The organism is Paenibacillus pabuli (assembly GCF_039831995.1).
Lineage (GTDB): Bacteria > Bacillota > Bacilli > Paenibacillales > Paenibacillaceae > Paenibacillus > Paenibacillus pabuli_C.
Map to the genome: position 1 here is coordinate 228,148 of NZ_JBDOIO010000001.1, position 92,363 is coordinate 320,510.

Annotated in this window: 95 protein-coding genes (1 of these 95 running past the window's edge); all 95 read left to right on the forward strand. The window is 38.8% G+C overall.

Going from position 1 to position 92,363, the window contains the following annotated elements; all coding sequences use genetic code 11:
• Positions 1–221, forward strand: the 3' portion of a protein-coding gene (locus ABGV42_RS01615; RefSeq protein ID WP_347380077.1) for a hypothetical protein. 481 nt of this gene lie to the left of the window's left edge; the window shows 221 of its 702 coding nt (coding positions 482–702); the start codon falls outside the window, past its left edge; the stop codon is at positions 219–221.
• 93 nt (positions 222–314) lie between these two features.
• A complete protein-coding gene (locus ABGV42_RS01620) occupies positions 315–1,823 on the forward strand; it encodes a hypothetical protein (RefSeq protein ID WP_347380078.1) in 1,509 nt (502 codons plus the stop codon).
• A 68-nt stretch (positions 1,824–1,891) separates the two neighbouring features.
• Positions 1,892–2,194 (forward strand): hypothetical protein, encoded by a 303-nt coding sequence (locus ABGV42_RS01625; protein ID WP_347380079.1) that lies wholly within the window; start codon positions 1,892–1,894, stop codon positions 2,192–2,194.
• Between the two features lie 253 nt (positions 2,195–2,447).
• Positions 2,448–2,672: a hypothetical protein gene (locus ABGV42_RS01630; protein WP_347380080.1), complete on the forward strand. Its 225-nt coding sequence runs from the start codon at positions 2,448–2,450 to the stop codon at positions 2,670–2,672.
• 26 nt (positions 2,673–2,698) lie between these two features.
• The gene (locus ABGV42_RS01635) at positions 2,699–2,986 is read left to right on the forward strand and encodes a hypothetical protein (RefSeq protein ID WP_347380081.1); all 288 of its coding nucleotides are present in this window, start codon (positions 2,699–2,701) and stop codon (positions 2,984–2,986) included.
• Positions 2,967–3,284, forward strand: a complete 318-nt coding sequence (locus tag ABGV42_RS01640) for a hypothetical protein (RefSeq protein WP_347380082.1) — start codon at positions 2,967–2,969, stop codon at positions 3,282–3,284. The genes ABGV42_RS01635 and ABGV42_RS01640 overlap by 20 nt, the downstream gene beginning before the upstream one ends.
• A gap of 296 nt (positions 3,285–3,580) precedes the next feature.
• Positions 3,581–5,047 (forward strand): DHH family phosphoesterase, encoded by a 1,467-nt coding sequence (locus ABGV42_RS01645; protein WP_347380083.1) that lies wholly within the window; start codon positions 3,581–3,583, stop codon positions 5,045–5,047.
• A 12-nt stretch (positions 5,048–5,059) separates the two neighbouring features.
• Positions 5,060–5,488: a hypothetical protein gene (locus ABGV42_RS01650; protein WP_347380084.1), complete on the forward strand. Its 429-nt coding sequence runs from the start codon at positions 5,060–5,062 to the stop codon at positions 5,486–5,488.
• The gene (locus tag ABGV42_RS01655) at positions 5,485–5,787 is read left to right on the forward strand and encodes a hypothetical protein (RefSeq protein WP_347380085.1); all 303 of its coding nucleotides are present in this window, start codon (positions 5,485–5,487) and stop codon (positions 5,785–5,787) included. Before ABGV42_RS01650 ends, ABGV42_RS01655 begins: the two co-directional genes overlap by 4 nt.
• Before the next feature lie 80 nt (positions 5,788–5,867).
• A complete protein-coding gene (locus ABGV42_RS01660; protein WP_347380086.1) occupies positions 5,868–6,416 on the forward strand; it encodes a PilZ domain-containing protein in 549 nt (182 codons plus the stop codon).
• A 97-nt stretch (positions 6,417–6,513) separates the two neighbouring features.
• Positions 6,514–8,811, forward strand: coding sequence for a DNA gyrase subunit A (locus tag ABGV42_RS01665; protein WP_347380087.1), 2,298 nt, complete (start codon positions 6,514–6,516; stop codon positions 8,809–8,811).
• A gap of 138 nt (positions 8,812–8,949) precedes the next feature.
• Positions 8,950–9,816 (forward strand): hypothetical protein, encoded by an 867-nt coding sequence (locus ABGV42_RS01670; RefSeq protein ID WP_347380088.1) that lies wholly within the window; start codon positions 8,950–8,952, stop codon positions 9,814–9,816.
• 14 nt (positions 9,817–9,830) lie between these two features.
• Positions 9,831–10,628 carry an AAA family ATPase gene (locus ABGV42_RS01675; RefSeq protein ID WP_347380089.1) on the forward strand — a complete coding sequence of 266 codons (798 nt, stop codon included), beginning with the start codon at positions 9,831–9,833 and terminating at the stop codon, positions 10,626–10,628.
• A gap of 10 nt (positions 10,629–10,638) precedes the next feature.
• Positions 10,639–10,926: a hypothetical protein gene (locus ABGV42_RS01680; RefSeq protein ID WP_347380090.1), complete on the forward strand. Its 288-nt coding sequence runs from the start codon at positions 10,639–10,641 to the stop codon at positions 10,924–10,926.
• Between the two features lie 45 nt (positions 10,927–10,971).
• On the forward strand, positions 10,972–12,489 hold the full coding sequence (locus ABGV42_RS01685; protein WP_347380091.1) for an ATPase, T2SS/T4P/T4SS family: 1,518 nt from the start codon (positions 10,972–10,974) through the stop codon (positions 12,487–12,489).
• A 2-nt stretch (positions 12,490–12,491) separates the two neighbouring features.
• Positions 12,492–13,508: a hypothetical protein gene (locus ABGV42_RS01690; protein ID WP_347380092.1), complete on the forward strand. Its 1,017-nt coding sequence runs from the start codon at positions 12,492–12,494 to the stop codon at positions 13,506–13,508.
• The gene (locus ABGV42_RS01695; RefSeq protein ID WP_347380093.1) at positions 13,505–14,413 is read left to right on the forward strand and encodes a hypothetical protein; all 909 of its coding nucleotides are present in this window, start codon (positions 13,505–13,507) and stop codon (positions 14,411–14,413) included. Before ABGV42_RS01690 ends, ABGV42_RS01695 begins: the two co-directional genes overlap by 4 nt.
• A 37-nt stretch (positions 14,414–14,450) precedes the next feature.
• The gene (locus ABGV42_RS01700; RefSeq protein WP_347380094.1) at positions 14,451–14,609 is read left to right on the forward strand and encodes a hypothetical protein; all 159 of its coding nucleotides are present in this window, start codon (positions 14,451–14,453) and stop codon (positions 14,607–14,609) included.
• A gap of 105 nt (positions 14,610–14,714) precedes the next feature.
• The gene (locus ABGV42_RS01705; protein WP_347380095.1) at positions 14,715–15,284 is read left to right on the forward strand and encodes a hypothetical protein; all 570 of its coding nucleotides are present in this window, start codon (positions 14,715–14,717) and stop codon (positions 15,282–15,284) included.
• A 6-nt stretch (positions 15,285–15,290) separates the two neighbouring features.
• Positions 15,291–15,860 carry a hypothetical protein gene (locus ABGV42_RS01710; RefSeq protein WP_347380096.1) on the forward strand — a complete coding sequence of 190 codons (570 nt, stop codon included), beginning with the start codon at positions 15,291–15,293 and terminating at the stop codon, positions 15,858–15,860.
• Between the two features lie 23 nt (positions 15,861–15,883).
• Positions 15,884–16,225, forward strand: a complete 342-nt coding sequence (locus ABGV42_RS01715) for a hypothetical protein (protein ID WP_347380097.1) — start codon at positions 15,884–15,886, stop codon at positions 16,223–16,225.
• A 66-nt stretch (positions 16,226–16,291) separates the two neighbouring features.
• Positions 16,292–17,248, forward strand: a complete 957-nt coding sequence (locus ABGV42_RS01720) for a copper amine oxidase N-terminal domain-containing protein (protein ID WP_347380098.1) — start codon at positions 16,292–16,294, stop codon at positions 17,246–17,248.
• Positions 17,249–17,264: 16 nt separating this feature from the next.
• Positions 17,265–21,335, forward strand: coding sequence for a hypothetical protein (locus ABGV42_RS01725; protein ID WP_347380099.1), 4,071 nt, complete (start codon positions 17,265–17,267; stop codon positions 21,333–21,335).
• Between the two features lie 71 nt (positions 21,336–21,406).
• The gene (locus ABGV42_RS01730) at positions 21,407–22,237 is read left to right on the forward strand and encodes a hypothetical protein (RefSeq protein ID WP_347380100.1); all 831 of its coding nucleotides are present in this window, start codon (positions 21,407–21,409) and stop codon (positions 22,235–22,237) included.
• A 151-nt stretch (positions 22,238–22,388) separates the two neighbouring features.
• Positions 22,389–23,564, forward strand: a complete 1,176-nt coding sequence (locus ABGV42_RS01735; RefSeq protein WP_347380101.1) for a hypothetical protein — start codon at positions 22,389–22,391, stop codon at positions 23,562–23,564.
• Complete coding sequence (locus ABGV42_RS01740; protein WP_347380102.1) at positions 23,561–24,007, forward strand: hypothetical protein; 447 nt, start codon at positions 23,561–23,563, stop codon at positions 24,005–24,007. The genes ABGV42_RS01735 and ABGV42_RS01740 overlap by 4 nt, the downstream gene beginning before the upstream one ends.
• A 447-nt stretch (positions 24,008–24,454) precedes the next feature.
• Positions 24,455–25,321, forward strand: coding sequence for a hypothetical protein (locus tag ABGV42_RS01745; RefSeq protein WP_347380103.1), 867 nt, complete (start codon positions 24,455–24,457; stop codon positions 25,319–25,321).
• Positions 25,322–25,848: 527 nt separating this feature from the next.
• Complete coding sequence (locus ABGV42_RS01750) at positions 25,849–26,622, forward strand: hypothetical protein (protein ID WP_347380104.1); 774 nt, start codon at positions 25,849–25,851, stop codon at positions 26,620–26,622.
• A gap of 359 nt (positions 26,623–26,981) precedes the next feature.
• On the forward strand, positions 26,982–27,338 hold the full coding sequence (locus ABGV42_RS01755; protein ID WP_347380105.1) for a hypothetical protein: 357 nt from the start codon (positions 26,982–26,984) through the stop codon (positions 27,336–27,338).
• Positions 27,339–27,366: 28 nt separating this feature from the next.
• The gene (locus ABGV42_RS01760; RefSeq protein ID WP_347380106.1) at positions 27,367–27,879 is read left to right on the forward strand and encodes a hypothetical protein; all 513 of its coding nucleotides are present in this window, start codon (positions 27,367–27,369) and stop codon (positions 27,877–27,879) included.
• 73 nt (positions 27,880–27,952) lie between these two features.
• Positions 27,953–28,477 (forward strand): hypothetical protein, encoded by a 525-nt coding sequence (locus ABGV42_RS01765; protein WP_347380107.1) that lies wholly within the window; start codon positions 27,953–27,955, stop codon positions 28,475–28,477.
• Between the two features lie 26 nt (positions 28,478–28,503).
• A complete protein-coding gene (locus tag ABGV42_RS01770) occupies positions 28,504–28,800 on the forward strand; it encodes a hypothetical protein (protein WP_347380108.1) in 297 nt (98 codons plus the stop codon).
• 192 nt (positions 28,801–28,992) lie between these two features.
• Positions 28,993–29,373, forward strand: a complete 381-nt coding sequence (locus ABGV42_RS01775) for a hypothetical protein (protein ID WP_347380109.1) — start codon at positions 28,993–28,995, stop codon at positions 29,371–29,373.
• Positions 29,374–29,465: 92 nt separating this feature from the next.
• Positions 29,466–30,008: a hypothetical protein gene (locus ABGV42_RS01780; RefSeq protein WP_347380110.1), complete on the forward strand. Its 543-nt coding sequence runs from the start codon at positions 29,466–29,468 to the stop codon at positions 30,006–30,008.
• Positions 30,009–30,011: 3 nt separating this feature from the next.
• Positions 30,012–30,545 carry a hypothetical protein gene (locus ABGV42_RS01785; RefSeq protein ID WP_347380111.1) on the forward strand — a complete coding sequence of 178 codons (534 nt, stop codon included), beginning with the start codon at positions 30,012–30,014 and terminating at the stop codon, positions 30,543–30,545.
• A 30-nt stretch (positions 30,546–30,575) separates the two neighbouring features.
• On the forward strand, positions 30,576–31,847 hold the full coding sequence (locus ABGV42_RS01790; protein ID WP_347380112.1) for an ATP-binding protein: 1,272 nt from the start codon (positions 30,576–30,578) through the stop codon (positions 31,845–31,847).
• A gap of 22 nt (positions 31,848–31,869) precedes the next feature.
• Positions 31,870–32,679 (forward strand): hypothetical protein, encoded by an 810-nt coding sequence (locus ABGV42_RS01795; protein WP_347380113.1) that lies wholly within the window; start codon positions 31,870–31,872, stop codon positions 32,677–32,679.
• A 12-nt stretch (positions 32,680–32,691) separates the two neighbouring features.
• Positions 32,692–33,054: a hypothetical protein gene (locus ABGV42_RS01800; protein WP_347380114.1), complete on the forward strand. Its 363-nt coding sequence runs from the start codon at positions 32,692–32,694 to the stop codon at positions 33,052–33,054.
• A gap of 265 nt (positions 33,055–33,319) precedes the next feature.
• Positions 33,320–33,445: a hypothetical protein gene (locus tag ABGV42_RS01805; RefSeq protein WP_347380115.1), complete on the forward strand. Its 126-nt coding sequence runs from the start codon at positions 33,320–33,322 to the stop codon at positions 33,443–33,445.
• A gap of 36 nt (positions 33,446–33,481) precedes the next feature.
• Positions 33,482–33,814, forward strand: coding sequence for a hypothetical protein (locus tag ABGV42_RS01810; RefSeq protein ID WP_347380116.1), 333 nt, complete (start codon positions 33,482–33,484; stop codon positions 33,812–33,814).
• Positions 33,815–33,832: 18 nt separating this feature from the next.
• Positions 33,833–34,210: a bactofilin family protein gene (locus ABGV42_RS01815; RefSeq protein ID WP_347380117.1), complete on the forward strand. Its 378-nt coding sequence runs from the start codon at positions 33,833–33,835 to the stop codon at positions 34,208–34,210.
• An 89-nt stretch (positions 34,211–34,299) separates the two neighbouring features.
• On the forward strand, positions 34,300–35,076 hold the full coding sequence (locus ABGV42_RS01820) for a hypothetical protein (RefSeq protein ID WP_347380118.1): 777 nt from the start codon (positions 34,300–34,302) through the stop codon (positions 35,074–35,076).
• 480 nt (positions 35,077–35,556) lie between these two features.
• Positions 35,557–36,246: a dCTP deaminase domain-containing protein gene (locus ABGV42_RS01825; RefSeq protein WP_347380119.1), complete on the forward strand. Its 690-nt coding sequence runs from the start codon at positions 35,557–35,559 to the stop codon at positions 36,244–36,246.
• A 78-nt stretch (positions 36,247–36,324) separates the two neighbouring features.
• A complete protein-coding gene (locus tag ABGV42_RS31845; protein ID WP_431523594.1) occupies positions 36,325–36,783 on the forward strand; it encodes a GNAT family N-acetyltransferase in 459 nt (152 codons plus the stop codon).
• Positions 36,784–36,869: 86 nt separating this feature from the next.
• Positions 36,870–37,403: a hypothetical protein gene (locus tag ABGV42_RS01830; RefSeq protein ID WP_347380120.1), complete on the forward strand. Its 534-nt coding sequence runs from the start codon at positions 36,870–36,872 to the stop codon at positions 37,401–37,403.
• An 11-nt stretch (positions 37,404–37,414) separates the two neighbouring features.
• Entirely contained in the window at positions 37,415–37,669 is a 255-nt protein-coding gene (locus tag ABGV42_RS01835; protein WP_347380121.1) for a hypothetical protein, read from the forward strand.
• A gap of 54 nt (positions 37,670–37,723) precedes the next feature.
• Positions 37,724–38,479, forward strand: coding sequence for a hypothetical protein (locus ABGV42_RS01840; RefSeq protein WP_347380122.1), 756 nt, complete (start codon positions 37,724–37,726; stop codon positions 38,477–38,479).
• Positions 38,480–38,908: 429 nt separating this feature from the next.
• Complete coding sequence (locus ABGV42_RS01845) at positions 38,909–39,628, forward strand: metal-dependent hydrolase (protein ID WP_347380123.1); 720 nt, start codon at positions 38,909–38,911, stop codon at positions 39,626–39,628.
• A gap of 184 nt (positions 39,629–39,812) precedes the next feature.
• On the forward strand, positions 39,813–40,190 hold the full coding sequence (locus ABGV42_RS01850) for a hypothetical protein (RefSeq protein ID WP_347380124.1): 378 nt from the start codon (positions 39,813–39,815) through the stop codon (positions 40,188–40,190).
• A 5-nt stretch (positions 40,191–40,195) separates the two neighbouring features.
• The gene (locus tag ABGV42_RS01855) at positions 40,196–42,031 is read left to right on the forward strand and encodes a hypothetical protein (RefSeq protein ID WP_347380125.1); all 1,836 of its coding nucleotides are present in this window, start codon (positions 40,196–40,198) and stop codon (positions 42,029–42,031) included.
• 11 nt (positions 42,032–42,042) lie between these two features.
• Entirely contained in the window at positions 42,043–42,885 is an 843-nt protein-coding gene (locus tag ABGV42_RS01860; protein WP_347380126.1) for a hypothetical protein, read from the forward strand.
• Positions 42,886–42,988: 103 nt separating this feature from the next.
• Entirely contained in the window at positions 42,989–48,451 is a 5,463-nt protein-coding gene (locus ABGV42_RS01865; protein WP_347380127.1) for a hypothetical protein, read from the forward strand.
• A gap of 72 nt (positions 48,452–48,523) precedes the next feature.
• A complete protein-coding gene (locus tag ABGV42_RS01870) occupies positions 48,524–49,711 on the forward strand; it encodes a hypothetical protein (protein ID WP_347380128.1) in 1,188 nt (395 codons plus the stop codon).
• A gap of 42 nt (positions 49,712–49,753) precedes the next feature.
• Positions 49,754–51,847: a hypothetical protein gene (locus ABGV42_RS01875; RefSeq protein WP_347380129.1), complete on the forward strand. Its 2,094-nt coding sequence runs from the start codon at positions 49,754–49,756 to the stop codon at positions 51,845–51,847.
• 24 nt (positions 51,848–51,871) lie between these two features.
• Positions 51,872–55,000 carry a hypothetical protein gene (locus tag ABGV42_RS01880; RefSeq protein WP_347380130.1) on the forward strand — a complete coding sequence of 1,043 codons (3,129 nt, stop codon included), beginning with the start codon at positions 51,872–51,874 and terminating at the stop codon, positions 54,998–55,000.
• Between the two features lie 11 nt (positions 55,001–55,011).
• A complete protein-coding gene (locus tag ABGV42_RS01885; RefSeq protein ID WP_347380131.1) occupies positions 55,012–57,036 on the forward strand; it encodes a hypothetical protein in 2,025 nt (674 codons plus the stop codon).
• A gap of 169 nt (positions 57,037–57,205) precedes the next feature.
• Positions 57,206–58,087, forward strand: coding sequence for a M23 family metallopeptidase (locus ABGV42_RS01890; protein WP_347380132.1), 882 nt, complete (start codon positions 57,206–57,208; stop codon positions 58,085–58,087).
• A gap of 5 nt (positions 58,088–58,092) precedes the next feature.
• Complete coding sequence (locus ABGV42_RS01895; protein WP_347380133.1) at positions 58,093–58,557, forward strand: hypothetical protein; 465 nt, start codon at positions 58,093–58,095, stop codon at positions 58,555–58,557.
• 194 nt (positions 58,558–58,751) lie between these two features.
• Positions 58,752–59,648, forward strand: a complete 897-nt coding sequence (locus ABGV42_RS01900; protein WP_347380134.1) for an FtsK/SpoIIIE domain-containing protein — start codon at positions 58,752–58,754, stop codon at positions 59,646–59,648.
• 37 nt (positions 59,649–59,685) lie between these two features.
• Positions 59,686–62,865 (forward strand): FtsK/SpoIIIE domain-containing protein, encoded by a 3,180-nt coding sequence (locus ABGV42_RS01905; RefSeq protein WP_347380135.1) that lies wholly within the window; start codon positions 59,686–59,688, stop codon positions 62,863–62,865.
• Positions 62,866–62,945: 80 nt separating this feature from the next.
• The gene (locus tag ABGV42_RS01910) at positions 62,946–63,620 is read left to right on the forward strand and encodes a 3'-5' exonuclease (RefSeq protein ID WP_347380136.1); all 675 of its coding nucleotides are present in this window, start codon (positions 62,946–62,948) and stop codon (positions 63,618–63,620) included.
• Positions 63,621–63,831: 211 nt separating this feature from the next.
• Entirely contained in the window at positions 63,832–64,083 is a 252-nt protein-coding gene (locus ABGV42_RS01915) for a hypothetical protein (RefSeq protein ID WP_347380137.1), read from the forward strand.
• A gap of 174 nt (positions 64,084–64,257) precedes the next feature.
• Complete coding sequence (locus ABGV42_RS01920; RefSeq protein WP_347380138.1) at positions 64,258–65,841, forward strand: DEAD/DEAH box helicase; 1,584 nt, start codon at positions 64,258–64,260, stop codon at positions 65,839–65,841.
• The gene (locus ABGV42_RS01925; protein WP_347380139.1) at positions 65,838–66,581 is read left to right on the forward strand and encodes a hypothetical protein; all 744 of its coding nucleotides are present in this window, start codon (positions 65,838–65,840) and stop codon (positions 66,579–66,581) included. Before ABGV42_RS01920 ends, ABGV42_RS01925 begins: the two co-directional genes overlap by 4 nt.
• A 73-nt stretch (positions 66,582–66,654) precedes the next feature.
• Complete coding sequence (locus ABGV42_RS01930) at positions 66,655–68,145, forward strand: DnaB-like helicase C-terminal domain-containing protein (RefSeq protein WP_347380172.1); 1,491 nt, start codon at positions 66,655–66,657, stop codon at positions 68,143–68,145.
• Positions 68,146–69,087: 942 nt separating this feature from the next.
• Entirely contained in the window at positions 69,088–69,837 is a 750-nt protein-coding gene (locus tag ABGV42_RS01935; RefSeq protein ID WP_347380140.1) for a 3D domain-containing protein, read from the forward strand.
• Positions 69,838–70,383: 546 nt separating this feature from the next.
• On the forward strand, positions 70,384–70,848 hold the full coding sequence (locus ABGV42_RS01940) for a CHC2 zinc finger domain-containing protein (protein WP_347380141.1): 465 nt from the start codon (positions 70,384–70,386) through the stop codon (positions 70,846–70,848).
• Positions 70,849–70,859: 11 nt separating this feature from the next.
• Positions 70,860–71,240, forward strand: a complete 381-nt coding sequence (locus ABGV42_RS01945; protein ID WP_347380142.1) for a hypothetical protein — start codon at positions 70,860–70,862, stop codon at positions 71,238–71,240.
• Positions 71,241–71,247: 7 nt separating this feature from the next.
• Entirely contained in the window at positions 71,248–72,111 is an 864-nt protein-coding gene (locus ABGV42_RS01950) for a hypothetical protein (RefSeq protein WP_347380143.1), read from the forward strand.
• A gap of 19 nt (positions 72,112–72,130) precedes the next feature.
• A complete protein-coding gene (locus ABGV42_RS01955) occupies positions 72,131–73,309 on the forward strand; it encodes a hypothetical protein (protein ID WP_347380144.1) in 1,179 nt (392 codons plus the stop codon).
• A gap of 43 nt (positions 73,310–73,352) precedes the next feature.
• Complete coding sequence (locus ABGV42_RS01960) at positions 73,353–75,071, forward strand: ParB N-terminal domain-containing protein (RefSeq protein WP_347380145.1); 1,719 nt, start codon at positions 73,353–73,355, stop codon at positions 75,069–75,071.
• Positions 75,072–75,073: 2 nt separating this feature from the next.
• Complete coding sequence (locus tag ABGV42_RS01965) at positions 75,074–75,478, forward strand: hypothetical protein (RefSeq protein ID WP_347380146.1); 405 nt, start codon at positions 75,074–75,076, stop codon at positions 75,476–75,478.
• Between the two features lie 62 nt (positions 75,479–75,540).
• The gene (locus ABGV42_RS01970) at positions 75,541–76,005 is read left to right on the forward strand and encodes a hypothetical protein (RefSeq protein ID WP_347380147.1); all 465 of its coding nucleotides are present in this window, start codon (positions 75,541–75,543) and stop codon (positions 76,003–76,005) included.
• 27 nt (positions 76,006–76,032) lie between these two features.
• A complete protein-coding gene (locus ABGV42_RS01975; protein WP_347380148.1) occupies positions 76,033–76,896 on the forward strand; it encodes a hypothetical protein in 864 nt (287 codons plus the stop codon).
• A 36-nt stretch (positions 76,897–76,932) separates the two neighbouring features.
• The gene (locus tag ABGV42_RS01980) at positions 76,933–77,604 is read left to right on the forward strand and encodes an EAL domain-containing protein (protein WP_347380149.1); all 672 of its coding nucleotides are present in this window, start codon (positions 76,933–76,935) and stop codon (positions 77,602–77,604) included.
• 66 nt (positions 77,605–77,670) lie between these two features.
• Entirely contained in the window at positions 77,671–77,910 is a 240-nt protein-coding gene (locus ABGV42_RS01985; RefSeq protein ID WP_347380150.1) for a hypothetical protein, read from the forward strand.
• Positions 77,911–77,923: 13 nt separating this feature from the next.
• Positions 77,924–78,268, forward strand: coding sequence for an SH3 beta-barrel fold-containing protein (locus ABGV42_RS01990; protein ID WP_347380151.1), 345 nt, complete (start codon positions 77,924–77,926; stop codon positions 78,266–78,268).
• A 72-nt stretch (positions 78,269–78,340) separates the two neighbouring features.
• Positions 78,341–78,712, forward strand: a complete 372-nt coding sequence (locus ABGV42_RS01995; protein ID WP_347380152.1) for a hypothetical protein — start codon at positions 78,341–78,343, stop codon at positions 78,710–78,712.
• Between the two features lie 55 nt (positions 78,713–78,767).
• Positions 78,768–79,802, forward strand: coding sequence for a hypothetical protein (locus ABGV42_RS02000; protein WP_347380153.1), 1,035 nt, complete (start codon positions 78,768–78,770; stop codon positions 79,800–79,802).
• A 192-nt stretch (positions 79,803–79,994) separates the two neighbouring features.
• Positions 79,995–80,777: a hypothetical protein gene (locus ABGV42_RS02005; protein WP_347380154.1), complete on the forward strand. Its 783-nt coding sequence runs from the start codon at positions 79,995–79,997 to the stop codon at positions 80,775–80,777.
• 558 nt (positions 80,778–81,335) lie between these two features.
• Positions 81,336–81,911 carry a hypothetical protein gene (locus ABGV42_RS02010; RefSeq protein ID WP_347380155.1) on the forward strand — a complete coding sequence of 192 codons (576 nt, stop codon included), beginning with the start codon at positions 81,336–81,338 and terminating at the stop codon, positions 81,909–81,911.
• 317 nt (positions 81,912–82,228) lie between these two features.
• Positions 82,229–82,726 (forward strand): hypothetical protein, encoded by a 498-nt coding sequence (locus tag ABGV42_RS02015; RefSeq protein WP_347380156.1) that lies wholly within the window; start codon positions 82,229–82,231, stop codon positions 82,724–82,726.
• Between the two features lie 126 nt (positions 82,727–82,852).
• Complete coding sequence (locus ABGV42_RS02020) at positions 82,853–83,323, forward strand: hypothetical protein (protein WP_347380157.1); 471 nt, start codon at positions 82,853–82,855, stop codon at positions 83,321–83,323.
• Between the two features lie 320 nt (positions 83,324–83,643).
• Positions 83,644–84,327, forward strand: a complete 684-nt coding sequence (locus ABGV42_RS02025) for a hypothetical protein (RefSeq protein WP_347380158.1) — start codon at positions 83,644–83,646, stop codon at positions 84,325–84,327.
• A 257-nt stretch (positions 84,328–84,584) separates the two neighbouring features.
• Positions 84,585–84,941 (forward strand): response regulator, encoded by a 357-nt coding sequence (locus tag ABGV42_RS02030; RefSeq protein WP_347380159.1) that lies wholly within the window; start codon positions 84,585–84,587, stop codon positions 84,939–84,941.
• Positions 84,942–85,068: 127 nt separating this feature from the next.
• Entirely contained in the window at positions 85,069–86,406 is a 1,338-nt protein-coding gene (locus tag ABGV42_RS02035) for a hypothetical protein (RefSeq protein WP_347380160.1), read from the forward strand.
• 51 nt (positions 86,407–86,457) lie between these two features.
• The gene (locus ABGV42_RS02040) at positions 86,458–86,907 is read left to right on the forward strand and encodes a hypothetical protein (RefSeq protein ID WP_347380161.1); all 450 of its coding nucleotides are present in this window, start codon (positions 86,458–86,460) and stop codon (positions 86,905–86,907) included.
• A 193-nt stretch (positions 86,908–87,100) separates the two neighbouring features.
• Complete coding sequence (locus tag ABGV42_RS02045) at positions 87,101–87,379, forward strand: hypothetical protein (protein ID WP_347380162.1); 279 nt, start codon at positions 87,101–87,103, stop codon at positions 87,377–87,379.
• Position 87,380: 1 nt separating this feature from the next.
• A complete protein-coding gene (locus tag ABGV42_RS02050) occupies positions 87,381–88,601 on the forward strand; it encodes a DNA polymerase (RefSeq protein ID WP_347380163.1) in 1,221 nt (406 codons plus the stop codon).
• Between the two features lie 355 nt (positions 88,602–88,956).
• Entirely contained in the window at positions 88,957–89,259 is a 303-nt protein-coding gene (locus tag ABGV42_RS02055) for a hypothetical protein (protein ID WP_347380164.1), read from the forward strand.
• Positions 89,260–89,897: 638 nt separating this feature from the next.
• On the forward strand, positions 89,898–90,446 hold the full coding sequence (locus tag ABGV42_RS02060) for a hypothetical protein (RefSeq protein WP_347380165.1): 549 nt from the start codon (positions 89,898–89,900) through the stop codon (positions 90,444–90,446).
• Positions 90,447–90,454: 8 nt separating this feature from the next.
• Positions 90,455–90,835 (forward strand): hypothetical protein, encoded by a 381-nt coding sequence (locus ABGV42_RS02065; protein WP_347380166.1) that lies wholly within the window; start codon positions 90,455–90,457, stop codon positions 90,833–90,835.
• 163 nt (positions 90,836–90,998) lie between these two features.
• Positions 90,999–91,322: a hypothetical protein gene (locus ABGV42_RS02070; protein WP_347380167.1), complete on the forward strand. Its 324-nt coding sequence runs from the start codon at positions 90,999–91,001 to the stop codon at positions 91,320–91,322.
• A 139-nt stretch (positions 91,323–91,461) separates the two neighbouring features.
• Complete coding sequence (locus tag ABGV42_RS02075; RefSeq protein WP_347380168.1) at positions 91,462–91,620, forward strand: hypothetical protein; 159 nt, start codon at positions 91,462–91,464, stop codon at positions 91,618–91,620.
• 24 nt (positions 91,621–91,644) lie between these two features.
• Positions 91,645–91,872, forward strand: a complete 228-nt coding sequence (locus ABGV42_RS02080; protein ID WP_347380169.1) for a hypothetical protein — start codon at positions 91,645–91,647, stop codon at positions 91,870–91,872.
• Positions 91,873–92,363 lie beyond the last annotated feature (491 nt).

The window sequence follows — 92,363 nt, forward strand, 5'->3', positions numbered from 1 at the left end:
CTATCATAACTATTTCAGAATATGTCATTAGTCTGTATAAGACAGAGGGATTCTACTACTCTATCTCCGCTAACCGCGAACTGATAAAAACTATTGATGATATTCTCAAAATAGATGTTAAGTACGATAAAGCTGATGTCGTAGGTGCGCTGACAGATTTACAGTTTGAACTTTCATGTCATCTTGTAGAAGAGGATGACAGCGAGAATAAAGTAAGTTAAGTTAGCTAAATATACGTTGATTAAAAGAGGGGAATTATTTCTCCTCTTTTTGTCGTTTAGATTATATTTAAATATCGAAATGGAGGTAATTATGTGCATAGACTTTTAGAGGTTTCTGGAGCAAAATTTAATATTGAAACCAGAACAGTGCAAGAACACGGCATAGTGTTGCTACGAGATATAAACGGGAATATTACGAATGAAGCTCTGCGGTTATTTGACAGTCTTAATATTTCCAAGGAACAGAGCAATGAAGACAGATTAGGAGACTTTACTGCTCGAATTACATATCTTTCTTTTCCAACTAGGGAATATTCACCTCAAAACTACAAAAATAAACTACTTTCAATGGGTCACTCGTCTCCTTGGAGTTTAAAAACTATATCTATTTTAGTGGTGGGTTTGAGTATAGAGACCGTTTTAGAGTTTGTATCAGGGTATGCTAACAGATCCGGTAGACTCACAAGTAGTGACACTAAAGCTATGAATAATCCCTATTACTACACTGGGAATAATGCAAGATTGGAATCCTTGATTGGTGATTTTGTTAGATGGCGTAATTCTTTAGATACAACAGATTTAACTCTTAATGAATCTAACCAATTCCAGCTGGCTAGTAAGTGTTCTGCAATTGTAGTTTCTATGGAACCCCAGGAATGGGAGGAGTTATTAGATTCTAGACTAGACCCCGACACTCACTGCGAGATCGAATATGAAAATATACTAAAACGAATTAGGTCTACTGTTCCAGTCTCTTTGGAATCAGTCCTAAGAGCAAGTGACGCCAATATGAAGAGATTCATTGAATACGCGCAAGATAACGGAATGTTTTACAAAAAATCAACTAATAGCTACTGGTATCCCTCTTTAAATGCAGGTATTCCAAAAACAGTTAAACCTGACTGGGTGCATCAAGGAACATATAGACTACATGATCTATTTCACACGATACTGCCCGATCCACTTCCTCATACTAATAGATTTAATTATGTAATCACTAAATTTATGGGGGAATTATTTTCTAATTTGATCGCCGATGGGTGGGCAATATCTATATTAGACCAGAAATGCGGAGTTAATTACGATTACACTCAGCGACACGTTTATCCATTGTGGAAAACACATGAGGAACTCGGTTACAACCCTATCGAAATTTTGAAAGAAATATCAACAATCGTCGCAAAACATTTCTTATATTTAGAGAAAGCCCCTGAGAACTATGAAAATTATATTAAACACTATTCTTATTTTTATGATACGGATATCGTATGGAACGCAAGGAACTATGACAAACACCTGGCAAGTAGACGGGAAACTTTACGTAAAACGGCTGAAGATAACTTAAATCTTTGGAAAAATGAGCATATGTACGTCACAAGTTCCTCTGCATTGGATTTGGAGGACATTATTAATATTTTTATAACACATATCGAGGGTATATTATCGGGCAGTTTAATGCCCCGTGGAAATGGAGTAAAACTAGGGAACCTACTATCAGATCGTGACGATTTACGTATATTCCCTCACGAGAAAATGAAGTATGGTGATATATCACGAAAAGAGTACGAAGAATGTCTAATAACACTCGGAACTATTATTTAAACTCCTTAATAAGTCCTTAAGAATATGTAGATGTAAGGATAAGTAAATAATATAAAGGAGATTATATCATGTTCGAGATATCTCAGATTATTGCAGGTATACTGCTCTTGATTGGATTCGTCCTTGTTATACTTATGACTATAAAGGATATCATAAATATAATACGATCTACAAAGTTTATGCATAATCTTAAAATTGAAATTAATCGTGAAGGTGCTTCATACTTCGATAACTTTACCGAAGATGAATTAAAGGATTACTGGGAAATTTTCTTCACTGAAGAAAGCGAAATGCCGCTTAACACTGGAGAAGCTATCGAAGCAATGGTAGATAAAGCTAATCAGTACTGCAAATTAAAAGGAATTAACTAGGAGGAATGACTATGTGTAACTGTGGAGCACAGTTCGAGATTGATTGTGATTGTCGTCCAGATTATGGATATATTCCAGCACATCTGGATGCGCGTGCTGATGTTGATGTATATGCTTATGACCAAGAAGTTTATCAAGGATGTCCTGAACCTAAAATTGAAGTACCTGTAAGGGTTCCGACATGTAATTGTGGTAATTCCGGTGCTTGTGATGATTGTCTACCATTCTAACTAAACTTTGGGGAGTGTATATAATGAAAAATAAAATTGAAAAGGCACTAAATATATTTCTACTCGTCGATTTAATTGTGATGCTGATAGTATCTGTGCTGTGGCTGTCTGGGGTTCAATGGGTTGCGGAAATAATGTCAAAATTTACAATGGTACAGGTTATGATTTTCGGTTCACTTGTAATTTATGACATGGCTCCTGGTGATGATAAAGATAGCTCTGAGATTACAGCTGCAGGACAGAATTAAACCCCGAAATTACTCTGGAGGTTATTATGGCAAAATTCAGAAAAATATTACGGTATACTGAGTGGACAGCTTTTATTCTCACTTTAATCACATTGATAGCGTTCGCTACATATGCATTTACCGCTCCAGTGGCTAATGTTAATTTTATCTTAAGTACTATTTATTATCCAGCAGTTATCGGTATCATTTGTCTTATATTAAATATGATTTTGGGTATCGTTGATCTGATTAAAACAAAAAGATCGGCTAAAAATGATGTCCAACAAAAAGACAATGATAACGGGGGATATGATAATGCAGGTCAAACAGTTTAATATCCATGACTCTGGAGATAATCTCCCTATCGTGGTAAGAAAATTTACAGAGTATTCGTCTATGTCTGATAATATCTATGCATACAGCTTAGACTTGGACCGTGGATTAATGATGGCAATGATCAGTTTCAAGTTTTTTGACGGAGCATATTGCCGTGCAAATGGAAACTTTAATCCTCTTAAGTCTCCTTCACAGTCGCTAATTGCTGTCCAACGCTACATTGAAAGTAATTGGGACTACTTAGATGATGACATTATCATTGATGTAGGGCATATTCTACAATACAGCCAGACTTAGTGACTATTGTAAAATACTTAATATTAAACTTCAAATATAACCTAAATTAAACCACTAACTTAAACTGTTAGTGGTTTAATTTGGTCCTGCAATGATCGTGATCATTATATAATAAGGTACTTTAAGAGAAAATTACCTTTTGTGCCGTATTTAATCTAACATCACAGAGATTGTAGACTAAATCTACTACTTAAACTATATTCTACTTACCAATTACTTACCTTACCTCTAAAAACCTCAAAATCCGCATATACTTCAATTCCCACTTAATAATCTATAATCCGGGGGTTGTGCTCATGTTTACTCAAGTTGAATCAGTTAAACCGTTAAAGGAATACATTGCCGAACGTAGTGAAGGTCTCACTGAAGACCTACGAGTTTATGCCTTACCTTATGAAGAACAAGCAATTAATATGATGAGACGTCACTTGTTATCTGGATCACATTTCGGAATACTCTTTGATGTCGACGTTGACGGACTGGCATCTGGTCTAATTATGTATGAGTTCTTGGGCGAATTGGAAGAAACGCCAAAAACATTCATGAATATCGATAAGGAACATGGACTTAACGATGCGATCACTGCTGAGATTATTCAATCAGGCATTGATATTCTCGTTATTGTCGATGCAGGTAGTAGCGATATTCACCATATCAAACAGATCAATAACGCTGGAATTGAAGTACTTGTGTTGGATCATCATGAGATTGAGGGTAACGATGAATTTGTAGGAGCACATCATGTAATCGTTAATGTTTGCATGGGTGAGAATACTGAGTTGAGTGCTGGTGGAGTAGTCTTTAAGTTTATCGAAAGACTAACTGCAGCAATGGGAATGGATTACACTTTACGGAACCGTCATCTTAACTGGGCAGGTCTCTCGGTTATCTCAGATTCATGTTCGTTATTAAACGATGAAAATCGTTATATGGCACGACATTTAAGTGAGAATTTTCGTCAGGAACAAATCTTCGGTTTACCTAAATATTATGGTAGCCCTCGATCACTATTCTCTTTCCAAGTAATTCCAATGCTCAATGCGCAAATTCGGATGAACCAAACTAAACGTGCAATTCAAATGGTATTGGAACGGTCTAAACGCCGACTCACTGACCTCTGGGATCAGGGTACGGAAACATTGAATGAAGCCCGGAGTTTGGTAGATAGTAATATTAAAAATGGACGGGTCACTAAAAATGCCAACTTCACGATTGCACAAATTACACACGGTACACTCTCCGGTCTGATTGCAAATAAATTAGTAAAAGAGCGTGGAGTACCGGCAATTGCTATTTACCGGAGTAAGACTGGAACAATACGTGGTAGTTTCCGTGGACCTGGTACTCACCATTATCTCGATTACTTTCAGGAACGTGGAATCTGGGCTAAAGGTCACCAAGCTGCATTTGGTTTACAGTTTACGGATGCGGAGTTTGAGATGATTGCTGATCTTTATAACAGCTTTCCATCATATCCACCGAGTCCGGAAATTATTCTCAATACTGATAATTTGACAGAGACATTTACTTATATGCGAGATATGGCACGGTTCAATGAGTTAGCCGATCATCGGCTACAGCCATTCCTTTTGAAAGTTAATTTACAGGCTCCGCAAATGTCAGTATACGGTAAACTTAAAACAATTATCGATGGACCTTGGGAAATCAAAGATTTTACTGAGAAACCTTTAACTCGCACGATTATCGTAAAACCTTGTTTGGATAATTCAATTCTCGGATACCAATTACTTCGAGACCGTTGATAGGAGAATTTTATGTCAGCATATTTTATTGGACGGTGTAAAAAGCGAATTACCCGGTCAATGCCGCCGTTCTTGGGAATGCCTGAGGATTTAGCGAAGAAATTAACGCAAGAGTACGCAGTCGAACCCGGTGATGTAATTCATATTTATCAAGGTTGGCAGGCAAAGTACTATTATTTCTACCTGAATTACCAGGAAGTCCAAATGGAACTTGAAGAATTACGTGAGCATTTTGACATGGAATATACGGAAGGTAGTTATAACACTTGCATTCGTAATAATGTTCCGTGTGAGTTGATCGGACATCATATTCCTGAAGGCACCACGTCGGAAACTAAAGCTTATTCTAACTGTTGTCGAATCGGATGGCACATCGGACGTGCCGCATGTTCACGCTATGAAAGTCACAAAAACTTAGCAGAAATGGAGGAATTACCTTGAATTACACGGAAGATTACATGAGAAATATGCTTGAGTATTGGCATCCTGACTGGCACCGGCATACTATTGATACTTTTAAAGGTCAGCAATTAACTGCAATTTATCTCAAGTCTGAGAAGAAATACGGGCCGAAAAAACGCAGCGGCGTTAGTACCGAGTATATGATCGAGAAAATGTTGGAATGGAATCCAAACACGACTCTGGAACAGTATATGATTTACACTGGCGATCAGATTCATGATATGTATCGGAAACAATCTGCAGAAATCGTAGAGCAGATGATGGCGGCCTATTCATAAGTTATGACTTAAGTCATGAAAGTATATTATGCCTTCCATTATTGATGAGCTTTATCACATGAATATAGGAGGAATCGGATATGAAAAGTATTACATTAACTATTAATGAAAAAGAATATAAAGCTTCTGTAATTTCATTTGTTGGCGAAGTACTCTCCGTCATCATGGATGAACTGGTAGAATTCGAAGCAGCACAGAGTATCGCTTATTCCTATGAAGGAAAACGTTCCTCGGTACGCGTATTACGGGCTGAAGGTAAAAAAGTCTTGATTCTCGTACCTTATCACTCTTTGAATATTCTCGGTGAACGGCGTCAATTTCCACGTTACCGCTTAGATATGCACATGAAATTGATTTCTGAGTCTGGTGAGGAATTTGACGTCTTGACTAATAACCTGAGCATTTACGGAGCGGGTATTATCACTGGTAAGAAGTTGATGCCTGGTGAGTATCGCTTTGAATTGACAGGATTAGATATCAGTGGTAAAATAAACCTTAGTGACTATAAACATGGAAACTATGGTGGCGAGTTTGTCTCTATGACACGACTCAGTAATTTCGAATTGCGTCGAATTATCCTTAATCACCAACTGGAATTAATGGATGCTGTTGAAGAAAATGTATCCTAAATAATTCGTTTTTTATATAGTATTGAATCTACAGCTTGTCGTTTTAATTAAATAGTAGTAAGAAAAATAAGGGTATATATTTGAGAGGGTGACTGTATTGAGTTTCGTCGATCCTAAAGAAGTACGCGACGAGCACTTGGTTAAAACGGTAGCGGACAACACCAAGGCTTACGCAGAGAAAGTCAACTTCGACCGGGCAATGCCATACAGTAGTGATGGTAATAAGCCGGTATTCCGTTTTATTATGGAATCCATATTTCAATTAACTGGAAAAAATAAAAATTTGCCTGTAAAAGCGTCTAAAGTCAACTCGAACGTTATTGGCGACTATCACCCACACGGTGATGCAGGTGTACACGAAGCTCTTGCAGATTCCATGAAGGACTATGTAAGCTTGATTGACGGACCTGAGATTGCACCGCGTACAACGACAACTACTAAAGCTGCTCGTTATGTGGATGTAAACTTTACACCACTGGGTATGGAATATATGTCTAACCGACATATGGCCGCTGAAGGTGAATCTTATAGTGGTGTGAAAATGCCATTGTCATTCCGTCCACGTTTCCCGTACCAACTGATGCGTTCATCTTTTAGTATCGGAGTCGGTTTCGAAGGATTGGAATTACCTTGGAATCCGGTGGAAGTAATCGAAGCACAAATTGCAATGATTAAAGCACGTAAAGAGAATCGCCAAGTTTCAACGGAAGAACTGGCACAAATTCTCAAAGGACCGGATCTTTATAAAAATCATACCGCTTATATGAGTACTGAATCTCTTCACTCTTTGATTGATGGTGGTATCGGATCAATTACGGTAGTTGCCAAAATTGATGTGCAGGGTAAAGAAATCATTATTCGTGAAACTCCGTATCGTGAGCATTCACCGAACGTTGCTGAATCTATTCGTAATAAAGCTCGTGCTTTCCATGCTAACAAATCTACTTATAACCCTAAAAATCGTAACATGATTCGTGGGTTGATTGATATCAGCGGTGAAAAGCAGCCGGCTAAAGACTTCTCGCAAGGTGAGGATATCAAAATTGTATGTTACATGGACGGATCGGTTCCGGCTGAGAGATTGCTGAACGACCTCTACAGTAAAACAAACCTGAAACGTGCGTATCTTATGAAGTACGTGCAGATAGTAGAGGATGAAGACGGAAACAAGTTGATAGCTCTAGTTCCACTTCGTTCCATTATCTCATCTACTATTGACAACAATATCGAATTCTATCAGCAAAAGTATCAAGCTGAAATCGATAAGTTGGAGCGCGAATTCGTTGTAAACATCGCTATGGAGAAAGCTACACGTCCTGAGCATATCGACGAAGTACTCCTGGCAATGAAAAGCAAAAATAAACTTGACTTGTTGTTGGGTATCAAAACTGCTGATTTCACCCAAGAGGAAGCTGAACTGGTCGTAAATCAACGTGCAACTCGATTCTCTGACCGAGATAGAATTTTACTTGAAATTGACCGTTTCGAAGGAAAGAAAAACGAGTTGATTGAAAAGTTGAAGCTGGAAAATATTCTAACTGAAACTTTGAACTACATTCAACACACAATTCTTCCTCTGGTTAAAAATAAAACTCGACGGACAGAAATTATTTACACTGCATTGTCTCACGCAACACCACAAATCAAGACTCACGTTGAGGTGAACAGTGTTTACGTGAACATTGATGGTAATAACATCTGGAAGACTAATTACCAGGTTCAGGATTGCCGATCTATTGAAATTAAGGAAAACTCACATGTTATTGCAATGACTGCTGATAAGTTTGTGAAGATTCCGGTTGATGAGATCGCGCAACAAGCATCATCGGCACTGAATTACGTAGGTGAACGTGTTTACTCACTGTTTACACTCTCACCAAAGTTGAATAAAGTGATGTTGTTCCTAAATTCCAATGGTTCGATGAAATCGATGTTGGATGAACGAGTTGATACTCGAGTGAACTCAATTGCATCTGCACCAATCACTGAAGGTTCTATTACTACCTTCGAATTGGACAGTGAAGATGAACTTGATAATCATGTTCTGGCAATTGTCACTAAGTTCGGTTATACTAAAACAATCACTTTGGAACGATTCACTCCTAAGGATCGGAAAGCCGGTTACCTTCGTGTAACTAAACTGAAAGAAGGCGATAGCATCGTCTGGGCTCAGTTGGTACCGAAAGGGTTCGTCGGAGCAACGATCGAAATCAACGATAAACGTTTCGAAGTTGATGAATATACTTGGGAACAGCGGATTGAAACGTTGGGACTTGAGTTACCAGATGTAACTGATGTTGAAAATGTCAATGTTCAAATTGGTACTTATACATTTACACTCGAAGTTGGAGAGCAAGAAGATCCACTGCAAGGTGTAGCTGACATCGACATTTAAAATATAACAACTGCCTAAATCACATGGTTTAGGCAGTTTTCCTTCTTACCCTCAAATTCCACATATTCCTTCCCTCCGCAAATTCCTCAGAGTCCGCGGTAACAGAACTTCGACTTACTTATTCTGAGGAGGACTCAAATGTTTAAGAAAAAATCCGACGGTATGCGACCGGCTTTGGCTAACCAGCTAAAACGGGCAAGTGTATACATTATCGTAGCCGCGCTTATGATTGGTGTCTTTTTATTCTTGTACTTTAATGTAATGGAATCTAAGAAAGATGTTGAGGTAATTACGTTGAGTACTGATGTTGGGCCGGGTCAATTGATCACATCTGATATGTTGGTAAAATCCAAAAAATCGGCACGTGATTATGATGAGAACACTGAAATTCCTTGGTATGCCGCTGAGGACTTTGTAGTTAATAAGTATGCTGCGGTGTATATTGCTAAGGATGTCCCACTCCGTGATACATGGTTCATGGGTACTGGTGTAGAGAAACTCAATTACTTGAAAGAAATGACAGCTAATGAGCAACTCACAACAATCCCTTATGACAGTAGTTATGCAGGTGGTAACTTGCTTAAACCAGGAGATCACATCAAACTCTACGCTTCATACCTGAAAAGTGATGCAACTGGCCGTGAGGAACAGAAAGCTACTGTAGAAATTGTCTTTGAAGATGCAACAGTAACTGACCTCTTGAACAGCAGCAAAAACTCCATTCTCAGTATCATTGAAGATGCACAACGTCTACCAATTACTGAACGCGAAGCACTTATGTCCTCTGATTCCTTCCAAGAACAACTATCCCCACGTTATATGATGATTATTCTCAAAAAGGATCAAGCTACCGCATTGAAACAAGCGATGGGTAGTGCAAAAATGCAACTGTCCGCAGATATCTTGACACGTAATCGTCCTGAAGGACAGAAAGAAATTATCACAGGTAACCTTCTTTCTACTTACCTCCAGAAACAACAAACTGACAGTTCATCTACTAAATAGGAGGTAGCACACGGATGGCAATACTCGATTTCTTAAAAGGGTCGAAAGATACTGAACCAGTAGATTTTACCCTTAGTGATTATAGTCATTCCAATTTCGGAGTGATTGGGCTGAATAACGGTGCGGGAGCATCAACTACAGCTGTATCCCTCGCAATATCATTGGCACGACAAAATAAGAAAGTTTTACTACTTGATGCTGATATTTTCCAACCCTCGCTCTACTTCTTCTTTAGCGGTCTGGTTATTCCTTCCGAAAAATCCTTCATTCGCTATCTAGCAAAGGAAACTAAAGAAACTGATATTAGTATTAAGGTGCCTGGGTACGATAATTTATGGTTGACTACAGTTTCACCTCAGGATCAGTTAGAAAACTTACTTAGTGCAAATGTAGAGCAATATCGGTTGATGTTGAAGTATATTGTCGATACTTTTGATTTCGTTATTGCGCGAGTACCTTACCAGCCTTACAGTACGCTTTTCTACGAGACAGTTCAAGCTATGGACCGTTCGTTTATGGTCTGGGATGAGCAGAATGACTCTGCAATTAAAGCACAGTCTGTTGTGAATCACTTCCGTAACTTCTCAGCTAATGCGGGGCATATGAACCGCGTAGTCATTAATAAGCGGACAAAAAGTCCTTTTGATTATGACAAAATTGATGAGTTGAATTGCAAGTTATTGGCGGAGATTCCGTTACAGAAAGTTGCACCTAAGGCCAAGGATAGTGGTGAAAATTTGTTAGCGTATTCCGGAGTATCTCGCGAATATCTCGCTGCAATTAAACAGCTTTCCGATAACCTACTTAACTAGGAGGGTACTTATGATGGAAGCGCTACGTCAACGACCAAAACACGTTGCTAAGGGTAAGTTGCGGGAGAACGGAGAATATAATGATACTTATGTTTCCCTTGATTATCCGCCAATTAATAGAACTGATAATGATCAGGCTGGACTTGACTCAGTGAAAGCACTGAAACAATCGCCTGACCTTCTGATTCTCGGTGAGGTACGTGATCCTGAAGCGCTGAAACAGTTGTTCGGAGATAGCATGGGTATCGATCCCCAATATTGGAATAATACACATCCTGGACATGAGGATAACGAGTAACCAGCAAAATTTACACGAAATACGAACTACCGGGGTGAACTATAAATGGGAGTAATGTTTACGAGTATTGAGTTGGCCGACCTCCGACATAAAAATGCCGATCATGATGTGGTAGACTCAAACTCAATTACATTCGAAAAGGCGCTCGAACTTTGTCGGCGTCACATATATCGACTTGTCAATCGTAACCTGAATGTTAGTAATGAGCGAGCAAAAGAGCAAACTCATGAAGATATTGAAGTCTTTGCCGGTAAGTTGATTTCTGAGGGAACTGTAGTTGAAGCCTATGAAGGTAATCTCGCAGGACTTATCGTTGCATTGAAAGACGAAATTACCGATTATGGTGTAATTACACAATTGCTAAACCGGGCTGATATTGATGAAGTTCGTGTCAACGGTAAACGTGCTATCTTTTACCAAAAGAATGGTGTTATGTACGCTTACCGTAAACGGTTCTTTGAAACTGATGAAGACTTAAAACGTGTAGTTGATAAGTTGCTCGGGACAGATGTACGTCTGTCTCCTAGCGAACCATTCAAGAACTCACGTAGTGTTGAAGGATGGCGTGTCAATGCTATTGATAAGAGTATCTCTCACTTTAGGGAATATGCTCTCGTTATTCGGAAACCTAAAGCTTCGCGGTTGAATGAGATTGACTTGATTCAAGGTAACACAATGAGTTTCGATATGGCAAGCTTATTGCGATATCTTCCGCGAATTCACTGTAGCTGGTTTACAGTAGGACCTACCGGTTCTGGTAAAACGTTGATCAATGAGATCATTGGTACTAATATCAATGATAATGACCGTTGTATCTTGGTAGAGAATCCGAATGAAATGCGGTTTATCAAGTACACTGAGGATGAAGAACAGTATATCAAGAATGACTTCCTGCAAATTCTCGCATCTAATCCAAGTAGCGAAAATCCGGCAATGACTGAACCTACAATGAACAACTTGCTGGAAAATGCCTTGCGTCAGACACCGACATACATCGGTGCCGGTGAGATTCGGAGTAAAGATGAATTCAAAACTGTGCTTGTTGCGATGCAGACTGGTCACTATGTATTCACAACGTTCCATGCTGATGATGCACGTGGGGCGACAAAACGTTTCTTAACTACTTACCTTGCGGCTTCTGCTAACGAACCGCCTGAGTTGGTAATGAGTAACCTTTGTGATAATGTAAACTTCATTATTTGTACTCGACTTTTCCCTCACATCGGGAAACGGAGAATTACGCAAATTGCTGAGGTTGTGGGATCGGTTGGAATGGAGCCAGTAATCAATATGATTTATGAATATGATGTGGATGAAGTTACAGATGACGGTATTGTTAAATCTCGCTTTATTCGCAAAAACGCACTATCTGCGAAGACAATTCAGAAGTTTAAATACTCTGGTATTCCTTCATCATTCTATCGGCAGTGGGCTGAACCTCCAAACAATTCCGAAGGGGATGTTGTTCAAGAATTTAGTGAACAGATCCTTGAAATGGGGATCGAAGGCGGTATCCTAGTTGAGGATGAAGATGGTGTAATTCAAGAAGCAGTCGGGGTGTAATAATGGACAAAATTATCGAGTCGATTAAAAGTTTATTTACTAACCCTGACTTTGTTCCAATCATGTTATTCCTATTAGCTTTTGTAATATTTACCTTTAAATTCTGGGGAATCTCTCTATCACGAGGGATTTCCCGAATTACTGGTCAAGCTAGGACTGGATTGGAACGTATCGATAGTCAGAAGTTACGTAATCAATGGCAATTGGAGCGTATCGGGGTACAACAAAACAAGTATTACCGAGTGTATAGTTTAATGTTATCTGGAGTAATCGAATCATATGGGTTGCGAAATATGACAGTCTTTAAGTTCAATGTACTGTTTGCAATGGTTGGCGTAATTGCAACCGCAGCATCTATCTGGTTCACTGAAAACATTGTATTGGCTCTGATGATCGCATTACCTACTGTCGCTGCTATTTTCGCGGCTATTGTAGCTGGATCTAAATCTCGAGTTCGGGCATTGAATTTGAATGTTATGACATTCCTGGATAACGTCTGTCCTTTAATGCCGAAAGGCTTGATTTCGGCTTTTGAAGATTCTATTAATGTTGCACATCCAAGTATTAGACCGCATATCCAAACAACGCTTAATAAAATTAAGGTTCAGGGTGTTCCGGTTCGGGTAGCAATGACAGAATTAGCGGAAAAACTCGGAATCACTTTTACTGACTTCGCTCAGAAAGCAATTATTTTTGAAGAAGATCAACAAGAAGGTGCCGCTGAGAGTTTCATGGATATTACCGAGGTTAATAAATCAACTCGGATTAATATGATTAACAATGAAAAGTTGTTCTCTAAGGTTAATACGGATATGTATGGTCGAGTTGGCGTCATTGCTTTCGTATGTCTCTTGGCTAATTTTTACGGTATGACTTCTGAGTTTATGAGAACTACTTTCCTTGGACAATTAACTAACTCATTGACAATCTTTTGTTGCATTCTAATTTTCGTGGTTTCGCAGTTAATGCAAGTTGGCATGGATTTGTCGAAAGAATTAAGAAGAGGAGATAGAGTATGAACGATATTGTCTCCATTTTATTGATTGCGGTTATTGCTGCGGGTGTAGGTTGGTTCGCTTATGATCTACTTGCCCGTTTGTTCCGAATTGTTCGACCTAAGAAATCAAAACATGGTTCAATGTCTTCCCACGTTAAAGAGGAATCAACTGGTAGTGACTTCCAAGGACTTTACAAAATGTTCCGTAAGTATACTCCTAAAGATTTCAAAATTAATGATGCTGACCGGGAACGGTTGGAAGAAGAACTTATTCGTCTAGGTCGTACTGAAACTGCAATTGACATCAAAATTTCGCAATTTGTATTATTCGGTATTTTCTCCCTCATATCCCTCATTATCTGCTTAATCTTCGGTATCTTTGGTCTCCTTGGTTTCGCGTTTGCAATCTACGCTTACCACTATCCTGTAATTGATATTCGTACAAGAATCTCAAAAATGAACGCAGCTGTTGAAGCTGAGTTTCCCGATTTTTATCGGTCCGCATATTTTGCCTACCGTAAACGTATTAATGTCCCTCTTATAAACGTTGTCCGTAACGGAATTAAATCCTCATCTCCTGAATTTGCGCAAGAACTTTCAATCCTCGCTAGTAATATTGTGAGCCTTGGAGAAATTGAAGCACTTCGTCGTTGGAAAAAGGCTCTTCCTCTACCTTATATTACACGCTTCTGTGAGTATATGGAAGCACGCCTCAATGGTGAGAATAACCTCTCTGTATTGGAAGGATTTAAGACGGAATTGGACAATGCTCGGGAAATGGCAAGACAGGTTGAACGTAATCGTTTAGAAACTCGACTGGTAGCTGTAAACGGAATTACACTGGTACCGTTCTTCATGATTGCACTCGTTTATCTATTAGCACAGATTCAAGGATCAGGATTTATGGAAACTTTCTCTGGAAAGTAGCCAATAATTCATAAATATAACTGGAGGTAACATTCGCATGAAGAAACTTATTATGTGGGCAGCTTTGATCGCAGTTGCGGCTATCGGTATTGGTATCGTAGTTGCAAACGGTTCTGAGTGGGCTGACGCAATCTTTAAACAAACCGTCACTGACGATGGTAGTGCTATCAAGAAATGGACTGGCGGCGGCAATTAATCCGTCTCCTTAGAAGAAGCCCACATTATGTAGGGCATACTCGAGTAGAACAACTACCAGTAACTACATAGCGTGGGCTTTTCTTCTTAGAAGGGAGGTACTCACGTGGGGCGATTAGCCGTCTACTTATTTAAACTAATTATTTACATTGCTGTAATCTCGGGTATGACATCGATCATTATGCTCTATCCTTATTATATGGAAGTGAAGACCGCTGCTAACATGTTCGCATTGCAATTCGCACATGACGGCTACATGGATAAGGATTTACATGATACATTGATGAGTGAGTTTGAGTCTGAAAACGGAATTTTAGGTAACTTGACTTTAGGAACTAACTCTAAAGTTGACGCTGGCCGAGACGAGCATCTGCTCCCAAGCTTTACAAATTTATCTCCTCTGTTAGTACAAACCTATAAGGTAGATAAATCAGGTAACAATAATGGAGCAATGACCCCTTTAACCTCAGTTACTGCGCAAGCTAAAATAAACTCCGCTATCGAAAACGGTAACCCACCTGATGGGTTGGAAATTACAAACCGTGATACTCCTTTTGTGGTGATGATTCGCACAAATTTTAAACTTCAAACAGTAATTATGGGACGTACTTATGTGGCACATATGCCAATCACGGTTACTACTACCGGTATCACAATTAAGCAGTATCGGTGGTGATCAGATATGGGATCCTATGTTAAAAACCTAGTTTACCTCTTGATCTTAACTCTGGCCTTTATGATATTTTTCGATGTACTTCGAGCAACTAAATTTCAGGATGAAGCTACATTTCAGACAATGTTGGCAACCGATTACGTATTAGCTAACGCACGTGACAGTGTAGCCAGTTCTACTGGTAACATTGGTAGCGATGATTATGTCATGACGCAAATTAAAGATGCATTTGATGCATTTGTTAGCAACCAATTTAATTCTGTTAAATATCGTCGTACTTGCACTGACGGTGGTAACACAGTTGAATGTGAAATGGAACTAAACACTGATGATATGCCGATTGACCAGAGATTCCGGACTAAGATGTTGGACGGTAAAATTCGAATGAAATTGGCCGTCGCATCACAGGATTATGATGGACTCACAATTTACGCTATCGGTATTTCAACAAAACGTGATCTAGTTTCAATGACAAACTTCGGTATTTACGCTAAGCCTGGCATCGATACTGACGAAAGTCAGCTACTCCGCTTAGGATTACGTTCTGACCGTATCGTTTACTTGATCTCGAGTTACTAGACTATTATGGGGAGGTGAAATTAATGTCGAGTTATAATTATGATGCAGCTACTAGACTGCCGCTTGCAGACTTCTTTTTTCACAGTGGACTTAATTTTGACAGTCGATTGATCGAAGTTGCGGAGAAAGTCTACAACGAATTTCAAAACGAATCTTATGATAACTTAACCGGGTTCTATAACGGTATTATGTTTGGCGGCGAATATGCTAATGCATACAAAAGTTATTTTGAGCGTATTCATGAACTTTACGATGTTACCGATGATGAACCCGTATTTGCTCTACCTATCGTAAAGTTGATTGCCGAGAAACAGAACGAGCACTTCGGTTACCTTATGCAACGTGTTTCTGGAGTTCAACTTTAATATTTGTTGACTCCTTAAATAATCAGAATACAAACAATACTAACAAAGGAAAGATGGGTGTTCACTGTGAAACAGCAGAAGAGTATCGGCGATAAGCTGAAGGGTGCCCTCAAGGGAACGGTCATAGCCTCGCTACTGGTCGGTTCCTTGATAGGATTCTCTGATAGTTCATTTGCGGCACAGGTACATAATGTTACTGTCAAAGTAAACGGGGTTGCTATTGTAATGCATGAAGCTCCCGCTTATATTGACCAGAAGGTTAATGTAACATTTGTTCCGCTCCGTTTCGTTTCGGAAGCTCTCGGTGCCGAAATCGATTGGTCAAGCAATAAAGCACCTATCACGGCATCTATTAAAGAGCCAGAAGAACATAAGGTGAAGGTGTTACTTGAACAGAAAAAAGCTGAAATTGACGGTAAAGTGAAAGCAATTGAAGCTGCTCCAACTTTACAATCGGGACGAACAATGGTTCCGCTTCGTGTCATCAGTGAAGGATTGGGGGCAGATGTTAAGTGGACGCCTAAGAAAGGTGGTGGCGGTACGGTGGAAATCAATACACCTTGGGAAACTCCAGATGTTCCAACAACTGGTAGTGGATCAACTACTGCTAACGGGCCGACTTGGAGTCCTCGTTCAGGGCAAAAGGAATATGGAACTATGATTTTCAAGCCGTTGACGTGGAATTCCAAAACACGCAGCTTGAGTTTCAATATTCCAAAAATGCCTGGTAAGTATCCTTTGGTCGGATTCAAACAGGGTTCTAATAAAACTGAGAAAATTGTCCTAGGCAAAGATTATAGCTTCAAAAATCTGCCTGAAGACTTCAAAATGGATGTAAGTATCTCTGGTGATGAAGCTATGACTGAGGGACTTGACAGATACACAATAATGTCTTACAGCTATGCTGTAAAAAATTATCCAGTAGATACAAACATTTCTAAAGATTCTCTTGTTGTTTTGGACCAATATAATCACGTTGTATCCCTTGATGCTGTATACAGTGCTCTGGGTATTAAAAAGTAACTAGGGGGTTCAATACATGGCTTTCAAAGCAAGACTCGGTAAAGCAATAATGAGTTTGGCACTAGTTGCAACTCTCTTTCCAGTTTTACCTACTACAGATGTATCTGCATCTAAATCGCCTAGTGTAGCAGAGGGTTGGCTTAAAAACAACTTCAATATTAAGGTTGACATAAGTAGTGAAGACAACCAAAAACTTGCTTCTATCACCAAGAAACTACAAAACGAGTATGACGTCAATTATACAAACAACTACGATTACAATGTATCGATGTCGTTCTTGGGTGTTGGTGGATGGGGAGACAGTTCATTTCACAGTAGGGAAAAAGCTAAACTCGCACAGTTTATGCGACGTGAAGCTTTCATATCTAGGTGGGTCGGGGTATTCACAAACGAATTCGCAGGTATAACTAGTACCTCCGGTGATGCTAAAGTTTTGGACATGCAAAACTTTAACATTAAGAAGAAAGCTGGCGATTCCGATTCTGTAAGTTCAGGTGCTAACATGGTACCTATCGAATCTCTATACTCGGCAGATATTATGATGCTCTTGGACCCTGCAGGATATTATTCTATCGGTGATAATACTGATAAGATGAAAAAGCGCAGCGAAAGAATTATCGAACGTTATTCTCAGGCACAGGTTTATGATGCTGACGCAGATAAACTGAGCCCTGCTGGAGTAAAAGGTACGCAAGGTATAATGGAAGTAACAAACAAAAATACGGGTGAGATTAGTAAATTCTTCCGTATGACCGATTTGGCTATTGCACTCGGTGGTATCCTCGAATCCCAAAGTAACTTTAACGGATTACCTGGTTTCTCAACTGAAGCTGGAGCCTACCGTGGTTACAACCTTTATCATATGACACCTTATCCTGAAATTATTATTCCAGAAGGTGAAGTACCTTTTGTGACTAAGACGATTGCAGGTAAGCAAGAAAAAGGTATCATTCTCGATTACAGATCCTATGGTTATAACTACCATAAGATTGATGCACGTGTCGGTGAAATGGACACAACTGAAATAGATACAATGGTAAAAAGTAACTCTGAGCGCGTACGGTCTATGTTAGACACTGACAATAACTGGACTGACAAGAAAGAAATCGTAGTCGTTCCTGGTGAGTCTAAACGCGTAGGTGGTAATTGGGTTCCCGGAAAGAACGTAGAATATGAAGGTAAACTGTTTATCAGCTTGGATCAGTTGGAAAAGTACAAGGATAAAGACGATAATATCTTCTTGGAAATTAACGATGGTTATGAGCGTCGCAGTTACGCTAAAATTGCACTCAACTATCAGGCTCCACCTCCCGCTGAAGTAAAACAACCTGAAAACTGTACACCAGCTACTTCTCCGACAGCCGCTGATGAAACACCTTATTTCAAGTATACTAAGGATACAGCTCCTGTGTACTCTGGAAGTCAGTACTTCGGTCAAGCGTTGAATACTATCACAGGTAAGTTTAAACAATTTGCTTCTCAAGGATTTACACCAAACAGTACTCAAACTGGTATTCTCCATAACTCAACTTTGAGTATCAATGGTAAATCTGCAAAGAACGATGCAATTGATGTAGGTAAAGTATGTGTGACTGAATCACACATCGGCGCTAATGGAGTTCCATTTAACGATGTAATTACACAAACTTACAGCGGCAATGTTAATGGTACAGGTGGATACAAAGCTGTCGCAAATACGTCCGAAGCAGTAGTTGGCGTCTCCAATGCAGATGGTGTTAAGTCTACGCTGAAATCTCAAAAATATTCTGCTTTGAACACAAACCCACAATTCATTGTTGATTCACTTTCCGCACAATATCAAAACAACTTCTTTAAAGGTGGATCTTATGAGAACTCTATCCTTTACAGTAAGTTATCAACTAAACAAATTGCTCCTTTCGCTAAGGATATCACTCCTCAAGACTTCTTCTATGAATTCAACGGTTTGACTTCCACACCTAGCTTCCTGAAACTTGATTATGTTGCTCAACTTTCAGGTGCTAATGTGAAGACAACTGAACAGGATATCAAACGGAACGAAGACTTGAAAGGTGTCCGTGACAGTGATTGGTATTATCGTTACTGTGTAAGATGGAGTTCAGATGGTAAAGGTAATAGTTACTGTGCTGAGTACAAATACTATTACAAAAAGTTCTTCAGTTTTGAGAAAGACGAAAGCTATTATCAGAACGATAAACTTTTGACTACTGAATATACATCTGCTGATAAACCTGCTATTAAACGTTTCTACCAAGATGGCAACGGTGATGTAGTAATCCAATTTACAGCTGAAGGTTATAATAGTGCTGGAGTTTCCGCTGATCTGTTGTATAACTACAATAGTAATAAAGCTAAGCTTCCTTCAACTATCCAAGATTTAGATAAGCCTTCAAATCCAAATGGTGGATACTGGCGTAAGCTTGTATTTGATGGATTTGATTCAGCTATTAGCTCCAATTATAAAGTTGGAGGTTCCCAACCATTCATTCAAAGTTTGGGAAGTGCAAGTAAAAGTGGTAACGGACTTCAGAAATTGTCTGTGACCGATCTTAAACTTCCATCCGGAGTTACTAAGGATGATAAGAATAACCGAATCGTTATTCCGAAGGATAAGGTACAGGAATGGTTCAAGTTGAATGAAACTTTGAACTTGGGCAGTGTTAAAAACGCACACAAAACTGGTTCTGCTGTCGCTCGTTACGAAGCTTCTAAGTATACAACTACTGATAAAGCTGGATATAACGACTTGGATAGTGCCGCTAAAACTTTGACATTGTATGTGGCTGACCAATACGGACGTTTCGACTGGTTGACATTGAACTACATGCCAAACGGTAGCAAAGACGGTAATAAATCTCCAGATTTCGTTTATCATCAAGGTAACGACTATAACGAAGGTCCGGGATCATTTACACATACCGATCCTAACGGTAATGGTAACAACCTGAACTATGGTCATAACACCGCAGTACAAATTGATGTTACACGTCCTGATTTCATGAGTAACAATAAGCCTTCATTGTTGGCTGTTTGGGAAAATGATAATGAATCTATCCGTTATGGATATGGTACAAACTTGGCCGCTGTAGCCGCTCTGGATTACCTGCCATTCAAGTTTAAAACAAGTAGCATGAGCAAGTTGTATAACAATGGACCTGCTTATAGTTCACCTGTTAAGTCTGACGGCTCGTTATCACGGACAAACAACTTGAAAGTTGATGCTTGGAATGCAAACTACAAACGTTTTGATCCAGTTAAATGGTTGGCTTCGGGTACATTTACAAAAATCGGAGTTCAATCTAACAGTTATTATAAAGACTTCCCACAAGTAATTCGAGCAGGTCGCGGTGTCTTCTTTGAAAGCCAGATCACAATCCGAGCAGTATTGGAAGGTGAGACTGAAACTGAGAATGTCACAGCAATGAAAAACTTTGTTGGGGATATCTTTAATAATTACAAGTTGACTGGTGAGAAAGATGCAACGTTGATGAGTTCTAACCGTACTTATCGGAACTTGAATAACAACGTTTCTGGTGAAGCCGCTGGTGGTACTTCCGCTAAGTTTAACGGAACTTATGGTAGCATGAAACTGGAATACAGTGGTAGTGGTACAGTAAGTAACGCAGTCGCTAATAGCGGGTACACTAGTACTAAGGTTAATGCTTATGAGGACGCTAACGGTAAGAAACAAATCGTACGCACAGTGTTCACTATTAAGCTTCCTGTAAGATTGGCTTCGGCTACTGGTAAGTTCGGTGGTCAAACATCATCTAAGAATAACGCTGTCACTGGTCGTCAATTCCTGATTCATCCGAATACACAAGACGGAGTTTACACACTACGTACTGAAGGTTCGGGTAACTTGGCAAAACTCGGATTGACTGGTAAGATTAACTTCTTCTCAGCTCTCGATCCGCTGATTGTTTACGGTTCTATCTTCGATAACTATGAAGAGTCTCAATCTACAGTTGAGATTAAACCATCGACACCAAGTTCTGGAGGTAACGGTTCAACTCCTCCAAAAGCAACTGATCCAAACACGGGAAAAGAAATTACTCTTCCTGATTTGTCTGACCTCTTGAATTAAATGTACAACTTCCCACCTAGCGCCAGTTAGGTGGGATTAAAACTATAAAAATTCCGAAAGGAAGTGTAGACATGGCAGAGCCGCAGAAAACAACAAGTACGCCAACACTTCCCACATCACCCACAACTTCCAAAAAACTCCGCATATTCTCTATTGACCGTGTAAAAATGAAATGTTTCTTGACAGGTAAATTATGTTCTCCAGTTTTGCTGTGTGAATATACTGAAGATGGACAAAAACCACGTAAAGGTTATGTTGATCCTGAGTACGCATTAGAATCAGACTTACTTAACGACGCTGATAAAAAGAAAGTTAGTCAGCTGGTTTCGGCAAATAAACGTAACTTCCAAACAATGAGTACTAGTGAACATCGAGTTTACATTACTCAAGGTACTGCTGAAAATGAAAGTATTACTGAATTATCTCGATGGGAAGCTTCTGATGCTTATAGGTTTCCGGAATTATCAAATGAGCGCGCACGAAACTGGATGACAAGTGTCGGTAAGGGCGCAGTTAGTGGTATCAGTGGTCCGATCAAGGACTACATCGCTAACTATGGTAATTCCCGAGAAGTTCTCAGAATTTTACGTGAGATCAGCTATGCGTATAAATTTAACGATGCTGTCCGGATGTATATCAGTGGACGCTTGAGACCTTGGAGTGCTGAGGAAAAGCTCAAAGCGCAGAGTATCGCTAATTCATATATCTGGATGAAAGATTTAAATTGTGGTAATCTCCTTAAAGAAATCCTTAATAACTCGAAAGTAAATTTGGACTTGGAGTTAACCGAAGCTAAAGACCAGATTGTAAGATTCCTTTCTTCAGTTATCGGACCATGGACAGTTGAAATAGAGGAAGGCACCAACGAAGATAATAAAATTACATTGAAAATTACTAAGTAAATTACTCCGCTCCGGCGGAGTTTTTTCTTGCTTATATCTCATAAAACATTTACATTTAGGGACAACATATTATTTTATTTTAACTACGATTAGTCTGAATCATTATGGGATAGATAAGAAAATGATAATCAGTTGAAGGGGAGTATATTACATGACAGTGAAAATCTACGCTGGCGTTGATACAGGTAGTACCATGGTTCGCGGAACATTGGTTTCCGAAGAACAGGAAATGGTCGGGGAATACAGTAACTATGTTGGTACATTGGATCTGAAGGATAACCAAGATCCGAAGAAGAAGGTAAGCGAAGATGCTCCCTTCGTCGATACGCTATTATTGAAAATCAGCATTACTCACAAACAAAAAGTACAAAATGACGTGGCAAACAAGCTACTCACTGAAATTAACGATAAAACTTGGTTGGCAGGTAATATTGCAAAGAATATTTCTGCTAACGCTGTGCAGTTGAAACCTAATGTGCGTAAATCTATTCAGGTTGAAACTTACATTAACGCTTTGTCTTCGCTTGTATGCATGATGAAAGAATCTGATTTGCGTGAAGTTAATGCACATCTGCGGTTGTTGCTTCCTCCAACTGAATTCTTGGAAGACAATGCAACTAAAATTGTAAAATCAACTTTGGAAAATTCCTTGATCCGTATCGAAAATAAAATCACCGACGAAGTATTCACGATCAACTTGACTACTGTTGACCTGCGTTCTGAAGGACAAGCAGCTATGGCTTATGCATTGGTCGATGAAAACGGTGTACCAACTAAATTGGCTGAGCAAGTTCAAGGTTCAAACTTCATCTTGTTCGATGGTGGTGAAAATACCTTCGACGTAATCCGGTTGGAAAACGGTAAAGTTATCGGTGGTAAAATTAAAACTTTGGCTCACGGTTCCAAATATACTATGAGTCACCTCGGTGGTCTGATCGAGAACCAGTACAAGTTCCGTCCTAGCTTGGAGGAATTGCGTACTATCTTTGATAGTGGTCGTCTGCGCATTGGGGCTAACACTGTTGATGTACAATCTCTGATCTCATCAGCTAACCGTGAATATGTAAACATGTGGTATAGCGAGTTTGATAACTACCTGATTACTAACGGTTTGAACTTGCAGTCTATTGCAGGATTCATCTTCGTTGGCGGAGCATCTAAAAAATCAGGCGAAGCTACCACCTCTATGGGCGACGCATTTAAAGCTGTTGTCTCTCAAATTGTGGAAGGAATTCCGGTTTACACTCCTAAAGATCCACGTCGTGCTAATATCCTCGGTCTGCAAAATCAATTGAGAATGCTTCGTGATCGGGAATTTGCAGCATGAGTGAATTCCGTACAATGATTGAACTTAAGCTGACGGGACTCCCGTTAGCTTACGTTCAAGAACGTGCCTTGCGTGGGGAATTATCCGAGTACTTAACTCGACTAGTAACTAGAGACCTTGAATTCCTACATAAATTTGATGGTAGTCAGGGACAGATCTTTAATTCTGGTACTGGTTCAGAAGTTAGTAATAATATTCCTATAGTTGACCCTAGCATGGTACAAGCTTTTATGCAGATGATGCAATCGGGTGGCTTCGTTCAGCAGACAACTGAAGCTGCGCCGACTACGGAAACAGCAGTTTCGGAAGTAACCTCTGAAACTAGCGAACTGGGACCGATGGTCGAATCAAAAGGTACTGAAGAAACTGGTACTAAGCCAAAACGGCAAATTAAGCGTCTAAATGCTGCAGCTATGTCGATACTCAATGGTATGGACGATTAACTATATTTTATAAGGGCAGGGGTTGAAAAGCACCTGCCTATTATTTTTGCCGGAGTTGTTATTTAATGTCTAAAAATTTAAATCAAGCATTCGCTTTAAAATTTACCTCAGAATTTACTGTATTTTTATCGCTTGTAACTGCTTTTGGTGGAGACCTTTTCCGCTCGTTATTATTCCTATCGGCTAGTTATATCTTTCGAATGATATTCATTTATATAGAGGAACGTCACCTTAAACAGTCTAAGACTAAAGGAGACAACTAGATGGACGACAAGTTTTTTCGCTTAATTTATTGGGTAGCTCTTCTCAATTTTTTAGCATGTATTTATGTGTCGGTCAAAAATGGCAACCTTTGGTCCGCTGGTTTATGGATATTTTTAGGTATCTTATGCATCGGAATTTACTGTTGGAACGAACGCCGTAAGAAAAAACGAAAGGTGGATAAAAATGACTAAGACTTTTGCTGTTATCGATGGAATGAGTATCATGGTACCTTATGGGATGTATCGCGGTTTGGACTTGACTGCTGAACTTAATGGTGAAACTATTAACACAACAATGGCGTTTAACTTTATGCGTTTCGTTGTGAAGTTGCTAAATTCCGGAGAAATTCCAATTATTTGTTTGGACTCATGGTCTAACCAACGTAAAGAGCAGACTCAATCTTATAAAGCTAATCGTCCTTCATTAAAGTCTAATATTCCAAATTTTACTGAACAGGTTGATTTGGTATATCAGGCATTGACTTCATCTAATTTCAATGTCCTCCGTCAAGAAGGATTTGAAGCGGATGATTTGGTACTAGCTACCGCTGATCAGTTGAGAACTGAGGGTCACGTTAAGATGTATACGTGTGACACGGATTTGATGCAGGGTGTACGTGAAAATGTTAGTTGGGTACGCGGTCATAATCATAAGAAGTATGAATTCAATGAAATCACTCGGGATAATTATCACGAAGCAATTGGACTTCCTTATAATACAATCGCACTTTATAAGGCAACTGTTGGTGATACTGCCGATAAGATTCCAGGAATCAAAGGTTTCGGTGGGGCTGCATTCGAAAAATGGGTCTGGCAGATGGATGATGACGGTGTCGACTTCTCTGAGATTCGTGCTAACAACCTTGAACGGGAATTGTTGGAGAAGTACTTTACTGGAACCAAGCTGGAACAAGCGCTCGATTCTCTCAAGGTAGTCCTCCCTCTTGAAACTACAGTTTCCTTTGATTTTGACCTTCCTATTAACAAGGCAACTCTTGCATGGTGGGCAGAAAAATATGCAATGAATTCTATTGTCAAAATGTTGGCTTAGTCTGATAAAAAATTAAGGGTAGTGGATCGTATATTTCCACTACCCTTCTTTTATAGATGCAACTATGATTAATTTAATGACCTCGCGTTAATATTCAATCTAGTCTTATATAATTACACTAATACCTGAGCAAAAAAACTTATAACTAAGCTGATATTTTAGTGTCTAATCGAAAATTATTGGGTCGGCACCTTGTCGTGAACAGTTGGTGAATGTAAGAAAGAAAAAGAATAATGAAAAGTTGATGATTGAAAGACTTTCATTTTTCTCTAGAGTATCTCGTATAAGTGTTAGGGATACGGTCAATGATGGTTGTATGAAGGTTAATTGATTTAAAGGTTTTTAAGTAAGGTTGCACAGTGAGTTCTCTGGAACGTCTCAAAAACTTGTAATAATCTCCTTGCACCATGAGTAATCATCCGATATAATAAGGATAGTTAAAGGAGAGCAAGTTAACAAGTACATAAAGACAGCAGGAACTTGCTTCAACATAAAAAAATTAAAACTTTCCTTGGGAGGAATTTCTAATGGCTGAACAAAACGCACGTTTGAAACAAAGAAAATCTGGAGCAGGCGCTCCTGACGCAGGTGCAAAAAGCACAACTAAATCTTCGAGCAAAACTCGTTTCGCTCAAACGGATGTAGATAAAGCAAAACGTGAAATCGTCGCTTCTATCGGTAATCACTTCGCTCGTAAAAAAGGCAAAGGTAACACTTACTTCTCTAACCCAGGTGTTATCGGTTATGTAATCCGCAACGTTGAAACTGATGAGAAAAAAGCAGTTAGCCGCCGTGAAGCAGTTAACCTGTCCGCTCGTCAAGCTAGCCTCTTCAAAGAAGGTAATAGCGATGCAGTATTGTTCTTCCGTAACGCTGTTCACGAAATGTCCGAAAGCGATGCGAAAGAAAAAGTGGAACTTCCAGATGGTACTATTCAACAACGTACTCAAGTTGGTGAAGATGGTCAACCAATCAAGAAAGTTTCCCTTCGTCTGCGTGGTATCAACGGTCTGAGCCTGTTGAACGAAAAAATGGTTGCTGACGGTCGTGCGATTCCTAAAAACGATCACTACACTTCTCAAGAGTATGCTCAAAAAGCATTCTCCATGTACCAAGAAATCTTGGAAGGTAAAATCCCTGCTACTGAAGAGTTGCTGAACGCAATGAAAGAAGCGCAAACAACTACTCGTACTGGTAACGGCGGTTCGAAAAATGCTTCCAAAAACATCCTGGATGAATTGGATAACTTCATGGCTAAAGCAGCTGGACAACTGCAAGACGTTGAACTGGTTGAAATCTAAGCCATTAACGCAGCATATACAAAAGACCACAGAAATGTGGTCTTTTTTTGTTGCCGAAATTTAACGATGCAATTAAGAGAAAGAGGATAAATATAAGGGAAAGAGGTGATTAATCATAGAATATTTTATAAATCCTGAAACTATCATAATATACTATAGGAATATACATGGTGAGATAATAGACGGTATTAGTGAGGTAGTTGTTGGCGAGAAATACGTTGGATCGTTGGAACTTATCGAAATCACTGAAGAAGAGTACAATAAACTACATTTTTACGTAGGCAACGACCTGTTCTCTGATTACAGTACGTACGCTGAGCAATTGATCAAAAATTACAGATAAGCATGGAGGTTTAATTATGTCTGAGAAAAACGATATATTTGTCATCAAACTAGGACCCTTATTCCTAACAAGTAATTCAGCAAAACCTTGGTCACACGATCCAAACGAAGCAGCTAACATGACTTTCGACGTAGCTCAATCTTATATATCTGGCAGTGGTGAGGTTATAACTGTAAACCCGCTAGAGCAGGTAACTTACACGGTGAGATTCGAAAGTTATGGTCGCATAATACTTACCGATCTTGTCACACATGATATCGCAGAAGCAATATGCCAGGCATCAGATTACCCGAGCCTAGACGTAAGTATCCAAGTAGCAGATGTATATTTAACTCAAGAGGGTTTCAGCAATACATCGAAGTACTGGAGATAACCCATTCAGCTAAACGGAGGTTTACCTAATGTATATTGACGGCGATGAGCAGTTAAAAGACGAATCGAGACTAAATCTCTTCAGACAATATTCTGATCGGGCGCACTTCTCGATAAGGGGTGCAATTGTACGTGGTTATGATCCCAATGAAACTATTAAAGCTAGTGACATTTTAGGATACATTTACAGTGGAAAAGATAGCGATCGATTAGTAATACGTCCATCCTACGATGTTATTTCAGCGATTAAGGAACACGAAGATATTGCTGTACTTGGAAATAACCCGCATGATATCGCATTAACTACCAATGCATATGTGGGGCTCATTTCTGAGAATGGCTCCGAGTGGTTTACTCTGCGACCAATACATCCAGAAAATGTATTACTAGAATATATTTACGATATCCATCCTGAATATAACGTACATAACACTGACGAGTATTCAATGTACGCACGTCAACTTGCTAAGGAGTTCTTATCGAGGAACGATATCATTATTCCGCGGAATATGAAGAACATCTTGCACGATTACGGGTATTAAAATAACTGAAATTGATCGCTAATAACTGAAGGCTATCAAGTAAATGCAGTAACATTAATTAAGGAGGGTTAACTTGAGAGATAAACGAAAAAGTTTTACTAAATCAGCATGGTACTCGACTATATCCCTTGGTGTTCAATTGACACCTGTCGGTGGGCACTATGCTGCTAACACTCCGGGTATTGTACTTCGCAATACAGAAACTAATTTTTACTTCGCGATATCCGATGAAGAAGCTATAAATTTCACTATGGCCCAACTTTCACTATTCAATAATGGTGTTTCCGACTGCCAGGATTATTTCTCCAAAGTTACTATTAAGGAGAGAAAAGACGGAGGATATAAGCTATTCCCATCAAATGGTACCGGTTACTTGCTGTTCACATCCAAGAACATGTTTGATCCTTGGCCTTATAATAACGAGGAAGATTACAACAATAACATCGAGAGTGCTAAGCTTGCTATATCAAACTTCGAGGCTATCTCGAATGGGACTATTAATATAAGCACAGAACTCTATAATATACTGATAGCTAACGGAGTACCACTAACTCAACCTAGTGTTTACGATATCAGTGACTTACTTGCTTATGCTTAGTATACTAACTTCAAGAGGTGATAAAAGTGACTGAAGAAACGAAATCAGCTATTGATATTCTATCTGACCACATTGTAAAGATGAATATTTACGGTGAGGTAGCGCGAGTTTATTGGATCAACAATAACAACGATCTGGTCTACCGATCTGTCATGAGGCCTCCAGATTATTATGAGACTACTGAAGACTTGATCGAGAACAATGTCAAAGCTTACATTGGCTTCCAGTACATCAAGGATAGTTGGCAGGCTGTTGAACATTACGCTTGGCATCATATAGAGGAAGCTATACTAGCAGGTAGTGTTCCATATCAAGTAAAGTAGTTCAATATAAATCGCAATATTTATATGGTGAGTAAAGATAGATGTGTTAACTTTTAAAAGCTCGGAATCTCCGGGCTTTTTAATTTGATTAAAACTATAAGGACGCGAAATAAGTACATTTAGTGGAGTAAATTTGTGATTAATTTACTTAGGAGAATTTGGGTGTATACCAACTAAAATGGAGGTTTCCGCATGAATCTAGATTGGATTGTTACATATTCAGACGACAACCGTTCTTACGAAGACGCTTATGGTAGTATGCAGCTCGCTGAGGAATATGCAGAGGAAGCTAAAGAACGCGGGTATAAAGATGTTAAATGGAAATACCGACATTCCGGCAAAGTATTAACATGGGGCAACGGTAAGGAATGGGGCGAAATTGAACATCCCGATCTTGGATTTGTTATGACCTACTGGAAAAAGGGAACTCCTTGTTACGATACCTACACCGCTCCAATTGTGGACGATTACGGAGATATTACATGTGAACGCTTTTGTCAAGATGAAGCTGAGTGGGTTGATACAATCTCCCTTGGTCCACATGCAGATGGCGTAGTTGTTAATTTCGGATAGTTATCAATTATCTACTTCTATTTGAGGTCTAATTCATGAATTATATAGGTGATAAATTACCTAATATAATTTGTACTGGAGGAAAAGACAAAATGGAACCAATTCATTTATATTTTGATGAAGAACAGAAATCTGGAGTACGACTTGACGATGTCGGAGAATCTATCCAAGTTTCATTGTACGATTGGCACATTATCGGATTTCACATTAATTATGGCAATTATAAATCCGCAAGCGACGCATTGTATAGAGCGTACGATATGTACAAAAAATATGCGGATGTTGTAGGATTCCCTGGAATTTACGACTACATTCACAACACATTGTTGCACATTGATGGTCGAATTGAGAGACCCTATACCCTTATCGAAAGTCATTTGCAATCCTTTACTGTGAAGGATGAAGTATCGCGTATTTTTGTAATAGATGCACATGGCAAACACTATTGGTACCAGTTAACTGGGGAATATAATCCAATCGGAATTAATTTATCACATCAAGGTTTGAGCACATATGCCGAATATATTTACACTGAAAATGGGTGGCAAATGGGAGTATACTCTAACCCTGAACTTATTGAGAAAGCAATGAAATCGGGTACCATTTTTGAGTATCTCGATGTTCAGAGGGATTAATTAATGTCGACATTAAATTTAGCACTTAACGATAACGATGATAATTCCGGTATTTCTATCGATTATGAGGACAGTGTTTACAAACTACGCGCCTACGATTTTAACGTAATAGGTGTAAAACTCAGTTATATTACCTATGCAGAAGCTGAAAAGGCCGCGTATAAAACATATGAACTATTCAATAAATATCGTGATGTTGTAGGACATACCATTATTTTCAACTACATCCAAAATGTACTGTTGTATGATTCCGGAAGACTTAATCGTTATCCTACGCTTGTTGAGAATCACTTACAGGCTCATGCCCAGAATGAGCTTCCTCACATTTACGCGATCGACAATAAAGGTAGATGTTATTGGTATTATCTTACCAGCAGTCATCCAGCTGTTAGCAATAGTCTAATGAGTCAGGCACTTGTTGCTTACGTTGAATATGTGTATACTGAAAACGGTTGGCTTATGGGTGAGTATTTTAACCCGAAAAAGATTGAAGAAGTTATGCAATCAGGTGCTATTTTCGAGTATCTAGGCGAGTAACAGTTAAACTAATTTACGGAGGTACTTTTAATGAATGCAGCTTTGGAACTAAAATATCGTCCAAAAGACCTAAATGAAGTCGTAGGTAACGGACGACTCAAGCGATCATTTGCTAAAATGGCGGGGGATAACACACTTCCTCAGCAGGTTTTGTTATCGGGACCTCCGGGAACAGGTAAAACAACTACGGCACGGATTTTAAGCAAACTGCTATTCTGTGAGAATTTGCAGGATGGTGGTATTGCTTGCCGTGAATGTCCTAACTGTAAAGAAATTGAGAAATCTATTCAAAATGATGGTAAGAATCCTAAACTACCGATCAATGAGTACGATATGTCTTCTCACGGACGAATTGATGATGTCAAACAAATTGTCGCTTTAATGAGACAGAAAACAATGTTTGCAGGTAACAAACGCGTATTTATTTTGGATGAATGTCAACGTATCTCTCCCGAAGCACAGGCTTCACTACTTAAAATTTGTGAAGAACCTATCAAAGGACTTTACATTTTTATTTGTACAACTGACCCAGAAGATCTTCTCCCGGCGATTAAAACTCGTTTCCGTGAGTATCAAGTCCAAAAACCGAAAGCTGTTGAACTTTCCGATCATCTCGAAATGATTTGTAATAAGGAAAGTATCATTTACGATAAAAAAGCTTTATCTACAATTGTTAAGTATGCTAACCGTGGACCGCGTGAAGCGGTAGTAAAGTTGGATACCTTCATGAAAGAAGGGAATGTCACTCATAGTTATGTTCTGGATGCGCTTCTCATCAAAAGCGCAGATAGTTATATCGATTATTTTGAGCAGCTTGATGGTGATGCGTTCATGGCGCTCCAGTTTCTCAACGTAATCGAAAAGAAATATGATATGGAACCTGAAGAGTTTTTAAACGGACTACCTAAGTTCCTTTCAGATATCATGAAGATAAAGGCAGGCGTTAGTCTCGACGATTATACCGAACAGGAAACTACACGTATTAAGAAATTCCTGAAATCATACACACTCGCTGAGGTGGCCAGTCTTATTAACAATCTCTTCAGTGTCATGAAAGTCAGAACTAACGCTGAGTATCTCCTGATGGTATTTACGCTCAAGGCTAAACATGCAACTATTTTTGAAGCTGCATCTGCTGAAGAAATGAAGAAGAAAACTGCTGAAGAAATGGCAATATCTTCACGTAACTTCGCTTCAGTCTCTGATATGTTGCGCGATGAACAGTATAACGCAAATGACAAAGAAATCACTGATGACGAGATTGCCGCAATGTTTGAAGGTAACTTCGTATCTGATAAATAAACAACTGGGGTGACTGAGAATTATGGAAAATATTACTGAGGTACAGGCTAGCGACTCCGCTAGCTTCAGCTACTATCCTGCAATTAGGGATCATAGCTATTTTAAAGCTTCACTCTATCGCTCGGGATTCTCACGGGAAATTGCGATTAAAATTTACAATGTTGTAATGCGTGAGATTCGCACGAGTATCTTGCTTGGATATCGTGTTGATCTTAATCCACTTATCGATTTTACACCTTTCCTCAAACTTGAAGGGGAACATTATATTCCACATGTACGGGCTACACTGCACCAGGCCGTACAGCATCCTGAGAAAATCTTCTATGCTAAATCTCACGATAGTCTCATTGAAGTCGATCCTGACTGGTCACCTGAAGCTTCGGTTGATTTAAAGACAACTAGTGCTGTTGCTGATGGTACTACTGAAGTCGACTACAGTTTCTTGGGAATTAGTGATGTGGTTGAGAATTCCGGTAATGCTAAAAAAGCTGCACGGATTGAAGCGCAGAAAATTGTTGACGGTGTAATTTATCATCCAGCTGTACGGGATCACAAATACTTTAAATCTGCACTTTACCGAGCAGGACTTACAAAAGAGCAATCAAGCCGAGCATATAATCTGATTATGCGTGATATTCGAAATAGTATTCAGGATGGATATCAGGTACGACTTGACTACTTGGTAGACTTTGTCCCATATCCTCGACGTAAACCCTCTGGATTCCTTCCTTCTGTTAAAGCTGATATTCACTCCAGCGTCCGCAGTACGCGTACAATTCGTTATTCCATTTCCGTTGCTAAAACTACAATCTTCGATCCCGATTGGGAATAGTCATTAATTAATATGATTAAGAAGTTAAAAACGCGCTGGCAATTGATGATATTGGCGATTGCGTTACTCGTTGTTGTCGGAACCTTTTTAGGGATATACAATTTCATATTCTCTTCCAACTTCGATGAGAACGCAGTAATTGACAGTAAACCAGATTTTGATGTCAGCGATACAGGTATCACTTTTACAGACTCGGAAGGTAAAAAGGAAACAGTCTTTCCATCTGATCGGGACCAAACCCTGGATGATGACGGATTAGGTCATTATAAGGTGGATAGTAAAGGTAACAAAGAGCGAATATTACCTGAAACTCCCGCTTCAGAAGTCCCTAACGATTTACGAGAACAAATCAAAGATAGCATGGGTTGGAAATAAATTAAAGGGACGCTAATTATAATTATGCGTTCCTTTTTTGATCGTTTTAATTAAGTAGTGTTGAAAGATAGGAAAATAATACCTGATAATGGAGGTAAAGTTGACTGTGGAAAACACTACGTTCATTGAAAAATATTTCGGTATTGGTGATATGGGACCATTCCAGTTTATCGTGGGTGGGATCATCATTACCGCTGTAGTATTGTTGCCCTTAGTACAGTATTATGGTTGAGTTAAACACACTCAATATGTGGAGGTCGGTATAATGAAACTATTTATCAAAAATAATTTTGGTGAAGGATGGGAAGCAGTTTTCTATCTAACAGTTTTTGTGGGTACTCCGATTGGACTCGCCTTGACTGTGGCAGAAATTTGTTCGCAATTCATTTAATTACATATGTATTAATCGAGAGGAACGGGAAAATTTATGAATAAACTTAAAAATTATTTCGACAAAATTAAAAATACAAAGGCATTTACCTTTATATTTTTGGCACTGATACTGGCAATTTTTATGATGCCTACATCGCAATATATTTCAAATCAGGAGACACGTAGAGAACTTTCTACGGTCAGTGAGAAGGCAGCAATTTACGAAAAGCAGATCGAGCAATATAAAGCTGAAATTACTGAAAAAGAAGCCCAAATATCTAAACAGGTACAGTCTCTTGCTGAACTCAGTACTCAGGTAGACGCATTGAAAAAGCAATCTGAACTTATCGGATCTAAACTTGAGAAACTAGCTAAACTTACCAAATAAACTTAAGGGGATGTCGGAATGTTACATAAATTACTTAACCGAAAGTACGATAATATTATTGATAAGGGTGCAATGATTTTAGGTAACGTTGCATTTCGATCTCCAGCACTGGTTAAAGGTTTTATCGAAGGTAATATCGATAGTTCCGACATCCTGGCAGTTGGTAAGAATGGTCATTGCATCAGAGTTCGAAGTACAGCTGATGTTGAGGTATCTGGGACGGTAGATAAAGGTATCATCACTACTGGGACAGTGAAAATCACTAAAACTGGTAGAGTCTACGGTGATGTAGAGTGCAGCGAACTTATCATCGAACCTGGAGGTATTTTACAAGGAATGTCGAAGATCCGTAAAAAATTAAGTGATACTGCTGTAGCTAATCCGGTAAACGCTTAAAATTATACAATCCCCACTTATGCTGTCACATTAAACGATGTAGCAGAAAATAAGTGGGTATTTTTATGTGCCCGAGAAAGAGGTAATGCATGTTATTTTCGGATTTAGATCGTACGCTAATTTACTCTAAGGTCTTCTACTCAGACTTCGATGGTGCAATGGTGCCTGTAGAAACCAAAGAAGGTAAATTTACTTCACATACTACATCTGGCGCTCTGATAAAGCTGATTTCATTTAGGGAAGCTTTCTTTTTAGTTCCAGTAACTGCACGAACACTTGAACAGGCGCTACGTGTACATTTCATTCGGGATCAGTTTCCTGAATTTATGGTATGTGAGTCAGGCAAAGAAATTTACATTAATGGGGAACTCGATACTGTTTGGGAATCTCATTTACGCAGTCAGCTTGAAATCTCACGTAGATCTCGTGAACATGCATATAATCATATTAGTCAAGAATTCTCGTCTTATTTCGGATGCAACTTCTACCCTATTAATGAGAGTATGATTATGACTAAAATTGAGAACTTAAACCATTATCATGAAGGTTATGTCAAATCAATGATTCCATTTGCAGATTCACTGGGATGTGACTTAATCTTGCAGGAAAAGAAATTATATCTATTTCCTAAAGAAATTACTAAAGGGAATGCTGTTAAGTATCTTATTGAGAGGGAATCACCTAGACTGAGTGTTAGTTCTGGTGATGCGCAAATGGACTATTCTATGTTCAGTTCTACTACTCATCACATTGCGCCGATGCACCACACAATAACTGGCGACATTAAAGTTACAACAGGGCGTAGAAGTTTAGATGCGGCAGAGGATATTATTGATTATGCGTACCAGATTTTAGCATACAATTAAAATTATATCTAACTATAAATAGTCTGGTACATTATGTAGTAGTAAAGGATAATAAGAATTTAGGGGGAATACCTTATTGGCAGGACAAACATATACTTGTTTTGACTGTATCAATAGTCACAATGTCCCTGGGTTTCGTGGATCTTTATATGAACCTCCCTATGAACCTGAATCTCTCTGCCAAAAAGACGTTATAAACATCGGTGATGATGATTATAATGCTATGTCGGAAGACGGGGACTATAATCGAATTGCACGTAAATGCGATTCATTTTCTCCTCGGATTCTCGGTAAGTGTCATATTTGCACAAAAGACATAGGAGAACCAGTCTGGAGTTGGCAGTTGTGGGGGAATACATATCACGGAGATTCATTCCCAGTATGTAGTGAGACGTGTAAGAACGAAGCGAAGGAAATTTACCTGCGCGATCGTGATTTATCTTGTGATTATTAAATTTTAATAAGTAAAGGGGTATTTTAATGTCAGTTACAGGGCTCGAACTTAGTCACTTATTCCATAAACATCCAGGAAATATTACGGTTAAAACTCATGGTATGCCTGTATTCAACGATTACCGCTACGATACTCAACTCTCTGATGACGCAAACGAAGTACTTTTGGCAATTGAAGGTGAGCATGATTTCGTTTTCAACGCACGTTTGATTGATAACATTATCGAATGGGATAACGGTTTCGAATTCAAATACGACGGCAAAGTACATCAATTTTACTGGGGTGAAATTGTACCTGTACGGGGATTCGAATTGTTGAATGATGATGCAGTTATGCCTGTACGTAAGACAAAATACGCACTGGCTCATGATCTCTATAGTACTGAAGAAGTTACTGTAGAACCGGGAAAGGTATTCTTGGTACCTACTGGTATCACTTGCTATATGCCACCATCTGAAGGTTTGGATATATTACTCCGCAGCGGGACGACAATGGAATATCAAATTATTCTTGCAAACCACATCGGACTTATTGATCCGGACTACTACGGACGTGAGATCAAACTGATGATTCGTAATATCAGCAATGAACCTATCGTTCTGCCTAAAGGTTCACGTTTGTGTCAAGCACGTTTTACTCAGGCATTAGCTGTTGATGACGATGAAGTCACTGAAACATTGCGCACTGGTGGATTCCACAGTACTGGGTCAAACTAAATGACAAAGTTAAGGTATGCAACTACATCTCATGCCTTAGCAATAGCTGAAATGTTAAATGACGATCTTGCCTCAGGTATGGCAACGTCGGAACATATACTACATTCATTGGAACAGAACAGCTATCTTATTATCGAAGACGGTTCTGAACTTATAGGTTTTATTCAACAAGAGAGTGTAAGAGATTACACTCTCTTTCGTTTTTATCCTTCAATTAAGGGTAAGATACCTGTTCAGAATAAATACAATTTTATTTCAAATTTCTATGTTAAACCTGATTCACGAAATAAAGGGTATGGATCACGTTTACTATCAGCTGCATTAAGTTGTGGTTCAGGACTGTACTCTGTCGCTAATAGTTTGCATCGACCAGAAGGATGGAAGGCTGAAACACTATTTAATTCCTTTGGTTTCGTAGATATGGGCGAACTTGAGGGATATTATTCTGATCCTTGCGATAGTGGCATACATCAGTGTAAATCACGATGTGAATATTGTAGGTGCCGAAGTTTTGTATATGTGAGAGAACCAAAATAGTTGTACGTTTAAAGACCCATTTAAATAGGTATGGAGAGGGAAAAGGTTAAATACTTCTCTTTATCTCAGATAGGACTGAAGTAAAATTGCGTAAAATAAGTATACTTTTGTGTATTCTGATTTTAACCGCGTGCAGTACACCTCAAGAAACAATCGAAACATCAAACCCTTCCAGTATTACTAAGGACGCTAATGGTGTTGAGTACATACCCTACGTCCCTCTAGAGAAATCCTCAGCTACTCTTGATACCTCGGAATGTCTTTATTCCGAATCCCGATCTGATGGCGATGATTTTTGTATAACTTTGGATCAGGCCGAGAGTCTCCCCAAAGAAGAGGAAACTTATTATAAAATTAAACGTATTATCCTCGAATTGAACTCCGCTTCAAAAAGCCACGTACCACCACTCGATGAAACTGACGTTATGGATATTATCACTTCTGCTGATAAAATTCCAGAGAATTCTTGGAGACCCCATCTCTCGGAATTCTCTGTTAACATAACTCGACCTTCTGATACTATCTCAAAGTATGAGATATCACAATTATCAGGAGTCTTGGCAGGAATCAATAAATTAACATTCTACGTTAATTTAGAGACTGGAGAATTTACAGAATAGAGGTTAAATTTATGGCAGCTTCTCGTGACACGTATTTGAAACATCCCAATGGTGTGAATCACATTCGGGTACCGAGTATCGGATATGCTCATTTGCATAAGTATTATCTCGATTCTGGCAGGGCCACAACTTTAACTGAACTCCAAAATGCAATGAATGTGCAAAAGCCTATTACTTTGCACGTCATCAAAGAGAATGAATGGTATTCGTTGGATTACACTGAATTTGCATGGATCAATACATTGGGTAAACGCTATATAGGTTAAACCAAAAGTCTGCATTTAGCAGACTTTTTGCGCTTTATCTTCTCGGAGGTCATCATGAAAACTACTGATCACGACTATAAACAACTCTGGGATGAGGTTGTAGGTCGGCTTTCACCAGCAGGTGTAAGTTTACTCTTCTTCATAATTACAATATACAGTACTGTAATCACTATCATCTCACGCCTTACCATAGAGGATAGCTCCGTCAGAAATAATTATAATCTTTATGATATGGTTAATTTAATGGGTAATGTGCTAATTTTTCAGATCATTTTAACTGCTATTTTTATAATAAAGCCCATTGCTTATAGGTTACAGAAATTACAAATTGTTATATTAGTCGTCTATATGTTTAAGTTTGGACTTGAATCTTATGTACTTGTTTTGATGTTTTATGATTATACACTAATGTCTAACGTTTACGGGTACGCTGTAATCTCATCAATTGCACTAGGTTTCATTGTATTAATATTTACATTAATTTACTGTAGTTACCGTATATCAAAAGGACATCTTCGTGAAGGTGGCGAAGGATTTCACAAATTACACCGAAATAGTCCTCTTTTACTCTTCCCACTATTTTCAGGAGCGTTAATTGTAGTTGTCGGTATCATTCTTTGTAAAGTTCAAAGTGGTTATGTTGATTATACCTTCTTCTTATTCCTCGGATTCCTCATGATGATTCAATATATCTGTTTTGCCTCTATTGCCGAAATAATCATTGTAGCTTATTGTAAGATCGAATATCCCTCTTTTACCGTGCAACCTATTAAATCACGCTTAAATATAAAGAACTTTAAGATTCGATAAAATCAATAATGAATCCCAATAAATAAGGACTGCACAGATAAATGTGCAGTTTTATTTTTTGGATGTGAATAAGTACCTGGATAGAATTAGGGGATAAGGGGAACATAAAGCGAGTGGTAAAAATGGTATTAAAAGTTAAAATACTATTGTTTTGATAAAAATACTATTGTTTTGATAGAAAAAAGCCTTGCATTCTACTATAGATTTGATATAATTAAGATAAGGAAAAGGAAATGAGGGATGAAGTTGTTTGGAAGATACCGATCAGTTAAGTCATATCGCGACAAAAATGGTAAGTATCGTAAGAAGCCTAGCAAAATTGAAATGGTATTTAAGATCATCCTCTCCATATATGATATGACACAGAAATTTAAAAGAAGACGTTAAAATACATAATAGTAAATAAAAACTACTCGGAGGTCGATATAAATGTTACATCAAACACATCAGCAGTTCGGTAAATTGTTCACGGTAGCGGCTGTACCTCTTGCAATTAAATTCAATATTTTACCTAAAGCGCCAGACATTAACTTGATTACAGTTTCACCAGTTGCTTACTTTGTTAACTGTCTCCCATTCTTGATTGCGGCACTGTTGGCATACTTGGCAGGTAACTGGGGATCAGGATATCCTGATATTGATTCACCTAACTCATTGCCAGCTAGAACAAACCCGTTGATTGCATTCTTGTTTCGGACATTTGGTGTAAAACACCGTGGTAGATTCTCACATTCACTGGCTTCGATCACATTGACATTCGGTGCGGCTTATGCGTTTATCAAATATCTTGCCCCTCAAATTCTAGGTAGTGTTCTTGATAAAGGTTTAGTTGATCCAACGTTAGTAAATTACTTGATTATGTTTGAATCAGCTTGTGGATTGATTTCGATCTGGGTAATCTTCGCTTATATCGGTGCTGTAAGTCACTGGGTTGGTGACATGTTGACTACAGACGGAGCATATATCTTCTGGGAAAAGAAAATCAAAATGTTCGATGCACCGGCATTCCGTGCAGGTAGTGCTTGGGAAAAACGTTTCTGGGAGCCACTGACTAAACACAGTTACATCCCAGCTGTAATCTTCATTGCATTCATGGTCTTCGGTCAAATTAACCTCTTTGAAGTTGTAGGGGCTATGATCAACCAATAATTAGTCTTAGCAATACCGTTCCCTCGGGAGCGGTATTTTTTTATTGCAAACTTTCAGCTAAGTCTAATCCGATATTTACATGACTGATCTATAGATTCGAAAGCAATTAATACGTACCATTATAGTAATATTGCATCTCCCGCTGTGCGAAGTGAGTAATGGTTTAGTAATAGAAGAAGGTGGGGTGTTAATTATTCGCGCTTTTTCTTTGATTAAGTCAAAGTACCGTGATTTTAAGGAGTATCGCGAGATGCTCTCACTGGAAAATCGGGCAGCACGGCGCGAAATAGACATCACCAAGAAGCAACATGCTCTACAAGCTGAATATGAAGTATTTAGAGCGTCTTTGCTAGCTGAATTGGATAAATGGTTCTATGAACATGATGCTGCTCGAGTTATAATCGACTTTAAACCTAGTGAAGGTGACGAAGTTGATTTGGACTTTGGACTTCTACTTGAAGATCCAGAAGTAATTACATTCTACGAAGTTTCAAAACAACCCTCTCATCCCACAACTCCTAATTTACCTCGGTTCGAATTTAAGTTCCCAGAGGTGGCCTGATGAAGATGTTTAAGAGAAAAGCAATCACCTCATTCTTGGCAATGAGTGTTCTCTTAAGCTCTATGGCAGGTACCGTATCCGCAGCAGACAGTATTACCGATTCGATTAAAGATGCAGCAGACGCGCTACTTTATTCGAATTATCCTATCCTCTCCACTTGGTATGTAAAGCATGATCCTTGGTCCGGAAAGGACACCATAGGCAATGACTACTTTGATGCTGAAGTCAAGAAGATTATTGCTAACCCTAACAGTTATGTGTTTGGGGTTTCGTCTATTACGGCGTATGCTCCATTGGATGCGAATGACTTTGATATCCAAACAAAGCCCTATGACAGAATTTACAGTAGTACTAAAGATGGAGCGAAGTACTCCGATTTAGTAGTAGTTGGTAGTAAGGCTTATATTGCTCGTGATACGAATAAAGGCAAAGGTACAACAACAATTGTTGGATATAAGAATTACTCGCCTTTTTCTATCAATCACTCTGTATCTCAAACTACAGCAGGTGATGGCACGAAGTACAATATGTGGACTGTCACATTCGCATCAGGAAGTAAAACTCGAATTGAACGTATCGCCAGTGAAATGAAAGATGCTAAAGATAGCGGAAAGTTCAAATATTACAATCCAGGTAGTAAGGGAAACTCTTCAGATGGTTCCGTTACTATTAGTAATATAACTGGTGATGGTCTTAGTTATCAGACAAGGTACAAAGTTAAAGTGACTATGCATGAAAGCTCTATTAATGCTAACATTTTACTTGACCTAGAAAATCGAGAATTAGGTAAGGGTTATGCTTGTGGTCAGGGCGCTGGGATGCAGTATTCCATCAAGAACGATGGTGATGTTGAAAACTCAGCTTGGCGGATGCAGAATGGAGCATCACGTCTAGGTGCTATTGCACGTCCTAAAGATACATTCCTCAGCAAACGCGCTCCTATTTTACTTCCTGGAATCTGGATAGGTTCTATTGGTGATACTGGGGGTGCAATTAATACCGACCAAGTTTCACCTAAAACTGTGCTTGGAGATAAGAGTGATACACGAAGTGATGTGCAGATGCCTCACTTCGATATTCTGGTAGATAGTTGCCGAATCGCTATTAATGACGTAGGTAGTAAATCTGTGATTCCTTACGTCGCTCCAAAAGCTGCTACTAATACATCTCATTCTACAGCCTTCAGTGCGGCCCAGGCAATTGCTGTTGAGAAGTGGTTTGCACCATTTTTTAACGCTACTGACAATGCGTCTAAAGAAAAAGCACTGAAAAATGTATTCAGAGATCGCCGTTATTTTGCTAACGCTGCGCAGATGGAAGATGACGCTGATAGCAGTAGTACTGGCGGTGGATCATCTGATGGAAGCACTGCGGATAGTGCCGAAGAACTTAAGGGAACTAAATTTACACTGTCGGGCGGGAAATCAGCTAGATCTCTCACCTTTGAAAATGCCCAACTGGCAGATAACCAGTTAGCATACTCAATCTTTAAAGTAATTTACGCAATCGCGAGATTCTTTGTTAATGCTTCCAGTGTATTTGTGGTTGTAGCTTTATTCTATATTCCACTAATTTGGTTAGCATATGTTCTCTCGAAACTGATAAATACGGATTTAGTTAAATATACTGTGCCGTTCAGGAAAAAATTAGCGGGTAAAGGTTTCTCAGCATTTTCTCCTGGATTTGCGAAACGGTTAACAGGATCAACTATCTTAGTATTGGTCTTCAGTGCGATGATAGTTTCGGGAGTATTGACAGACATAATCTCAATTTTACTACAGTATCTCGTTGAACTCTACTCGGCTGCGATAGGGATTAACGATAATGCTAAAATTAAATAGGAGGACTCAGTATGAGTTTACGTAAACGCTCAATCATCTTCGTTCTCGTGCTGTTGGTAGCACTGATGGTGCCAGTATCGGCATTCGCTTCATCTGATGGTGTAACACAGAACGTTGAGATCATTTCCAAGAATCTGACAAACCCTGACTTGGCGCCAAATATGTGGTTCGCCTTCAAATTCCTCAGTGGTCCGATGCAGATTTTGCAAGTTGTAGTAGGTGTCCTGTCCGTAGCAATTATCTTCTTCTTGCTGTTGCGGGTTACACTGGATTTGCTGGTACTTACCATTCCTGGTGCTACAGGTACAGGTATTGATAAGGTTACAGGCCAAATGCGTCGTTGGTCCAGCTTGAGTGATGGTGGGGCTTCAACCAACTATAAAGACTATCTACGTCGAGAGTTTATGACTAACGTCGTGTTGGGATTGATTATCGTCTCTGTAATCTCTTCCGGTTTGGCTATGATTTTGACAGCTAAATCAATCGACTTTATGGCATACGCTATGCGTCAAGTGGTAGATATCGATGTTAACTCGATGATGGAGAAATCTGGTGACGAGTTCAAGAAAGTTGTTGAGTCTGCTAAGGCTAACTACGGTGTCATCACAAGTGATAATACCTTCTTGAATAACTCTGCACAGTACTATGCGTCATACGGTTTCGATATTACCCGGAATGCTGACGGTAATGTAACAGGCGTTACGTTTAAGAATGATGCATTTAAGACAAAATATGAAACTATTTCCAATACTATGGGAGCCGAAGCAACTAAAAAGGCATTTGCTACCCAACTTGGATTCTCTAGTTTCGCGGGTACAGGTACAGGCGTAACAGTTAATGGCGCTAAACCTTAATATAAGGGTTTAGTCGGATAATACACACTAACATATATCAATACAATTAAGGGGAACTGGGTGAAAACTCAGTTCCTTATTTAATTTCAACGGAGGGATTAGCGTGAAGTTTAAACGTTTGATAGCTATCATCATGCTATTAACATTCCTCATCTCTGGACTATCTCCAGCAGCAGTGTACGCTGAAGAAACAGGCGATGGCGATACTACGGCAGACACATCATCCGCCCAACCGCAATATGCGGACACACTAAGTAAGCTTGGATTTCGATTTAACGACAAAGTATTAAGTCAGATTATCGAATTTACTTACAACGGTGAACCTTTCAAGACTCCTGATTCTTATGTAAGGGACTCAACAATTCCATTCGTTCCCTTATACTACCGAGTTAGTGAATTTCTTGGGATTGGTAGTAAGTACAAGATTCTAACGCTCGATAGGTTGCTCAATAACCCTTGGGCGGCTGTAGATACTGGTATTTACATAGACACTGGAAAGAAAACGTACGTTAAAATATCCGGATTGAACGATTTAAGTTTGGATAACATTAGTGGTACATTTAACTCCGCTGTCTTTAATGCTCAGTACTCAAAATATGGAGATAACTTGATAAAAGATAACTCCGGTGGAATCAAGGATTTGATTGTTGGTATTGACTATTATGGTAATATCGTAACAAACAACAAACAGATCATTATTCCATTCTATAACAACCCTATCATTGTTAACATGGCAAGCGGAACTACTAATGAAAGTAATGATGCATTCCTTAGTACTGGGGCATTAGGTAAGATATTGTCCCCAACTGGTAGTGATGAGAAAAAAGAACAGACGATTGATAGTTTGATCAAAAGTAACGAAATTACTGAACAAGATGCAAGGTTCGGTTATGTACTAACTGCCGGAATGCAGGATGGTGCAACATTACTTAAGGCTATTAATAACTACAGGTCATACTTTTCATCTCAATTTTACGCATATACCAAGGACCGAAGTTATGAAAGTCAGGTTGATTACTTCTCAAAAGTACGATCACAGCCTGTATGGGATTGGTTATACTTTGACACTGGTTTAAAGAAATTTGAGAAAGATCGATTAGCGGAAGCGATCAAAACTCCTGCTAAAGATTTTAGCACTGTAAGACCCTCAACCTCTATTGCTGATTTGATGTTATGTATTACATCAGCTAATAGAAAAGCCTCTGATAGTGAAACACCAACTCCTCAAATATGTTCTGAATCCAATTTCTTTAAGCAGCCTGATGCTGCGGCACTTACTAAGAAACTTCAACGTGGTGAAGATAATCAATCTATCACAACGAAGATTATGGAACAAATTTACGATCGATATGCACCAGCTTCTTTGGAAGTATCGCGTAAACTCAAAGGTTATATTGACGACGATTCAGCTAACCTTCTATACTCATATTTACCGAATAACTTTGGTATTGCTTCCGCTGGTAAAGTAACTTTTGACCAAATGGCGGACAAGCTAAAGAAAGAGGATAGTATCCTCGATATGATATATACCTACCTGAGTTTTGGGGTATGGAACCTGATTAAATTTACTTATACTGCACTGGGTCAGGAAGTGTATACTAAAGTATTCCTCGGACATTCTGGGAACTCGTTATTCTACACACCAACTACAGATCATTTTAGCTTCGTAAATATCGCAACTATATCTCTATACTTTGTCATGGCTGCGTTGTGTATTGCGAAGATGGGCTTCGATTTGTTCCGGATTATATTCCAGACGATGACAGGTAAGCAGTATATGCAAAGTTTAATAAAATTTGTATTAATCTTTGCGTTACCGCTGTTAGCATATAATTACATTGTCGATTTTACGTTTAATAAAACGAATGAAGCCTTTATCAAGGAGAACCTTTATCAAACAGCTGTCCTGGATAGGTCGGTAGATTATGATAGAGAGTTGATAACAACAGCTCCTGGTATGGCAGAGAACACAGATTTCCGCGATGCACTTGAAAATTATGCTATTCAGCTTCCGGTCTATGATGAAAATGGTGCATTTGTACAAAAGACATTCGGACTCTTCGATTTCTTGAACTATGCACGAAATAAGTCATTGACTTATGATGATTCACCTATCACGGAAGCAATAAATGAGCAGCAAACTAAGCGTGGATTTAAATCTGTAAATGAAGATGGCAGTCTCATTCAATATGTAAACATGTTAGGTACTAACGAGGAAAATAAATCATTCTATCAGCAGTATGCTAAGTATAATGAAACTTCTGCTAATGGACATAAAACTAATGATTTAGAACCTGGTGAGCACACTGTACCGGATATGTTTAATGAAATTTACTATCAATACGCAGTATACAGTCAGGTCCCAACTGGACAGGATCCTAAGGACTTGAAATTCGATGTAGAGAATTTCTATGGTAGTAAAGTCCGGGATATGATTGTGGAAACGATTAACAGAGCAAACTTCAACTATCAGGCAAGCGAAGATGGTAGTGTAGAAGATTCTCTCCGCGATATCTCAGGATTAACTGTAGTTAACAATACTATCGAATTATATAATAATGAATACACCAGCAATGTGGTTAGTAAACTTGAGGGTGCTGGAACTATTCGAGTTATTGACGAACGTTCTGATAAGTTTGTGATTGCTTCTGGATATAATGCAGATGGTAGTTTGATGATGAATCCTGAAAAATTGAAGCTGAAAATTGAGGATTCATTGAAAGTTGATGCTAACGACGCAACTGGATTCAATCTCGAACAGATGATGAATATTAGTACGGTATTAAAAGATGCCGCTGCTAGTGATCCTTTCCGACTCGGGCCTTTGGATTTCACGGCTTGCCAGAAAAATATTGACGCTAGTTGTGGTGTACTCTTAACAACATACTCCAAGTATTTACAGGACCTAGGTCTTATTGAAATTGTGGGTAGCGGATTTACTTTGTCAGGTGATACTGCGGAAGCTAAGCAGGAAACAATGGCAAAAATCAACGATATGGTTACTGAAATGAACTACAAGTTGATTGAAGACTTCCGTAAACATAACTTGATTTTCGATGACTTGAAGACACGTGATGATTTTGTACAGGCTGAGAATGAATTCCTCGCACTGAATACGTTCTTCTATCTCAACGACTACTTCGAAATCAAGGATGCACCGAAATCGTTCTATACTGCAGGTATTTCAACGGATACCTTCTTGCGGATATTGATGATTCCGATGAGTAAGTTCTCCTCCACTAATACCGATATCAATAACGTGATGGTGTATGTGGGTATGGAATATGATCCATTCACCTTTATTGTATTTTTGATCGAAGCTACAATTGTATTTACAGCATACAGTTTCATTAAAATCGGTGTTATCACTGTAGCCTTTAGTTTCTTGATAGTTCTGGCTGCATTGCAATCGATCTGGTATAAGAAATCTAGATCATTTGTCGGACTGATTTACATCTTTGTTGTATTTTACTTGATACACCTCGGATTCCTGGTATTGTGGAAATTGTTCACGATGCTTAATAACCGCTATCATAACTTTAACAATGATTATTGGTTAGCGGCTCCGGAACTGATTACAAGTATTGTTTTTTTGGTTTATTTTATTCTCGTTTGGAAGTTCGTCTTAATTCCAATGTACAAGAATATTAAATCAGATATTCGTAACCTTGGTGGCGCAAAAGTCTTGGCTGACATTAACAAAGTGTGGAACAAGACTAAAAACTGGGCTAAGGATCGTACTCGTGAATTGAAAGAGCGATTCAGCGATAGCGAATCTAACGATGAAGCTAGTAGTTCTGAGAATGGTTCGGTTTCAACTAAGGAAACTGAAGAGGATTCTACTGAGAAATTGGATCAAAGCCTTACCCCTCAGACAGTTCCAAATAAGGAACCTAATCCGCGACTAGTTGAAGAAATCAACAATATGACTAATAGCAATACTAGTGAAGGAACTACTGAATCTACAACTACGGAGACAAATTCTATTGTTCCTGAAATTGCAGATAATGGTACTATCCTTGGGGATAGTATTCAGGGTACGGCATTGGCACTTGGGGCCGGGGGCGCAGTAATCGATTCAGCTAAGAATATCATGGATGCGATGGGATATACGGTGACACAAGGTGATGATGGTGCAATCCAAATTACAGGTGTTGGTGAAGATTCAGTCCGTGGTATCTTCGGAAAAATAGCTGATGGTTTAGAATCCGATTCTGAAAAAGTAGCTGATACGCAAGATAATGTTAAGGTTGATAGTTTGAGTGAAGGACTTAATCAGGATATCTTACGTTCAGCTGAAAAAGACGGACTCATCAGCCCAACTCCTAAGGAGGATGGTACTCTTGATTACAGCCTGACTCCGGGAACAACACAAGAACAGTTGGATGAATTTGTCGTGCGTGAAACTACACGAAAAGTAACTGGGGCTGAAGAAGTTGAGAACCTTGCCTATGATACTGACGATGAAGGCAATACAAGCTTCATTAAATCAGATAAAACTAAGCATGTACTCGAAGAACTGAAGAAAGCCGGCGTGGTTACAGATTACGAGGAAGTTAACGGACGCTATGAGTTCAAGAAAGCTGAGAATGTATCTGAGGAAGATCTCAATTCTACTCTGGCTAGTGTTAATCAGTTAATAACAACTTCAACTGACCCACGTATGATGGCACTTAATTCACAACCTGATGGTGAGTCTCTCACTTTCGTAAGCGGTAAAGCTGAAGAAATGGGTGGAATTATCACTGAGTTGAATAACTCTGAAAAGGTTACTGAGATTGTTAAGGAATCTGTGGGATATGTAGAACTACCGTCAGGTGGTATCTCTTTGGTAAATAATGATATCAGTGAGCAAATTCTCAGTGATGCAGGTATTTCCAATGTAAGCGCAGTAAATGGAGTTTACGCGTTAAGTGGTGCAAATGCTGCTAAAGTCCAGGAGTACATGAGCAGTGTAGAACTCGATTATCGACGTACATCTAATGAAGATGGCGAATACACAATTAGTTCAAATGACACAATCACCAAAGCAGTAATTGCAGGGATTGCCGAACAAACTTCAGCTTCTGTAGAAATCCTATCTAATGAACTTCGTGAGACAGCTGAAGCACTTCGTCAAAGTGCTGAATCTATCAAAGTAACACCTATTACTCAATCTGTGAGTGATGGAATGTTGTCCCAGTTCAGCTTTACAATGGATGATGCAATGATTGCGAATTTGCGTGATGTCTTGGCAGGGAATGTAACTACTAACAACCAACACTATTACGCTGAAGTTAAAAATCAATTGAATGAAATTGGCGTTACATCTGTTGAGCAGTTGTACAAAGGTGATAATGGCGAGTATAACATGGTAACACGTCTAGGTACACGTGCAGACCAGCTGGAGAAAACTCTTGTAGATATTCAAGCTGCTCCGGTGGCAGGTCAGGATAAAGTTCCATCAACATCAGGTTTGAATGCTAATAGTAGCCTTGCAGGTAATACTCCGGCTCCTACTGGAGATTCAGCACCTCGATCAACTATGGATACACTTGCTAGACTGGCAGGAGATGCGCGCAATTAATAGACTTCAGAGGACGGAGCGATTATTCGTTCCGTCCTCTTTTTCATTATAGGGGAATAAGGAGTGTTAACAGTGAAAAAGAATAAGATTCCGCTTTCAATTGAACGGACTGAAGTATCGGCTTATAACTATTTCTTTAACGAGAAAAAGATGATTGCTCTTATTGCTACATTTATTGGAGGGGCAATTTTAACTTTCCTCTTAGTGAAGATGCTGAGTGCAGTGGTAGTTAACGGAATGACCTACGGTATGGTAATCGGTATTACATCTACTGTGGTCGCCTATTTCTTTATTTTCCGTTTCGTAGTATTTGAAGAAAAACGCCAACGTCGACTCTTGAAGAAATTACAGGATGAGCAACTGAGTGCATATGATAGTTTCTGGGAAATCTCGACTATTGATAAGGACTCTGGACTTATCCATTTCCGACCTGATGGTGATAAGATTAAGAAGGCTGTCGTAATCGAGGTTACTAGAGGTTCCATCGTAGCCCGGAATGCAAAATTCTATGAATACTACCAAAAGACGCTAACCTTATTTAAACGTGACTTACTTACTGAGGGTTATAAGATACGGCAATATTCGATGGCTAAGACTGGTAGTATACCGGAAAACTTGCAACACCTTATTGATAAGGCAAATGCTATTAAAAATCCAAAAGCACGACAAGTTGCAATTATGTACACTGATAATCTCTTGTCTAAGGTAAAACTATCTAAGGCGATTGAGGTAGATTATTATATGATTTACTGTGATCAGTATTATAAAATGCGTGAATTCCATCAAACTGTACGACGGATTATGTTGAGTAACTTTGAATCTAACTTCTTCAAGGATAAACAAATCCTTGACCGTCAAGGTGTAATGCAGTTCTTTGCGGAAGTTTTACAGGTTAAGGCATTCCCAATTATTGATCAAAATGCTACTGTGCCATTTGCAGAATATGGCGAAGTTGTTAGGGCATTTGATGATGCGGATAATGAACTCTTTATTGAACAGCTGGAAAGTGAGTTCACCGAAGGTCCAGAACAACACAATGAAGAAGATGAAGTTTGGGAGGAAGATGAAAATCTTACAACTAGACAGCGTATTGCCCAAACATTCAACATCGACTTTAACCTCGCAACAGAGACTTCACTAAAAGAAAAAGCCGATGAGATTAATCTGGTTAGGTCACTTGATCAACAAGAAGCTGAAAATCAGAATCAGGTTGAGACTGAACCTGAAAGTCTCGTCGAAATCTTCAAAACTAAACTATAATACTAAATAATTATATCTTTCAGAAATGGTGGTCGATCTTCAATGATACGTGTTATTGTTGTGGGAGGTAATACCGACGGGAAACTTGCTGAATCTATCAGTAGAAACGGCGATATCAAAGTCGTGAAGTCCTTTCCATATATTCATGATTTTCATAGGTATCTAACTGAAACATATGAAGGACTTGTTGACTTTGATAAAGTCGTAGTACTTCAGCACGCTTTTACCAATGACCGAGCTGATTCTATTGATGCGATTCAGCGAACTCAGGAAGCGCTTGTACTCGAAGTAGCAGTAAGTCCGGTATTGTACTTTGTCCTCACAGATGAGGAAATTTACTTACACTACGACGAACATATGGATGACATTCAGTATGATAAAACTTCTATGTTATTATTCAGAAAGATCGGTGTCAAAGATATCTATTCGACACTGATTGGAAGTTTTGATACGCAAGGAATTTACCATCCTAATTTTCCGAATATTAATATCGATCAAAAAACTCAGCAATTGCGTTCAGAGGTCGAACAGGACGAACAAGATGCGGCCGATGCTAAAAATAAGGTGATTGAGCCTGTGGTACCCCTGATTCAGGAGCCTCAAGCTGCGACTGAGGTAGTTTTCCGAGAATCCGGAGAAGACGAACCTGAGCCAGTTGGTCTAGACTATCCAGTCAAAAAAGGTGCTGGACTTTCGTCTATTTTCAAACGTAACAAGGTACCAAAGAACAAACCTAAAACTGACGCTTATAACTTTGGCAGTGAAGATGATAATGAAAATAAATCCGAAAATAATATTGATCATGTCGGTGATATCACTGAGGTAATTGAAAATACACCTCCTCAGACGGAGATTGAATCAGTACATGCAGTACCGGTTGAGCCGTTGAATACACCTCCGGTAATTCCGGTTGTACCGACTCAAGCAGTTTTAGAAATTCAGCACGATGCGGTTATCGAGACAACTGCTCCGGTTGTAACAGAAACTGTTGAAACTATCACAGAAGGTAGTTCAGCTGTACAGGTTGAGACTGTACCTGTTGAAACTAAGGCAGAGCGGCCTAAACGTGGACGGCAGAAACCTGCACCGGAACCTGAAGAAATTCCTGAACCGGCTGAAACTGGCGGTTTGGATTTAACTAGTGGCGGCGGAGGATTAGGTTCGAAGTTGCTGAATGGTGTCCTCGGACGGATTAAGCAGAAAGTTAATGCAAATCCAGAATTGCTACCTGATGGTGCTGAGTATCATACTAACGCAACGCCTAAACGTCGAAAGACTGATAATGTTAGTAATGCACCAATCGTGTATCAAGGTGCAGGGTTACGTAAAGGTACGCTGTTAATTACAGGAGACCGACGTAGTGGGGTGACATCTAGTGCGGCTAACATTGCTCACGCTTTAAGTGGCCAGGGTACGGTTGTAGTTGTTGATCTTGACTTTAAACGTGCTGGAATGACTAGGTATTTCGCGGAACATCTTGAGAACCCTGTCGATATCCGAAATACCTATTCTACTTATGCCGCTCTTAATAACCCATCTATTTTTAGTGAGGTAGGTTTTGTAATCAATGAAAATTTACTGTTACTAACACTGACCGAGCCGACAAGTTTTGTAATGGATCCTGAATTCCCTTGGACCGAGAAAATCGGTGGTAAAACACGAAAAGAACTACGTGAACCGCGACATATTTCTAGTCTGTTGTCATTCCTTCGGGGAGCAGTAGATTATGTGGTAGTTGACGTCCCAATGGAACTGGTTCAGGAATATCCAGATATTATTTTACAAGCTGATACGAGTATCCTCTGTGTGAATAACTCTGAGGAATCAATTCATAACACACTCTTGGTTGCACTCTCTGATATTTACGAATCCAATACAAATACATTCAATGCTGTAGTATCTCGTTTTAATATTTTGCTTACCAATTATAATAACCTGTGTAAAATTAAGGGTAAAGAAACTACGCCTGAATACGTTCAGAACTTCCTTCAGTCTCAGGGTGGCGTTTGGGCAAAAACACGATGTGTTGGGTACATTCCTCACCTCGATGATTTTGTGAAACAAACTCAAAATGGCGAACTCATTGTGCAGAAGGAGTTTGCTAATCATTTCTATGATCTAATTGGCAGAATGTAATTGCAGCAAATGGAGGAATAATCGATGAAACCCATGTGGGGGCGTAAAAATAAACCTGAAGAATACGGTCAAGATATCACTCGTACATATATGCAATATCTATTTGCATGTGGTGGCGACATTAAAACGATGGTTGAATGCTGCCGCGAGAAGGATATTCCTCTGTACTGGTTTTATACCCAAAGTGGTATTAAAGTTAAAGACGAAATTCGGTCATACTACCTTAAAAATGAGGATAATTTCAATACTGACCGTGAAATGGCCGAGGTCAATGGGGACAGCGACTTAGTTGAATTTTTAGATAGTCTCGAAATTAATTTTAATGTGGCCGAGGAAGCTATTGCCGCTAATGATGAAGCTGAGGTTGACCTTCAGCTTCTCAATGGCGATACTCTGACAACACGTGAATTCAATATCTATCTCGTCGCAGAGCCGGCAGGAATTTACGATAAGGCAGTAGCAATTTTACGACCTGAGGGAAAATTTGTAATTGAGCATGTCAGCTCGCTAGGTCATATGGCAAAGATTCTCACGAGTCTCGCAGCTATGGACCAACCGTCACTTCATAATCTCATACTGATAACACCTAATATTGGAATTAAGTTCAAGGATCAGATTGAGAGTGTGCTACGGGAACGAATGAGTTCCGGAGCTAGTGACAATATCAGAAAGATACCTTGGGCAAGTTGGGGTGTACGTGACGATATCCCAAGTAGTGAGAACCTTGATCGACGTTGGATTGAGCGACTCATCCCACCTCTACCGCAAACTATTGAGGATGCGGATATGTCCGATATCGCCGAGGTTCAGCGAAAATATTTGATGGCAGTTGAATTAAATCGATCCCTCACTCAAAAAGTTGAGGATTTACAGGGTATCACGAAAAATATTAAGGATACGTCTTTGGTAAGTCAGACGAAGGCAATTAACGAAGCAGTAACCGCGGCAATTAAGGATAAAGAGTCCGAATACGCACCAGTTAAACAACAATTGAAAGATGTCAGTCAAGAACTGGACGAAGTTAAGAGTTCTTTGGAACGTGTAAATAGTCAGTTCGTGTTGGCTACTGAAACTAAAACTCAACTTGAAACTCAGCTTAAAGCTGCTGAGGATAAATTAGCCGAAACCGAGGATAGCCTCGCTAAAATAAGTGAAGAACTTTCCGAAAGTCTCGCTAAAATCTCTGAACTTGAGTCAGGCGTCGCTGAGGATCAATCAGAACTAACATCAAAATTACAGGCAACTATTGATGAGTTGGAGCAGCATCGTGATGATGGTCTCACAACAATATCTGAGTTAACTGAAGAAATTGCAAAAATTACTGCACAATATCAGGAAGAAACTCAAAAAGTAGTTGAGTTAACGGATAAATTGGATTCTCTTACTATTGACCATCAGGAAATGGAGACCAAGTATGATTCTCTATATTCTGAACTAGTAGCTAAAGAAGCTGAGATCAATCGTCTCAATGAAGAACTGGTAAAGGTAAATGAGGACGCAGCACAATTGAATCAAAAACTGGAGAATCAGGAACACGAACTACAGCAAAAGATTGTGGAACTTGCTGAAAAAACTCAAGCTTTTGATACGATTAATTTAGAATTGACTTCAAAAATTGCTGAGATCGAAGCCATCAATAATGAGGTCGATGGTAAAGCATCTGAACTTGATGATAAATCGGGTAAACTTGAGGAACAAACAGATAGAATCAATACGCTCCTTGATGAAATTAAAGAACTCCAGGGGACTGTTGATACACTCACATCAAGTATGCAGAATTTACAGGAAAATATCGATGCTAAAAATGAGGAATTGCGGATAAAATCTGAGAATTTTGACGCACTCGACCGGGAATTTACCCTGCAGAAAGAGATAAATCAGCTGGTTGAGACACAAGTTTCTAAGTTAGATGCTAAGCTCACCGAGAAGGAAAGCGAGATTCAGGCTAAAGAGGATGAAATCGCTAGATTATCTGAACTACTCCAGGTTAAGGATATTGAGATATCTGAGACTCAGCAGAAAATTGCAGATAAAAACTTGGAAATTTCTAATCTATCTTTAGAAATGGATGATAGATCTACGGCGCATCAAGATCATATTGATGAACTTCAAGGGAAAATTGATGAGTTAAACTCTGTTATTCAGGGTGAATCTAGTTCCGATGTTATGCAAGCTGCTTTAATTGAGGAACTTCAGCTTAAACAGGAAGAACTTGCTGAGACAATTCGTGTCACATCCGAAACTTTGGATAGTATGACTGCTAATTTCGAGCGGGTTACTGCGGAGAAGGCTGAACTATCGTCTAAATTAGATGATGAGTTGAATAAGTTCAATTCACTCAATGTTAAGTATGATGATTTAACTGATGAAATGATACAGCTTAACGAAAGTTTTACTTCGCTCCAAGGGGAATTAACAGCTAAATCGGAAGAACTGCACAATACTAAATTAGAATTAGTCCGTGTGAAAGCTATTTCTAAGGAAGAAACTACCGATAAAGCTGAGATTGTCCGACTAAAGGCTGAAATCGCCGGATTAAAGGCTAATGATATCACGGACAAATTATTGCAGCAATTGCAGGATAGCCAAGCTGAGGTTCAGGTATTGAAATCAAGACCTGCTGTAGGTGCAGCTAATCAAGAATTAACTTCAATTAATATTGACTCTTTGCCATATCAGATCATTAATTTGAAAGTACTTAATATGCCAATAACCTTCCCTAACTTCCTGTATGGATTCGGGCCATATTTCAATGACCGTGGTGGCTTCGCTAAAGTCATTCTTACTCCGGCGCCAGGACTTTATTCTAACTATATTGAGACCCTTAAATCACGGGGATGGATTGAGATTAATGTTAGAAGTGGTAATTTTGCTGAGAACTTCAAAGGGGTTATCGGGTCAAATTCTAACATTGTAGTTGTCGACTTGACAATGGAAAATCACAATTTCTTTGTTGGTAAGCATACACATGCTTATGTCGCACATTCTCAATATGACTTGAATGTATTCGGAGTAAGTGGTCAGTATATTTCACCTGAAGATGGCGGTGGTTTCATCCAGCTTAAAGAGACTGCTCAAATTATAGCTATTGGTGACGTCGCGTCTTTATCAAAACACTACTACCGCTTTATTTCAAAATGGCTTGAAAGGTAGGCAATACATCTATGGCAAAAAAGGACATGACATCAGCGTTTGAGTTTTACTTATACAGAGCATATCAGCTGTTTACAGGGGGCCGGGCGCCCTCTGATAGACCTCCTTCCGACACCCCTCTAAAAGAGGGGTATTTCTTCTATTCGGCTAATAGAATTTACACTACAAACCGAATTAAGAAAGTATTTTTTATCAACGAATTACCGTCTGAAATTGATGCTAACTTGATTACATCGCTTAAGGATACCGTACGTAAGTACGGAACACTTATCGCCCATTTTTATTCCGAACCCTATTCACTCCGTTTGGATTCATTACGAACAAGATCAAGGGTAAATATCTGGGAACAGCGATACAATGAGAGTGTAAAAAAACAAAAAAGCCAGACTAAGGGTCAGGAAATTTTGGAAAAGGATTCTGACGCTTACGAATCAGTCACCAATAAACGAATGATTGACTCTTTCCTCTATGTGAAGCATGCTAAGAAAGAGAACATGGAATTCTGTAAGACTAGTATTATGCTGGAACTGGTCTCGGATAGTGAAATGAGTTTTCTACTGGCAGAAAGTGCATTAAAAGATAAACTGTATCTTAATAAAATTCGATTTAGTGAAACCTTCATGTTGACTAACGAATACTACAAATCCTTCAGTCCTGTATCCTCTGTAGAAAAAAGTTTGATTGCTGATAAAAACCCTCCTTATATCTTCACTGATGAAGTACTCTCCGGTTTCAACTATCCAACTCAAGGTATTTTTGGTGACAAATACGGATTTTACATGGGTACCGACCGATACACGGTGATGCCAACAACAATTAACTTCAAAAAGGACGAATCAGCTGTTAATATGTTGCTTGCGGCTGAGACTGGGTATGGAAAATCATCTTATGTACGAAGTATTATTAACTCCGCTTATATGGAGAATGATGTTTACTCTGTAATAAGTGACCATGAGGGCGATGAATATGCACCTTTGGGGAAACTATATGATGCGGCTACAATCGATATTTCCGGTAGAACTAAATCATCACGTTACTTTGATACGACTGAAATAGGACAATTAACTGGGGATCCTGAGGTAGATTATGGACTATTATCTGCAGCAATGGATGCAACACGTCGAGTATTTGACCTTCTAACTGACGAAGAACATGGAATGAGTTCTACAGAACTCGCTATATTCAATGACGCTTATAACAATGCACACCGTTTGTGTGGGGTGGTCAAGGATAAGCCTCTTACTTGGGCAAGATCGGTTAACATGTCATATCACAGGATTTACGAGCAGATTCTTGAATTGTCTAATTCACCTCAGCACCGGGCAGTATATCCTCTTGAATTGATTAAATTTATTGACAAACTTCGGGTATACTTCGATGACGATGGTATGTACTCTCATATCTTTAGAGACCGTATCGGACTCTCTGAAGTAGTTGGGCAGAAAGTACTTATTTTCTCCTTTGGTGAAGGAGGTAAATCTCAAATCACAACTAACAGCACAATTACAGCAATCAAGCAAATGTTTTTTGCTTATATTTCTAACTTGATCGCTAACTACAATAAGTTCGTGCTTAAAGGGTACACCTTGGTTGTATTTGAAGAGTTCCAACGGTATATGAACTATAAAGGTGCAGGACAGATTGCAACAGACCACGTTACCGGTGGACGTAAACGTAATGAAATTGTACTCCTCGTAACAAACTCTCCTTCCCAACTGATTGACGTTATGAAGAGTTCAGGAACAACTAATTCTGAATTTGGATCAGCTGCTCGGGCAATCTTGGACAATATCCAATGCCGAATCTTGGGATATCTCAAAGAGGAATCAGTTGAAAGTATTTGTGACCTCTTCTCAATACGTGATGCTAAGCCAATCCTGCATGAGATACGCGAGCGTGAAGAAGTTTACAAACACAGTTTCCTCATTAATTACCGCAATGAAAGTACAGTTGTTAGAATGGACATCCCTCCTGAACTTCTCGCTTCCGATGTATTCCGTACACGTACAACAGAGAACGATAAAGTTAAGAAATAATGTAAAACAAACATCATACTAACTCTTTATTTGACTAAATTTAATCGAAAATAGTAATTTAGGATTGAAATCTAGAGTTAGTATGCAATTCCTCAGTTAACCTCATTCATACCACTACTCCCTCAAACTTACTATTATTCTAAATTCCCACGAGGAGTGTGTGGTTTTTATGGGCAGTCAGGATAAAAAGACTAAGTCCCTAACAAAGCGAACAATTAAAAATGCGGGCAGAATCAAATGGATTATTCAAATTATAGCTATTATACTATCCGCAACACAGTGGTTAATTCCAATATTTTTTGTCGTTTTAGTAGGGGGATATTTTACACTCGGACTCATCGCGCAAAAGGCTGCTGAAACTGTGCCTGATAAGGTGGTAGAAACTACTAAGCCTGCTGAGACTGAGGATACTAGTTCTTCCGGAACAGGTCAATCAGTTACACCGGGTACTAGTGCACAGAGTATCAATGCTTATAACACGCATAAAGAGGTATACGATATTATTAGTAAGTATGTTATCTCTCCTGTACCTGCTAAAGATGCTCGAATTTCTTCCGCTGTAGGTTGGCGGGTCTTGGCACGAGGTAAGGATTATCATACTGGTGTCGATATTTCAACTAGGCGTGAAGGACAAGATGCAATTGTTGCCGCGATGGATGGTACAGTTATAAAAGCTGGTCCCGCTTCTGGATATGGTAATGCTATTTATATGAGGCATGAACTTGATGATGGAAAAGGCGGTACATTGACCGTATACACTATCTACGGACACATGAAGCAGAAAAACATCTTCGTTAAAGTTGGCGATAAGATTAAAGCTGGCACTAAGATTGCGTTAATCGGTAATGAAGGTGGATCATACGGGGCACATGCTCACGTAGATTTACGATTACCTAATAACATTGACGGACGTAGTGGCGACGCTAGTATTATGGTATCATTCAAGGCTGAGAGATACCACAACTACAACTTAGACTTAATTGTGGCACTGAGTGGTAAAACTTCACTTGAAGGAAAAGAACAAAATCTAGCTGCATTTATCGGGAGATGATAACTTTGAAATTTAAGAAACTTTCATCTGTGTTATTGATTTCTGCGTTGGCAATATCCCTCACTGCTTGTACCGGAGGTATTCCCAATACAGACAAGGAACAGAATCTAGCCTCAAGCATTATCAACTATAAATTTACAAGCACGGGAATGGGCGAACTGCAAGGTAATTATGACAAATTGCGGTCTCAGATTCCTGAAGCAACATATGATCAAATTTTCGACTTAAGTGCAAATCCTGGAAGTGTGGCAATACCTTCGATGGTTGGGGTCAAATCTTTCAGTTATACACCATATGAAGTACTCACAAAAATACAAGACACTTATACCTATGTTTATGTTTTAGGTACTCTCGAAAGAGTCCTACTTGAATCTGAGCACCATGAAGAAGAGGATGCTATTATTTACGATAAAGTGGTAGCAAAATTCACATTCAAGGACGGTAAATTAGTCGACTACACTGAAATGTAGGGGGGCGACAGCTTGTCATATTTACTCGTTGCTTTCTTCATAATCATGATCAGTTATGCATATGCCTTTCCTGCCGATCTTGATCTTAGCAATATGTTCAAAACTATTGCTCTCGTCTTGGTTATAATACTTATTATGAATTTACCGAGAATCTTATTTTTTATTACACACTAACTTTAAGGGGACTATAAATTATGAGTGGTACAATTCCTTTCGTGTTCGGTTTTGATGAAGAAGGTAAAACGATTACTGTTGATCTTGCAAAAGAATCACATATCTCAGTTTTCGGACCAACAGCTTCGGGTAAAAGTGTACTCTTGAGTAATTTAATGCTTTCATTGACAAACTACAATTCACCTTCGCAGGTATCGGTTATACTTTTCGATATTAGACGCTCAACTTATAGCTCTGCATTTTCCTCCATGCCGCACGTGATAAACTACGCAACCGATGTTGAAAGCATTGCTGAGTCGTTGAAAAACTTAGCTAGTATTGTAACGAAGCGCTTGGAAATTCTTGCTGATAACGGATTCATTAGTTGGGATCAGTTCCGCTCACAGTTGAAACGTGAATCATATAACGATGTAGACTATTCTAACATTTTTGTTGTATTTGATGAATTGACGAGCACTATCGCTGAAGCTAAGGCTTCCAGCAAAGAATTATATGACTCAGTTAATGCCAGTCTCTCTTCTATCGCAAGAACCGGGCATAACGCAGGAATTAGGCTCATTTCATCCTCGCAAAAAACGTCTAGTGATGCTATTCCGAAAAACATTGTAATGAACTCTAGTTTCAAACTAGCTTTCAAGCCTGATGAAAGGGATTATAGTGTCCTAGGTGCCAATAAAAATAATCTACCAGTCTTAACAGAAGCTGGACAGTGCCTGTATATTTCCAGTGGAATGGCATCCGCATCTACCGCACACACAGTTCCACCTTATCTGCAAGGTGCAGCATTTACAGGACACTTGAAATTAGCTGCTGAACACTGGAAGGCTAAACAAAATATTACTAAACCTGCTGAAGTTGTTGTCGAGAATGAAGAAGACTTCGGTGTAACTTGGAAGAAGTTCCTCAGCAGTAATTAATTGTGAAATTACCTTTCAATAAGGAGGTGAACGCATCATGAAAGACTTAACAAAACCTCTTAAAAAGATACCTGATGTATTTCTAGAGTGGACTCTCCGTTATCCTGGGGATCCTGATCGTGGACCCTACGATCCTTATGGTGGTGGGGACGACGAAGATGATGATTGGGATGATGAAGAAGACGGAGGATCATTTACATATACACCAACTCCGGCTGCACCTCCACCTGTTAGAAGTCCCGAAGAAGAAAAGGCACGATTAGAAAAGCTCTTTGGGTATACTGAGAAACCGGCAGTTACGCCATCATACTCAAACCCTGGATATTCCACATACTCGACTCCAGAAAAACGTGAATGGCATCATGTAGTTTTAGACTTCGCTAAGGCACCGTTTATGTTCTTTTACGATATTCTGCGGGATTGTACTCAGCGGACTAAAGCTGATTTCGAAGTATTTTTCCATAAATTATTCGTATTCAGCTGTATATTCTTCGGACTTGCTCTGGTATGCTCGTTTGCTTTCAAAAATGCGTCACTTCCTATTAAGGAGACAATTGTTGTCTCCTTACTTTTCATTGTAGTGTCAAGATTAACTTTAGTATGGTATTACAAGATCGGCAAGAATGACACAATCGAGGAAGTTACATCCGAACCTGGAATACCAACTGTAAGTATCCCTACTAGTTCTGCCGTTGGTGTACCTGGTCAAGTACAAGCGGTAAGTGCGCCTGTTATTATCTCAGGTGATGACAATGACGATGATGAGGAAGACGATGAGTATTATGACGAAGACGATGAGTACGATGAGGAAGATGACGACTTCGATGAGGATAATCCTGACGATGATGACGAGGAATATGACGACGAAGATGGAGATTACGACGACAGTGATTATATTCAATCTGCACCTTCACGTCAAGAAAGTAATGGCGGATCGTTGCGACGTGTTGAAAATGTAAAAACTACTAAGGTCAGCAGTGGTGAACTCAATTTACAGTTGATTGAGAAAGCAACCGACGCACAGTTCAGAGAACTTGTACTTGATAGTTTCATTGAAGGACGTAAGCGGTATAAATATAGAGATGAGCCACGTAACCGGATGGAATTGATTCAATCATTCTCTCATATTCTGTATGCTAATACACCTGGCTTTAGTAAGTGGACTGAAATTGATAGTCATACTATCGTGGCTAACAATATTTGTTATCTCATTTACTTAGGATGTAAATCGCAAAACTCTAACATGCAATTTGAAGAAGATCCGATGACAATTATAAGCATGCGTGAGAATGAATTGATGTACCGTATTGAAGCTGATATGTCTAACAAAATCCGGAGTGAAGTTGGTCTCGAGGACTACATCGCTAAGCAGTTCCGTAGTGATGAGAAATCAACGCCGAGCGTTATTGTTAACTTCCTGGGTAATGGTAGATTTATCTTCAAGGTTATGAAACCGGTACGTAAAGTTATTTCAATCGGTGACGTGTTAATGTATAGTGATGATCAGCGAGGAATTAACGTTTTACAGGACCTGGGTAAGGAGAAATATTTCCTTCCTTATGTAGTGGGACTTGTAAATAATGAGGAACCGCAGATTATTGACTTATTAGGTGAAGCGCATATGGTTATTGCCGGTGAAACCGGTGGTGGTAAATCCTGGTTTATATTCTATACGCTATTGAGTATGGTATTGAGTAATAAACCTAGTGATGTATCGTTCATTGTATTGGATATTAAGCGATCCGCTATCTTTAAATCTCTTAATAAGTTTCCTCATTGTATTCATCACGAAACCGAACATAGTAACATTCTTGAGCGCTTGGAAATGTTACACAAAGAGATGGAATACCGTAAACAGTTGCTCGATAACTTCGAAGCTGAAGACTGGCATACGTTAAGAACTAAATTTAAGGATCGACCTGATATATTGAACAACTTACCGTATTTATTCATAGTTTTCGATGAGATGGCCGCAACACTTGGCCAATTCAAAGATATCAAAAAGGATTTGTTTGATAAGGCGACATTCTACTTGAGTAGTATTGCTCAGCAGGCACGTGCATCCGGTATTAAAATTGTCGGTATCGCTCAGCGGACAACTGCTGATAACATTCCGAAAAACTTTATGAACAATGCTAGTTTTAAAGTTGGTTTCAACCTTACTGAAGCTGACTATGATCGTTTCGAGATCAAGAAAGGTCAGTTTAATATTCCACGTGAACCGGGGCAGGCAATTTACCTAGCTAGTGGGATGACGAAACCTAGTATGATACGGACACTAGGTACCGGCGCTTTGGGTGATCCTAAGAGTAATGAATCTATTGTTAATATTTTTAAAATGTTAGCTTTGGAATGGACTTTACGTGACCCTATACTTCCTGAATTTCAGTCATTCGATTCTATTGATAGCCGCGTAGAAATGCGAGAGAAACTCCTTGAAGATTATGAGGAAGGTAACTACTTCTCTGAAATGACTGAGAGTGTGGATGATATCTTTAACAAGATATTAAAAGGTGAAAATGTAAAGGGTGACACTGATTCTCCAATTAAACCGGCAAGTAAAGCAAAGAAAGTTAACGTACCTGCGCCAGAAACAATATATCCTCTGCCTGAAAAGTTAGATCCTAAACCACGTAAAGCCGCTGTCCCTGTAATTGTACAGGATAGTGATCTCGGTGATTACCCTGACGAAGATGAAGACTTCGATGAAGACTTCGATGAAGACTTCGATGAGGACAACCCGGGTGATGACGAGGACTTCGACGAGGACGACTACGATGAAGACGACTTCGACGAGGATGATGATTTTGATGAAGATAACCCTGACGGTGACGACGAACAGTATGCAGATTCGCTGGAAGCTAATTATCCAGTCAATCCAGTTAGGCGTAACCCTGCAGCAATACCTGATTTTACGCAGGAGTCTAGCGGTCCAATTACACCGACTGGTAAGAAATTTTTTAAACAACCCCGTTATAATCGCAATAAAGTTGAAGCTGGTGTGAGCAGGCAGGAAGTAACTAAGAAGGTTGTGCCCCAGCAGGTAGTAATACCGACACATGCTGATGGACGTACCTATTCACCTTACGAATTTATCAAACTACGTGGTGGAGTTATATCAGCTTCGGTACTAGAACAACTTTACTCATCACATGATATCAAAAAGTCTATCATGGATCATTTAATCTTTAAATCAGGTGACAGGTATGTGATTTAGAACGATCAAAAAACATTTACATTAAGGAACAGAATGAAGAATTAATTCTGTTCCTTATTTTTATTTCTAGGAGGATGTACATGTACGAAAAATCAGAAGTTTTACATGATTTACCTGTATGGGAGACCGAAGGAAATGAGGTTGTTCAGAGATTTACTTTCTTCGACTTCGAAGCTAATGGTGTAGATCCATCAATAGCGGAACCAATTGAATTTGCAGGTGCCCATTTCGAGAACGGAGTTATGGTAGATTCAATAAACTTCTTGATTTATCAGGACATCGAAATTGATCCGCAAGTTGTTGATGTCACTGGTATCACTACTGAGGAAATGAAGCGTGAAGGTATTCCTGAGGAAGAAGCTGTACGTAAAATTCACGATTTTCTTGGTACACGTCTGATTGTTGCACATAATATCGGCTACGACTTACAAATACTTAATGAACTGTACAAACGACACGGTCGTAAACGTCCTATCGACAATCATTTCATTGATACACTCACTATCGGACGGAATGTTGATTTCTACCCACACCGACTTGATAAACTTTGTGAACGTCATAATGTACCTTTGACAGGCGCTCACCGAGCACTTAATGACGTTGTTGGTGGTGCAGGACTTCTGCTTCATTACGCTAAAGATAATATCATCCGACCTTACGTGGACAAGCTCGGGTACTTCGGTAAATATGCTCCGCCTGCATGGTATCCGGAATACGCAACACTGGTTAAGCAGTGGAACAAATATAACAATTAAATTTCTGTTTAAACTCGAGACTGCCCTGAGAAGGGCAGTTTTTTATTTTAATGTACTGTTTTATTTACTGATAATACCGTCTAATAGTTAGCTTGAACATTAAATAGTATGGAAAAGAAATAAAAAATGATCGATAACCTCATATTTCACCTGTATCTCTGTTTCCCACTAATATCTCTAATTTCACTTATATCTCTGGGAGGGTTAATATATGTCAAAACCACAATGTACCTCGGTTTCATCTGTTAGTGAAGAAGAATTATTAATGTTGCGCTACATAAATCCAACATTCGTTATGACTCTATTTATTATTTGTGTTGCTGCTCTCTTTGTTCCTTATGATTTAGGGACAGAAATACAGGTATTTACTTTAGTTATTGGATTAGTTTCTTTATCAGCTTTAATATGTTACATTGATATTAGGAGAAAAGTTGGTAGATTTTTTAGTTCCAAGTCAAGATGAATAGTCGATTAAGTAGTACTTTAATATAACGTTAACAATTAATATTCTACTTCATTAAGTTATATGAGTTAAGGGTTAACTAAAAGTTAAGGAGTGTTCTTAATTGGTACCAAATAAAATAGTACAATACGAAGAACAACTAAAAAATACATCCACTTATAAGGAGGTCAACTAATGGCATCACGTACTCCATTGTATAATGACTTCTATTTAAGAGGTAATTTGAGCGACCAACAGATTAAATGGCTTCTCAAGGTTCATGGTGATCAGGCCGCACCTAAGTTGAAGCACGTAATTGATGGATTCGAGTTGCATGATCCTCAGACTGTAGCTGTCGCTATGGGTATATTAAATCCTAGATTCTTCATTGCAGATAAAGTAGGATTAGGTAAAGGACTGATGGCCGCCGCAATCTACGCCAGATTGAAGCAGATGAATGCGATTAAGGTGCAAAATGGTGAAGCGGCTCCTATTGGTAAACAATTGCTTGTAACTGTACCTCATAACGTTATTCAAATGGCTAATACTTATCGTCGCTACGGACAGAATATTGTTCCAATTCACGGTGGTAATGCTAAGAAAGTTTTGAATGACTTCGATATTGACGATCCTAATATTGACGGTATCGTTATTCCGTGGTCAGGAATGATATCACAGGGTATTCTTGCGTATATCTCAAATAACCTCGATAAATTCAGTTTCGGTGTTTATGACGAGACTGAGAAATTGGTCAAAGAAGGTTCACAGACTTATACGAATGCTAATGCAATCGCTAAGAACCTTAACCGAATGATTTTTACTTACGGTACACCTTGGCAGAAAAGTGTCATGGACTTTTTCTATCAATTCAAGGTGTTGAATCCTACGGTATTACCCTATAAAAACTTTCTGCAAAATAACTATGCGGTTATGGATGAAGAGTATTACTGGAGTTTTGACCGTAACTTGCGCCAGTCTACTAAGCGAACTCGTTATGTAGTTGGTGATTATAAGAATCAGCAGGAACTTAAAGAAAGACTCGCGCTTCACTTTCTTTCAAGGTCCAAAAAGGATTATGCTAGCTCACTTCCTGAGCATGTTATCACTGCTGTACCTGTGGAAATGTCTATCCATCAGAAGGAGCAGATTAACGAATATACACAGAAAGCTGTATTCCTCAATAGTCCAACAACATGTAATGAAGATGCATTCTTTACTAAGCGTCACGTTTCGAAGTTGGAAAAAGTTTTGGACCTCTGCGAAGAAATTAAAGAGGATCGACCTATCATTTACTGCCATCATCCTAAGGCTCAGGTAGTTATCTATGAGCACTTGAAGGAAATGGGATGGAAAGTTGCTTATATCAATGGTAAAACCGAGTATGAAATGCGAAGTGAGATAATTGACGATTTCAACGATTATAAACTCGATTGTATCATCCTCAACGTGTATGATGCAGTTAACTTGCCAACATCACAGGCTGTAATCTTCTATACTATTCCAACTAAGCCTAACATTACATATCAGGTAATGGGACGGATTGACCGGAATAACTATACACAAGTCAAAAGTTACTACTTCCTTATTTATATGGATTCTATCGAAGTCCAAAGATTACGTGAACTATCATTGTTCCGTGAATATCATGCTAATGAGTTCACTGGTAGTGCCGATAGTGTCTACCATCAACTTGATTCGCAGATCAGTGCTATTGAAGATCAGCGAAGAGAATATTCAGAAGAACCAGACTTTGATTTCGATGAGGTGATGGGACTATGACAGATATCTTAGATGGAATTGAGATAGCTGAAGAAAAGCCGCCTTGTAAGTGTTGGGGTCGTAAGGTTATATTGAATGAATCCGGGGACTTGGTCCCCTGCCCTGTTTGTATGGTAATAACCAATTCGCCTGCACATAGTGTTGACCCTGGGGCCAACATTGAATTAATCCCTGAAAAATTCCGAGATGTCTTTTTCGACATTACAAAAATTCTCGATGACAATAAAATACCTGAGAAAGTTCGTAAGGACTTGGAATTTCCCAAATATTTAAAAGCCTTGGAGAAAATTGTATACAGCTCATCTAATGGTATGCTTTCCTCGAAATCTCTGTTCTTGGCGGCTCCTCCTGGATTCGGTAAGAACCATGCAGTTTATGCAGCTATGGAAGGTGCTATGCGTTATGGGTTAACTGTGGCACCTTATTATGATTGTGGTGAACTTCGGGAAATGATTGATAAGCAGCAATTAAAATCCGATTATTATACCGCTGATATTTGTTTCGTTAAAATAACTTCAGGTAATGTCACTGTTCAGGATTTACAGTGTGCTAAGCTTATCACTGAACGTCGAGCGCGGCGTAATAAGCCAACTATTGTTACATCACGGATGCCGGTTAACTATTTCACAAAAATGGAACCTAGCATAGTCGAATTAATTCGTAAAGATGTAAGTAATGGTGACTATTTCAGGTGGCAGTACTTGGCAGCTCCCTTTATTTTTTATGAAGGTAAGCGTTAAGATTTAATGTCTTATATAACAGGACGGATATAAGTTTAGACCAGCGGTATAGGAGGTTCTTCCATTGTCAGATATGGTAATTACAGAAGAGGATATTTTCCCTTATATAATCCGGGGAGAAGGCAAGGACTATGAAGCAGTACAGGATATGACCATTTATTTCATTCAAGCAGTACCACATAACATTTTCACGAAACAGTGGCATATTCTTTACGATATTATACAGAACGGCGTAAGATTCAGTAAATTTTACAATAATCAGCAGGCCAACCAGATCATGAAACGGGCTGTCTCCAACTATGTGACTAAGCCTGAGATTCAGATCAAGGATGTCACTGAGAATTATTATGATGAGAAACTTGCGGCTGACGATCTCTACGGTGTCTGTACTAACACGTGGTTAGAAATGAGTGATGAAGTTCTCGATGTAAATGATTTTAAGGCTAACCTTGATTTGTATATCGAAACATGGGCTGCTGCTCAATATCAGAAGATTCACGTCGATGCCTACGCTATCATGAGTAAGGAAATGCGTGTTGGGCGTGAGATATTTTACGGACTCGAAGGAAGCAAACGGTATTATAGCATGGAATCTACTAAGGTAGAGACTATTCTCAATGCATCAAAACGTACAACATCAAGAATCTACGTTGCACCAGAAGGTTATGAATCATACCAGAAAAATAAAGAGAATAGCCCTATTACTCACGTACTTACGCATACAGGTGTGAAAAGTATTGACAAAGTAATTGGTGGTATACGTAAGTCAGATTTGATGGCTGTTATCGCTTTCTCTGGTCATGGTAAAACTCGTTTCGTTTCTAACATGGTTTATAATGCAATGATGTTGGGCCAGCACGGTGTCTATTATTGTTTGGAATCAGAAACGAATGAGTACATTGCTAAACTAATTGCAAGACACTTAGCGGAGAAATATAACAATCCTCCTATTTCTGATACTGATATCATCCAGAAACGTTACCCTAACGCTGAAATTGAGAACCTTGTACACTTGGCTGAGTATGATCTGTTCAATAACGAAGCCTACGGTAAGGTTGAATTTATTCCAGGACCTTTGTATATCGAAGACTTCCAATCTGGTATTGAAGCTATATGGAATGACCGTGGACGTTTGGACTTTGTCGTAATCGACCACACAGGTTTGGTGCAGTCACACCTTCTTAAAACGAAAAAGGAAATGCTGGACTGGTTTTACCCTCAATTGAAAATTATTTCTGGATCGTTCATGGGAGAAGGTATTGGAGTTGTATGCGCACACCAACTTAACCGTGAAACTCACGCTGAACTCTTGAAGGCTGAGGATGATGTTGAGGTGGCAACTGACCAAGGTGCGGCTGACTCTATCGAAGTAATTCGGTCTTCAAGTTTGGCGATCACTATATTCTGTGAACCTCGCCATAAAGATACGGATACTTCCGATATATTATGTGCTAAAATGCGTAATGGTAAGGGATTCCGTCGTACTAAAGTGTATGCTCAGATGGGTAACTGTCTTTATCGGGATTTACCTCAGACTGCAGGAGAAGCTACTTATACACTATAAACATTATCTTTTAAATACTATTAACAAATACCCTGACCTTAAATATAAGGTCGGGGTATTTTTGTTAGATATTTACGGTTAAAATAACAGTTTCGCTAATTATTTTCTTCATTGGTCATTTTAGAAAATATAATCAAAATAAATACTAAAGATACCCTCTAGCAGTTGAGATTATTTAGATTTACTTTCTGATGTACTAGGTTAGATTTGATGCAGAATAATCTCAGTTAGGGGGACTTTATTAAATCGTGAAAAAACGACCTATTCCGGGATAAAATTGAGTTAAAATGGTTATAAATGTTGGTCTCGTATTTATCTCAGAACTGTTGCACTAAAATCTCAGTGGGATACCTGTGATAATCGTTAAGCAATTAACGCTGACTTTTTAAGGCGATTTAAAAATGTACAGACTTGTTTATAGTAGATATTCATTATAGTCAATCTTCTTTGGACGAATGCAATTATTATTGCAATTATTCTTTATATTTCTCACAATAGTCACACTTTGAAGGGCTATTTTAAAACGATGTACAATTATTAATATCTCAGCCATTTCTCATATCAGGGCGTAATGGAAAAATATCCAATATATAAGTACTATTAAATACGAAATTGAAAATGTAGAGACTAATTTGATCTCGCGTTAGTCTCATAAATTCTCTCAATATTCTCTTTAACATTGCGTAAATCATTAGATTCTATATTAATCCTTCTTTAAAACTAACTATCAGATGTAAGTTAAAAATAGGTTTAAAATAGGTTTCGATTATAGCTACATACTAACTTATATCCAGTTTTTAACAAGAACATTATGCTGTATGGAATTTTTAAGGGGGTTTAACGATTGAATTATCTCGTTCGATTAACGCCTATATTAAAGAAATTAAAATCTGTCTTTTAACACTAATTAGCTCCGCAGACATTTGGCGGGATGCTAAAATCATGGAGGAACCTATGCGAAAACTCACGATCCGGCTAGCGTTTGGTGCGCTGGCTATGCTTAGCCTGACAGCAGGCGGCTGGCTATCTACTCAAACTCTTGAAGCTAAATCAGAGTCTACTGAAGGTAACACTTCACAGATTGCTGCTGACAACCAAATTCCACCTGCAAATGAAGAAATCGATAAACTCTACCGTAAAGTCTATGAACTAACAAAAACTAATGATGAGCAGATGGAACAGATTGACGCGATAAACTTATTGTTAATTCAGTCTCTATCTGAAAAAGCGAACAAAGCTGAGCATAACGCTAAAGTAGCCAAGGCTGTTGCAAACGAAGCTACTAAAATTATTAGAGAATCCCAAGGAACTCAGGCTATCGTTAAAACTGTTGTGAAGGCTCCTTCGGGTAAACAAGGCAAACCTAAAGTTATTGTGCAGCAAGACGTAGGCTCTGTCATTACGGTTATAGCTACATCTTATATTGCTCTTTGTGATACAGGTTGTACGGGTATTACAGCTACAGGTATTGATGTCCGCGATAAAACACCAAATATTATTGCAGTTGACCCCGACATCATCCCATTGAATCGCAAGGTGGAATTATTCGTTAACGATAAATCTATCGGTATCTACGAAACACAGGATACTGGTGGAGATATTAAAGGCTTCCGCATTGACATACTAAAAAGTTCTGAACGCGAAGCGCTTAACTTTGGTAACCAAGAGGTTACAGTAAAAATTATTGAGTAGTCTCTAAAATGCCTTAAAATTCCTGAAATACATGAACGAGAGAGTCATCACTATTAAATATAAACCATATAAAAGACCGAGGGTAATTTACCTCGGTCTTTTGCATCACTGTAATATCTCATTAATTTGGTTCTTTTTGTGTCGAAATAACTAGGTAACACAGGAATAGGCAGTTATTTAAGGTGATGGGTAGGTGAAGTGGCTAAGAAGCTGTTCTATTAAAGGCAATAAATGTATTGGTAATCTTAGGAAGGTTCTGAATCAGGTAACGACAACCTAATACGTTATTTACAGCTTATGATAACTATCTATTCACCTCAGTTAATTCTGGAACTATCTATAAACAATCTCAATTCCGCTAGGACTTCAAGTTAATTGACAGCTACTTTCAGAGTTAACTATAATAACGTGTAGTTAGATATCTTTCAACGTTAAAGGTGTTCATTTTAGTGCGGCAGTATATTTGCGAGGAAAATAAGGAGAGTGAAGTTAAAATGTATTTTATCGCTATTTTAACGACGACAAATGTATTAGGAGGTCTCTCAAATGGGCTTGCGTGAAATATTCCAAGATAAGATGTCGTTACCTGACTATTTCTCTACCTATGTCCGAAATGAGGATATCAAGATGATGCGTAGGGTTTGTTGTCCTATTCACTCGGAGAATACACCATCTTTCTTCTATATGCGAGATACTGATACATTCTCTTGTTTCGGCTGTGGCAAGGCTGGATCAATCATCGAGTTGCACTATTATTTGATGAGATTAGATGATGAAAAAATCACTAAGCAGGTTGCAATCGAGGATTTGGCCCATATCTTAGGAATCAAGTTGAATCGTCGTTTTGAGAAAATAAAACTCGAAGCTACTCTTCCTCAGAAGTATTTCCAGGATAAGTTAGTTAAGAGTGCGCGAGGAAATATTTCATCATTAGCAAGGATTGACTTGCTGAATGCTTTTGGTAATACACCTGAAGAGATTCTCGGAATCATGAAATCAGGTAAACTATAGGGAGGTCAAATATGCTAAGACAGCAGCTTAACAGCCTGATTCGAATTAAGTATGTAAAACTCTTATCTGGGACCGATGGCATCAATGGTTATGTGTTCGCAGATTGGGCAAAATGTAACAAATTCCTAGAACAAATTTTTGGGAAGCATTTGCATAAACGTGTAAATGTCGGTATTTTCAGTAAAGGTGTCATGAAACCAATTAATCTCAAGTCAATTTCTTATCAGGATAGCGTTCTAGAAATTAACGAATTCATTATTAAGTGTAGTGAATACGATGAAGAACTTAAATCTTATCCTGTAATTGTATGGTACTCTGATGAATCTGTCTTTGTTAGTTTCTTGATTAAGGATAAGGAACTATTGTCAATAAAATTTCCAGATAAGGTGTAATTAAACTATGAAATTTACAGCGCTAAATTTACGCACGTTTTTATTTGAATCTCAGAAGTTTTTTGATAGGACTGCAGAGACTGGAACATTGTTCAGAAAAGAAACCTACCCTGTCACGAATCTCTTTATTGATCCGGCTACGAATACAGGAATGGCAATTTTTACACAAGACGGTGAACTGGTAGCTGGATTCCGGGCTGAAATCATGGGTGACGATAAAATCCAGTACCGACGGGACTTATACAATGTTATTTCCGAATTACATAAGAAGTTCAATTTCGGAAATATCTATTTTGAGGAAGTATTTGTCGGAAAATCCTTTGATACGCTGAAAGTTTTACTCAGCATTCGGCAGACTTTCTTTGAAATTGAGAAAGACTTAGGTATCCGGGCATTGGGCGTCAATAATAAGCGTTGGAAAGCTGCACTCGGACGGAAAATTTACGAGGATGATAAAGAAAATATACGTCATCACGTTAGTCAAACATTTGATATTAATAACATTCCTCAAGATACAATCGATGCGATCGGTATGGGAATGGCTGTACTTAGACGAAACGCGATGGTTGTAACTCTACCTCCTAAAAGTGCTTTCAAGTACTATTTATATCTGGTTGAGGAACCTGAGGATGTTACTGAAATTATTCTCAAGAATCACAAGAAATTGTTCCAGGAACACGGCTTTAACTTTTTCTCTTATAATACTACTGAGTTATTTAAACCGAATGCGCTGCATGCTCTGGCATATGACAATTTTACATGTGCATTAATTCCGCCACATCGATATTTCCCTCAAATTCTCTTACAAAATGGGATTCGGGAAATGGATACGCGGGATAAAAAACTATTGGTAGTATTTCATAGAAAGTAACTGAAAGGTGGTTTCATCGTTGAGTAGAGTTCAAGAGTTAGTGACCAGTCTGCGAGCAGCAGACACTGCTTATTATGATCCAGAATTGAAGCCGATTATGCAGGATCATGAGTACGATCTTTTACACGGAGAGTTGATTGCTCTCGATCCCAACAACGAATACTTCAATGAAGTTGGTGGCGTTGTTGGAGAGCAGAGTGAGTATGACGCAATTCTACGTGGACATGCTCCAATGAAATCGATAGTTTCAATTTTCAATGAGAAAGATGCCATTGGTTATGGGATACATAGATACGATTGGTTGCTGATGGCTAAAGCGGATGGTCAGGCATTTGAGGCCTTGTACCTCTACGGTAAGTTAGTATTTGTAACTACTCGTGGACGTGAGGGCAACAATGGCCGAAATATCACTGCACAGATGCGGCATGTTATTCCTAACTATGTTGAAGAACTTTCCTCATACCCTTCAGTTACTATCTATGGCGAGGGTGTAATTTTATATCAAGATTTCGAACGGATGAAAGAACGTTATCCTGAAATCTCTAATATTCGTAATTCAGTATCAACATTCTTTAAGGATAATTTTAATATTGAAGACATCGAATATTTTACAGCTCTTGCTTATAATATCGACTTCGATGATGCACCTAATACTCGATTAGGCAGATTGCAGTTACTGCAACATATCGGTTTCCGAACAGTAGATGTAGTTAATTATGAGGGCGATCCTATTGAATCTCCCTATAACCTCGATAAATATTCATTCGAGTACTTGACAGACGGACTTGTCCTCTGTGTAAATTCTCAGGACTTATTCGAAGAAATCGGTGGTAATGATAAACACGATGATGGGCAGATTGCACTCAAGTACGGTAACTGGGAATCCCCTGATTTCTCAGCCATCGTTGAGGATATTGTATGGAGTGCAGGCAAACAAAGATTTACCCCTATCGCTGAAATCGAACCCTTCTATACTCCGAGTGGTAAGAGAATTGAAAATGTCTCTTTGAGTAATGTAGCAACAATCATCAAACATCAAATTCTACCTGGTACTCGAATTTACTTTAAATATCAGTCTGAGATTGTGCCGATGTTCCTCTATAGCGAGCATACTATGGGTGAAGAGTATGAGGAAAATGACGATGAATACGATGACGATGATGAGAACTGGGACGAAGAAGGATGGGACGAAGAATGAAAACTATTTTAGATTTAACTCTGGTCAATAAGGAGGATAGTCAATGAGTGAGAAAATTACTAAATTAACTGAAGAAGCCCGTAATCTCGTTCAGGATATCGAAGTAATCCGTGAGAATGAACCAGACAATGTAGAACTCATTAATTCTCAATTACAGCGACTGAAAGAGGTACGCGAAGAAATCTTCAAATTACATGAGCAGCAGGAGACTGGTAATACTGAATCGAATCCTGATACTCAGGGTTCCGGGGACGGATACGATCCAGGAGACGATGATGAGCCTGAGGAACCGGATGAGGATTTCGATGATGAAGAGGAATATGACAGCGACGACGATGATTCTGATGAGGATGATGAGGACTCAGATGAGGATTTCGACGAAGATTCAGATGAAGACTTCGACGAAGATTCTGATGAAGATTCCGACGAGGATCCTGACGAGGATTTCGATGATGACTCGGATGAAGATAACGATGAGGATTCTGACGAGGATAATGATCCTGATGAAAATGACAATCCCCCAGAAGGTCAGAGTAATCTGAACTATGTACCTGACAGTACGAAGGAATTAGCTGATGATTTCCAACGATCATTTCAGGATATGTCATTGACTAAAGAGCAGGAAAAGAAAATTGAGAATACTACAATGGAAGACTTGAAGGAAGAAGTTAAAGCTTCCGGAGTATGTTCGACTCTCACAATCTATAATTCTGATGGTGTTGAAGTTGGACCTCTACAAAAAGGTGAAATGTTTATTGCAGATATTCCTCTCGAACTGTTGCATCTTCCTCCTGCTGCCAGAATGAATTTACGTGAAGTTGAGGACTTGGAGATAAGTTTTGCCGAAGTTGGGCAGATTGAGCCTATTCATGTAATACCCTTCGAAGCATCAGAAGGTTTCATTATTGTAAGTGGTAAGCGTCGATTCGTTGCTGCAAGTAACTTATCTATGAGGACTATTCGGGCAGTTGTTGACACAACACGGAGTAAGACTTGGATTCGTTACCTTGAATTGGTGATTAACAGTACACGTAAGCCTTACAACTTTAAAGAGATTATGACTGCCGGTAACTTTGTCAATTCTAAACAACCTCACCTTTCTACTGATGTTATTGATAGACTCCTTGGTATTCCCCCTGGTTCATTCCTCGAAGGTAAAATGCTCCTAATTGAACCCGTCGATACAGAAATCCTTATGAAGCTGTCTATGGGTAAGCTAAGCATTACTCAAGCTTACAAAGCCTTGACTAAGAAACGCGAGAAAGAGGAAAAAGAGTTAGAGAAACTGGCCGCTGAGCAAGGGCTTGATCTTGGTGACCTACGTCCTGTAGATTATAGTGACGTCGATCGAACTCCTAACTATCAAACTACTGGTGATGGACGTCGACCTCTTGAGCGCTGGTTAACCGAAGCAATTGAGCGACGGGATAATCGTACTTGTCAGTGCTGTGGACTAGGTCATGACGAGGAATCCTATATTTCTTGTATTTACGAAAAACACCATATGATTCCGGTATCTAAGAATGGTCCGGATAGTGAAGACAATCTTATCTTACTTTGTAAGAACTGTCACTCTATTGTTCATGCTATTGTTGACGCTCGCTTCATGCCTGAAAAAGGCCGTGAAGAAGAGTTCCATAATCACATTGTACTTGCAAAAATCATCACTGATGGACCCGCAGGTTACACACCATTCGATAGGTACCAAAAGGAGTACATCAATTTCTGGGGTACACCTACACTAATACAGGAGGTTCAGTAATAATGAGTAATTTACGTTCAGCTAGGGGTTCTGCTACTAATGGTCAGAACGTACCGACTTCGCGAGGACAGGCAGGTAAGCAGGCCAACGCGAAGAAGGTGACACCAAAACGGGTAAAATTGATGACACTTTTACTTTCAATTTGTACCTGTATTTTCGCTATTCCTCTCGCTATTCAGGGGGCTTATGATGATCAAGCCTTGGTAGGTATTCCAACTATGCGTATCGCTATCTATGATTTGATCATTCTCGTAGTAATCAGTTTGATTACGCAAGGTATTTACCATCTCATGGGATCTACATCCAAGCAGAAACTTATCATTCAGGGTGATATTCTCAAGGTATTTATCCTTGTAGCACTTGCTATTTACGGAGCATTCCGCGGTATCCTTTACCTGTACATGTAATTAATCATCTTTATCGCGGCGGTAACACTAAGTTTTAGAAAAAATAAAGGAGGTATTAATCAATGGGTTGGATTATTCTGATTTTCTTTATCTGGCTTCTGTTCTTCAGTGGTAAGAAAAAGGGTCAATCTGGTGGTGGTCAACGTCCTAGCGGGCAGCCTACTATGAATGCAGCACCTCCGCCTAGACAACCTGCTCCTATGGTTGGTCCTGGTGGACCGGGACCTGGTGGACCTGGCGCTCCGGGTGGAATGCAACGTCCACCTGGACCTGGTCCGGGTGGTCCTGGTATGGGTGCTCCTGGTATGGGTCCTGGACCTGGTGGAATGCCAAATCGACCTCCTGGTCCGGGTGGTCCCGGTGGAATGCCTGGTGGTCCTGGTGCTCCTGGCGGAATGCCGAGACCTCCTGGTCCTGGTGGTCCTGGCGGTATGCCGGGTGGACCTCGTTCACAGGGTCCAAATTCTGTGGATGAGAGAAATAATAAAATCCTAAATATGACCAATACACCTAATATTGATATTTAGTTTAGATTTTTAGGAGGTTTATAGATTATGTTAGTGTCAGCATTATTGGAGAAATTACCTGAGTATAATTCTTTCATTCCTAGTATCTGTTTCTTCTGTGAGGAACCTTTAACTCTGAATGAGAAAATGACATCTCTTAAATGTGAAAATCCATTATGTGCCGGATTTTTAGGAAATCGAATTTCTGCGATGGCTGCTGTTCTGGGAATCAAGGGTTTCGGTGAAGCTGTATGTGAGGACATTGTTTACAAGCATGACCTCAAGAAAATTCATGAAATTTTTGAATTGGCACCAGAATCACTAACTGATCTATATCTTTCTGAGAACAATATCAAATTACACGGTAAATTGATCGATGGTATTACAAATGTGGTTTTATCTGATGCAATTACCTCAATGTGTCTGATAGGTATTGGTGATAAATTAGCACGGAAAATTTTCGAAGGTTATACTGATATGGATACTTTCTACGCTGATTTTGATACCGATGATCGTTTTATTATTAAGAAGCTTGGTAAGGAAGCTACAGCTCACGGATCAAGCGATTACAATTTCAAGAAGCAGATTCCTCATATTCGACAAGTACTCGAAGTCGGACGTGAGGAAATCTGTAAATTCGTTTCATACTTTACGATTAAACAGATTCCCAAGGATGCGATTAACATCACTATTACTGGTGGGGTACCTGGATATTCCAATAAAGAAAAATTCGTAGAAATGTTAAATTCTAAGTACTCCAAATATATCGTATTAAACAAGAGTCTAACAAAGGATATCAAGTATCTTATTGTAAATAGTAAGGAAGAGACCCGAAAAACTAAAGACGCTGCTAAATACGGTACAATTGTTTTAACTTCTGCTGAATTTGTCGAACTAGTTCAGGCTATGTAATCAAATTGGGGATCACTACAAGAAAAGAGGACTCGTATGTTTAAGGACTTTGATGTTGCGTTCCAACCTATATATAGAACAGGTAGCGACGATATCTTTGGTTTTGAAGTCCTACTTCGAAGTGATATTCCTCCAACTGAACTCTTTAGTCGTGCTAAAACTGTGAATGACTTTCATTTATTGGATAGGCAGAGTCGATCTCTTGCATCACAAAATTTTCATCTAAGTAACTCGACACTGTTCCTTAACAGTCATCCACTTACCGTGCTTTATGATGAATACTTTCATCAGGACATATATGACCTCCTTCATAACAATAATGTTGTAGTCGAAATAACTGAGCAAGAAATTCCAGACTTTGGATTACTCCAATACCGAATAGCACAACTTCGGGAAATGGGTGCTCATGTTGCTCTTGATGATTTTGGTACCGGGTATACAAATTTCCAGACACTGCGCTACATTCAACCTGACTTTTTGAAGATTGATCGGAGTTACATCGAATCATTAACTACTGACTTGACATCCAAACAGGTAACGGATTTTATCTTGCGTTATGCTACAGATTTGGAATGTCAAATAGTGGTTGAGGGAATTGAGGATTTCGATCAGTTAAATTATGTATCTGGTAATAATGTAGGATATGCGCAAGGATATTTACTAGGGGTACCGGTTTTGAGCGGTGAATTTCGAGGAACTTATTGTTAAGTTGACATACTACTAATTATTTGGTATAATATAGTAGATGTAATATGGAAGGTGGTCGGACAATCTATGTTTGAAATCCATGCAACCTCTGTTCGTAACGGCCATTATGAACTCGCTTATATTCATTTCAATGGCGAAACATACATAAATAATGGACCGATTACCGATTTGAGTTGGGTGGCCGCGGCACGTGCTAAAGAATTTGACTTCTATATCGATGCTGAGTTCGTAAGTAGAGAACTTTTCATTGATTGTAGGTACAGCAAGCTTCAAGGATTGAATGTTGTAAGTCAAAAACTACATTAAGGAGCTAATCCGCATGGCACATTCCGATTATGAGAAGTCCTTCCGTAAAATCATCAAAGACCTTTCGAAAGGCATCATGAAAATTGAGTTCTATAAGGTGAACACGCATGACTATCGTTTAGCTTATGGTACTACTAACCCGCAATTGGTCACTGACTATGGATTTTACTGGCAGGATACTGGGAAGTCTCCTCAAGAACTTGAAGAAGACCTCCAGAAAGATATGCACAATGGTATCATCAGATTCTACGATTTACAGCGTGGTGGATGGCGATCACTTCGTTACGACCACTCTATCGGACTTACTGAATATTCTAAGGAATTCTGTGAACTTCCTGAAAATTCTACACTCACATAATGTTTAAAAAATCGCGCGGTCAAATTGATCGCGTTTTTAATTTCTTAACGGAAATTTAAAGGTGGATAGTATATGTTAATTGATGGCTTAAATTTTAATGAACTGAATGGTGATTGTCAATCAGCTTTAATTGAGTACGCTCAGTTAAGTAGTACGCACGAAGCCGAGTTATACTTCAGTGGCAGAAAATTCCGATATGAGATTATAGACCTTAATGAAGCCAAGCGACGGTGTATGTCACTAAGTGAGGACTTATGGGGATGTACCGATTTCGATGATTATCATCAACTGTATTTACAGGGCGGTGATATACCTAATCATGGCGAATCACGCTGGCCTTGTATTGCACCGGGGTATGGTGAGTGGCTTGATGATGGTTGGCACCGATTTCATTCTTATGTACGTGATGGCGATAAATATATCCCGTTATTAACTTTCCAATAAGTTGATTTTATAAAGTCACTCAGATGTCGTAAACAGTAGCTGGTGGTGATAAAATATGGAAAAGTTGAAATTCGATAAATTTCTCGAACTTGCCGGAGATTCTAACTCCATCGGCTATGTTGTTTACGGACAAGATTTTATCTACAAGTTATTCCTAGATATTGCTAAGGCTAGCGATAACTACGAGGTAGTCGATCTGTCGAATAACTTGAAGGAGCAATTGAAACGGTTACGTTATCGGTCTCTGTTAGCTCCACGAAAGTTAGCGTTTTACACTGGCAAGGTTGATAAAGATGTCGTTGAACTTTTCAATCGCTATGTTGAAACAGCCGTACCGCATGTACTGATTATTATACACTATGAGGACAAGCCTCGGTTACTACGAAGCTTTGCTAAAGGTATAAAAATCGTTGATATGCGATATCCCGGTTATAACTGGGTTTCCGACTATACTAAACATCTTACACTCAAGTACAAAGCTGAATGGACTAAAGGTATTATGCGTTTCTTCCTTGCAAGAGTAGGACGCGAATACCAGAAGATTAATAACTACATTCAACTTCTGGTCGAGGGTGGAAACATCATCACAAAAGAGGATATACTCGATGTAGTTGAAGATGATTCACTTTCATCATCTTTCAAATTTTACAGTATGTTGGTGCAGAACTCTAAGGTTAAGAAACCCTATCAAGCTTACCAAGATTTTGTTGATAGCGGAATTAAACCTCAGAATCTGTGGTACGGATTCCGCGAATATGTGAGGTTATTGTACCAAGCAAAAATGCTGCGGATGTATGGAATCGTAATGCCGGGTTCTATTATCGAAATTAGAAAGCCGGCATTGGAAAAGTTACCTTTTGAACTTGGCGAAGATCACATTCTGTTGAAACCTGCCTACTACGTTGAACAGATGTTAGAGGTTGCAGATAGTGTGACGTTACGAAGAATACTCCAGGTTCAGCTCTTTATTGGCAGGTCGTTTAAAACGACAAAGACTGGCAAGTCATACGTGGACGAAAATGATGTTTTTATTTCATTTGTTAACATGTATAATAACGAAATGTCTTATATCGATCCTGAATTTGATTAAGTGATCAAGTACACGCTGTGGGAAACTACAGCGTGTGTTGTTTTTTTAATTGATGAATTATGGAAAATAATTTTGAAAAAGTTGGTATAAGGGCTTGTCAGATTGCTATTATTTTGATAAAATAAAGAAGTGGAAGTGAGTAATTGATACCGAAAGGTGTTAAAAAGAACTTTGTCTGGGAGGACGAAAAAGATGAATAATAAACCGGTGGTTCCATTTTACATGAAAGTCGATTCAGATATCACTGTATGGGTGCTTCAAAACGAGTCACTAGTAATGAAAGCAATTCGACACGGCTTAGGTCGTATGAGATTACGTCAATCGCAACATGCTGATGAAATTTATTCTGCATTCTTGACATACTTCGTTGAACGTCCTGCACGTGAAGAATTGGCTGAACAAATGGACAACCTCGAAGGGTTTATTTATAAAGAAGCATTTAACTTTACGCGTACATATTCAGTTTCTGTATTCCGTCGTAAAGAACACTCAATCTATGATGATAGCGAAAATGAGCGTTATGAAGGCGGTAAAGGTATTCCGCAATCTTACCTCAAAGCTGAAAGTCTTACTCCGGAAGAAATGACACTCGTTAAATCTGAGTGTGACCATATCTATGACAAACTTGATCTGTATGACGTTTACTTCCGTCAAGAAGGAATGCCTAAACGTTTCTACACTAAAAACTGGGTAACTGCCGCTTTCATCCTGGGCGGACCTACTAAAGATATTGCTTACGCACTTGGAATCAGTGAATCTACTTTTGAAGGTTGGAACCGTAAGATCCGTGGTATCATGGAACGCGATTCCGAGAAGTTCACTGACTTGATGGAAGATATCAAAACTCTTATCGGTGGTTCTAACTCCGGTTGGGAACCAGCTATCGAGTACGAAGAAGAGTATATCGAAGATGAAGATACTGGATTCAATACAGGTTTCAGAACTGATATGTACGGTATCGAAAACTCCATCTAGGACTTATAAAAGTATTTGGCCCTCAGCGAGTTAATCGCTGGGGGTTTTATTATCTCCCTAAATTGTCCTATAATGTCTAAATTTGCTAAGATAAGCTATTTATGTTATAATAAGGTATAGAGTTAATGTAGCTGAAATAAGAAGGGATGGGAAAATAATGTCAGTTGCTACGCTATGTGAAAAGCAGACATTATCGCAGGTTAAGTCGGCTCTTAAAAAGGGTGAGCACTGGATCGGGTATTTATGCCCTAGCAAATGCAGCCCTTCAGAAAGTTATCCTTATGACATTTCTGTACTTCGTACTTTCACTCCAGATGACGTGTTCCCTACTCCTGGTCACCAGGTTGGGAGTTTCGATGCATTTGTTAACTCTTTTGCTTACCACTATTGTAATAATCAGCACGGTAAAACTGTACATTTCTATAGAATTTCTTAAAGGTTCGTGGTCTGAAATACGTGTGCTTCGATCATCAACCACTCTATACAATTAAGTAAAAGTAAGGTTACTTAGTTGAAATAGAGTGGTTTTCATTTTATATAACGATCGGAGTGATCATAATGAATCGAGCATTTAACGGAATTATTGAAACTTACAGTGGAATCGAATTTAATATAATGCAACCTCAAGCTGAACTTATCAAACTCATGGATATCGCTCATGCCTTACCTCTGATTTGTGTTTTCGGTGGTCAGTGTGATCAGTTCAGCAGTGTAGGAACGCATGCACTTAATTTATCCTATCTCCTTGAAACTAAGGGTTATAGCTACCGGCACCAATTACTAGCACTGGTTCAAAGTTTCGCACAAGCTTATACAGGTCAAATTCCTGAATACATTAAATCAGCTTTTCCTGTAGTACAGGAAATCGAAAATCGTGTTGCTGAGCAGATCAATATTGGACTGAGAATCCCGGAATTTACGGCTGATGAATATAAAATCGTTGAACGATATAATATAATGTTGCAATCACATGAAGCATATATGCTCAAGAAGTGTTTAACTTACAATATCGAACCCATCATCTTCCCTGACATTCACGTCAATGAGGGAAGTCACTACGATGTCAAATCTAGCATTCTGTCAAGATTCCATGAGTTGAATATGAGTGTATTGTCAGATGGTATGTACGCTTAGGTAATCGCTAACAAGTACAATTTTGAAATTTGTAGTCTATATGTGAAGCTCGTAGGATTTTGAAGGTATTAAATGGAAAATTTATACATTACACGACAAAATTCGACATATAAACAGTGGAAAAATTGGAAAAAATACTTGACATTCGACAGTAAAACTAAAAACAATCTCTTTTTAGCTCTAGGATAAACACAATAGATTTGATATAATGTGATTAGAGGGATGGGAAAATGGGTAAAATACTATTGTATTAACATAAAAATAATCGGACAACCATTGTCCCTGACATAATTCCAAATGGAAGAAGGCTAATTACATTGAAGAAAAATCTACCTGTATTTAACCATGAAACCGAATATGTTCCGAAAGTGGCTAGCATGCTATCTTTGGGTGGTACTGTAATCGTTTGCGGTGATTTGACTCACCTGAAAACTGACTTTGTACCTCGACTACTTAAAGAAGTAGACGAATATTATTCATCTTTTAACATCAGTTTTCATGAACATCCAGCTGGTTTTTCGAATAAGACTATAGCACAAACATTGGATGGTAAACTACTTTGCATTGCAGGACATCCTGAAACAGCTTTAGCTCGTTATGCCAAAAAATTAGGCATAACTATGGAAGATTTACTTGAACGGACTGACTATGTTCTTTACGTAGAGAGTTCTGACAAAGTTTTCATCTCCGATCTAGCTGCTGATTTCTCTGATTTCGATTTTTTGATGGAAAGTAAATCTGAAAATGTTATTCATTCGATAGATAAGATAGCTCATATGTCCGACTACAAGTCCTTCCTTAATCATTATAATTAAGTAAGATATATTGAAAGGTTTGGATTTTCATATAACAGTGCAGATGTGATGCATTAATTTAGTCGACTATGTATATGGGCGATACGGGAATGTATAAATCTGCATTTATAGGAAAGAGTGATCTTAATGATTAGTCACATGGAATCGGATAGCACGCCTAAAAAAGAAAACTTATGCTCTGTTGAATTTATCGATGAGGACAAGCCTAACATGCGTCCTTCTGGACCGAGTTATTTGGTGACTCTCGATCAGGCAAAGAACGTACCTGCTGTCTCTTGGGAAAAGGAAGGATTATTTCTCACGCTAAATGGGTACTGGTACTTCTTTAATAGAGCGCGCGATTTAAAGATTAGTGTTTCTGATTTTTTACGTGACGCTGGTTTTGTATCAATTATATCTAAAAATAAACAAATTGAAGAACCTTATGAACGTTTTACTATGTGGGTATCTCCTGAAAATAAATTGATTACTCGTCGAGAGTATTCACGTCATCAGTATTTAGCTAAGAAGAAAAGTATTCCGGTCAAAGAACACTTAATTGAACTTGGCTACTTCCGTTTAAAAGATACCGAATCTAAAAATAAGTCTGGAGAGTGAAAAACTAAATGACTTATAGTCCTACGGGATTAAACTTAGTCACTAATTACACTTATGGTTTAAAATATATGTCCTCTCTACGAACTATTAAACTAACTCTATTTAAATTCGGATACATACTTAAACTGAGGATTGTACTGGGGATGTTTTAGCATGTCGTTATCGCTGAAAATACCTTTAATTTTGATAGTCGTCCTTGCTGTTAGTGCGTTGCTCATATACCTTGATATATTTTACTCAACAGTATGTTACTGGTCTGTTTGGGCAGTAATATCCTATATAAATTATCGTCGTAAGCATCAACGGAAAGGGTGATTTTATTGCTTCGTAATGATATTAGACCTTCATTACATGATGTGCTGGAAAATGTATCTCGCATCGGGTCGCTAATTTACGAACTGCATCAGCTTGATAAAAAGCTATTCTCCTCTGAAAATATGAAATCTGAAACTACTATGCGCTATAATGGCGCATTTTCTCTTTTGGACTCTAATATGCCTTCAGAAGCTTTGAAACATATCACTGATTATTTCGATGAAACTCCAAGTGAACCTGTAACCGGTAACGAAGTAAACTTACTGCTTGATTTATTACGTAAATCTCGTATGCAGTTTTCTGACGTCGCATCAGACGAGATTATTACTGAAGGTCGTTACACTGCTTTGGCACGATTGGTATACATATCATGGGAAGGCGACGAGAGAGTATTCGGTTATCAGCTTTACGATAACATCGGAAAAATTAAAGTTGCTGTTACCGTTGGACGCATGGTTGAACTTACAATGGAAAAAGGTTGCCGTAATGCTGAGATACTGCAAGAGGAAAATGCCCAATTTTATCAGGTACAGATCACTGAGGATATCCCTCGCATTGAAACAAGTGAAGCTGCTATTCGTGAATTGGTAAATGCCGCTTTATTCCAGGACGATACATACTATACTTTCGATATGACTACACTTTTACGTGTTGGATGTTTAAAACGTTTATACTTATCAGTTAAATAATGCTTAACCTTTTTTAAATCCTTCCCAGTATTGGGAAGGATTTTTATTGTTTAGGGGGACTATTATGCACTATGTTGAAGCACTTAAGGAATATTCTGGTTACTACGATCGGATCCTACTCGAGATTAACGCTGAAATTGAAGTTTCTGGGATGAGTAACGAACTCCAGAATAGGCTTATTCGTTATACTAATGCTAACTCCTCTGCGCAAGAATTAATCACTAACTATGAGAAGAACATCAGGGGGAATTTATCACATGGCTCGAGTACTAATCACTGACGATGCAGCTTTTATGCGAATGATGCTTAAGGACATCCTTGTAAAAGGTGGTCATGAGGTAGTTGGCGAGGCCTCCGACGGAGGTCAGGCAGTAATTAAATATGGAGAACTTCTGCCTGATATTGTAACTATGGATATTACTATGCCAAATGTAGATGGTATTTGTGCACTTAAAGAGATTCGTGAAAAGTACCCTAATGCTAAAATTGTGATGTGTTCCGCTATGGGACAACAAGCACTGGTTATGGATGCAATCAGTCACGGAGCAAAAGACTTCATCGTTAAACCCTTCCAGCCTGAACGAGTACTGTTGGCCATCGGTAGTATCGCTTAGTTATGACAAAGAGTAGACATCGTCTACTCTTTTTTTTAGTTTTAAAATTAATTATGTATCCCTTAAGTATCGTATTAATTAATAGATGATGAAAGAAAAGTAGTGATTTATTATTGAGGTGAGTCTCTTGTACGAAAAAACGGGCACTTACAGTTTCAAATATAACGGCAAAGACTATAAATCTATAGCTGACTTCTGTCGTAAGCATGAAATTAATGAAAGCACTTTTCGTGGCAGATTGGCATTGAAATGGACTTTTGATCAGGCATTAAATGACGCTGTAACTAAAAAAGGTGTCACTTTTGAAGGACGTAAATATAGTTCAATTGAATCCTTGGCAGAAGAAAAAGGTATTGTTTACTCATCTCTTAGGAAAAGATTAAATAAAGGAATGACTCTTGAGGAAGCGTTATCAAAACCATTCAAAAAGAGACATAACGCACGTCAAGTTGAAATAGCGGGTAAAGTGTACGATAGCATATCATCCTTAGCACGAGAAAAAGGTATAGATAAGGATAAGCTAATTGCGATGGTTAATACTCGGGAAAACATCGAGACCGCGGTACATGATGCCGAGACTCTTACCCGCGAAGTCGAATTGTGGGGCACGAGTTATAAAAGTTTATCCGATTTAGCTACAAAATATTCTGTTGATCCTTCTACCCTTGCCTTCCATTTTAGAAAGGAAGATACAAGCCTCGAAGACGCTTTAATGGAATGCTTAAATAAAGGTATAACTTATAAAGGGGTTAAGTACGAATCATTCACCTCATTATGTGCGGACTACGGGCATATGAGTGGTAACGTGTACGCTAGATTAGTTGAGGGATGGGCCCTAGACGAGTCACTAACTCGGGAAATATTAAATAACCATAAAAATAAATTTATGTACAAAGGTAACGCTTTTCCTAGCCGATGGAGTTTATTGAGATATTATGGTATATCTAGGTCGATTGTAGACCATATATCAAAAAGTGACAATATCCCTTGGGATGTTGCGTTTGATCTTGTTGTAACATTCTTAGATGAGTGTAAAGGCGAAAGACCTATTATTGTAACTAAGCTCCCTCTGGTTATATACAATGGTATATGGTTTAAAAGTATATCTGATTTCCTTAAGCACATAGGATTAACAGCAAGCGTATTTACACATGAATCAATACGTTTAGGTACTTCAGATATATTTGATGTGGTTGACTCACTTAAAAGTAAAACGATTAATAAGTATAATTACAAAGGTGAAATACTAACCTACACTGAGTTGAAAAAGATACTGGGTAGCAGTATAACCAACTATGTACGTAGAGGTCAGGTGGAATTGATTAGTACTGCTAAGCACGTAAAATGCAGTTACAACCCTACAGGTTACTGTTTGGATTGCAGAAGTGCATATACGAAATATAAAAACAATTACATTGAAAGTTACAAAAATGGTGGTAATATCTCGCACTTTGTGTCACTCTGACAGATAGATAATAAGCACGAAAATAAAATGACCCACTAGGAGATGTGTCCAATGACTAAAAAATATAGATCGTACAGCAAGAAAGAATTCGAATTTAAACTTCGCGAAATCTACAAGAACAATAATCTCTTCTGTAAATTAGTTGACGTGACAGAAAGAGTTGGAGAAATTGTTCCTGTGTACGAGCATGTTTATAGTGTACCAACCAAAAGCAGTGCCGTGGCACTCTTGATCTACTCCTCTGTAGATATTCGTAATGCACGTACACGTGAAATTGGTAGCGATGCTGTACGTATCGTAATGCAATGGACAATAAAAAAACGCAACGCTGAAGGTCAGGTAATTGCAACTAAACGAGTTTACCGTAAAATAGCTAAGCATTTGCGGATTGATACCCTATTTCAAAATCTGGAGAAAACAATCCTTAGTAACTATACGACAACTGATCTCAAGTATAAAGATTTTACAGCAGAGAAGGACTTTTTTACTGGTCTTTCCTGATCAATTTACATATTTTATATCATATTATCGTTCAGATCAATATAGTATATGAAGGTAAGGAGATAAATAAAAGGAAAGCAGGTGCAAGACTGAGCATGAGTACAATTACAAGAAAAGTCTCTGAATTATGTAATTATTTCAACGCTAGCGGTGATACTGTACCTGCTCTCGCATCTGGAGTTGTAGTTATCTTATGGCTGAACAGCTAAAAATTTATGTAGGATTGGTATTCCAAGAGGATATAATCCATATTAAGTTAATACAGGCTAAAGATATCGAACAAATGATGGAACTAGCAAAACATAATGAATCTATTATGGTTTTTGAGAACGTCAATTTTAGTTCACGCGAGCAAGTAGTCGCTATCTGTAAGCAAATCGCTGGCGGTGAGCGTGTTGATGTCATTGCCTCTTGTTCAAACCTATTTAAACCTGTATACAAAAAATTCTATATACTCCCTGGAGGTTTTTAATTTGCGGAAATTGACGCCAGAATCACGGTATGATATGAATGTAATTCAAGATGTGATTGACAAAATTTGTTCCGAAGGTGTTCTGATTGATGATAAGACTACGGTCGAATTAATGTTAGAACTTGAGGGTAAGATTGAGAGTTCCAACGCATTGGCTGAGCAAATTCTTAATGAAAAGTTCGATTGGGATTTCATCAACGTTAAGTCTCCAAAGCAATTGTCAGACTTTTACACGCACTGGGGATACGCTAAATATGGAAACCCTGGCAAGGCTGGGACTAACTTCCCTACTGAATGTTTGGAAAAGATCATTGAACTCGATGACCAAATGAAAGAGATTACCCAGCTATTTATCAATATCATGGCTGACAGATACAGTCTCAGTGCAATGGAGAGCGTACGTAAACACGGACAGCCTACTGAAGCTGACGGGATTAGTATCGTATATCCTGAATACTCACAAGCTGATTCTGGGCGAATTCATTTCACTAAACCTAATCTGTCTAATCTTGGCGAACGTAAGCGTATGGTGGTTGCCGGAGAAGGGTATAAGTTGATTTCTTTCGACTATAAAAACCAAGAACCCTGGATTATCGCTAATATGTTAGGACTTGAATCTGTATTGAAACGTATGGAAGCAGGAGAAGATTACTACCGCGCACTTGCTGAGGAATATTGTGGAATTACAATCAGTGATGCAGATAGAAAACCTTTTAAAACTTCTGTAATCGCCATTGGTTATCTTTGTACTCTACCTACAGCACTCAACGGTATTCCGGACCATTTGAGACAAACAGTTAAGGATTTTTATAGCGTATTTACAAAATTACCTGAATTTGTTGCATTCAGAGAGAAAGTTCAGGAATGTTTCGATGGCGACAGGACAATGAGAACCTATTTTAACACTCCTTGGGAAGTTGCACATTACCGTGGCATGAATTACAGTACCTGGGAGAGATCGGCATTCAATCGTCCTTTCCAGGCTACCGGTGTAGATATTCTTTTCTTCGCACTCGAAGGATTAGAGGAAATTTACAAAGAGATCGGCGGCGATATTCGGACATACATCACACTGCATGATGAGGTTGTAATCCGAGTTAAAGAGGAACTTGTCACTGACGAACTTGTGGAAAAACTTCGCAATGCTGTACTTTTCGATGTTGAAGGTTGGACGCAGTTGCGGGTAGATACGAAGATCCTTGACACATGGTTAGATAAATAAACTACTGGGGTACTCTTAATGGGTACCCTTTTATTTTAGATATATCTTTCACTTCTCATTTAAAGTTTCTATATGTAAAGAAAAGAGGTTATTTGATGGAACATGTATGCCAAGGAAACTGTGATAAGGATACTAATACTTCGAGAAACCACGAATACCCGACACTCGGCGAAGTCGATCAATATGAACTATCTGAAGAAACAATTTTAGGTAGACTCGTTCACGGTAGGAATTACTATTGTGCGTACTGCGCAGCTCTTTACCGAAGAAGTGGTTATCAACTAAGAATTGTATCGCAAATCGAGAATAAGGTATAAACCACATCAACTAGAACCTACTGTAAAGGGGAATCTACATGGAAAAGTTATTACAAACAATACTCAGTGCGACTGAATCTTTCAAGCTACATAATTTAAGCGTCTATGTAGAATCTGACGATATTGGGTATTTATCGATACATCATATCGAAGGCGGTCTTCCTCTATTACTGATTAACCGTATGGACAAAGCTTATGCTATCCAGGACGAATCTTTCGATGGTATTATGGGTATTGGCAAGCTATTGATAAGCCAGGGATATAATGTATATTCTCCTGAACGGTTCATACTTCTTTATGATACACCTTTGGAGGTACTCGATGTTAGAAGTCGCCCATAGTGGAAATATATTCGCTTGGATATTTTTACTGCTTTCATTTTTATTCGCCTATGGTCTACTTTGGAACAAGGATTTTGTAGTAAACAGAGATAAGAGATTTCTACGAATTAAAACTTTTGATCGACATTATATGTACCCTTTCATGACACCTTATATCTTAAGGATTATTTTACGGTTGAGGGCAATTGTGGCGATTATTGTTTGTTATAAGGTAGCTTCACAGATTGCTATTTATATGACATAATTCCGGCCATCGCTTATGCGGTGGTTTTTTATATGTAAGAAAATGTTAGAAAATGTATGCGAGAAAGTGGAAAAAACGAGGGAAAAAGGTTGAAAAATGAGACAAACCCTTAAAATTTCTTATAGGTAGTAGTAATGCTGAGGTATTTGAAAGTTGTCGTTTGATTTTACTCTCCATTAAGGCGTTAATATTGCCTGATAATTAGGTAAATGTAGGAAAGGGAAAACGGCTAAGGGCTTGAAAAGCTAAAAACAAGTACTTTATCTCGTCTATATCTTTTCTAATATATCAACTACTTCTGATACCACAAAACTTCAAGACCAAATATCTGAAACCGTGAAAGGATCGATGAATTATGTATAAAACATAATCTATCCCTCTGGAGGTTAATAACATGACAAACATCTATGCATTTCCTAAAAACGACCGTAACGAGGGGAGAACGGAAAAAATGACAAACAACAATCTATATATCTACTTTGACTGCCGCGAGGTGAACGGAATTACTTGTGGGGCTGCTATATATCAACGTGAGGGTTCAGCTGTAGACTTGCACAAGAAATTTGTATCTTTCGATAAGGTTCAAGGTGAGAACAATTTCCATCACTCTTTCAAGGCATTAATCGTGGGGCTTCAGGCATACCTTGAAATTGCTAATCGATATCCTAACCATAATATCACACTGATGAATCAAAATAAGCAGATTTTCACTTGGTTAGAAGAAGGCGTAAATAATCCAGCTTATGCGGAACTGCTTGACGAAGTGGACGAGTTGTTGGCACGGATGGACTTGAGCAAGCTTCGTTCTAAGGTAATTGAAGGTAAAGCTAATCGTGCAAAAAAATTATTGATGGCGATTAAGGAGAAAGCTGGGGATCGACCAATGAACCTCTCTCGTATTCAAGAACGACAAACTTCTGTACGCCGTCTGAAAATGGGGTAATTATTTAAATGATAAACGCAAACGATCTTGTCCTTTTTCTACAGGATAAAGGACATGACGTTCAGCTGATGGACAACGCTATTCGAATAGATCAAAATGTATTTATTATATACACGCAGTTTCATATCTATTCCGATAATAGTTGGAACTTGATCAATAGTATTCGTGATTTAAGGTTTAGTTCCGGTAAAGGGACTGATTATATTTTAATTGGTGCAGGGTTAGCATTTGCTTTTACTCTCACTAATAACATCATTTACGACGAAGAATTTTATTTCGCGGATAGAAACGAAGCTGAACTTTACACTAACTATCTGAACCCTGATATTTGCGAAAACTTTTTCGATATTGGGAAATATGTAAATTTACTTGAAATGGTCGCAGCATAACATTAAAAATTATGTTCAGTCTTAACACATGAACTTTCAGACGAAGCCAGTTTTTGCTGAATACTTTATAAATAAATAACATCTCTGAGCAAGAAGTGGAACTCACATAACTTAGTGGACTGAACTTAAGACTAAAAACTTAAGGTCTGGTGGGAAATTCACAATGGAAAATAGTCGTACTAATGCATACACTCTAGACGTACCAGTTATCGAAGTACTCGAACATGGTGAGATTCTTGATTATATGCTTGCTGTAATTGAGGAATGTAATGTATCTAATAAGAATGAATTAATGGAAGCGCTCCGGCAAATGAGTACATCGTCGCTGCTCGCACACTATCCTGATGTAAGGGAATTATATTCACTTCATATCAGGAACGAAGCACTTTCTGTGATGTGTGAAGAGGTACAGGAAATTGGGCCTGATGCCTTTATGAAGAAATACTTGGAGGGTGCGAACAGTGACGAAACTAAAAATTATCATTGAGTATGACGGGTGTAAACCTATTGTTCATGAAACAACTCTTGATATTCGAAAAGTGGATCTGATTAATCGAAGTTCCAACTTGCCTAAACCGAAAACTGTTCGAAGAATTTTACACTAATTTACGAAAGAGGTAACTGATATGTCAATTAACGAAATCGCTAAGGATTTAACGGCAAAGGGTCAGAAAGCTGAAGTACGTGACGGTAAACTGTTTATCGATGGGATTCATATCCCTGTTGTTGCTAAGGAAGATCAGCCATATATGAGCGACTGTCCTAACGGAGTATGTAACATTTAATTTGATGTACGGGGAGGATTTATATTGTTTGCAATCGTAGTATTTCACTCGAGTAGCAATTTGACTGAAATTGCTTATGGAACTGAGGAACAGGTTGATTATGCAATTAATTATATGGATCCTTTCGCCGAACACTTTAGTAAATATACCTTTGAGACAACTGATGCTGTAAGAACAGCTGTATTCAATGTTATGGCGAATATTGAAGCTTGTAAGCTTATCAACTTGGAGAAGTCATCGTCAAGTGAATAATTACAAACACACTATAACACTTTAGGAGGATGTTCCTGATGGCGATCCTGAGTAGTAAATCGGGTAATCTCATTAACACATCGGATTTCACCTGTGGCGAGTGCGGAAACTTGACTATCCCTTTACCTCGTCGAAGGCATCATAAAGGTAAATCGTGCAAGAAAGACGGGCATGTAAAACATTTATGGTGTCACCATTGTAAAAAGGTAACTGCACAAATAGAAAAGATCCGGCGTCATTAATAGGCGCTGAATCTTACAATAATAATCAGGCATTCGAACAACCGTTAGATGCTTAAATAAGGGCACCTAACCTGGTGCCTTTTTTGATGTCCCAAATAAATCGTTTAAATTAGGTAGTAAGTGAAAGAATGCGGAATAAATTGTAATGTAAAAATGAAAGAGGTCGATAATTTTGTATAAGTTAATCACAGTATCTCCAACACCAGCACTGGGGGTTTCATTAAAAATTAGGAACTACGATATGTTGGA

Coding starts and splice junctions, on each gene's coding strand:
- ABGV42_RS01740 (WP_347380102.1), top strand. CDS start 23,561: ATGAGTGAATTCCGTACAATGATTGAACTTAAGCTGACGGGACTCCCG.
- ABGV42_RS01825 (WP_347380119.1), top strand. CDS start 35,557: ATGTCAGTTACAGGGCTCGAACTTAGTCACTTATTCCATAAACATCCA.
- ABGV42_RS01645 (WP_347380083.1), top strand. CDS start 3,581: ATGTTTACTCAAGTTGAATCAGTTAAACCGTTAAAGGAATACATTGCC.
- ABGV42_RS01640 (WP_347380082.1), top strand. CDS start 2,967: ATGCAGGTCAAACAGTTTAATATCCATGACTCTGGAGATAATCTCCCT.
- ABGV42_RS02040 (WP_347380161.1), top strand. CDS start 86,458: ATGACTAAAAAATATAGATCGTACAGCAAGAAAGAATTCGAATTTAAA.
- ABGV42_RS31845 (WP_431523594.1), top strand. CDS start 36,325: ATGGCAACGTCGGAACATATACTACATTCATTGGAACAGAACAGCTAT.
- ABGV42_RS01840 (WP_347380122.1), top strand. CDS start 37,724: ATGAAAACTACTGATCACGACTATAAACAACTCTGGGATGAGGTTGTA.
- ABGV42_RS02055 (WP_347380164.1), top strand. CDS start 88,957: ATGGAAAAGTTATTACAAACAATACTCAGTGCGACTGAATCTTTCAAG.
- ABGV42_RS01860 (WP_347380126.1), top strand. CDS start 42,043: ATGAGTTTACGTAAACGCTCAATCATCTTCGTTCTCGTGCTGTTGGTA.
- ABGV42_RS01800 (WP_347380114.1), top strand. CDS start 32,692: ATGATTAAGAAGTTAAAAACGCGCTGGCAATTGATGATATTGGCGATT.
- ABGV42_RS02045 (WP_347380162.1), top strand. CDS start 87,101: ATGGCTGAACAGCTAAAAATTTATGTAGGATTGGTATTCCAAGAGGAT.
- ABGV42_RS02070 (WP_347380167.1), top strand. CDS start 90,999: ATGGAAAATAGTCGTACTAATGCATACACTCTAGACGTACCAGTTATC.
- ABGV42_RS01960 (WP_347380145.1), top strand. CDS start 73,353: ATGAGTGAGAAAATTACTAAATTAACTGAAGAAGCCCGTAATCTCGTT.
- ABGV42_RS01715 (WP_347380097.1), top strand. CDS start 15,884: ATGTCGAGTTATAATTATGATGCAGCTACTAGACTGCCGCTTGCAGAC.
- ABGV42_RS01775 (WP_347380109.1), top strand. CDS start 28,993: ATGAATCTAGATTGGATTGTTACATATTCAGACGACAACCGTTCTTAC.
- ABGV42_RS01970 (WP_347380147.1), top strand. CDS start 75,541: ATGGGTTGGATTATTCTGATTTTCTTTATCTGGCTTCTGTTCTTCAGT.
- ABGV42_RS01875 (WP_347380129.1), top strand. CDS start 49,754: ATGATACGTGTTATTGTTGTGGGAGGTAATACCGACGGGAAACTTGCT.
- ABGV42_RS01810 (WP_347380116.1), top strand. CDS start 33,482: ATGAATAAACTTAAAAATTATTTCGACAAAATTAAAAATACAAAGGCA.
- ABGV42_RS01945 (WP_347380142.1), top strand. CDS start 70,860: ATGCTAAGACAGCAGCTTAACAGCCTGATTCGAATTAAGTATGTAAAA.
- ABGV42_RS01925 (WP_347380139.1), top strand. CDS start 65,838: ATGACAGATATCTTAGATGGAATTGAGATAGCTGAAGAAAAGCCGCCT.
- ABGV42_RS01980 (WP_347380149.1), top strand. CDS start 76,933: ATGTTTAAGGACTTTGATGTTGCGTTCCAACCTATATATAGAACAGGT.
- ABGV42_RS02010 (WP_347380155.1), top strand. CDS start 81,336: ATGAATCGAGCATTTAACGGAATTATTGAAACTTACAGTGGAATCGAA.
- ABGV42_RS01940 (WP_347380141.1), top strand. CDS start 70,384: ATGGGCTTGCGTGAAATATTCCAAGATAAGATGTCGTTACCTGACTAT.
- ABGV42_RS01795 (WP_347380113.1), top strand. CDS start 31,870: ATGGAAAATATTACTGAGGTACAGGCTAGCGACTCCGCTAGCTTCAGC.
- ABGV42_RS02000 (WP_347380153.1), top strand. CDS start 78,768: ATGGAAAAGTTGAAATTCGATAAATTTCTCGAACTTGCCGGAGATTCT.
- ABGV42_RS01785 (WP_347380111.1), top strand. CDS start 30,012: ATGTCGACATTAAATTTAGCACTTAACGATAACGATGATAATTCCGGT.
- ABGV42_RS02075 (WP_347380168.1), top strand. CDS start 91,462: ATGTCAATTAACGAAATCGCTAAGGATTTAACGGCAAAGGGTCAGAAA.
- ABGV42_RS01700 (WP_347380094.1), top strand. CDS start 14,451: ATGAAGAAACTTATTATGTGGGCAGCTTTGATCGCAGTTGCGGCTATC.
- ABGV42_RS01885 (WP_347380131.1), top strand. CDS start 55,012: ATGGCAAAAAAGGACATGACATCAGCGTTTGAGTTTTACTTATACAGA.
- ABGV42_RS01690 (WP_347380092.1), top strand. CDS start 12,492: ATGGACAAAATTATCGAGTCGATTAAAAGTTTATTTACTAACCCTGAC.
- ABGV42_RS01905 (WP_347380135.1), top strand. CDS start 59,686: ATGAAAGACTTAACAAAACCTCTTAAAAAGATACCTGATGTATTTCTA.
- ABGV42_RS01630 (WP_347380080.1), top strand. CDS start 2,448: ATGAAAAATAAAATTGAAAAGGCACTAAATATATTTCTACTCGTCGAT.
- ABGV42_RS01900 (WP_347380134.1), top strand. CDS start 58,752: ATGAGTGGTACAATTCCTTTCGTGTTCGGTTTTGATGAAGAAGGTAAA.
- ABGV42_RS01995 (WP_347380152.1), top strand. CDS start 78,341: ATGTTAATTGATGGCTTAAATTTTAATGAACTGAATGGTGATTGTCAA.
- ABGV42_RS01890 (WP_347380132.1), top strand. CDS start 57,206: ATGGGCAGTCAGGATAAAAAGACTAAGTCCCTAACAAAGCGAACAATT.
- ABGV42_RS01755 (WP_347380105.1), top strand. CDS start 26,982: ATGTCTGAGAAAAACGATATATTTGTCATCAAACTAGGACCCTTATTC.
- ABGV42_RS01965 (WP_347380146.1), top strand. CDS start 75,074: ATGAGTAATTTACGTTCAGCTAGGGGTTCTGCTACTAATGGTCAGAAC.
- ABGV42_RS02065 (WP_347380166.1), top strand. CDS start 90,455: ATGATAAACGCAAACGATCTTGTCCTTTTTCTACAGGATAAAGGACAT.
- ABGV42_RS01735 (WP_347380101.1), top strand. CDS start 22,389: ATGACAGTGAAAATCTACGCTGGCGTTGATACAGGTAGTACCATGGTT.
- ABGV42_RS01835 (WP_347380121.1), top strand. CDS start 37,415: ATGGCAGCTTCTCGTGACACGTATTTGAAACATCCCAATGGTGTGAAT.
- ABGV42_RS01920 (WP_347380138.1), top strand. CDS start 64,258: ATGGCATCACGTACTCCATTGTATAATGACTTCTATTTAAGAGGTAAT.
- ABGV42_RS01650 (WP_347380084.1), top strand. CDS start 5,060: ATGTCAGCATATTTTATTGGACGGTGTAAAAAGCGAATTACCCGGTCA.
- ABGV42_RS02020 (WP_347380157.1), top strand. CDS start 82,853: ATGATTAGTCACATGGAATCGGATAGCACGCCTAAAAAAGAAAACTTA.
- ABGV42_RS01930 (WP_347380172.1), top strand. CDS start 66,655: ATGGTAATTACAGAAGAGGATATTTTCCCTTATATAATCCGGGGAGAA.
- ABGV42_RS01790 (WP_347380112.1), top strand. CDS start 30,576: ATGAATGCAGCTTTGGAACTAAAATATCGTCCAAAAGACCTAAATGAA.
- ABGV42_RS01910 (WP_347380136.1), top strand. CDS start 62,946: ATGTACGAAAAATCAGAAGTTTTACATGATTTACCTGTATGGGAGACC.
- ABGV42_RS01815 (WP_347380117.1), top strand. CDS start 33,833: ATGTTACATAAATTACTTAACCGAAAGTACGATAATATTATTGATAAG.
- ABGV42_RS01855 (WP_347380125.1), top strand. CDS start 40,196: ATGTTTAAGAGAAAAGCAATCACCTCATTCTTGGCAATGAGTGTTCTC.
- ABGV42_RS01805 (WP_347380115.1), top strand. CDS start 33,320: ATGAAACTATTTATCAAAAATAATTTTGGTGAAGGATGGGAAGCAGTT.
- ABGV42_RS01990 (WP_347380151.1), top strand. CDS start 77,924: ATGGCACATTCCGATTATGAGAAGTCCTTCCGTAAAATCATCAAAGAC.
- ABGV42_RS01660 (WP_347380086.1), top strand. CDS start 5,868: ATGAAAAGTATTACATTAACTATTAATGAAAAAGAATATAAAGCTTCT.
- ABGV42_RS01750 (WP_347380104.1), top strand. CDS start 25,849: ATGGCTGAACAAAACGCACGTTTGAAACAAAGAAAATCTGGAGCAGGC.
- ABGV42_RS02060 (WP_347380165.1), top strand. CDS start 89,898: ATGACAAACATCTATGCATTTCCTAAAAACGACCGTAACGAGGGGAGA.
- ABGV42_RS01685 (WP_347380091.1), top strand. CDS start 10,972: ATGGGAGTAATGTTTACGAGTATTGAGTTGGCCGACCTCCGACATAAA.
- ABGV42_RS01780 (WP_347380110.1), top strand. CDS start 29,466: ATGGAACCAATTCATTTATATTTTGATGAAGAACAGAAATCTGGAGTA.
- ABGV42_RS01680 (WP_347380090.1), top strand. CDS start 10,639: ATGATGGAAGCGCTACGTCAACGACCAAAACACGTTGCTAAGGGTAAG.
- ABGV42_RS01670 (WP_347380088.1), top strand. CDS start 8,950: ATGTTTAAGAAAAAATCCGACGGTATGCGACCGGCTTTGGCTAACCAG.
- ABGV42_RS01695 (WP_347380093.1), top strand. CDS start 13,505: ATGAACGATATTGTCTCCATTTTATTGATTGCGGTTATTGCTGCGGGT.
- ABGV42_RS01760 (WP_347380106.1), top strand. CDS start 27,367: ATGTATATTGACGGCGATGAGCAGTTAAAAGACGAATCGAGACTAAAT.
- ABGV42_RS01985 (WP_347380150.1), top strand. CDS start 77,671: ATGTTTGAAATCCATGCAACCTCTGTTCGTAACGGCCATTATGAACTC.
- ABGV42_RS01880 (WP_347380130.1), top strand. CDS start 51,872: ATGAAACCCATGTGGGGGCGTAAAAATAAACCTGAAGAATACGGTCAA.
- ABGV42_RS01625 (WP_347380079.1), top strand. CDS start 1,892: ATGTTCGAGATATCTCAGATTATTGCAGGTATACTGCTCTTGATTGGA.
- ABGV42_RS01710 (WP_347380096.1), top strand. CDS start 15,291: ATGGGATCCTATGTTAAAAACCTAGTTTACCTCTTGATCTTAACTCTG.
- ABGV42_RS01935 (WP_347380140.1), top strand. CDS start 69,088: ATGGAGGAACCTATGCGAAAACTCACGATCCGGCTAGCGTTTGGTGCG.
- ABGV42_RS01745 (WP_347380103.1), top strand. CDS start 24,455: ATGACTAAGACTTTTGCTGTTATCGATGGAATGAGTATCATGGTACCT.
- ABGV42_RS01730 (WP_347380100.1), top strand. CDS start 21,407: ATGGCAGAGCCGCAGAAAACAACAAGTACGCCAACACTTCCCACATCA.
- ABGV42_RS02030 (WP_347380159.1), top strand. CDS start 84,585: ATGGCTCGAGTACTAATCACTGACGATGCAGCTTTTATGCGAATGATG.
- ABGV42_RS01845 (WP_347380123.1), top strand. CDS start 38,909: ATGTTACATCAAACACATCAGCAGTTCGGTAAATTGTTCACGGTAGCG.
- ABGV42_RS02005 (WP_347380154.1), top strand. CDS start 79,995: ATGAATAATAAACCGGTGGTTCCATTTTACATGAAAGTCGATTCAGAT.
- ABGV42_RS01915 (WP_347380137.1), top strand. CDS start 63,832: ATGTCAAAACCACAATGTACCTCGGTTTCATCTGTTAGTGAAGAAGAA.
- ABGV42_RS01975 (WP_347380148.1), top strand. CDS start 76,033: ATGTTAGTGTCAGCATTATTGGAGAAATTACCTGAGTATAATTCTTTC.
- ABGV42_RS01725 (WP_347380099.1), top strand. CDS start 17,265: ATGGCTTTCAAAGCAAGACTCGGTAAAGCAATAATGAGTTTGGCACTA.
- ABGV42_RS01820 (WP_347380118.1), top strand. CDS start 34,300: ATGTTATTTTCGGATTTAGATCGTACGCTAATTTACTCTAAGGTCTTC.
- ABGV42_RS01675 (WP_347380089.1), top strand. CDS start 9,831: ATGGCAATACTCGATTTCTTAAAAGGGTCGAAAGATACTGAACCAGTA.
- ABGV42_RS01950 (WP_347380143.1), top strand. CDS start 71,248: ATGAAATTTACAGCGCTAAATTTACGCACGTTTTTATTTGAATCTCAG.
- ABGV42_RS01635 (WP_347380081.1), top strand. CDS start 2,699: ATGGCAAAATTCAGAAAAATATTACGGTATACTGAGTGGACAGCTTTT.